We start from the raw sequence: 111,338 nt of genomic DNA, 5'->3' as shown, positions 1-111,338 counted from the left end.
CGGATTGAGTTCGACGAGATCGAGCGACGAGACGAGGCCGCTGTCCGAGAGCATTTCCATCACCAGATGCGCCTCGCGAAAAGTCGCGCCACCCGGGACCGTCGTGCCGACACCGGGAGCGATCTCGGGATCGAGGAAATCGAGGTCGAGGCTGACGTGCAGCAGGCCGTTTGCCCTGGTCACGACATCGAGGATCTCACGCATGATGGCGCCGATGCCCTGCTCGTCGATCGCGCGCATGTCGAAGACATTGACACCGTGTTCGTGGATTTCCTCGCGCTCGCGCGCATCGACCGAACGGATGCCGACCTGGAAGACATTCTTTGGATCGACGAACGGACGTCCCTTCGGCAGGATCTCGGCGAACTCCGCCTCGCCACAGAAGAAGGCGACAGGCATGCCGTGAATATTGCCGGACGGCGACGTGGCCGGAGAATTGAAATCGGCATGGGCATCAAGCCAGAGGACGAAGAGCGGGCGGTCTTTGCTGGCGGCATAGCGGGCCATGCCGGAAACGCTGCCCATGGAAAGGCTGTGGTCGCCGCCGAGAATCAGTGGAAAACGGCCGGAGGCGGCCACGTCGTGGACGCTACTTTCAAGGGCGCGCGTGAAGGCGCCGACGATCCTCAGATTATGGGCCTTCGGGTGGTTCGGCAGATCCATCGCCGGCACGATCCTGAGATCGCCGATATCGGCGACGTCATGGCCAAGCTCGATCAGCGTCTGGTCGACGCCGGCAATGCGCAGGGCCGCTGGGCCCATGGCAGCCCCTCTGCGGCCGGAGCCTTCTTCCAGCGGCGCGCCGATGAGGGTGACAGATCGCGATTGGGTATTCATTTTGGAGGGCTCCGTGTTGAGGCCTGTTTCGGCCGATAGTGGGATAAAGGGCTGGCGGCAAAAAGATGGAAAAGTGTCAGAAATGGACTATGATTGCGCAGATTGATAAACCTATTTTGACAAAGTGATCAGCGTGGATGATCTCGACACTGAACTTCTGAGTGCACTTCGCCATAACGCCCGGATTTCCGTCTCTTCGCTTGCGGCAATGACGGGTGCATCACGGGCAACGGTTGCCGCCCGGATCGACCGGCTGGTCGCCAGCGGCACCATCGTCGGCTTCACCATCCGCACCGGTCATGAGACGCGGTCCGCCGGCGTGCGCGCCATCGTCATGATCGAGGTGCTCGGCAAGCTCGCCGACAGGGTGGCCGATCAGTTGAGGGGCCTACCGCAGGTGCGGGCGCTTCACAGCACCAACGGCAAATGGGATTTCGTCGCCGAACTCGAGGATCGCGACCTTGCTGCCTTCGACGAGACGCTGCACCGGATCCGGCTGATCAATGGCATCAATTCGACCGAGACCAACATCCTTCTCAAGACAAGCAAAACGGGTTTCTAGAGCAATTTCCAGGAAAAGTGCGAAGCGGTTTTCCGTCCGGAATAGCGTAAAAATAATAGGTTAAGCTGGCTCAGTATTCCCGTTCATAGACAATGCCAGCTTCGCCCGCGCCATTACCCCCGGCCGCTCCCCGCAGCTTGACGCCGCGGCCGACATCGAGGTTGATCACCGCCTTGGCGCCGGCCGAACCGCCCTGCTGCAATTCAAAATAGGTGCGATCGTTAAGATAGCGGCCGACGCTGACGCTCGTCTGGCCCTTGGAATCGGTGCTGACGTCGAAATCGTCGACGCCAAGCTGATTGCGCAGGCCTTCGAAAAGCGAGGTCGAGCGGTTGCCGGCCAGCTGACTGACGGCGTCGGCGAGCTGGGCGATCTGCACCGGCGAGAGCTTCGACATCGACTGGCCGAAGATCAGCTGCGCCAGCACCTCGTCCTGCGGCAGCTGGGGCGAGGAGGAAAAGGTAATCGCGGGGTCGGTGGCGAGACCCGCGACGTCGACGGTCAGCGTCGTCGAGCCGGAGGCCGAGGTCGCTTCCATATCGAGCGCCGGCGTCAGGTCGCCGGCAAAGGTGATCCTGCTCTTGTCGGAGAAATCCAGGCGGCGGTTGAGAATGGTCATGCGACCGCGGCGCATGATGAAACCGCCGGTCACGATGGGTGCAGCCGCTGTTCCGCGGATGGTCACCCGGCCGCCAAGCTCGGCATCGATGCCGCGGCCGCGTACGAAGATATGCGAGGGCGCATCGATTTCGAGATCCAGTGTGATCACGGAGGATTTCTCGCCGGGTTTCCGCTCACCGTCATCGCGCAGCTGCGCAAGAACCGCCCGCGGCGCATTCTTATGCCGGATGTCGACTTCTCTCAGCGAGGTCGGCAATTTTTCCGGGACCGTGATCGAGGTTTTGTCCAGCCGAAGCTTGCCGCTCAGCGTCGCATTCATGATCGGCCCGCGCAGGCCGACCGTGCCATTGACGGTCGAGACGACAAGCGTTCCATCGACATAGACCGCCTTGTCGAGCTTGATCGAAATGTCAGCGGGAAAGCCGCCGGCCGGCTGGATGCCGATGGTGCCGCTGGCCGAAATCGTGCCGCCGCCGCCAAGGTTGCCGCTGAGGCGCGATATCACCGCCTGGCTGCCATTGAAGCTCACGGTCGCCGCAAGATTGTTGACGGCAAGATTGCGTCGGACGTCGACGAGCTTCGCGCCTGATGTCGAGACAGTGCCGTTGATAACGGGCGCTGCGGCCGTTCCGCCAATCTGGAGGTTGACGGTGCCGACGCCGTCCGCAACGAGGCCCTGCTGCGCAAGCGGGGCGCCGAGCACGGCGAAGGGAAGATTGCCGTTGAATCGCATGTCGAGGGCGCGATTGCCTGTGATCACGACACTGCCGCCGCCTTTCAGCGACATGCCGGCGTCACCGGCAAGGCTGGTGTCGACCGTCAGCCTGTTTCCGGCCAGTTTGCCTGATGCACCGATGTTGAACGGCGAAAGGCCGGCACCTTTGGTCTGGCTCGTCGCCGCGTTCTTCCAGTCGACCTTGAAGTCGACGGAGGGTGCCGATAGCGCGCCGGTGGCCTTTACGGTTGCCGAGACCGCGCCCTCGGCGGCAAGGCCGGGAACGAAGCCGTTGGCGATGCTGGCCGGAAGATTGGTGGTATTCGCCGTAACGTCGAGAGACTTGATCGACGTGCCTGCGATGGCGAGATTGCCGGCGGCTTTCAGCGCAATGCCGCCGCTGCCGTTGAGCGCGGCATCAAAATCCAGCCTGTCACCGGCGTATTTTCCGGTCGCCGCCAGCGCAAGGCGGGAAAGGCCGGCAGCCTTGATGTGGCTGGTCGCGGCATCCTTCCAGTTGAGCTTGAAATCGACGATCGGATTTGCCGGCGTTCCCGACGTTATGGCGCTTGCCGAAAGCGTGCCCTCGGCACCGAGACCGGGAACGAAGGCATTTGCGATATTTGCCGGCAGCGCCGGGATATCGGCATTGATCGAAAGGTCCCGGATGGCCGTTCCCGCGATCGTGACGCCGCCCGTCGCCTTGGCCAACACGCCGTCCTTGCCGGCGAGATTGGCATCGAAATCGACCCGGTCGTTGACGAACTTGCCGGACGCCGCAGCACTCAGGCCCGAAAGGCCGCTGCTCTTGGTCTGGGCGGTTGCAGCGTTCTTCCAGTCGAGTTTGAAATCGACGGCCGGTTTCGGCAGCGCGCCGGAGGCAGATGCCGTGCCCGAGACGGTGCCCTCTGCGCCAAGACCCGGGACGAAACCGTTGGCGAGGCCTGCCGGCAGGTTGGTGAGATCGGCCTTGACGTCGAGGGTTTTAACCGAGGTGCCTGATATCGCGACGTTGCCGGCAGCCTTCAGCGAGAGGCCGTCCTGGCCGGCGAGATTGGCATTGAAATCGAGCCGGTCGTCGGCGAAGCGTCCGGATGTGGTGAGCGCGAGGCCCGAGAGATGAGCGCTTCTGGTCAGGCTGGTCGCAGCATCCGTCCAGTCGAGCTTGAAGTCGGCTTTCGGTGCGGCGAGTGTCCCTGAGGCGGACGCAGTGCCGGATATCGTGCCGCCTGCCGCCAGATTGGGAACGAAGGCATTTGCGAGACTAGCCGGAAGCTTGGCTATCTCGGCATCGACCTTGATGCTGTCGATCGCCGTGCCGGCGAGTGCGACATTGCCCATGGCCTTAAGTGAGAGGTCTTTATCGCCGCTGACTGCAGCGTTGAAATCAAGCTTGTTCTCAGCAAATTTTCCCGATGCGGTCACGCCGAGCGCAGCAAGGCCGGCACGTTTCGTGTGGCTCGTCGCCGCATCTTTCCAAGTGAGATCGAAATCTGCATTCGGAACCGGGAGGGATCCGGTGGCCGAGATCTTTCCTGAGATCGTACCTTCGGCGGCGAGATCGGCGACGAAGCTGTTTGCGATATTTGCCGGAACATTTGCCAGTGTGGCATCGACCGTGAGGTTGTCGATCGTCGTGCCTCTGATGGCAAGATTGCCGTTTGCCTTTAAGGACAGGCTGTTGGCGCCGCCAACCACCGCGTTGAAATCAAGCTTGTTGTCGGCAAATTTTCCCGATGCGGTCACGCCGAGCGCAGCAAGGCCGGCGCGCTTTGTGTGGCTCGTTGCCGCGTCTTTCCAAGTGAGATCGAAATCGGCACTCGGAGCGGAAAGCGACCCGCTGGCCGAGATCTTTCCTGAGATCGCGCCTTCGGCGGCGAGGTCGGCGGCGAAACTATTTGCGATATTCGCCGGGACATTTGCCAGCGCAGCGTCGACCTTGACGTTGCCGATCGTCGTGCCCGTGATGGCGACATTGCCGGTCGCCTTCACCGAGAGGCTGTTTCCGCCGCCGATCGCCGTATCGAAATCGAGCTTGTTGTCGGCGAATTTTCCGGTTGCCTTCACGCCAAGATTGGCAAGGCCGGCACGCTTCGTCTGGCTCGTCGCCGCGTCTTTCCAATCGAGATCGAAATTGGCGGTCGGCGCAGCGAGGGAGCCGGAGGCCGCCACCTTTCCTGTAATCGTGCCTTCGGCGGCGAGATCGGGAACGAAACCGTTGGCGATGCGGGCAGGCAGGTTGAGGATATCAGCGTTGACATCAAGCACCGGTGCCTTCGGGTCGGCGAGCGCGACATTGCCGGCGGCCTTGAGCGAGAGGCCGTCATTGCTGCCGACCGTGGTGTCGAAATCGAGCTTGTTGTCGGCGAATTTGCCGCCGGCGGTGATGTCGAGCGGCGCCAGGCCGGCGCCCTTGGTCTGGCCCGTCGTCGCATCCTTCCAGTCGAGCTTGAAGTCGGCGACCGGTGCTGCCGGCGTTCCCGTCACGGCAATCGTTCCGGAGATCGTGCCGCCGGCTGAAAGGTTGGGCACGAAACCGTTGGCGAGCGCTGCCGGCAGCTCGCGGATATCTGCATTAAGCTTCAGCGTTTCGCCGGCGGAACCGCTAACGGTTACCGAGCCGGTGCCGGTTTTCAGCATCAGTCCGTTCAGATTGGCGGCGCCGCCGCCGATGGCGACCTGCGTCGGTGCGGCCAGCTCGATCGGGATATTGCGGGGGCTTGCCGAGAAGCGATCAAGGTTAAGGTGGATCGTGCCGTCCTGAGCCTCGATATTGCCCGCGGCCAGCACGGGATTGCCGTCATAGGCAGCATCGAGATCGAAGTCCGTATGGTTCTGCTGCTTGGTAAAACCCAGCGAAAGGCCGGCAAGCTTGTTCGTTCCGGCGCTTACCCCCTCGGCCTTGATAGTGCCGTTTGCGGCAAGGGCATTGAGATCGCTGATCGTGACATCGATATCCGGCTTGACGATCGCAAGCGTATCACGGTGGATCGAGCCGCCCGTTGCAAGCAGCTTGAGCGCAATCTTGCCACTGTCGCTGCTGACGCCGAGCGAACCCTTGAGATCGCCTTCGGCCTTCTGTCCGCCGAGTGCGGCGAGCAGGCCGACATTGGGGAAATCGAAGGTCAGTGCGGCTGTTGGCTCCAGGGTAGGCGAGAATTCCGCATTGCCGGTCAGCCGGTTGCCGCCGATATCGGCGGTCAGCGCCGGAATGCTTATCTTGCCGTCCTGCGAGGTGATGTCGCCGTTGATGCCGATCGGTTGGCCATCGATCGTGCCGGTGGCGGCGATCCTGCCCTGCGGCGCCTTGGGATCGGCGAGACCCGACAGGTCGATATTGAGGTTGCCGAGCACGCGGTCGGCCATTTCAAGGCTGGCGGCCTTGAGATTGGCCGTCACGGAGAGTGCCGGGAGCTCACCTCCCACTCTCAACGCATAGCCCGCCCCACCACTGGCGCCGGGGATGAGCTTGCCGACGTCAGGCAGCCGGCCGGAAAGATCGGCATTCAACATCCCGCCGTCGAGCGCGACGTTGCCGGCGGCTTCGAGCGTGCCGGATTTCAGGACGAGATTGGACAGTGCGAATTTTGACGGGATGGTGCCGACCACCTGGCTTTCGAGCGAGATCGGTCCGTCGAACCTGCTTGTCACCGCAGCCGGCAGAGCTGCCGGGTTGATGGTGAGCTTCAGGTTGCCGGTCAGCGCTTTGTCTGCCAGCCGGTAGGAGCCATTGAGGCCGCCGTTGATATTGGCGCTTTCGACGGTGGTGCCGTTGAAGCCGATGCCGGAGGGCGAGATCTGCAGCGGCGAGGCGATCGTGACCGGGCCTTGGACGGCGCGATTGAGGTTCGGGTCGGTGAAGGTCGTATCGCCGGCGACGAGGCGCAACTGGACGCTGCCGGAACGGGCGGCGAGATTGAAGGCGTCGCTCTTTGCGGTCAGCTTGATGTTGCCGATATTGGCCTGCGGAAGGGTTGCGGTGTCGAGCGAGCCGCTGACGTTCAGTCGGGCGGCCTGGGCATCGCCGGTTAGCGCCAGGTTGAGGCCAGAAATGAGGAAGCGCGCTTCGCCTTCAGCGAGCGGCCAGCGGAAATCGACAGGCCCCGACGTGCCGAGCAGATTGGCGTTCAGGCTGTTGTTGCCGGCTGGATCGAGGGTGCCCGAGGCGGCGATCACGACGCTGCCGGTGGCGATATTGCCGGTCTGGATATCGATCTTGCCGCGGTCGTCGAAGGTGGTGGCAAGATCGATATTGGTCTGGCCGGCAAAAAGCGGCCGGAATGCCGATGGAAGCAGCGAGCTCAAGTCACCGCCGCCCTTGAGGTCGAGGTGGTGCAATCCGTCTGCCGTGATCTGATGCCGGGCTTCGATTGCGGCGCGCTGCTGTCCGTCGAGGGCGGCCTGCACTTTGCCTTTCCAATCGGATATCGGCCCCTGGCCGTCGAGATCGATATTGACGGCCGGGCTATCCGGCAAGCCGAGAAAGCCCGCCAGCAGCCCGCCCTTCGGCTCGGAAAGCTGCGCCTTCAGCCGCAGCCGGTTTTCGGCTGGCGCATAGGCGATGTCGGCGGCAAGCCGCGCATCCGGAACCGCGTGACGGCTGACATTGACGACGGCCTCGCCGCCATCGCCGTTCGCCGAAAGGCTGCCCTCGGCGGCGAGCGCAAAGGCGCGGCCGGCAACGGGTGCGGCAAGTTTGATATCGGGCAGCGCGACGCGGTCTATATCGACCTTGATCGGAAGAGCGAATCCGCCGGAATTTTCAGCTCCGGGCCGCGACGGCAGGGTGCGCACCGGCTTGCGCAGCACGTTGATCGCTTCGATCTCGAAGCGTTTGGCGTGGAAGGTTCCGGTCAGCAGCGCCAGCGGATTCCAGTCGATCGCGATGCCATGAATTTCCGCAAAGACGCCCCTGGTGTCGGAGAAGGAGATCTCGGCGGCGCGAAGCCCGCCGGTCAGAAGACCTTGCGGTTCACGAACCTGGATCGTCATGTCGCGGTTGGAAAGCGTGGAGGCTATCTTTTCGGTGACGATGCGGGCGCCAAAACTGGTGAAGCCGAAGATCGCAAGGGCCGCGACAGCGAGAATCAAAGTGACGCCGACGGCATAGCCGGTCAGCCGTACGATCCAGTTGACGATTTTTGCCAGCATTTGCATCGGCGCGGACACTACCCCGTTTTCATGACGGCTCACAGATCGGAAAACACGGGGGAATCGGCAATTCTAGAAAGATTGGCCGATGCCGGCGTAGATTCCGTAATCTGTGCCATCTTCGTACTTGTTCAGCGGCATGGCAAAATCAAGCCGCAGCGGGCCGAAAGGCGTTGCATATCGTATTCCGGCGCCGGCACCGGCGCGAATATCGGAAAAACCCGGAAAGGTGCTGTCCGATACGGTGCCGACATCGATGAAGGGCACGATGCCGATCGTATCGGTGATCTTGATGCGAGCCTCCAGCGAACCGGTCACATAGGAGCGGCCGCCGGTGGCATCGCCATTGTCGTTATAGGGCGAGATTTCCTGATAGCTGTATCCGCGCACGGAGCCGCCGCCGCCGGCAAAGAAGCGCTGCGTGGCGGGAATATCCCCAATGCTATCGCCGCCGATCAGGACGCCGGCGGCAACCTTGCCGGCAAGCACCACGCCGTCTTCCTGGCCGAACGGCAGATAGCCGGAGATCGAGCCCTCGAATGCCGCATAGGGCGTGGCGTTGAAGATTTCGTAGCCGGGCTTTGCCGAGAATGTCGCGCGATAACCCTCCGTCGGGTTGAACTTGTCGTCGCGTGCGTCGCGATCATATTGGATCGGCAGGGTGAAGGTCAGATAGTCGTTCTCGCCGAAGGCGTCATCGTCGCGCTCCCAGCTGACCTCGCCGCTCGCCGAGACCGTGTCCCGGTCGGTCAGCTCGTAGGAAAGGCCGAGCGAGGCGGTGACGAGCGTCGCGTTATAGGCATCCGGATTTTCGGTCTTGGCGACGATGCCCGCCTTCAGGGTGGCGGCGGGAAAGAAGGCGCCGGGCTTGGTGAAGAGGATGCCGGCGGAATAGTCGAGGCTGCCGACATCCGTCGTTTCGCCAAGCCGCGAGACCGCTCCCTCGATCCTCAGCGTTTCGGCTTCGCCGAATAGGTTGCGGTGGCCCCAATAGCCCTGAATGCCGAAGCCATCGGTGGTGGAATATTGCGCACCGACGCCGAAGTAGCGCCTCTTGCCTTCCGAAACCTCGATCGTCATCGGCAGGGTGCCATCAGGCGCCAGCGCATCCCCTTCGTGAATGGTGACGCTCGAAAAGACGCCGAGGGCGCGAAGCCGCTCGCCGGCTTTCCTCAGCGCTTCCGGGGAGTAGGCTTCGCCCTTGTTCAGCCGGGAATAGCGCTGGATGAAACCTGGCCTGACGGTCTTCTCGCCGGTGACGCCGACATCGCCGATCGGGGCGATGGGACCGCCCTCGGCAGCAAGGACGATATCGACGGTGTCGCTGTTATGATCGGCGACGACCTTGCGTTCGGTCAATTTGGCAAAGGGCCGGCCTTCGCTCTTCAATTGTTCGACGATCTTGTCGCCGGCCTTGATGATCGCCAGCGAGCCGGCTTGCGCGCCCGGGGCGAGGTCGTAATCGGCGGGATTATGGTTTGCGGCATCGCCGCCCAACTGTACCTCCCTGACCTTGAAAACAGGGCCGGGAGCAATGTCGACGGTGACGGGGATCGGCCCTGACCGGTCGAATGTCGGATTGGGCGGCAGGTCGTCGATATTCTTGCCGTCGATGGTGATCGTCACCAGGCCGCCATAACGGGCCTTTTCATACAGGGCGGCGATCAGCCGCTCACGGTCGTCGCGCGCCTTGACGACGATGCCGAGATCGCCGGAAACCGGCTGCTTCTGGTCACTGAGGAGACGAGAACTGTTTTCCAGCGCTTCTTTCAGGTCGGGATCGGCGGTATCGGCCCTGAGGTCGACGTGGTAGCGCACCGGATCGGGCACCTGTTCGCCTTCGTCTTCTTCTTTGCCGAAAATGGTGATGCCGAAAAGCTTGAAGGCATAAGCGTCGCCGATCAGGACCGGTGAGAACGCAGCTGCCGCTGCGACTACCATCATGGTGCCTGTTCGCCGATACGCAGTACCTGTTTTCGGGCCTGTCCCTCTGATCCGCATCCGCCGCTTTTGGTTGTGTCTACATTGAAGCTTCGTTGCCCAGCCATGAACAGCTTAGCGACAAAATCGCGCGGGGTGTACCATTTTAAATTGCCAACGCGCTAATTTAGCACAAAAAATCCCGGACGTGTGTCCGGGATTTCCTGAATTTGCCGATTTCCAAGCGCTCTCAGCGCGGGCAACTATCGATGTAGCGGCGGCCGTAGCGGTCGCGATAGTAGCACTGGCCAGGCTGTTCGGCGACGCTGCCGATGAGGGCGCCGGACACGCCGCCGATAGCGGCGCCGACTGCCGCGCCACGGACGTTGCCGGTGACTGCGCCGCCGATGACGGCACCTGATGCAGCGCCGATGCCGGCGCCTTGCTGCGTCGGCGTGCAGCTTGCGATCGACAGGCCGATCAATGCGAGTATGACAACTTTCTTCATCTTTTTTCTCCGAGGTTGTTGCCCAGCGGGCAAAGGCCGTCCCTTCTTATTTTTTGTCAGGCTAGACCGAAAACTATGTCGGAAGAAAGGGTTGTCCATCCGATGTGCTGATTTTTTTGCGATCAGGCTGGGTCGCCTTTTGCGCGGTCCGCAAACTCGGCTGCCTTCTGCGGCATCAATTTCGTTGATCGCGGCTCGCATATTTTTTATCTGGAATCATTCAAAAATCTGGGCCTTTTGCCGCAGTTGATGTTAAAGCAAAGGGTAAGCATTGACGCGCGGACGTCCAGTCATCAAGAACATCCGCGTGATACTGGAGCATATGATGGATTTCGAAGCGTTTTTCAAAAACGAGCTGGACGGGCTTCGTACCGAGGGCCGTTACCGCGTTTTTGCCGATCTCGAACGTCACCGCGGCAATTTTCCCCGCGCGACGCGTTACACCGTGGATGGCGAGAAGGAAGTCACGGTCTGGTGCTCCAACGACTATCTCGGCATGGGCCAGCATCCGAAGGTGATCGAGGCGATGAAGAACGCCATCGACCACTGTGGCGCGGGTGCGGGAGGCACCCGGAATATTTCTGGCACCAACCACCATCACGTCATGCTCGAGCGTGAGCTTGCCGACCTGCATGGCAAGGAAGCGGCGCTGATTTTTACGTCTGGCTATGTTTCCAACTGGGCAGCCCTCGGCACGCTCGGCGCGAAGATTCCCGGCCTCATCATCTTCTCCGACGCGCTGAACCATGCCTCGATGATCGAGGGCATCCGCTATGCCAAGTGCGACAAGGTGATCTGGAAGCACAATGATGTGGCCGATCTCGAAGCCAAGCTTAAGGCCGCCGATCCGAAGGCGCCGAAGCTGATCGCCTTCGAGAGCGTCTATTCGATGGATGGCGATATCGCCCCGATCAAGGAGATCTGCGATCTCGCCGACAAATATGGGGCGATGACCTATCTCGACGAAGTGCATGGCGTCGGCATGTACGGCCCGCGCGGCGGCGGTATTGCCGAGCGCGAGGGGCTGATGGACCGGCTGACGGTCATCGAGGGTACACTCGGCAAGGCTTTCGGGGTGATGGGCGGCTATATCGCCGCTTCGACGGCGCTTTGCGATTTCATCCGCTCGTTTGCCTCCGGCTTCATCTTCACCACGGCGCTGCCGCCGGCACTTGCCGCCGGCGCCGTCGCCTCGATCCAGCATTTGAAGGTCAGCCAGTTCGAACGCGCCCGCCATCAGGACCGTGTCCGCAAGCTGAGAGCGCTGCTCGACCAGCGCGGCATCCCGCATATGCCCAATCCGAGCCATATCGTGCCGGTGCTGGTCGGCGATGCGGCCAAGTGCAAGTGGATCTCCGACCTGCTGCTCGACAATTGCGGCGTCTACGTCCAGCCGATCAACTATCCCACCGTGCCGAAGAAGACCGAGCGCCTGCGCATCACGCCGACGCCGCTGCATTCCGACGCCGATATCGCCCATCTGGTCGAGGCGCTGCATTCGCTGTGGTCGCGCTGCGCGCTCGCAAGGCACGTCGCCTGATTTTTCGATGATCGCCCGGTTCGAACCGTAATTCAGGGCCTCCACTGGAGGTTCTGACAGCGATCGGTCTTGCTCCTGCAAGACGCTGCGACAAACCTCCCTTGCCCGTTCAAGATCATCCGCTCTGCGCCTGGACTTAACGCCGATGACACATCGCAATCGGCCCGACCGATGCGCATGGATCTTTTCCTGTGCTTGCGTCCTCCCGCAAACTGCGTCGCCTTGAGGTCGCGTGAGAAAACCTTTTCTCACTTGACATAGAGATTGGTAAAAGCTTTTCTCAGATCACTTCAGAAGGAGGACGTTCTGAACATATCGGGAGGAAAAAGAGGCAGGATCACCATCCACGAGGTGGCGGCGGCTGCCGCGGTGAGCATCTCGACGGCGTCGAAAGCTCTCAATGATACCGGTCGGATGGGGTCGGAAACGCGCGAGCGGGTGAAACGGATCGCCGCCGAAATCGGATATCGGCCGAATGCGCTGGCGAGAGGTCTTCTCAGCAAACGCAGTTTCACCATCGGGCTGCTGACAAACGACACCTATGGCCGGTTCACGCTGCCTGTCATGGCGGGTATCTCCGACGCTCTCGTCGATCACGGCGTTTCGGTCTTCCTGTGCGCCATCGAAGACGATCCGGCGCTCGCTCAGATCCATGTCGACGCGATGCTCGACAAACAGGTCGACGGCATCATCGCGACAGGAAAACGTCTGGACAGACGTCTGCCTGTCGATCTGTCGAATTTGCATGTGCCTGTCGTCTACGCATTCACGGAGGGGACGCAGAACAGCGTTACCTTCCGGTCTGACGACGAACAGGGTGCGCGGCTGGCGGTGGAATGGCTCGTGAAGATCGGGCGGCGGCGGATTGCGCACATCACCGGTCCGGAGGACTTCTTCTCGGTGCGGGAGCGTGCCGGCGCCTATCACGAGGTCGCAGGTCACCGCGAGCCGGTGCTCTACGGCGTCTGGTCGGAAAACTGGGGCCATGAGGCGGTCGAACAGCTTTGGAAGAGACCGGGAGAAAAACCGGACGCGCTCTTCTGCGGCAACGATCAGATCGCCCGCGGTGCTGTGGATGCGTTGCGCGAACGCGGCGTCAAGGTGCCGCAGGACGTCTCGGTGATCGGCTTCGACAATTGGGAGATTGTCGCTGCCCAGACGCGGCCGCCGCTGACAACGGTGGACATGGAACTGAAGGAGCTCGGGCGACAAGCCGGATTGACGGTGCTCGCGCTTGCGGAAGGACGGCCTGTCGAGCCGGGAGTGAGGAAATTGCCGTGCCGGCTGATCGTCCGGCAGTCATGCGGGGGGGAAAGCCCCCACGGAATGAGAACACGTGAATGAGCAAAGGCGCGAGGAGATGCGCCATATCGGGAGGAGTGTCATGATCAAGCGTCTATTGGCGGCGACCAGCATCGCTACCCTATGTCTGGTGTCGGCCGCGTCGGCTGCCGAAAATGTCGAAATGTGGGTTCGCTCGGGGATCGGCGATGCCTTCAAGAAGGTTGTCGAAGCCTATAATTCCGGTCACGAGAGCAAGGTCGTGATGACCGAAGTGCCGTTCTCCGAGTTGGTGCAGAAATATGCGACGGCGATCGCCGGCGGACAGGCGCCAGACGCGCTGTCGATGGATCTCATCTATAACCCTGCCTTTGCTGCGGCCGGGCAGCTGGAAGACCTGACGGACTGGGCAAAATCCCTGCCCTATTTCAATTCGCTTTCGCCATCGCATGTTCGCCTCGGCACCTATCAGGACCGGATTTACGGCCTGCCGCTGTCGGTCGAAACCTCCGTTTTTGCCTGGAACAAGGATCTCTACAAGAAGGCCGGCCTCGACCCGGAAAAGGCACCGGCGAATTGGGACGAAATTACCGCCAATGCCGAGAAGATCCGGGCGCTGGGTGACGATACCTACGGCTTCTATTTCTCCGGCGGCGGCTGCGGCGGCTGCATGATCTTCACCTTCACCCCGCTCGTCTGGGGTGCGGGCGCCGATATCCTGTCGGCCGACAGCAAGACGGCGACGCTCGATACGCCGCAGATGCGCAAGGCCGTCGATATTTACCGCAGCATGGTCAAGAAGGACCTCGTGCCGGCGGGAGCCGCCAGCGACAACGGCGCCAACTTCCTGACCTTCACCAACGGCAAGATCGGCCAGCAAAGCCTCGGCGCCTTTGCCATCGGCACGCTGGTGACCGAGCATCCGGATATCAACTTCGGCGTAACCCTCATTCCTGGCGTCGACGGGAAGCCTTCGTCCTTTGCCGGCGGCGACAACTTCGTGATCACCAAGGGCACGAAGAAGATCGACGCGGTGAAGGAGTTCCTCGAATATGTGTATTCAATGGACGGCCAGAAGATCATGGCGAAATATGGCAGCCTGCCGACGCGCGGCGATATCGCCGATAAGGTGTTGGAAGGTCTCGATCCGCGCATGCAGGTCGGCCTGAAGGCGATCGGTGTCGCCAAGACACCCTATACGCTGCAGTTCAACGACTTGATCAACAGCGCCAACGGGCCTTGGGCCAGCTTCACCAACGCCTCGATCTTCGGCGACGATGTCGACGGCGCGTTTTCAAGCGCCCAGTCGGAAATGCAATCGATCATCGATAGCGGCCAATAACTCTCTCCCGGCCGCGGCCGGGGAGCGGTGGCAGCTTCCCGGCCAATTCCACTCGACAGATGCGGAGCGTTTTGATGACCGGTTCCGGTTCAGAGATTCTATTGCCTCGGCGCAGGCGACGGCGCCGATCGAACTGGCGCGGCCTCGTCTACATTGCGCCGGCCATGGCGCTGGTCATCGTCTTCTTCATCATGCCGGTTCTCTTCACCGGATGGATGAGCCTGCATAACTGGCCGCTGATGGGAGCGTCCCGCTGGATCGGCTTCAATAATTATTTCCGCATGGCCAACGACACCCGCTTCATGACGGCGCTGAGTTTCACGGCCTATTACACCGTGATCGTCACCATCGCGATCTTCGCCATCGCCTTTCCGCTGGCAATCTTCGTCGAAAAGGAACGGCAGTTCGTCGGCGCCTACCGCACGATCATCTTCCTGCCCGTCGTGGTCGGTCTTGCCACAGCCTCCCTGCTTTGGGTCTGGCTCGCCAATGTCGATAGCGGCTTCATCGGCCCGGCCTTGAAGGCGCTCGGCCTTGTCGAAAAGAGCCCCAATCTTCTTGCGACCTTCGACACCGCCTTTCTGACGATCGTGGTGATGGTCGTCTGGAAGATCGCAGGCTTCACCATGATCATTCTTTTGACCGGGCTTCAGGCTATTCCGTCCGAGCTGACGGAGGCCGCCCGCATCGACGGCGCCGGCCGCTGGCAGCGGTTCCGGCATCTGACGCTGCCGCTGATGCGCAAGACGATTGCGCTGGCGCTGATCGTCTCCGTCACCGGTTCGATCCTCGCCTTCGACCAGTTCTACATCATGACCGCGGGCGGTCCGCAGAACAAGATGATCTCGGTGGTCTACTATATCTTCAATCAGTCCTTCGTGTCGTTCAATCTCGGCTATGGCGCAGCACTCTCGATCGTGCTTCTCGCCATCCTGGTCGCCATCAGCATCGTGCAGCTCTGGCTGCTTCGCGTCGGGGAGGAGCGTCCATGACCACCTCAAAGGAACGTCGCGCGCGCAAGGCCGTCCGGACGAAGTCAGCCTATCATCTGACCGGCATCGCCATATCGATCTTCTTTCTCGCCCCCTTCGTGATCACGCTGTTGTCGTCCTTCCGGCATGGCACGGAGGCCAGCCTGCCGCCTTTGCCGCCGTGGCCGACCTCAGGCGTCAGCATCGATTCCTACGCGCTGCTCGATACGTTCGGCGCCGGCATCTGGCGGCACATGATCAATTCGCTGTTCGTTTCGGTCGCCACCGTGGTGCTGACCGTCGCCGTCAGCCTGCTCGCCGGTTACGGCTTCTCGCGCTATCGATTCCCGCTGAAGAATGCGCTCTTCGTGCTGATCATCGCGACGCTGATGATCCCGTTTCAGTCGATCCTGACGCCGCTCTTCATCATCCTGGCAAAGCTCGGTCTCAACAATTCGCTGCTTGGGCTGACGCTCGTCTATGTGACGCTGCAGCTGCCCTTCTCGGTCTTCATGATGCGCAACGCCTTCGACGCCGTGCCGAAGGAGATCGAAGAGGCCGCACGCATCGACGGCGCGCGCGACCTCAGACTTCTGGTCCGGGTTCTTCTGCCGCTGGTGCTTCCCGGCGTTGCGACGGTTGCGATCTTTGCCTTCCTCAATGCCTGGAACGAGTTTCTCGCCGCGCTCGTGCTGCTCTCCAGCAATGAGAAATACACTTTGCCAGTGCTGATGACGGCGGTTCGCGCCGGACGGCTCGGCGCCATCAACTGGGGAGCGGTCCAGGCCGGTGTCGTCGTCATGACGATCCCTTGCCTGATCGTCTTCCTGCTCCTGCAACGCTACTACATGCGCGGGCTGATGGCCGGCGCGGTGAAATGATCTTAGAGAAAGTGGAGCCCATGACCAAACCAAGCAACGACCGCCAGTTTCGTCCCGTCGCCGTTCCCGATGTGGAGCTCGGCGGGTTCTGGGGCAAATGGCAGGACGCCGTCTGCAATTCCACCGCCGAGACCCTGCTCGACCGCTGCGTCGAGGCCGGCATGCTCAAGGCGATCGACGTCGGCCAGCCGAGCCCCGGGGTCGTCATTCCCATTCAGCCATGGGGCGGGACGACGCAGATGTTCTGGGATTCCGACCTCGGCAAGTCGATCGAGACCATCGCCTATTCACTCTATCGCCGGCCGAACCCGAAGCTGGAGGCGCGCGCCGACGAGATCATCGACATGTATGAGAAGCTGCAGGACGAGGACGGCTATCTGAACGCCTGGTTCCAGCGTGTGGAACCGAGCCGCCGCTGGACCAACCTGCGCGACCATCACGAACTCTATTGCGCCGGCCACCTGATGGAAGCCGCGGTCGCCTATTATCAGGCGACCGGCAAACGCAAGCTGCTCGACATCATGTGCCTCTATGCCGATTACATGATCAAGATTTTCGGTCACGGCGAAGGCCAGATATCAGGCTATTGCGGCCACGAGGAAGTCGAGCTCGCGCTGGTCAAGCTCGCCCGCGTGACCGGCGAGAAGAAATATCTCGACCTGTCGAAATACTTCATCGACGAACGCGGCACCGAACCGCATTTCTTCACGGCGGAAGCAAGCCGGGACGGCCGCGATGTCTCCCAGTACCACCAGAAGACCTATGAATATGCGCAGGCGCACCAGCCGGTGCGCGCGCAGACAAAGGTCGTCGGCCACGCGGTACGCGCCATGTACCTCTATTCGGGCATGGCCGACATCGCCACCGAATACAAGGACGACAGCCTGACGGCAGCGCTGGAAACGCTCTGGGACGATCTGACGACCAAGCAGATGTACATCACCGGCGGCATCGGGCCGGCGGCCTCCAACGAAGGCTTCACCGATTACTTCGATCTGCCGAACGATACCGCTTATGCGGAGACCTGCGCCTCGGTCGGGCTGGTGTTCTGGGCGAGCCGCATGCTCGGCCGCGGTCCGGATCGGCGCTATGCCGACATCATGGAACAGGCGCTTTACAACGGCGCGCTGCCCGGGCTGTCCACAGACGGCAAGACGTTCTTCTATGACAACCCGCTTGAAAGTGCCGGCAAACATCACCGCTGGAAATGGCACCATTGCCCCTGCTGCCCGCCCAACATCGCCCGACTGGTGACCTCGATCGGCTCCTACATGTACGCCGTTTCGGACAATGAGATCGCCGTGCACCTCTATGGCGAGAGCACCGCGCGACTGAAGCTTGCCAATGGCGCCGAGGTGGTGCTCGAGCAGACCACCAACTACCCGTGGGACGGTGCGATCGCCTTTACCACCAAGCTGGGGAAGCCGGCGCGGTTTGCGCTGTCGCTGCGCATTCCGGACTGGGCCGATGGTGCAACCCTCAGCGTCAACGGAGAGATGCTCGATCTCAACGCCAATCTCCGGGACGGATATGCCTGGATCGATCGCGAGTGGGCCGACGGCGATCGTGTCGCCCTTTACCTGCCGCTGGCGCTTCGCCCGCAATATGCCAACCCGAAGGTGCGCCAGGATGCCGGCCGCGTCGCCTTGATGCGCGGCCCGCTCGTCTATTGCGTCGAAACCACAGACAATGGCGAAGACCTCAACGCCATCGTCCTGCCCCGCGAGCTTCAGGCACCCGAAACCGTCGTGCTGAAGGATCTCAATGATGCCGTCGCCCTCGATCTCAGGGTCGAGCGCGAGGAAACATCGAACTGGGGAACAGCGCTCTACCGCAAGGCGCCGGCCGAAAGGCAGGTCGCCACCGCGCGTTTCGTGCCCTATCATCTCTGGGACAACCGCGCGCCCGGAGAGATGCTCGTCTGGGTCCAGTCGGACAGATAGGTCTTTTTGGGGATGACGAACGGTATGGCTAACAAGAGCGTCGTGCTCCAGGACGTGCGAAAAAGCTATGGCAATCTGCAGGTGGTCCACGGGATCGACCTGACGATCGCGGAGGGCGAATTCGTCGTCTTCGTCGGCCCTTCCGGCTGCGGAAAATCGACGCTTCTTCGCATGATCGCCGGCCTGGAAGACGTGACCGACGGGGAGGTCGAGATCAAGGGGCGTATCGTCACCGATCTCGATCCATCCGAGCGCGGCATCGCCATGGTCTTCCAGTCCTACGCGCTCTATCCGCATATGAGCGTGCGCGACAACCTGGCCTTTGGATTGAAGATGGCGCGCACCAATGCTGCGGAGATAGAGACGCGCGTCAAGGCCGCTTCTGCGATCCTGAAGATCGACCATCTTCTCGACCGGCGGCCGGGACAGCTTTCCGGCGGCCAGCGGCAACGTGTGGCGATCGGCCGGGCGATCGTGCGCAAGCCCGATGTCTTCTTGTTCGACGAACCGCTGTCCAATCTCGATGCCGAACTGCGCGTTTCAATGCGCATCGAGATCGCCCGCCTCCACCGCGAACTCGGCAATACGATGATCTATGTCACGCACGACCAGACCGAGGCGATGACGCTCGCCGACAAGATTGTGGTACTGCGCGACGGCCGCGTCGAACAGGCGGGAACGCCGCGGGAAATCTACGAGAATCCCTCAAATACCTTCGTTGCGGGCTTCATCGGCTCGCCCCGGATGAACCTTTTGAATGCCCGCTGGGGTGAGGGAGGCCAGGTCGAAGTCGCAGGCCGGCAGATCGAAAGCGGTCTGCCGCCCGCAAACCGGCCGGTTGGTGCCGCGGTGACGCTCGGCCTGCGGCCGGAGCATCTGAAGGTGGCATCCAATCTATCGGGCAGCCTGACGGCCAGGGTCGATTTTTCAGAATATCTCGGGGGAACGCAATATCTCTATTGCCAGCTTGCCGATGGCCAGTCGCTGACCGTCGAGCATCGGTCACCGATCAGTATTGCGGCGGGCGAGCAGGTGAACCTGCTGTTTGAACCGTCGGATTGCCGGTTGTTCGACGACGGCGGGAACCGGTTGCGCTAATGGCGGTCGTCGGGATCACAGGCCGGCGACCACTCGGCGATCGGCCCGTCTGAACTTCACTCGGCGATCGCCAGTGTCATGAGCTCCGCCGCCCTTTGCCGGGCCTCCCTGTCGGCGGCGAAGACATCGTCCATGCCGGCAGCCGGCGGCAGGCCGGCCAGATCGTCCATGACCCTCTCGGTGACTTCGGCCATGGCGAGGAAGGACAGCCGCCCTTCGATGAAGGCTTCGAGCGCCACTTCCTTGGCGCCGTTCAGCACCGCGCCCTGAACGCCGCCGCGCATCATCGCCAGGCGTGCGAGCCGAAGCGCCGGAAACCGCACCTCATCCGGCGCCTCGAAATCCAGCCTGGCGAGCTTGGCGAAATCCAGCCGCTCGACCGGCAGGTTCGGCCGGCGCGGAAAGGACAGGGCATAACCGATGGCGGTGCGCATATCGGGCGCGCCGAGCTGCGCCAGCACCGACCCATCAGTATAGCCGACCATGGAATGAATGATCGATTGCGGATGGAAGATGACCTCGATCTGTTCGGGTCTGAGACCGAAAAGGTGCCGGGCTTCGATCATCTCCAGCGCCTTGTTGAACATCGAGGCGCTGTCGATCGAGATCTTCAATCCCATCGACCAGTTCGGATGGGCGCGTGCGGTTTCCACCGTCACATCAGCCATGTCACGCAGCGAGGCGGTGCGGAAGGGACCGCCCGACGCCGTCAGGATGACCCGCTCGATGGCGTGACGCTGGTTCTCTTCCAGCACCTGGAAGATGGCGTTGTGCTCGCTATCGACAGGAAGCAGCCTGCCGCCGCCTTCGCGGATCGCTGCGATGAACAGATCGCCGGCCGATACCAGGCATTCCTTATTGGCAAGAGCGATATCGGCGCCGCGGCGCGCGGCGGCAAGGGTCGGCGCCAGGCCCGCGGTGCCGACGATTGCCGCCATCACCCAGTCGACTTCGCGGTCGGCGGCTTCCATCAGGCCGGATTTTCCCGAGGCGACCTCGATGCCGGTGCCGGAAAGTTCACTCTTCAGTGATTCGTAATGCCGGTCGTTTGCCGTCACCGCCAGCCGCGCACCGGAGGATTTCGCCTGCCGGGCCAGCAATTCGACATTGCCGCTGCCGGTCAGCACGGAGATTTCGAAGTTCTCCCATCCGCCCAGATGATCGACGACATCGAGTGTATTCTGGCCGATCGAACCCGTCGAACCGAAGATGCTGAGGCGCCGCGGCGCGCTTTTGCCGGTCATCATGTGGAATTTCGCGAAAATTTCTCTCGTAGGCTCAGGCTCTACTAGGCTTTGGAGGGGGCGGCAAGTGTGCGGTGCAGCAGATTTCAACCCTTAAGGGGTTTACAGAACGGCGGTTGGATGTGATCCTTATAACATTGCTTGAGGAATCGCGGTTCCGCTGCGGCTGGTTTCGGTCGCATGGGCAATTCGGGGCGCTAAGGCGTCTATTGAAGAACAGGCACTCAGTGCCGCCGGCTTTCCGAGCCAACCATTAAATCAAGGATGAAACCGGGATGAGCGGCTTGGCCGTGATCCCTCATCGCGTTCGCTGCGAGCGCTTCATGTGTGCTGCTGCTCGGTTTCGGAGCCGCGGCCCTGTGTCAGGCAAAATGTTCTTAACCTCATGACGACATCCAAAATAGCATGCATTCTTTTCGCCATCCTGCCCTCGCTCACCACCGCGGCGCGGGCGGACGACCTGCTGATCTGGTCGCCGACCAAGCTTTCGGACCGGTCCTACAAGGCGACGATGGGGTTTCGCCTGCCGGCGGAATGGGAAACGAGCGCTGGCGCCGACATCGCGCTTGCCTCGACCAAGGGCGGGGCGCCACTGCCCGATTCCGAACAGGCAATGCTTTGGGGCAGGATCACCAGAACGAACGTCACCCCGGCAAGCCAGTCACAGCAGGGCGCGAGCGTCAGCGTCGATACGCTGCGCGGCAGCGGCGCGCTGACCCTCAGCCGCTCGCGTAGCTGGATCCTGTCCGATTCGCTCGACATGCAATCGAGCCGGTCCATCAGCGTTCAATTTGACTCGGTCGATGCCCGGCAGGCTTCTGTGACGGCATCCCAAGCGCTGAAACTGATCCATCCCTGGACGGGAACCTCGCTTTCGGCAGGCACAGGCGTCAGTAATGCCACCGGCGACTTCTCGAGTACGGTGGCGGTCAGCCAGGTCATCCTGCCGAACCTCAACCTCGATGCGTCGATGAACAATCCGTTTTCGGGGGATGAGGCCGGCAGCGTCAATCTCCGCTATCGCGTTAACTGGTAGCGGTGCTGAAACCAAACTCTGTCGAAGGGCGTTTCCTCCGCAGGTTTCACGGAGGAATGGATCATGGTTTTCAAGGAGCAGACATTTCACGGGCTCGAACCCGAGATGGAAGCGGAAATCGCCAATCGCGCATCGGTCGAGGCGGCCGTTGCCAATGCGCTGGCGATCGCCGGCGGCATCGATGCGTCTGATGTCGAAGTGACGATGGAGAACGACCAGATCGTGTTGAGCGGCACAGTCGGCACGGTGGGCGAAATCGAACGGGCAACCGCGGTCGCCAAGGCTGTCGAGGGCGTGCATTCGGTGCAGAACCGGATTCTGCTTGGCGGATATTCGCTTGACGGTACGCATTGATCAGACGACGGGCAGCTCCGGAGCCAGACCTGCCGGACGAGGAATATTTCTACGTCTTCGCCTATAAGCCGGCGCTCAGCGGATCAACCGGCGAAGCGTTCGACAAGGAAGGACGAGCCGGCCAGACGATCCGTTTTCTGCATGGCGCCCGAACTCTGCGGCTGGTAGGCGATGGCAAGCAGCACGACGCTGACGGCGACATAAGCGATGGCCAAAAGAATCATCTTGATACGCATGATGAATACTCCCGTTTCACAATAAACGCGGCTGATATTGCGAAGTTCCTCATCGGCGAGATCAGATGAGAAAAGCCCGACTGAAGGATCAGCCGGGCTTTTTCTGCATGGATTTGCCTTATCGGCAGATTCGGGTTTCCTTGACGACCGTATGGCCGTGACGGCGGATTTTTTCCGTCTTGGTGAAGCAGTCCTGGGAGACGTGGCGCGGCCGCATGTGATGGCGATAATAGGGCCGTTCCGCATGACGGTAAGTGGGGCGCGCATCATCCGTGGTGATGGTCACACTTGCCGCCTGGGACGGCATTGCGGAAAAGATGGACGCAGCAGCGAGCGTGCAGGCAAGGATAATCTGTTTCATGACAAGCCTCTCTGAGTTGGTCACGGCATCAACTCGCTGGAAGCGCAGTCGGTTCAATCACATAGAGTTACCGATTGTGACGGAGGCAGAAACCTTTGACGCGCCGGATCGTTAGCGCAGGGGGATAGGCGGAGGCATCATTCATGGGACCGATTGCAAGGATCATCGCCGTCGTCGCCGGGCTTGCCGGCGGCACGGTCTTTTCGCAGGCGCCGGAATTTGCGCAGCAATATCGCCAGCGGATCGGCGGGGCTATCGACGAATTGCGGGTCATCGTCGAGGATTTCAATGCCCAGGCGGCCGAACACCATCTCGATCGCCAGCAGGCGCTGAACGCCTATGCGCAATCATCCGACGATTTCCTGCGCGACCGCGGTGTTTCGATGCAAAGCACGATCTCACGCTACGAAACGCTACTGTCGCAGCAACTCCACCTCGGCACCGCCGCACCCGTCGCCAAACCTTTCGTGCTGCTGCAAGACGCAGATGACGTCGTTTTCGCCAATACCTGGCGCGACTTCGTGCCCGGCGTCCCCGTCAGCTTTGCGGGTCTCGTCTGGGGAGCGATCGGTTTTATCGGTGGCTGGATCGTGGCGGCGCTGCTGGGATTGGGCGCGCGGCGGGCCGTGAGGACGCGACGGGTCCATCTTCAGGTGCGGTAAACCAACGACGGCGAACGCGACCTGATGCACGGAAGATCGAATAGCCTCGAGCTTGTCTCGAGGAGGAATTTAAGAACTTTGCGAGCGGGCTGACCCATCTGAATGGAAACGTGATGGTAAGGCCATCCGGGCTTTGCGCTCGAATTCCCCCGCCAAACTCGGCGGGGGTCGTTGATGTCGATGGAACCGGTTCGTCCGATTGCCTGCTTGATGATCGAGCCAGAGAGCCCTGTTACGCGGAAGCTGCCGCTTCCTTGGCGACGCCGCCTGACAGCAAGCGCCAGATACCGAACGCCACCGCGCCCATCGCCAGGAAGATCAAAAAGATCAGGAAGTTGTAGTAGATCATCGCCGCCAGCGCGACGAGCGCAAGCCCAAGGGCAATGGCCGGGACAACGGGATAGCCCCAAGCCTTGAACGGTCGGGCAAGCTCGGGCTCGGTCCGACGAAGTTTGAACAGCGATGCCATGGAGACGATGTACATGATGATCGCGCCAAACACCGACATGGTGACGATATTGGCAGTCAGCGGCAAGCCGCCGATCTGGATCAGGTTGTCGGAGAAGATCGCGGCAATGCCGACAACGCCGCCCGCGAGGATAGCAAGGTATGGTGTGCGGAATTTCGGATGGATCTTCGCGAGAACTTCCGGCAGGTAGCCTGCGCGGCCCAACGCGAAAATCTGCCTGGAATAGCCCATGATGATGCCATGGAACGATGCGATCAGGCCGAACAGACCGATCCAGACCAGCATATGCAGCCAGCCGGAGGATTCTCCGACGACGGCCTTCATCGCCTGCGGCAACGGATCGTTGATGTTCGACAGCGTGCGCCAGTCACCAACGCCTCCTGCGAAGATCATCGTGCCGAAAGCCAGGAATACGAGAGTGAGAATACCTGCGATATAGGCGATCGGCACGGTACGGGTGGGGTTCTTGGTTTCCTCGGCAGCCATTGCCGCGCCTTCGATCGCCAGGAAGAACCAGATGGCAAATGGAATGGCGGCAAAGATGCCTCCAATGGCGCCGACCGAGAATTCGGGGGCGCCAGCCCAGCCATTGGCCGCGAAGTTGGCGACGGAGAAGCCGGGCAGAACGACACCCATAAAGACCAGGAGTTCAATAATGGCGAGGATGGTAATGAAGAGCTCGAATGTCGCAGCGATGGTGACGCCGACAATATTGAGCGCCATGAAGACGATATAGGCGCCGACCGCCGCCATTTTCGGATCAAGCCCCGGGAACTGCACATTGAGATAGGCGCCGATGGCAAGCGCGATGGCCGGAGGGGCGAAGACGAATTCCACTAGTGTCGCAAAGCCCGCAACGAAGCCGCCGAGCGGGCCGAAGGCCCTGAGCGCGTACGCAAACGGTCCGCCGGCATGGGGAATAGCCGTCGTCAACTCGGTGAAGGAGAAAATGAAGGTGGTATACATGACGGCAATCAGGATCGTGGTGATCAAAAAGCCGAGTGTGCCGGCGGCGGCCCAGCCATAGCTCCAGCCGAAATATTCGCCCGAGATGACGAGGCCGACTGCAAGTCCCCATAAATGCAGCCCGGTCAGGCTCTTGGCGAGCGTCGGTTGAGAATTTGACATGATTGTTCCCCTTTTTTGTAGATTGAACTTTATGTTTCTTGGTGTGGCAGCGCTTCTATGGCGCCTTCGGCATTTTCCTTGAGATCGACACCGGTCAGCTGCAAGCGAAGCGCCTCCCGGACGATCCAAACGATCTTGTCCGCTGCGATCTCGTAGCTGAGCCCGTCGGCATGAATATTTGAAATACAGTTGCGCTCGCTGTCCCGCCGTCCCGATTGCGGTCGGAACGTGATGTAGGCGCCGAGACTGTCAGGCACGCTTAGTCCCGGCCTCTCGCCGATCAGCACGATGGCGACTTCCGCACCAAACGCCGCCGCCGCCTCATCACCAAATGCCACCCGCGCCTGCTCGCCCAATATCACCGGGGCGACGCTGAAGCCTCCGAGACGCTTCATGCAGGCCTTAAACAACGGCACTGCGTGGTGCTCGACCGCCGAGGCCGAAAGCCCGTCTGCAATGATGAAGGCGATATCATAACGATCGCCTGGGTTCGGGAGATCGTCTGCGTTAGTCTGGCGGCCGAGATCCGGGCGCGCCAGATAGATCGTGCGGTCTTTGGCGCGAGACCGAATCCGCACCGTCGGCACGGGCGCAAGCTGTTTGGCAAGGGCGACAAAATCCACGTGCCCATGTACGGCATCCCGCGCCCGGGCATGGGCAAGCTGGAAGTCGAGAATTGCCGATGTCGGCAAGGCGTCGCCGGCTCTTCCAAGCCCAATCCGGGCGCGTGTGGCGTTGCGGAACCGTGCAAACGGATCTCGTTCGAGGGGACTCATGCCGATGCCCTGTAGCTCAAGAGATTGCGGGAAAAGGCGCCCGAGGCGCTGGCCGGCGCAAGACGACCCGTGTGATCAAGCATGCCCATGCGATGAAGCCAGGCTTCGAATTCCGGAGCGGGCGGACGATTGAACTGGTGCCTGAGGCCGACAATATCGTGGTAGGAAAGGCTCTGATAATTGAGCATGACGTCGTCGGCGCCGGGCACTGCGATGAGGAAGCTGACGCCCGCGACAGTCAGCAACACCATCAGATTGTCCATATCGTCCTGGTCGGCTTCCGCATGGTTCGTGTAGCAAACGTCGACCCCCATCGGCACGCCAAGCAGTTTGCCGCAGAAATGATCTTCGAGCCCGGCGCGGATAATTTGCTTGGCGTCGAAAAGATATTCGGGGCCAATGAAGCCAACCACTGTATTGACGAGCAACGGATTGAGTTCACGTGCAACGGCATAGGCCCGCGTCTCGACCGTCTGTTCGTCGACACCATGATGGGCGTCGGCCGAAAGAGCGCTGCCCTGGCCGGTCTCCAGATACATGACATTGTTTCCGACCGTGCCGCGTTTCATGGAAAGTGCTGCCTGCTGGCCTTCCCTGAGGATGGCGAGATCGACGCCGAAACCCTTGTTGGCGGCTTCCGAGCCGGCGATTGACTGGAACACCAGATCGAGCGGCGCTCCAGCCTCGATCGCCTTGATTGACGTGGTGACATGGGTCAACACGCAGGATTGGGTCGGGATATCGAACCGTTCGCGCAGCCGGTCGAAAAGAACCATCAATCTTGTGCAGGCCTCGAGATTGTCGGTCGCCGGGTTGATGCCGATGACCGCATCGCCGATCCCGTAGAGAAGTCCGTCGAGCGTCGAGCCGGCAACGCCTTCAGGATCATCGGTGGGATGATTGGGCTGAAGACGGCTCGATAGTCGGCCGGGCAGACCGATCGTGGAGCGAAAGGCGGTGACCACCTTACATTTGCCGGCGACGGTGATCAGATCATGGTTGCGCATGATCTTGGAGACCGCCGCGACCATTTCGGGGGTGAGGCCTGGTGCAATGGCAAGCAGTTTTTCGGCGGTCGCGTCATAAGAGAGAAGCCAATCGCGAAACTCACCGACCGTCATATGAGATACCGGCGCGAATGCCATCCCATCATGGCGGTCGACGATCAGTCGACTGACCTCGTCGACCTCGTATGGGATGACGAGATCCTCCAGGAAAGTCTTGAGAGGCATATCCGCGAGCAGGTAACGGGCGGCCACGCGCCGCTCATTGCTTGACGCTGCGATCCCGGCCAGCACGTCACCTGATTTCAGCGGCGAAGCGCAAGCCAATACCGATTTCAGATCCTGAAAGACATGGCGTTCGCGTCCTAGAACGATCGAATATGTTGTCATCTGCTCCTGGCCGTCGATCAGCCTATCCTCAATGCCCATCCACCTTTTGTGGGCATTCGCCGGCTTCCGCCGAGCATGTTTTTGCTCGGCCCCATATCCAGCAACGCAAGATGCGTGCCATTTAATGGGCTAACGTACGAAGGCAACCGTTCCAAAGGCTCTGCATGGCGGGCTATGACCGCTTACGCAGCTCGCCTCTCGCAGCGACTGTTTTCAATTTAGGGTGGTTGTATCCACATTACGATAACATGCTCCGATATGCGCACATTTGCGCCCGGCTCAACGCTGATTGCGAAAATATTCGTTGATCGTGCTGATCCGTGGTTCTGGCACGAGGTGCTTGTTCGGTGGGGCAGTCTGTGCTGAGACGCGATCGTCAATTTTGAGCGAACTGACCGTGGATCGACGCCGATGTCGAAAAACTAGCCAGCTGAGCAAATCAATGAACCGGCAATTCTCTTGCCCCCAAGAGTTGAGGTCGTGCGGTTCCCGCACGACAATCGACCTAGTCATTAGCGGACAAAGACTGGTTTCCCACGACATCGAACGTGCGTTCGGTCAAGGGGGATAACCATCTGATTGACTGGTGATCCCGGCGCGATTCGAACGCGCGACCCCCAGATTAGGAATCTGGTGCTCTATCCTGCTGAGCTACGGGACCACTTGAGTGCCATGCATACAAAAGGCTTGGCGGGAAGCCAAGCCTTAATTGTTGCTAGAGGCCGAGGCGCTGTTCGGCGAGGCGGACCCAGTAGGAGATGCCGTGGGCGATGGCTTCGTCGTTGAAGTCGTAGGCCGGGTTGTGGAGGCCGGCGCTGTCGCCGTTGCCGATGAAGATGAAGGCGCCGGGGCGGGCGTTCAGCATGTAGGAGAAATCCTCGCCGCCCATCATCGGATCGATCTCGGCGTTGACGTTCGCCGCGCCGGCGATGGCGCTGGCGGTGGCGACCGCATGCTCGGTCTCATCGGGGTGGTTGACGGTGACGGGATAGTTGCGGTGGAAGCTGATTTCGGCCTCGGCGCCGTGGGCAGCAACCAATCCCTCGACGATCTGCCGGAACCGCGTCTCGGCGAGCGTGCGCACCTCGGGGTCGAGGGTACGGACCGTTCCGGCGAAGGTCGCATCGTTCGGAATGACGTTATGGGCGAAACCGGCATTGAACTTGGTCACCGAGACGACGACCGAGCGCAGCGGATCGGCACTGCGCGAGGCGATCATCTGCAGGTTGGCGACGATCTGGGCGCCGATGGCGATCGGGTCGATCGTCCGGTGCGGCTGGGCGGCGTGGCCGCCGCGGCCCTTGATGGTGACGGTGAATTCGTCGGTCGCCGCCATGATCGCGCCCTTGCGGGTGGCGAACTGGCCGACCGGCAGGCCCGGCAGATTGTGCATGCCGTAGACCTCTTCGATAGCGAAGCGCTCCATCATGCCGTCCTTGACCATCAGATTGCCGCCGCCGCCGCCTTCTTCGGCGGGCTGGAAGATGACGGCGACATTGCCGTTGAAGTTGCGGGTTTCGGCCAGGTATTTCGCGGCGCCGAGCAGCATGGCGGTGTGGCCGTCATGGCCGCAGGCATGCATCTTGCCCGGCGTCTTCGAAGCCCAGGGTTTGCCAGTGATCTCGGTGAGCGGCAGGGCGTCCATGTCGGCGCGCAGGCCGACCGTGCGGGAGCCTTCGCCCTTGCCCTTGATCAGGCCGACGACACCGGTGCGGCCGATGCCGGTGACGATCTCGTCGACGCCGAATTCCTTGAGTTTTTCGGCGACGAAGGCGGCCGTATTTTCCACCGCGAAGAGGAGCTCGGGCCGGGCATGAATATGGCGGCGCCATTCGGCGACCTCGTCCTGCAACTCCGCGGCTCTGTTCAAAATCGGCATATCGGCGTTCCTGTTATGAAATCTCGACAATCTTTCATCGCATCACAAGGGTGTGAGGCTGTGGAAATTACTTAGTCAATGACCTTTGCCATGTCATAGCCATATAGGCTAAATAGGGGAAGATTTCGAGATTTTCCTGATATCTGAAGGACGAACCGTGTCGACGCGCCACTTCCGTTTGTTTGCTGCCTTGCGGCCGCTTTCTTTCGTATCAGCGGCGACTGCCGTTTTTCTGGGCTCCGTTTCGCTTGCCCAGGCCAATCCGCATATTCTCGTCGACGTGCAGACCGGCCGCGTGCTCGAGCATGAAGAAGCCTTCCGCAAATGGTATCCGGCCTCGCTGACCAAGCTGATGACCGTCTATACCGTGTTCGATGCGATCCGCGCCGGGCAGATCAGCCTCGATACGCCCATCGTCATGAGCAAGCGCGCCGCCGCGCAGCCTGCCGCCAAGATGTATTTCAAGCCGGGCCAGAAGCTGACGCTCGACAGCGCGCTGAAGATCCTGATGGTGAAATCGGCTAACGACATCGCGGTCGCGGTCGCCGAAGCCATCGGCGGCACGCAGGAAGGCTTCGTGACGCGGATGAACAGCGAGGCGCTGAAGCTCGGCATGACGGATTCGCATTTCGTCAATCCGAACGGCCTGCCCGGCAAGGGTCAGTATACAACGGCGCGTGACCTTGCGGTGCTGACGGTGGCGCTGCGCCGCGATTTTCCGCAATATGCCGGTTATTTCGCGCTGGAGGGCTTCACCACCGGCCAGCAGAACGTGCCGAGCCTCAACATGCTGATCGGCCGCTTCGCCGGCGCCGATGGCATGAAGACCGGCTTCATCTGCGCCTCGGGCTTCAACCAGATCGGTTCGGCGACGCGCAATGGCCGCACGCTGATCTCGGTCGTGCTTGGCACCGACAGCCTTGCAGCGCGCGCCGATGCGACGGCGAACCTTTTGCAGAAGGGCTTCACCACCCAGCCTGCCAGCAACGACACATTGGGTTCGCTGAGACCCTACGGGTCGGGACAGGACCAGGTGACCGACATCAGCGCCGATATCTGCAGCGCCAAGGGCGCCAAGGTGCGCAGCGAAACGCGCGACGAGGTCGGCCGCATGAGGGTGCAGTCACCCTATATCCAGCCGATGGACCACGATCCGCAATTCGTCTTTGCCGGCCTGATTCCGGGCCAGGATCCGCAGCCGGCTGCGCAGCCGGAAAAAATGGCACGGGGCGATACCGCGGGAACGCTCGCCAACGTGCCGGTGCCGATGCCGCGCCCGACATCCTTTTAAGCTAAGGTAGATGACATGAGCGCGCTCAAAGACAGGATTCCGGTCACCATCCTGACCGGCTTTCTCGGCGCCGGCAAATCGACGCTGCTCAACCGCATCCTCAAAGACACCGTGATGAAGGATGCGGCCGTTATCATCAACGAATTCGGCGATGTCGGCATCGACCACCTCCTGGTCGAAAGTTCCGGCGATTCGATCATCGAGCTGTCCGACGGGTGCCTTTGCTGCACCGTGCGCGGCGAGTTGGTGGATACGCTGGCGAACCTGATGGACGCGGTGCAGACGGGCCGCGTCAAGCCGGTCAAGCGCGTCGTCATCGAGACAACAGGCCTTGCCGATCCTTCGCCGGTCATGCAGGCGATCATGGGCAATGCCGTCATCGCTACGAATTTCGAGCTCGACGGCGTCGTTACCGTCGTGGACGCGGTGAATGGGCTGCAGACGCTCGATAATCACGAGGAAGCGCGCAAGCAGGCGGCGGTCGCCGACCGGCTGATCGTCTCGAAAAAGTCGATGGCCGAGGCGACGGACGGGCTGGAAAAGCGCCTGCGGGCGCTCAATCCGCGTGCGGTGATGATGGATGCCGACAGCACTGATGCGGGCAGTGCCGCAGTACTGGTCAACGGGCTCTACGATCCGGCGACGAAGATTGCCGATGTTGGCCGCTGGCTGCAGGACGAGGATGCACACGAGGCGCATCACAATCACGACCACGGTCGTGATGGACATCACAATCACGATGATAATCGTGATGGCGATCATGGCCATGATCATGCTGGTCACCACCACCATCATCACGCTCATGCGGATCAGGATCCGCATGACGTCAATCGTCACGATGTCTCGATCCGTTCTTTCTCGATCATTGAGGAGAAGCCGATCGATCCGATGGCGCTCGAGATGTTCATCGATCTGCTGCGTTCGGCCCATGGCGAGAAGCTGTTGAGGATGAAGGCGATCGTGTCGGTCTCCGACCGGCCGGATCGGCCGCTCGTGCTCCATGGGGTGCAGAGCATCTTCCATCCGCCAGTGCGGCTTCCCGCCTGGCCGGGGGAAGACCGGCGCACACGCATGGTGCTGATCACCAGGGATCTGCCGGAAGCCTTCGTGAAGGATCTCTTCGACGCCTTCCTCGGCAAGCCGCGCATCGATATGCCGGATCGTGCGGCGCTCTCCGACAATCCGCTCGCCATTCCCGGCCTCAGAATTTAGAGCATGTCGCGCAAAAGTGTGCAGCGGTATTGCGATAACGACATGCGTAAAACAAAGAGCTAAAGCGCGGGAAGCGAATCTGAAAGATCGCGACGCGCTTTAGCGCTTGCGGATCAGGAAGCGATGGCCGCTTTCGGTCTTTTCCGTCTCGACCAGTTCGTGGCCGTCCTCATTGCAGAAATGCGGCATGTCGATCACAGCAAGCGGATCGGTGGTGTCGACGCGAATGAGTGTGCCGCTCGCCATGGCGGCGAGCTTCTTGCGTGTCTTGATCACGGGGAAGGGGCATTTCAGGCCGCGAAGATCGTAGAGAACGGGGGGCAAGCCGTTCAGTTCCGCGCCCAGAATTTCCAGAACGGCTTCTTTGCCGCGGCTTCCGCCGTTTCCTGCGGTTCGGGAGCCGTGTAGGCGAGGGGATTCTGCATCGGGTTCTGCATCGGCACCGGCACGACCGCAGGTGTCGCGGCAGCGACGGCCATTGGCTGCGGCTGGGCAGGTGCTGCAGGCGTGGCGCCAGGCGCGCTTTTGGCGGCGAGGCCCTGCGCGGTGCGCTTGGCCATCAGGTCTTCGAGTTCGGCGACCTTGACCATGCGGCCGGCTTCCAGCGAGGTGCCGGTCGGGGCGTAAGCAAGTTCGCGGCCCTTGCGCGTCTTGGCGACCACGGCCTTGCGCTCGGCTTCGGTGGGATCGTACCAGGCCATGCCGTCAAATTTGCTCATCGCCTTGGCATAATCGGCATCGTAGGTCTTGCCGTAGGAGGCGAGAGCTGCGGTCAGCGCCGGCGGCGTCGACATAGCCGGGCACTTGCCGGCGGCGTTGAAGGCGCCGCCGTCGGTTGCCTGCTGATTGAAGACGTATTTCTTCTCGCAGACGTTCACCTCGGGCGGGCGCTTCGTCACTTCGAAATTGTCGTAGCCGACCTTCAGCATCTTCCAGAAGTCGTAACTGCTGTCGAGGCGATGCTTCACCATGTTTTCCGCCGTCATGCGGAAGGGGAAAGCCTGCAGCTGCACCGTCGCCTGGCCGCCCTTGAAAGCGTCGCGGGCGAAGGCGTAGATCTCCAGCACCTGCTGGTCGGTCATCGAATAGCAGCCGGAGGAGGAGCAGGCGCCATGGATCATCAGATCGGAACCGGTGCGGCCGTTCGCCGCGTCGTAGCGGTTCGGGAAGCCGGTGTTGATCGCCAGATAATATTTGGAATTGGGGTTCAGGTTGGCGCGCGTCAGGTCGTAGAAACCTTCCGGCGCCTGCCGGTCGCCGGTCTTTACCTTCGGGCCGAGACGGCCGGACCAGGCGCAGATCTTGTAATCGGCGATCTTGTCAAAACGGTTGTCGGTCTTCGCCTTCCAGATCTCCATGGCACCTTCCTCCTTGAAGATGCGGATCATGATCGGCGAATTGCGGTCCATGCCCTTGGCGGACATCTGAGCAAGGATGTGGCCGGGAAGCGGTTGCTCGACCTTGTTCTTGACCTTGGAAAGATCGACCTGCGCGGTTTCCAACGCGTCATTGCAGCCGGACAGAGCCAGCGCCATGAGGGAAATATAGGCAAAATGACGTATGCGCATCCAAACTAGCCCATAAAGATAGTGCCACCCGGTCCGCCTATGGAGTCCAGGCATCAGAAGGAATCATAGGCGGCTTATACTTTATAAACCCTTACCAGCCTATGACTTTGCCACGAACGTCCCCGCAAGCGCGAGTGTTACAGATAACATCAATGTGGCCAAGATTTGGCCCCAATCGGCGAAGAGCCGAATGTCTGTTAGAGATTGCGGCCCATTGCGAGGAATTTCTGCCGGCGGTCGTTGCGCAACTGCTCGCCGGAACGGGACGCCATTTCGGCCAGGGCATTGGCGATCATATCGCCGGTCGCGGCAATGACGCTGTCGGGATCGCGATGCGCGCCGCCGAGCGGCTCGGAAATGATGCCGTCGATGATGCCGAGCGATTTCAGGTCTTCAGCGGTGATCTTCATGTTGGTCGCCGCTTCCCGGGCGCGGGTGGAATCGCGCCAAAGGATGGAGGCTGCCCCTTCGGGCGAGATGACGCTGTAGATCGAATGCTCGAGCATGTAGACCCTGTTGCCGGTGGCAATGGCGATGGCGCCGCCCGAGCCGCCTTCGCCGATGACGACGGAGACGAGAGGAACCTTGACGCCGAGACACATTTCCGTCGAGCGGGCAATCGCCTCGGCCTGGCCGCGCTCTTCGGCGCCGACGCCGGGATAGGCGCCTGCCGTATCCACCAGCGAAATCACCGGCAGGCCAAAACGATCGGCCATTTCAAGAATGCGGATCGCCTTTCGGTAGCCTTCCGGACGGGGGCTGCCGAAATTGTGCTTGATGCGGCTCTTGGTGTCGTTGCCCTTTTCCTGGCCAATGACGGCGACCGGCTGGCCGCGAAAGCGGGCAAGGCCTGCCTGGATCGCTGCATCCTCGGAAAACTTGCGGTCGCCGGCGAGCGGCGTGAATTCCTGGAACAGCGTCTTGGCGTAATCGACGAAATGCGGGCGCTGCGGATGGCGGGCGACCTGCGTCTTCTGCCAGGGATTGAGCTTGGAGTAAATTTCGACGATCGCCTCACGGACGCGAACCTCCAGCCGGCCGATCTCATCGGTGGTGTCGATGCTCTCGTCTTCCGTCGCGAGCTTCTTCAGCTCGATAATCTTGCCTTCGAGGTCGGAGATCGGCTTTTCGAAGTCGAGATAATTGTGCATGAGGTGCGTTTCCGTTCCTTGTGCCCGGGGCGTTTTCCTGGCTCCGCCCCATGTCGCCGGTCCTATTCGTGCTTTTTCGCCTGTTTGGCAAGGGGGTGATGCGTCTGGACAAGCTGCTGCAGCCTCTCTTCGAGGACATGTGTGTAGATCTGCGTGGTCGAAATGTCCGAATGGCCGAGGAGTTCCTGTACGACGCGCAGATCGGCGCCGTTGGCCAGCAGGTGGCTGGCAAAGGCGTGGCGCATGACATGCGGCGAGATCAGCGACGGCGTCAGGCCGGCGCGGATCGCCAGGTTCTTGAGGTCGCGGGCAAAAACCTGGCGCGGCAGATATCCCTCCTTCGAGGCGGAGGGAAACAGCCAGGCGCTTTCCGGCGGTTCCTTCGCTGCTGCATTTTCGGTCGCCAGCAGGCGCCCGTAGGATTTCAGGGCTGATATCGCCGATTGCGACAGCGGCACCAGCCGTTCCTTGTTGCCCTTGCCGCGGATCATCAGGAAACGGCCTTCCTGATCGAGCACGCGGGCAGGAAGCGAAACGAGTTCGCTGACACGCATTCCGGTGGCATAGAGCAGCTCCAGCAGTGCCAGCATGCGCAGGCGGTGCAACTGGCCCGGAGCCGCATCCTCCGCCTCGGCCTCGGCCTGCGAAAGTAACCTGCCGACCTCCTCGACACCCATCGTCTTCGGCAGCGGGCGGCCCTTCTTCGGCGCATCGAGAATGCCTGTAGGGTCGTCGGTCCTTAGGCCCTCGGCATAGAGGAACTTGTAGAACTGCCGCATGGCCGCAAGCCGGCGCGCCTGCGAGGAGGGTTTGAAGCCCTTTCCGGCGAGTGAGGAGAGATAGGCGGCAAGATCGGCGGAGGCGGCTTCGGTAAGCCGTATGCTGCGCTCCTTCAGGAAGGATCTGACATCGTCGAGATCGCGTTCATAGGATTGCAGCGTGTTGGCGGCAGCACCCCGCTCGGCGCTCATCATCTCCAGGAAGGATTCCACATGGACGCGACCGAGATCCACCATGCCGGTCACTTCCTGGTCGTGTCGATCGCACCCGTGGCGGGCGGATTGACCCGCTCGGACGGAATGCGGATCGTCACGTCGCGCTGCTGCGGCTCCACGAAGGTCACAAGCGCCAGCATCGCTCCGTAGACCGTCCCGGCGAGGATCGCGCAGACGAACAGGAAACGGAACAGGGTCGGCATTCAGCAACTCCTTCATGCTCTGCTTCTGTTATAAGAAGCCTATCTGCAAGTGCAAGAAGCGGTATTCAAGCCATGATTCCCTTGTCCGCGACTTGACGCTCCACCTGCATTTGTCGATACCGTTTGCAAACAAAGTGTGAATGGACCGATGAGTGAACAACTGCTGACCGTTGCTGACAGCTTGAGAGACAGAGCTCGCGCCGCGCTCGGTTCACGCAATCTGATCCTTGTCGGCCTGATGGGCGCCGGCAAATCCTCCGTCGGCCGCATCGTCGCCAGCCAGCTCGCCATTCCCTTCATCGACAGCGATCTGGAGATCGAGCGGGTGTCGCGCATGACGATCGCCGAGCTTTTCGCCGCCTATGGCGAGCAAGAGTTCCGGGCGTTGGAAGCGCGGGTGGTGAAGCGGCTGCTAAAGAGCGGGCCGCGTGTCGTCTCCACCGGCGGCGGCGCCTTCATCAACGACCGGACGCGCAAGCATATCAAGAAGGGCGGCCTTTCCGTCTGGCTGAAGGCCGATCTCGACGTGTTGTGGGAGCGAGTCAACAAACGCGACACGCGGCCGCTGCTGAAGACCGAAAATCCGAAGCAGACGCTCGAGGGCCTGATGAATGCGCGCTATCCGATCTATGCGCAGGCCGATATCACCGTGCTTTCGCGCGACGTGCGCAAGGAAATCATGGCCGACGAGGTCTTAAAGGCCGTGATCGAAGCTCAGAAGGAAAGTGCAGCGTCATGAATGCGATAACCTCCGCCGCCGCCATCCGAACGGTGCATGTGCCGCTCGGCGAGCGCGCCTACGACATCCTGATCGGGCCGGGGTTGATTGCGCGAGCCGGCGCCGAGATCGCCACCCGGCTCAAGGGCCGCAAGGCGGCTGTTGTCACCGACGAAAATGTCGCGCCGCTCTATCTCAAGGCCCTCGTCGCAAGTCTGGATGAAGCGGGTATCGCCTCGGCTGAGGTCGTCCTGCCGGCCGGCGAGAAGACCAAGAGCTTCGAACATCTGATCACAGCCTGCGACAAGGTGCTCGAAGCCCGCGTCGAGCGTAACGATTACGTCATCGCGCTCGGCGGCGGCGTCATCGGCGATCTTTCGGGATTTGCGGCCGGCATCGTCCGCCGCGGCGTGCGCTTCGTCCAGGTGCCGACTTCGCTGTTGTCGCAGGTCGATTCCTCCGTCGGCGGCAAGACCGGCATCAATTCCCGCCATGGCAAGAATCTGATCGGTGTCTTCCATCAGCCGGACCTGGTTCTGGCCGATACAGATGTGCTGAATTCGCTGAGCGCGCGCGAATTCCGCGCAGGTTACGCCGAGGTCGCGAAATACGGGCTGATCGACAAGCCGGATTTCTTTGCCTGGCTGGAAGCGAACTGGAAGGCGGTTTTTACCGGCGGCTCCGCGCGCATCGAGGCGATTGCCGCGAGCTGCCAGGCGAAGGCCGATGTCGTCGTCGCCGACGAGCGCGAGAACGGTCAGCGGGCGCTGCTCAATCTCGGCCATACCTTCGGTCATGCGCTGGAAGCGGCGACCGCCTATGACAGCTCCCGCCTCGTGCATGGCGAGGGCGTTTCGATCGGCATGGTGCTGGCGCATGAATTCTCCGCACGGATGAACCTTGCAAGCCCCGACGATGCGCGGCGCGTCGAGCGGCATCTGAAGGAGGTCGGCCTGCCGACCCGCATGTCCGATATTCCAGGCGACCTGCCGCCGGCCGAAACGCTGATGGACGCGATCGCCCAGGACAAGAAGGTCAAGAGCGGCAAGCTCACCTTCATCCTGACGCGCGGCGTCGGTCAGTCCTTCGTCGCCGACGATGTTCCGGCGTCCGAAGTGATCAGCTTTCTCCGGGAAAAACACGCCTGATGTCGATCGAAGGCGCTCTGGCATTTCTCGAGACATACTGGCCGGAGATCCTTTCGATCACGGCGCTCGTGCTCATGTCCGCCTTCTTTTCCGGCTCCGAGACCGCGCTGACCGCCGTTTCGCGCAGCCGTATCCATACACTCGAAGTCAACGGCGACGAACGCGCCGGCCTCGTCCGGCAGTTGATCGAGCGGCGCGACCGGCTGATCGGCGCGCTGCTCATCGGCAACAATCTCGCCAACATCCTGTCCTCCTCGATCGCCACCAGCCTCTTTCTCGGGCTGTTCGGCAGTTCCGGCGTGGCGTTGGCGACACTCGCGATGACCGTCATCCTGGTTATCTTCGCGGAAGTGCTGCCGAAGAGCTGGGCGATTTCGGCGCCTGAGCGCTTCGCTCTCGCCATCGCGCTGCCGGCCAAGCTCTTCGTCACCGTCGTCGGCCCGGTTTCCTCCTTCGTCAATGCGATCGTGCGGCAGATTCTTTCGCTGTTCGGCATCAATCTGTCACGAGAGACATCGATGCTGACGGCGCATGAGGAGCTGCGTGGCGCCGTCGACCTGCTGCACCGCGAGGGATCGGTGGTGAAGGCCGACCGCGACCGCCTCGGCGGCGTGCTCGATCTCAGCGAACTCGAACTGTCCGACATCATGGTCCACCGCACCGCCATGCGGGCGATCAACGCCGACGATCCGCCGGAAGCGGTGGTGCGCGTCATCCTCGAAAGTCCCTATACGCGCATGCCGCTGTGGCGCGGCACGATCGACAACATCATCGGTGTCGTCCACGCCAAGGATCTGCTGCGGGCGCTTGCCGAGCCGAACATGGAGCCGCAGAACCTCGATATCGTGAAGATCGCGCAGAAGCCGTGGTTCGTGCCCGACAGCACCAACCTCGAGGATCAGCTCAACGCCTTCCTGCGCCGAAAGCAGCATTTCGCCGTCGTCGTCGATGAATATGGCGAAGTGCAGGGCATCGTCACGCTGGAGGATATTCTCGAGGAAATCGTCGGCGACATTTCCGACGAGCACGATATCGAGATACAGGGCGTGCGTCAGGAGGCCGATGGTTCCGTCGTCGTCGACGGCGGCGTGCCGATCCGCGACCTGAACCGCGCGCTCGACTGGAGCCTGCCCGACGAGGAGGCGACGACGATTGCCGGCCTCGTCATCCATGAATCGATGACCATCCCGGAAGAGCGCCAAGCCTTCACCTTCTACGGCAAGCGTTTTATCGTCATGAAACGGGAGAAGAACCGCATCACCAAGCTGCGCATCCGTCCCGCCGGGGAAGACGGCACAAAGCCCACCTGATCCCAGTCATCAAATTGCTACAGCGTGTAGCGCGTCTGAAAAGGCGCGCGGCACTGTAGGATTGCGGGCCGCCAATGCCCATATAGGCTTTGGCGCCGCTACCAGCGGGTCGGTTCGCCGGGTGCTGCCGGTTCGACGGCCAGCGCATGCAGGCCGGCATCGAGCTCCGGTTTCAACAGGTCGGTGATTGCCCGGTGGCGCGCCAGCCGCGACATGCCGGCGAATTTTCCGGAAACGATCCTCACCCGCATATGGGTTTCGCCGGTGCCGGTGATATCAGGCTGGTGGCCGGCATGCAGATGGCTTTCGTCGATGACGCTTACGCGTTCGGGCGCGAAGGCTTCGACAAGTTTTTCTTCGATGCGGGTTCGCAGGGTCATCATCCGGTCTTGCTGGTTCGCGAAAAGGGTACCTACCAAGCCAGCAACATTCCCGTTTGTCAATTCTTGTTGTCGCTTCGCGACAGCCCCATAATTAGCGCCGTCATGAGACTTGATTCCAAATATTTCGATCGCATCCGAACACGCCGCAAACGCGAGCAGGAGACAGAGCAGGCGCCGCCTACCTGTCAGTGGGACGGCTGCGACAAGAAGGGGGCGCATCGCGCTCCCGTCGGCCGCAATGCCGAAGGCCAGTTCTTTTTGTTCTGCTTCGAGCACGTCAAGGAATACAACAAGGGCTACAATTATTTCTCCGGTCTTTCGGACGGCGAGATCGCGCGTTACCAGAAAGAGGCGATCACCGGCCACCGGCCGACATGGACGGTCGGCGTCAACAAGGCGGCGAAGGACAGTCCGCTGCATTCGGAGGTGCGCTCCGGCGCCTATACGCGTGTTCGCGATCCCTTCGGCTTCGTCAAGGAAGGCGGCAAGGGCAGCGGGCCGCGTTTCCCCCAGGCGCGCAAGCTGAAATCGCTCGAAACCAAGGCCTTCGAAACGATGGGCCTCGACGCCAATGCGACATCGGCGGAGATCAAGAGCCGCTACAAGGAACTGGTGAAGAAACACCATCCGGATGCCAATGGCGGCGACCGCGGCTCGGAGGAGCGTTTCCGCGCCGTCATCCAGGCCTATCAATTGTTGAAGCAGAACGGTTTTTGTTAATTCCCGTCCTTGCTCTTGGGCTTCAATCGGGTATGGTCCAAATCGGCTGAGGCCGCAGGCAAACGCGGCTCATATTTGTGCGTTTTCCCGACATCGCCTCCGCCGACCTTCCGGACGCGGCGTTTCTTGTCCGGGACTCTTTCAAGAATGCTCGCACGCGGTCATTATCCCGCCGAGGTTTCGTTTCAGTCCCGGAGAAGCATCGCCGACGTTCCGACCTGGACGGGCGCGGAATAAAAAACGCGGCGTCACGGTTGCGACATGGCCTGAGATAGTATGGCCGGGTGGCATCACCCGCCTTGGAGACATGATGAGCAAGATCGACCTTGATATATCCGAACTGCCCGATACCACCGTTTCGGTCCGCGAGACCTTCGGCATCGATTCCGATATCCGAGTTCCCGCCTACAGCAAGGGCGACGCCTATGTGCCGGACCTCGATACCGACTACCTGTTCGACCGCGACACGACGCTCGCCATTCTCGCCGGCTTCGCCCATAACCGCCGCGTGATGATCTCCGGCTATCACGGCACGGGCAAGTCCTCGCATATCGAGCAGGTGGCGGCGCGGCTCAACTGGCCTTGCGTGCGCATCAACCTCGACAGCCATGTCAGCCGTATCGATCTCGTCGGCAAGGATGCAATCGTCGTCAAGGACGGGCTGCAGATCACCGAGTTCAAGGATGGCATCCTGCCCTGGGCCTACCAGCACAATGTGGCGCTCGTTTTCGACGAATATGATGCCGGCCGCCCCGATGTGATGTTCGTCATCCAGCGCGTGCTCGAATCCTCCGGCCGCCTGACGCTGCTCGACCAGAGCCGCGTCATTCGGCCGCACCCGGCCTTCCGTCTGTTTGCGACTGCGAACACGATCGGCCTCGGCGACACGACCGGCCTCTATCACGGCACGCAGCAGATCAACCAGGCGCAGATGGACCGCTGGTCGATCGTCACCACGCTGAACTACCTGCCGCATGATCACGAAGTGAATATCGTCGCCGCCAAGGTGAAGAGCTTCGGCAGTGACAAGAACGGCCGCGAGACGGTTTCGAAGATGGTGCGCGTCGCCGACTTGACGCGCGCGGCCTTCATGAACGGTGATCTGTCCACAGTCATGAGCCCGCGCACGGTCATCACCTGGGCCGAAAACGCCGAGATCTTCGGCGATCTCGCCTTCGCCTTCCGCGTCACCTTCCTCAACAAGTGCGACGAGCTGGAACGCCCGTTGGTCGCCGAGCACTATCAGCGCGCCTTCGGCGTCGAGCTGAAGGAAAGTGCCGCCAACATCGTTCTCGGGGCTTGAGACCGACCGATCATGGCAGCTCGCGGTGACAATTCGAAAGCAAAACCCGGCGCCCCTGTCGACGTCGAGCCATTGCGCCGGGCGATAACCGGCTGCGTGCGCTCGATCGCCGGCGACGGCGATGTCGAGGTGACCTTCGCCAATGAACGGCCGGGGATGACCGGCGAGCGCATTCGGCTGCCGGAACTTTCCAAGCGGCCGACGGCGCATGAGCTGGCGGTCACCCGTGGTCTCGGCGATTCGATGGCGCTGCGCCTTGCCTGCCATGACGAGAAGGTGCATGCGACGATGGCGCCGCAGGGCTCGGACGCCCGGGCGATCTTCGATGTGGTCGAGCAGGCGCGCGTCGAATCGATCGGCGCGCTGCGCATGGAGGGCATGGCGTCGAACCTGCGCTCCATGACGGAAGAGAAATACTCCAAGGCGAATTTCACCGGCATCGAGCGCCAGGAAGACGCACCGGTCGGCGAAGCCGTCGCGATGATGGTGCGCGAGAAGCTGACCGGCCAGCGCCCGCCCGGCTCCGCCGGCAAGGTGCTGGACCTCTGGCGTGACTTTATCGAGGACAAGGCAGGGCCTGAACTCGACAACCTGTCCAGCGCGATCAACGACCAGCAAGCCTTTGCCAAGGTCATCCGCAACATGCTGTCGGCCATGGAAATGGCCGAGGAATACGGCGACGACGACAGCGATGCCGACAATGACGATCAGTCGGAGCAGGAAGACCAGTCGAGCGGCGACGAGCAGGACCAGGACGAGGTCGACGAGGATGCCGGCACGGATGCCGCCCCTGTCGAGGACAGCGAGGTCGCCGACGAGCAGATGGAGGACGGCGAGACCGAAGGCGCCGAAATCTCCGATGACGACATGATGGAAGAAGGCGAGGACGATTCGGAAACGCCGGGCGAGACCCGCCGTCCAAACACGCCTTTCGCCGATTTCAACGAAAAGGTCGATTATCACGTCTTTACCGAAGAGTTCGACGAGATCATCACCGCCGAGGAACTCTGCGACGCCGCCGAACTGGAGCGCCTGCGCGCCTTTCTCGACAAGCAGCTGGCGCATCTGCAAGGTGCGGTCGGCCGTCTCGCCAACCGGCTGCAGCGTCGCCTGATGGCGCAGCAGAATCGCTCCTGGGATTTCGACCTGGAAGAGGGTTATCTCGATCCGGCCCGGCTGCAGCGCATCATCATCGACCCGATGCAGGCGCTTTCCTTCAAGATGGAGCGCGACACCCAGTTCCGCGATACCGTCGTCACCCTGCTCATCGACAATTCCGGCTCGATGCGTGGCCGGCCGATCACGGTTGCCGCCACCTGCGCCGACATTCTCGCCCGTACGTTGGAGCGCTGCGGCGTCAAGGTCGAGATCCTGGGCTTTACGACCAAAGCCTGGAAGGGCGGGCAGGCGCGTGAAAACTGGCTTGCCGGCGGCAAGCCGCAGACGCCGGGCCGCCTCAACGACCTGCGCCACATCATCTACAAGTCGGCCGACGCGCCGTGGCGGCGCGCGCGCGCCAATCTCGGGCTGATGATGCGCGAGGGCCTGCTCAAGGAAAATATCGACGGCGAGGCGCTGATCTGGGCGCATAATCGCCTGCTCGCGCGCCGTGAGCAGCGCCGCATCCTGATGATGATCTCGGACGGGGCGCCGGTCGACGATTCGACGCTGTCGGTCAATCCGGGCAATTATCTGGAGCGGCACCTGCGTGCCGTCATCGAACAGATCGAGACGCGCTCGCCTGTCGAGTTGCTGGCGATCGGCATCGGTCACGACGTGACGCGCTATTATCGCCGCGCCGTGACGATCGTCGATGCGGATGAGCTTGCCGGTGCGATGACCGAGCAGCTTGCTTCGCTGTTCGAAGACCAATCCGTCCAGCCGCGCGGCGGCCGGCTACGCCGTGCCGGCTGACGCCGCTCAAAGGAAATGCCTGGCATGACGCTCAAGCGCCTCTGCCATACGGCGTCGATTGTTCTTTGTCTCGCGTCAGGCGCTTTCCCGTCGTGGGCCGGCGACGACGTGCCGGTCATTAGCCGACAAATCTCCGATTTCAGGATCGGCTCTTCGGAGACGAAATTCGGATCGCTGGAATTTGTCGGCGGTCTGGAGATGGTCTCCAGCAGAGCGTTGTTCGGCTCGCTCTCCTCCATCCGTTTCCGGCAGGACCAAAAACATTTCGTCGTCGTGCTCGATACCGGCCAGTGGCTGACCGGCAGCATCGAACGTGACGTCAAGGGCAGGCTTTCCGGTCTTTCGGATGTCGAGATCACGCCGATGAAGAACAGCGCCGGGCGCAGCTTCGAGGGCAAGGGGCATATGGATGCCGAGGGCCTGGCGCTCGACGGCGACCGGATCCTGGTTTCCTTCGAGCAGGATCATCGCGTCGATGTCTATCCCGATCCCGGCTTTGCCGATTCGGGCGCGATCGCCACTTTGCCGATCCTCATCCCGCGGAAGATGCTGAGCGACAATCGCGGCATCGAGACCATCACCGTGGCGCCGGCATCGAGCCCGCTCAAGGGCGGCGTGGTGGTCGTCTCCGAACGTGGTCTCGACAAAGACGGCAACCGGTTGGCGGCCATTCTCAGCGGGCCGCTGAAAGGGCGTTTCGCGGTTAAGCGGGACGGCAGCTTCGACATCACTGACGGCGCCTTCCTGCCGAACGGCGACCTGCTGCTGCTGGAGCGTCGCTTCAACATGGCCGAAGGCATCGGCATGCGTCTTCGGCGCATCCGGGGCGCCGCTATCAGGCCTGGCGCCGTCGTTGAGGGCGAATTGCTGCTGGAAGGCAATTTCAACTCGCAGATCGACAATATGGAAGGGCTCGATGCTTTCCAGGCTGCGGACGGCACGACTCATATCATTCTGGTCTCGGACGACAATCATTCGATCCTGCAGCGCAATCTGATGCTGGAATTCCGGCTTTCGGAAGAGGCCGCGTGGGCAGCGCCGAGTTCCCAGAAGCGGAATTGATCCAAGCCATCGGCCCGAAAATCGGAATCGATTTTCGGAAAGCACGATGCCTAGATTCACGTCAGACCGATGTCCTATGCCTCGGCTATCCCGCCGCAATCGGCCGGCTGCCGTATCGGGAAGCAGTCTTTGGAGGGAGATTCATGGTGCATATCCACGTCCTGGGCGCGTCCGGTTCCGGCACGACATCGCTTGGCCGCGCGCTTGCCGAAAGGCTCGATATCACCCATCTCGACACCGACGATTTCTTCTGGATGCCGACCGATCCGCCGTTCACGACGCCGAGGAATGCCGACGAGCGCATCCGGCTGCTGCTCGAGGAAGCGGCGCGGCACGACGGCTGGGTCCTCTCCGGATCGGCGCTGAAATGGGGAAGGCCGATTGAGCCGCTCTACGATCTGATCGTGTTCCTCAGGATAGACCCCGAGCTTAGAATGGCGCGCATTCTTGCGCGGGAGCTTGCCCGCTACGGCAGCAGAATCGGGCCCGGCGGCGACATGGCCGCAAAAAGCGGGGAATTCCTGGAATGGGCGGCCAGCTATGACACGGCCGGTACCGAGCGCCGCAGCCTTGCGGCACATGAACAATGGCTGGAAACACAGACAGCGCCGGTGCTGCGGCTCGATTCATCGCTTGGTATCGACGATCTGGCGGCGGAGGTGCTGCTGCATCCTGCCATCGCCGCCGGTGCAGTCCGGCGGCGTCCGTAATCTAAATCAGTTGGCGCGAGCGGCCTGCATCGGCCGCAGCACGTTCATCAGCGCACCATAGGGCAGCAGCATGACGAGGCCGACGATCATCTTTACGGCGAAATCGCCGATCGCCCAGGAAATCCAGCGTGGTCCCTCCGTGGCGAAGACGCCGAGGATAGGGGCTGCTTCCAGCGCGAAGGGATCGTTCGGGCCGAGGAGGACGAAAAACGCAGCGAAGGACAACGAGAAGAACATCACCGTATCGAGCGCCGAGCCGATCAGCGAGCCGACCAGCGGGGCGCGCCACCAGGCCTGGCGGCGGAGGCGGTTGAAGACGGCGATATCGAGCAGCTGGCCGGCGAGATAGGCCGAGCCGGAAGCGATGGCGATGCGCGGCACCGAGGTGAAGAAGGAGAGCGTTACGCCGACGACGAAGCCGGCAAACACGACCTTGCGGGCTGCCTGCGGGCCGAACTGGCGGTTGGTCAGATCGGTGATCAGGAAGGCGATCGGATAGGAGAAGGCGCCCCAGGTCAGGATGTCGGCAAGGTTGATGCCGGCGACTTCGGCGTTCAGCGGAAACTGGACGAGGAAGTTGGAGGCGACGACGACGAGCGTCATCAGCGCGACATAGGCGATGGTATAGCGGTTCTTCAGCATTTTTTTATCCTGGGTGATGCCACCAGTTGGAGGAGCAAACCGGCAAAGCAAAAGGCTTGTCCGGTATTATCCGTTCAAGCCTTTTGAAGCCGTATGAAAGAAGGGCAGAAGCTTACGCAGCAGCGGCTTCGGCGGTCTTCTTGGCGATCTGACGGCGCAGCAGGCGCGCGCGCATCGACAATTCGTTCTCGCTGGCCTTCAGCAGGAAGGCATCGAGGCCGCCACGATGCTCGACGGAACGAAGAGCGGCAGCCGAAACGCGAAGACGATAACGCTGGTTGAGAGCGTCGGAAATCAGCGTTACCTGGCACAGGTTCGGCAGGAACCGGCGCTTGGTCTTGTTGTTGGCATGGCTGACATTGTTACCAGTCAGGACGGCCTTGCCGGTCAATTCGCACACGCGGGACATGGAACACCTATTCTTGTTTTTCTCGGGCCATCGAATTGCCATTCCCGGCAAAGCCAGGCGCGCAATCCAACGGGCATGATTGGAAAGTTGCGGTTCTATAGTCAGACAGGCCGCGCGCGTCAAGCCAAACCTTGGCCTTTCCCGCAATTCTGTCAAAAAGCTGCTGTTTTCTTCCCATCACGGCAGGAGTATAGAGCGCTCAGCAAGGGCCTGCCAGCGCGCAGCAAGACAAGGCTTTTTTCCATGGCTCATTCGGGCAGACGGATTTTCATTTCGGCCATCGCCGCACTTCATGCCATACCGGCATCTGCGGCCGAAATCCAGCATCGGACGGAATACCGGGTGGCGCTCGCCGGCCTGCCGATCGCGCGCGCGGCGTTCCTGACGCAGATCGAGGACGATCACAGCTACACGATCGCCGGCGACATCAATTCCTCCGGTCTTGCCGATCTCATCACGACGATTTCGGCGAAGACCAGCGTCACCGGGGTCGTGCGCAATGACAGGCTGCAGGCGCTGAAGTACTCACTCTACTACAAGAGCGGCAAGAGGAAGGCCCGCGTCTACGAGGTCAGTTACCGCAACGGCAACATCATCTCGGCGACGACGACACCGATGCCGAAGCGTCCGAAGAACTGGATCGACGTCACGCCGCGCGACATGCGCTCGGTGCTCGATCCGATCTCCGGCCTGGTCTTCACCGGCGATACCAAGGTCTGCTCGCAGACGCTGCCGATCTTCGACGGCGAGACACGCATGGATCTGGTGCTGTCGCCAAAGGGCGACGAGGATTTTTCCACCAATGGCTTCAAGGGCAAGGCTGTTGTCTGCGGCGTGCGCTTCGTGCCGCGCTCGGGCTACAAGAAGGGCCGCAAGGACATCGACTATCTCAGCAAGAGCGACCGCATGGAAATCTGGTTTGCCAAGTCGGACGCGGCAAATGTATACGCTCCTGTCTATGTGCGCATTCCAACCGAATATGGAATGGTGACGATCACTGCCGTCAAATACGGCAGCAACAGCTGACGGGGCTTCTGTCTCCGTGAAGGGGGACAGGTGAAGCTTCGCGCGACGTTGATCGGTTTTACGGCCATCCTGATGTGGTCGTTCCTGGCGCTGTTGACGGCTGCCTCCGGCAAGATGCCGCCGTTCCAACTTTCAACCATCTGCTTTGCGATCGGCAGCATTCCCGGCCTCGTCGTGCTTATCCTCAACCCCGCGCGGCTGGCGCTGCTGAAGCAGCCGGCAAAGGTCTGGGTGACAGGTATTTCAGGGCTTTTCGGGTATCATTTCCTCTACTTCACTGCGCTCCGGAACGCTCCGGCGGTGGAGGCGGGGCTGGTCGCCTATCTCTGGCCGCTGTTGATCGTCGTCGGTTCGGCGCTGCTGCCGGGCGAACGGCTGCGCTGGTATCACCTGGCGGGTGCGCTTGCCGGGCTTTGCGGCACCTTCCTGATCGTCGGCCGCAACGGCATCGATTTCGACGGCGGCTATGCCGTCGGTTACGGCGCGGCCTTTCTCAGCGCTTTCACGTGGTCCGGCTATTCGCTGCTGACGCGCCGTTTCGACGCCGTCTCCACGGATGTCGTCACCGGCTTCTGCCTTGCGACCTCCATGCTGTCGTTCTTCTGCCATCTCGGCCTGGAGACGACCGTCTGGCCGGCAACGAGTTTCGAATGGGTCGCCGTCATCGGGCTCGGCCTCTTTCCGGTCGGGGCGGCCTTCTATGTCTGGGATTACGGCGTCAAGAACGGCGACATCCAGATCCTCGGCGCGGCAAGTTACGCAGCACCGCTGCTTTCGACGCTTATTCTGGTGCTGTTCGGATTTGCCGAGCCGAGCTGGCGCATTGCCTTGGCTTGCCTGCTGGTGACCGGCGGGGCGGTGCTGGCTGCCCAGGAGATGTTTCGCCGTAAAATTCCGGCGCAGTCCGCGGCCGCGGAATAGGCTTCAGCTGCCGGGCTTCCAATCGGGCGGCGCCATCTCGAAGCTTGAAAATTCGAAGCCGGGCGAGACGGTGCAGCCGACCAGGGTGAAGTCGCCGAGAGTTTCGGCCGATTGCCACCAATTGGCGGGAATGATCGCCTGCGGCCGCTCGCCGGCAGGAAGATTCGTTCCGAGCGTCAGGGTCTCGCTTGCCGTTCCGTCTTCCGAGCGGTGCAGCGAGAGCGGCGCGCCGGCGTAATAATGCCAGACCTCGGCCGCATCGTGGACGCGATGCCAGTGCGAGCGCTGCCCGCTGGTCAGCAGATAATAGATCGCCGTCGAGTGGCCGCGTTCTCCGCCCGCCGGATCGCGGAATGTCTGCACGTACCAGCCACCTTCGGGATGCGGCTGCATGCCAAGTTCGCGGATGATGTCCTCGGGCGACATCAGAAATTGTCCTTGCGCTTGCGGATCTCAGCAAAGACTTCCTCGTTCGTCTTGCCTTCCATCAGCAGATTGCGGCGGATCGCCGGGTCGGCGGCGCGCAAGAACGGGTTGGTTTCCTTTTCCAGCCCCAATGTCGTCGGGATGGTGAATTTGCCGTCGGCGCGCAAGGCTTCGATCTCGGCGGCGCGGCTCTTGAGGCGCTCATTGTCGGGATCGACGGTCAGCGCGAAACGGGCATTGGACAATGTGTATTCATGGCCGAAATAGACGGCGGTCTCATCGGGCAGAACGGCGAGCTTCTGCAGGGAATGCCACATGTCGGCAGCCGGGCGTTCGAACAGCCGGCCGCAGCCCAGCGCAAACAGCGTGTCGGCGGCAAACAGCAGCTTATCGTCGACAAAATGATAGCAGATGTGACCGGCGGTGTGGCCGGGCGTCTCGATGACGTTGACCGTGTGATCGCCGAAATGGAAGCTGTCGCCATCGGCCATCGTCCGATCGAGGCCGGGAATGGCGATGGCCTCGTTGATCGGGCCGATGATCTCGCAGCCGAATTGCTCCTTCAGCGCCAGATTGGCGGTGACATGATCGGTGTGATGATGTGTGGTGAAGATATGGGTGATTTTCCAGCCGCGACGTGTCGCCGCTTCCAGGATCGGCGCCTCCTCCGGCGCATCGATCGCCGCGGTAAAACCTGTCTCCGGATCGTGCACGAGAACGCCGAAATTGTCGGTGCGGCAGAGAAAAACGTCTAATTCCAAAGGTTTCATCGTCCAATAATCCCTTATCCCAGGAGTCTCGCGGAAATGTAGAGGTTCCGGCCTTGAAGTCCAACCGCCCGCTGATAACATTTGTCGCAATGCACGCCGATATCGTCGACCTACGCCAATTCTATCACTCCGAGCTTGGACGTCTTGCCGAGCAGTCGATCGCCATGGCGCTGTCATCGCTCTGGGTGCGGCTGCCGCAGGAGCGCCTGGTGGGACTCGGTTATGCCGTGCCCTTCCTCGACCGTTTCCAGGCCGATACCGAGCGCACCTTCGCTTTCATGCCGGCCGGGCAGGGCGCGGTGAACTGGCCGATGGGCTCGCTCTCGACGACGGCGCTGATTTTCGACGAGGAACTGCCGCTGCCGGATTCCTCGATCGACCGGGTGCTGATGGTGCATTCGCTGGAATTCGCCGAAAGCCCGCGCGAGACGCTGAAGGAGCTCTGGCGGGTGCTGGCGCCGGGCGGACGGCTGGTCATCGTCGTGCCGAACCGGCGCGGCGTCTGGGCGCGCATGGAGCATACGCCCTTCGGTTCGGGCCGGCCCTATTCCCGCGGTCAGTTAACAAATCTGCTGCGCGAGACGAACTTCACCCCGGGCGCAACGGCTGAAGCGCTGTTCTTCCCGCCCTCGAAGCTCAGGACCATCCTGCGGCTTCGCCGCGCCTTCGAGCGGATCGGCCGAACATTGTGGCCGGCCTTCTCGGGCGTCATCATCGTCGAAGCGCAGAAGCGGCTCTATCAGGGGCTGCCGGTGGCGGCGCGGGCCTCCCGTCGCGTCTTCGTGCCGGTTCTCGCACCGCATGGCGTGCCGACCACACGCACTACAGCGCCGCGCGTCTTTTCGAGACGCGCAAAGGACGCTGTAGCACTTTGAATTGCTGCATAATTTTATCCTGAAATCGATTCCGATTTTAAGGAATTATGCAGTAGATGACGTCGCTATCGGCGGTCTCCAACTGCTTGTGTCACGCCCATACCTCTCGACAACAATCGCATTCCGCTTTAATGCCACTTGGTGTTTTTCAGCCCGGATTTCCGGCAATTCCAAGGTCGAACCCATGAGCGTTGAGATGAGCAAGCCCGTTCCGCGTCCCGGTATTCTCGATATCGCAGCCTATGTGCCGGGCAAGGAACATGCGCCGGGTGTTGCCCGCGTCTACAAGCTTTCGTCCAACGAAACGCCGCTCGGCGCCAGCCCCAAGGCAATCGAGGCCTTCAAGACGGTTGCCGACAATCTGGGGCGTTATCCTGACGGGCAGGCGATCGAACTGCGCGAGGCGATCGCCGCCGTGCACGGTCTCAATCCGGCAAACATCCTCTGCGGCAACGGTTCGGACGAGCTGCTCGGCCTGCTCTGCCATGTCTACCTCGGTGCTGGCGACGAGGGCATCATCACCGAGCACGGTTTCCTCGTCTACAAGATCCAGATCCTGGGCGCGGGCGCCACGCCTGTCGTCGTCAAGGAGAAGGACTATACCGTCGATGTCGATGCGATCCTTGCCGCGGTGACGGAGAAGACGAAAATCGTCTTCATCGCCAATCCCGGCAATCCCACGGGCACCTATGTTTCCGTCAGCGAGATCCGCCGCCTGCAGGCCGGACTGCCGAAACATGTCGTCCTCGTGCTCGATGCCGCCTATGCCGAATATGTGCGCCGCAACGATTATGAAGCCGGCATCGAGGTCGTATCCTCCAATGCCAACGTGGTGATGACCCGCACCTTCTCGAAGGCCTATGGTCTTGCGGCGTTGCGCGTCGGCTGGATGTATGCGCCCGCCGAGATCGTCGACGCGCTGAACCGCGTGCGCGCGCCGTTCAACTTGAACGCGCCGGCAATCGCCGCCGCTGCCGCTGCCATCCGCGACCAGGCCTTCATCCAGCAGGCCGTCTCCTTCAACCAGATGTGGGTGGAGACGCTGACCCAGGCGCTCGAAGCGATCGGGCTGAAGGTGACGCCGTCCGTCGCCAATTTCGTCCTCATCCATTTCCCCGAGATCGACGGCAAGCGGGCCGCGGATGCCGACGATTTGCTGACGAGCCGCGGCTACATCCTGCGCGCCGTGCGCGGCTATGGCTTCGCCAATGCGCTGCGCATGAGCATCGGTCCTGAGGAGGCAAATCGCGGCGTGATTGCCGCGCTCACCGAATTCATGGGACATCAGGCATGAGCGTGCAGTTCGATCGGATTGCGCTGATCGGCATCGGCCTGATCGGCTCTTCGCTTGCCTACGACATCAGACGGCTTGGTCTTGCAAGGGAGATCGTTGTCGCCACACGCAGCCCCGATACGCTGAAGCGCGCGGAAGAACTCGGCCTCGGCGACCGCTACACGACGTCTTCGCAGGATGCCGTCAAGGATGCCGATCTGGTGATCGTCTCGGTGCCGGTCGGCGCCTCGGAAAGTGTGGCGAAGGAGATCTCGGGAAGCCTGAAGCCCGGGGCTGTTGTCACCGATGTCGGCTCCACAAAGGCTTCTGTCATTGCGCAGATGCTGCCGCATATGCCTGATAATGTGCATTTCATCCCCGGCCATCCGCTGGCCGGCACCGAAAAATCCGGCCCGGATGCCGGCTTTCCCGGCCTCTTCGAAGGCCGCTGGTGCATCTTCACGCCGGTCGCCGGCACCGACGAGACGGCGCTGAAGCGGTTGCGCAGCTTCTGGGAAGCGCTGGGCTCGAAGGTCGACGAGATGGATGCGGAGCATCACGACAAGGTGCTCGCCATCGTCTCGCACCTGCCGCATATCATCGCCTACAATATCGTCGGCACAGCCGACGATCTGGAGACGGTGACGGAGTCTGAGGTCATCAAATATTCCGCCTCTGGCTTTCGTGACTTCACTCGCCTCGCTGCCTCCGACCCGACCATGTGGCGCGACGTCTGCCTGCACAACCGCGATGCGATCCTCGAAATGCTGGCGCGCTTCTCGGAGGATCTCGCCTATCTGCAGCGCGCCATCCGCTGGGGCGAGGGCGACAAGATCTTCGAACTCTTCACCCGCACGCGCGCCATCCGCCGTTCGATCGTCCAGGCCGGCCAGGATGTCGACGCGCCTGATTTCGGTCGTCATGCGCTGGACAAGAAGTAGCCGCCGCGATGGTGGAGGTGGCACGTGCCGGCCGGGCGGATATTGACTGGCTGGTTCGCGAGGATGCCAGCTCCGGTGAGGCATGGGTATCGCGCTGCGTCGCGCTCGGCGAATATCTCCTTGCCTGGCAGGCCGGCGAAATCGTCGGCTTCCTGCGATTCTCCCGCTTCTGGGGCAGGGTTCCCTATATGGAAATGATCCGCGTCCTGCCCGAGCATCGCCGGTCGGGCGTTGGAACGGCGCTGCTTCTCGCCTGGGAAGAAGCCATGCGCGGCGAAGGCGCCCGCCTGCTGATGACGTCGAGTGAATGCGACGAAAGCCGACCTCAGGACTGGCATCGCCGTAACGGATTTTGCGAAACCGGCGCGATCGAGCTGCCCGGCCTGCAATCGGTGCCGGAAGTCTTCTTCATCAAGCGAATAGCCTGAAGCGCATCGCGTCGAACGGGAATCATGCGACGCGCTTCAGGCTTTTTCCTATTTCCTATGCATCCCGTTAACCGCTGGACACTTTTGGGCGAGATGCTTCAGATCGGCGGAATCCGGCCGAGCGGGATGAAACCACTGACGGTGGCATTGCCACGATCGACGACGAGATCGACAGAGACCTTGTCGCCGCCGCCGGCGAGCGCCTTCAACAGCTTCGTTGCCGTGTTGACGGTCGAGGTGATATCCGGAAAGGCCTGTTTCAGGCTGTCGCCCCAGGGGCCGAGCTGTTCGATCTCCAGCTTGAATTTTCCCGAGAGGAAGCCCTGTTCGTCGAAGGAGAAGGGGCCGGTGAGCGTCATCACCTTGCCATCGCCGATGTCGGCGACGATGCGGCGCAGTTCACCGGTGGTGCCATTGAGGCCGCTTCGGTCGCTGCCGTCGATCAGGCCGGCCTTGCCGGCGACGGTCAGATCGATGCTGGCAGACATTTTCGGAAAGATCTGCGACCAGTCCTTGATCGCCGTGTTGGCATCCTGCACGGAGATCGCGCCATCGAGATCGGCGCCGTTCTGGCGCAGATGGATTTCGGTGCGGGCGGCATCGAAGCTGATGGTCTGGCCGGTGTAGGAGGAGACGGCCATCGCCTTCAGACCCTCGATGACGGTCGAGCTGCGGTCGACGCCCTGCAGCCTGGTTGCAAGACTCGCCTGCAGGTTCGTCCATTGAGCCGAGATCGAAAGGCCGTTGGTGGTGCGGATCTCGGCCGGTGAATCGAGCTCCCAGACGATATTGCCGGGCGCGTAGATCTGTGCTGCCGAGCGCAGCGCGCCGAAGGTGGCGGAGACGCCGTTGACATTGTCGTCGACGTCGATCTTGGAGCAGAACAGGCCGATGCGGAAGGGATAGCCGCGGAATTCGATATCGGAGCATTCGCCGCTGACGCCTGCCTGATCGCGCGGTGCAATCGCTTTCAGCACCGTGGTCTTCAATGCTGACGCCGCATAGAACCAGCCACCGGTGTAAAGTGCGATCACCAGGAGGACGCCTCCACCCAGCAACCAGAATTTCTTACCGCTGCCGGATTGGCTGCTGCCGGATTGGCTTGACGCTGCCATGATGTTCTCCAATGGTGAATCGCAAATGTGATTCCGGTCTGGCGTGCGATATGGACGAATTTTGGGTATTTGGCTACGGTTCGCTGATGTGGAATCCGGGCTTCGAGTTCATGGAGCGGGCAGAGGCCCTGGTCTTCGGCTACAGGCGTTCGCTTTGCGTCCGCTCCTTTGTCCATCGCGGCACCCGCGACAATCCGGGCCTGGTTCTCGGCCTCGACAGGGGGGGCGCCTGCCGCGGCATGGCTTTCCGCATTTCGCCTGAAAAATGGGATGAGGTGATCGATTATCTTCGCGCCCGCGAGCTGGTCACCAATGTCTACCTGGAACGCCGGGTGCGGCTGCAGCTTGCCGGCCGGCGCCGAGTGGAAGCGGTCGCCTACATCATCGATCGTGATCATGAGCAATATGCCGGCGCGCTGGATGCGGTTGCGGCGGCACGGGTGGTGAACGAAGCAGAAGGCCAGTCAGGTCCGAATGATGCCTATGTCTTCAATACGCTGACGCATCTGAAAGAGATGGGCATTCGCGACCATTGGCTGGAGCAGGTCGTCAACGAAGTGGAGCGGCTGCGCGCCGTCTGCATAACTCCTTAAATCGGTATCGATTTAAGGAGTTATGCAGCCATTCAAAGTGCTGCAGGATCCTTTGCGGCTCTCGAAGAGACGCGTGGCGCTGCAATCTCAGGCCGTCGCAGCGTTCAATTTTCGCAGCTCCGCCAGCCTTTCTATCGCCGTCGGCGGGAGCGGCAGATGCGGATTTCGCTCGACGGTTTCGAGCAGAAGCTCGTCGCTTGCCCGCTCCGATACCTCGATCAAATGGGCGAAGAAGGCGTCCGGATCCATTCCCGGCATGATCGGCGGCAGGATTCTCACTTTGAAATGACCGGGATAACGACGAATGCTCCGCCTCGGCCAGAAGAGACCGGGATGCATGGCGACCGGCACGACGGGGAGATTTAGGTCGCGGTACATGCGGGCGATGCCGTATTTATAGACCGGCTCCGCGCCCGGCGCGCGGCGGGTCCCCTCGGGATAGATGATGAGCTGGCGGCCGGTCGAAAGCTCTTCCTTCGTGCGTTTCAGCACTTCCACCATCACCTTGCCGCGAGCGCCGCGATCGACCGGGATCATGCGCTGCTTCTTCGCATACCAGCCGAAGAGGGGAATCCACATCAGTTCGCGCTTCAGGATATAGACCGGATCCTTCAACCAGGGCAGCAGCGCGTAGGTATCCCAGAAAGACTGGTGCTTCGGCGCCAGGATGTAACTGCCATCCGGCAGGTTCTCCAGGCCCTCGATCTCGAAGGTGGTGCCGACGATCACTCGCATCAGCCAGTGGTTGGAGCGCGCCCAGTTCTTCGGGATCGCATAGGCGATCTTGCGCGGCACCACGAAATAGTAGGGTGAGAGCACGATCATCCGGATGATGAGGTTGGCATAGAAGATCGTGTTGAAGAGAACGGAACGCAGGGCGATCATGAAACTTTCCCGAGGCATGCTCACGCGACCGGCCTACACGATATTGGCGGTCATAAAAAGCATTTGATGACGCCCTGATGTAAAAGCCTAGCGCATAATCCCTTCCAAATATCGGAATCGATTTTTGGAAGGGATTATGCGCAACTTTTAAATCGATGGAGCGTCCTATCGGACGCGCGGCTCTATTGCTGACCGGACGCATTTGCCGAGCGCAGCCCGGTGTGACGGCCGAAGCCGGTGATGTTGCGGGCGCCGGCCAGCAGCACTTTCGCATATTCGGCAAGCATGACGCGCATCGCATTCGGGTCGGTGAACCAGTTGCTGCTCTTCAAATCCGAATTGACCACGGGATAAGCGATGAATTCGATGTCGGGATCGACATAGGAGAGTTCGGCGAGGCTTCGCGGCATGTGATAGTTGTTGGTGACGATCAGAACGCTCCGGTACCCCTTGGCGTGGATCCAGTTCGAAGCTTCCTCGGCGTTGCCGATCGTGTCGATCGCATCGTAGCCAATATCGACACAGCAGGAGAAGAGATCGGCTGAACCTTGCGTCATCTTGCGGATCTGTGCCGGCGTCGTCGTCGGGTGGACGCCGGAAATGAGCAAGCGTTTGCCGGCACCCTTCTGCAACAGCTCCACGGCCTGGTCGATGCGCTGGTAGCCACCCGTCAGGACGACGATCGCATCCGCCTTCGGCTCGGCCGGCGGCCTGAGCGTCGTCACCGAATCGGCAAAACGCAGAAAACCGCCGAACACCAGAGCGATTGCCAGCAGGCAGGCAAAGCCGCCCCAGCGCAGCAGGCGGCGGATCGGCCCGCGCCGCGGCGGCAGACCCACCGGGCGATCAAGCTCCGGGCCCTGATGAATCGGGTTGGGTGTCGTATGTCCCATGGTCATGAATCGTGATTATACGCTGATTGCGGCGCAGAACAGACGCTTTCATGGCAAAACGGCCCGGTCACGATCAACTTCCGATGCCGTCGGTGCGTGTCGGGTCCGAGCGCAGTGTATCGATTTCGTAGATCGTCCGCATGACGGTCAGTCGCGCGGTGAAGGTGGTGAGGAGCGCGATGACAATCATCGTTGCGAAGATGCCGGCATAACCGAGCACGCCGACGGAGAAGGTGCCGAAAAGCGCGGTCGCCTGGTCCGTTTCCGGGGTGGCGAGGGTGCGGCTCTGCCAGAAACCGGCGGTGGCGAAGAAGAGAGCGGCAAGCGCGCTGCCGATCGCCGAGCCCTTCAGGCTGATCTTCAGGAAATGCTTCTGGAATTCGGTGGCGACGAAGGAGCTTTCGGCGCCGACGAAATGCAGCACTTCAACGACGTGACGATTGCCCGACAACGCGCCGCGCGTAGCGAAGACGACGGTAAGCACCATCGCCGTGAAAACCAGGAGCAGGATGCCGGTGCCGATCATCACAGTCGTGTGCGCCATGGACACCAGCCGGTCGACCCAGGTGCGGTGATCGTCGAGGCTGGCCTGCGGGATACTGTCCTTGAGCAGCGCTCGCATCGAATCGAAATCCGGCGGATTGCTCTCGTCGATGGTAATGATGACGAGACGGGGAACGGGCAGATCCTTGAGATCGAGACCGGGGCCGAGCCAGGGTTCGAGCAGGCGAGCGGTCGCCGCCTCGTCGACGATCTGGCCGCTCTTGGTGCCGACAAAGGTCAGCGCCAGGTCGCGCGCCTGGGTCAGCGCCTTCTCCATGTCGAGATTGTCGTCCGGCTTGATCTGAATGGTGATCTCGCGGGAGATCTGGCTCTCCCAACTTGCCGCCGTCGAGCGCACCATGCTGACGCCGCCGAGCGTCAGGCAGGCGAGAAAGGCCATGATGGATATCACCACCATCAACGCACTGCCCTGGATGTTGGAAGGCGGCAGGATCGGCGCGGTCGGACGCACGCGCAGTTCCGGCCGCTTCTGCTGGATCTTGGCCGACGCCTTCTCGGGGTTTCTGGACGGGGGCTCAGTCATAGATATCGAGATGCCCCTCTGAGAGGATCATGCGGCGGGCTTCCACCTGTTCCATCAGCGCCAGGTCATGGGTGGCGATCACGACCGCCGTGCCGAGGCGGTTCAGCTCGAGGAAAAGATTGAGCAGGCGCTTGGCCATCGGCGGATCGACATTGCCTGTGGGTTCGTCGGCCAGCAGCACTTCCGGCCGGTCCATCAGCGCCCGGGCGATTGCGGCGCGCTGCTTCTCGCCGCCGGAGAGCACGGGCGGCAACACATTGATGCGTTCGCCAAGGCCGACCCATTTCAACAGTTCCAGGACATCGGTCTTGTAGGAGCTCTCATCCTTGCCACGTACCCGTAAGGGCAAAGCGACATTCTCATAGGTTGTGAGATGGTCGAGGAGGCGGAAATCCTGGAAGACAATGCCGACGCGGCGGCGCAGAAGCGGCAGTTCGGGGCGGGGGATTTCGGAAATATCGCGCCCGAACATGCGGATCAGGCCGCGTGTCGGCTGCAGCGACATGAAAAGCATCCGCAGTAGCGACGTCTTGCCGGCGCCCGATGGGCCGGTCAGGAACTGAAAGGATTTCTTCGGAATGTCGAAGGTCAGGTCCCGGAGGATTTCCGGGCCCATGCCATAACGCAAACCGACATTCTCGAAGTGGATCAACGGGCAGCTCAGTCTGTTGTGGGTTTCACCGCACGACTTGTTAACCAACACCGTTAACAGCCGGTAAATTTTGCTGGAAAGACGCCCGTTTGATGGCGATCTTTGCGAAGCATTAACCATTAAAATTTACGACTGAGCAGGATTCGTTTCAATGCCAGATTTCTCCTGGCAACGAAACCATGTGGACATCTGCGAGGCAGCCACCATGGAAGCATCCTCCTTCAGTCGCCGGACGCCGGGCCAGGCCTATGATTTCCTGCCGCCGGAACCCGCCAACCGCCAGTACCGCTCGGCGCGACCTGCCGATATCTCCGACGCCGAATTCGTTACCCTCGGCAAAGTGCGGCCCAGGGAATTCAATGCAAGGAGTTATAACGACAACCGCAAGCGCATGGCTGCCGCACAGGCCGCACAGCCGGCGCTGATGCCGGCGATGGCTGCTTCCGTTCTGAGGACAGGGGAATCCTGGCTGCAGCGCGCGTCGATGCGGAGCTTCGCAGCGCTGGTGTTGGCGCTCGTCGTGCTCGTCTTCGGGCTTGCAGGTGGTTTTTCCGGCCTTTCCGGCGAGCGAGCCACTTCCGGAGCGCCGCTGCATTTCACCCATGTCACGGTGACGCCGCGTGATGCGAACGGCATGCGCGTTCTTGTCATCAACGGCATCATCGAAAACGAGAGCGGCACGACGCAGACGGTGCATCCGATCCGTGCCGATCTCGTGACCGACGAGCGGCTGACCGCAAGCATCGTCATCAACCCGCCGGCGGATGTGATCTATAGCGGCCAGAGCCGGGGCTTCTCGGCTCGCGTCCAGCATGCCGGCGGAAAAATGCCGGAGGTCCGGCTTTCCTTCCTGCCATAGATGTAACAGGACATGGAATGGCCGACTTTCCCGCCACAGGTCGCGCCAATCGCGTTAATTTCATAGCCGACGAGGCTGTTTCAGGCTCGCATATGTGCTAACGGCTTACCCTTCTTTTCATGGAGCAAGCCCTTATGCCTGTCGTGCGCGGAAAAAACATCGAGCCGCTCTTCACCGCCGAGCAGATCGCCGAGCGCAATCATTCGATGGCGCGGGAGATCGCCAATGGCCCGACCAAGGACCTGCTCGTCATCGCCGTGCTGAAGGGCTCCTTCATCTTCGCCGCCGACCTGATCCGCGCCCTGCATGATAGCGGGCTTGCCCCGGAGGTCGAGTTCATCACCCTGTCGAGTTACGGCATCGGCACGGTTTCGCAGGGCGTGCGCATCGTCAAGGATATCGACAGCGACGTCCATGGCCGCGACGTTCTGCTGATCGACGATATCCTCGAATCCGGCCGAACGCTGCTCTTTGCCAAGGAACTGCTCTTCGAGCGTGGCGCGCGCAACGTCACGATCGCCGTGCTGCTCGACAAGCGCGTCAAGCGCAAGGAAAAGCTGGAGGCTGACTATGTCGGCTTCGAATGCCCCGACTATTTTGTCGTGGGCTACGGCATGGATGTCGCCTATGCCTTTCGCGAACTGCCCTTCGTCGGCGTGGTTACCGGGGACGCCTGAACTGTTGCCTTCAAGACGGGTTGTTAACCATCTCGTCCATCGCTTCGTCATCTTTACCGATCGAAAAGGAAAGTCTGGTGATTTCCGTCGCGGGGCTGATACGGAGCGATGCACATATGGCAAGAATTCTGATTACGGAAGACGAGGACTCCCTGCGGTCCTTCGTAGCCCGGGCCCTTAGGCTTGATGGCCACGAGACCGATGAGGCGGCCGATGGGGCCGAGGGCTTGGAGAAGCTCAAAGACGGGGTCTACGATCTACTGCTTTCAGATATCCGCATGCCCGTGATGGACGGTATTGAACTCGCCCATCAGGCAAAAGACGCTTTTCCTGGCTTGAAAATCCTGCTGATGACCGGCTATGCCGAACAGCGCGAACGGGCCGACGATCTTGCCGAAAAGATCATCGACGTCGTCGCCAAGCCATTCGCGCTTCCCGATATCCGCAAGGCAGTCGCCCGAGCGCTTGTCGCTTAGAGCCAGGATGCTGAAAAGCGTGATTTCGGGCGAAATCATGCTCCATTTCTTTGATTGAGATCACGATTCAGATTCTAAAGCGCGTCGCCATCTTTCAGATTCGCGCCTTGCGCTTTAGGTCTTTGTTTTTACGCAAGTCGTTATCGCAAAACCGCTGCACACTTTTGCGCGACATGCTTTAGGCCGGTTCGGCCTGGAATGATCTTGTTCTAACGCGCCTGCTGTCCATCGCGTTGCGGTGCTACTGGATGTCCAGCAGCCGCTCGAGATAGCGCCGTTCCATTTCCTGCGGCGGATTGTTGCCGAGCTTTTCCCGGATCGCGTCAAGGATTTCTCGCGCCCGCTGAACGTCGATTTCGTCGGGCACCTTCACGCTGTTGTCGCCGAAATCCGGCCCTTGGGTCCGGCGTGGCCGGCCGAGTGGGTCGCGGTCGTTCTGGTCGCCCTGGCCAACCTGGCCGTTCGGACCTTGACCCTGTTGGCCCTGCTGCGCCTGCATCATTTGGTTCATCATGTCGCGGGCGCCCTGGCGAAGCGCTTCCAACGCGCGGCCCTGGCCCTCGACGGCCGGTTGGCCGCGGCCCTGGCCGAGTTCACGGCCGGCGCCCTCCATTTCACGCTGCGCCTGGCCAAAGCCCGGGCCAGGCTTCATGCCCATCTCGCCGAGGCTCTTCTGCAATTCGCCGAGCTGCTTGCCGAGCGCATCCTGCTGGGCGCGCAGCTGTTTTAGCGCCTCACGCAGCTGCTCGGCTGTCATCTGGTCGGAGGGCTGCTGGCCTTCCTTGCCTTGCTGGCCCTGCTGCTGATCCTGAGGCTCGCCGTTCTCTCCGGGGTTCATCTCGTCGAGCAGCGGATCGTTCTCGCCCATATCAGGCTCGCCGCGCTGCATGCGGTCCCTGAGCTGCTGGTCGAGCCGGAAGGTCTGTTCCATCAGCTTCTGTTGGTCGCGCAGGATCTCGCCGAGCTTGTCGATCTGCTTGCGGGCCTCGCTGTTTTCCTGACTCTGCTGGCCGCGCTGTGGACGGCCCGCCTGCAGGTTGTTCATCATCCGCTGCAATTCCGACAGCATCTGCTGGGCGGCGTCACGATTGCCGGAGCGGGCGAGATTCTCGATCTGGTCCATCATCCGTTCCAGATCCTGCTGACGCAGGATATTTTGCGCGTTCTGGTTCGGCTGCATCGGCGCGTTCTGCATGCGTTGGGCAAGCTCGGTCATATAGTCCTGCATCGCCTTGCGAAGCTCGTCCATCAGCTTCTTGATCTCCGCGTCCGGGGCGTTGCGATCCAACGCGTCGGCGAGGTTCTGCTGGGCTTCGCGCAGCTTGCGCTCGGCAAGCGAAAGATCGCCATCTTCCATGCCGAGGGCGATCTCCCACAAATATTGGGCCGTATCCTTCAGCGCATCCTCGCCCCTTGCAAGTTTCATGCGCGTCAAGGCGGATTCCAAGAGCAGATAGTTGGTGAGCTTGGGGATCGTCTCCTCGGGACGAATGGTCAGTGCCTCGTTCAGCGCGATCGCCTGCGGCATCTTGCGCGTATCGAGCGCGAAAACCTGCCGTTCTTCGGCGACAGCCGCGGCAAGCGGCTCGTTGAAGGGCCGCGACGGCAGCGCCATCTCATACGGCGGGCTGCGGCCGGTCTGGCCTGCGGCATCCTTGGCAACGAGCGTGATGCGCACGCGCTTGCCGGCAAGCGGATGTTCGGTCAGGTTCCGGCTGGTCACACCCTTGGCGTCGCGGGCGTTGCGGCGGGGAATATCCAGCCGGTATTCCGGCAGCGGATAGAGCGGCGTTGCCGTCGGATCGGTGTCGACGGGAACGATCTCCGCATGCGCCTCCTGGACCCCGTAATCGTCCTTGACCGTGAAGGCGATTTCAAGCGCGCCGTTGACGCTGCGCTTCGGCAGGCCGTCGAAGGCAATTTCTGGCGCCTTGTCGGGGAGCACCTCGAAGCTCCAGCGCCGGCCGTTGACCTCAAGTGCACCGTTTTCCTGGAGCTTCATCATATGCGTCTGCGCGACGAGAGCCTGGCTGGCAGGTGCCGCCGTCGGCTGCTCGCTTCCGGATGCCGCCGTCTGCTGCGGTTTGGTATCCGCCTGTACTGATATATCCTGCGCCTCGCCGTTGGCCTTGCGGAACACGACTTTTTCGGCCGTCTTTCCGCCGCTGACCCGTACGGTAAGGCCCGAAAACTGCGGAATGCCGATCGGCGCCTGCTCGCTGCCGTCAGCCGTCAGATAGATCGGGGCGCGGCCGGTATAGGAAGGCGGCGTCACCCAGGCGTCGATGCGCACCGCCGGATCGCTGACCACCTGCTCGGGTGCTGCCTGCAACGCGTCGCGGATCGAGCCGCCGTTGATCGACAGCGAATAACCGAAGGCCGTGACGAGCAGCAGCGCCGGGACGGCGCGCAGCGCAAAACGGTCATGCGCGGCGATGTCAGGCCGCGGCAGTCCGGCATCGAGTGCTGCGATCTTTTCGGCCATGCGCGTCTGGTGCTCGCGCCAGAGCGCTCGGCCAAAGGGCGTATCAAAGGCCGGCTCGTCTTCCTGGACGGTGACCGGCTGGTGCGGCAGGCCGTTGCGCTCCTCCAGCATGCGGTCGGCTTCTGCGTTCCTCGGCCAGCGCAGGGTGCGGAAGGGGAGGAGCGAGACGAGAAAAGCGCCAGCAAAGGCGATGAGCAGCAGGATGCGCAGCCAGTCCGGCACGCTGCGGAAGAGACCGAACCAGGAGGCGGAGAGATAAAAGGCGATGACGGATAGTACCGGCATCAGAGGCGGCAGCAGCTGCTCGAAAAAGAGCACGATGCGCGCCAGCACGCGTTTCGTCGTCACCAGCCGGGCAAGCGAGGGCCGGAACGCAAATGCACCTTTCTTCTGCCTCGAGGGGCTTGTCATCGGTCCGGTCTCCGCGATCTGGCGTTCTGGAACAGAGGGCGCTTCCGGCGATTGCAGGGCAATACGCTCATGAACGAAAGGATAACACTCTTTGTGGCGAAGGCGAGGGCGAGCGGCCAGTAATACTGGCTTTTCACGGTTATTCGCCAAAAAGTGATGCGACTTAAAGCGCGTCGCGATCTTTCGGATTGCTTCGCGCGCTTTAGGTCTTTGTTTTACCCATGTCGTTATCGGAAAACCGCCGCGCACTTTTGCGCGACATGCTTAGAGCGCCGTGCGTCCTTTCGGACGCACAAAGGACGCTCTAACTCTTTCAATCCTCGCATCGTGCTTTCCGAAAATCGTCCGATTTTCGGGCCGATGCGCTAGTCGAGCCAGGCCGGAACGGAATCGAGGCTGATCAGTTCGGCATAGGTTCTGCGCGGTCGAATCGTATGGAAATCGCTGCCCCTGACCAGAACTTCGGGCACCAGCAGGCGGCTGTTATATGTGCCGGCCTGGACCGCACCATAGGCGCCGGCAGTGCTGACGGCCATCAGGTCGCCGGGCTTCGGCATCGCCATCTCGCGGTCGAGCGCCAGATAATCGCCGGTCTCGCAAACGGGGCCGACCACGTCGGCGCGGATGCGGGGGGCGTTGGCCGCTGAAATTGTTACCGGCCGGATCTCGTGATAGGCCTCGTAGAGCGTCGGGCGGATGAGGTCGTTCATCGCGCCGTCGACGATGACGAAGGTCTTTTCGCCGCCATCCTTCACATAGAGGACTTCGGTCACGAGGATACCGGCATTGCCAACGATCAGGCGGCCGGGCTCGGTGATGATCTTGCAGTCCAAGCCGCGCAGCTGGTTCTTGACGATTGCCGCATAGGCATCCGGCAGCGGCGGCGGATTGTTGTCGTCCTTGTAGGGGATGCCGAGGCCGCCGCCGATATCGACGTGGTGGATGGTGTGGCCGTCGGCGCGGAGCGTCGCGACAAGGTCGTGCAACAACTTGAAGGCGTCGTCGAAGGGCTGCAGTTCCGTGATCTGACTGCCAATATGCATGTCGATGCCGGTAACCTCGATGCCCGGCAGCTTGGCGGCATGGGCATAGATGGCGCGGGCGCGCTCCCAGGAGATGCCGAACTTGTTTTCCTTCTTGCCGGTCGAGATCTTGGAATGCGTCTTCGCATCCACATCCGGGTTGATGCGGAAGGAGACCGGCGCTTTCTTGCCCGCGCTGACGGCGCGCTGATTGAGGATCTCGAGCTCGGGCTCGGATTCGACGTTGAAGCAGTAGATGCCGGCCTCAAGCGCAAAATCCATCTCGGACGGCGTCTTGCCGACACCTGAGAACATGATGCGGCTCGCCGGAATATCGGCGGCAAGCGCGCGGCGCAGCTCGCCTTCCGAGACGACATCGATGCCGGCGCCGAGGCGGCCCAGCGTCTTCAGCACCGCCTGGTTCGAATTCGCCTTCATCGCATAACAGACCATGGAGTCCATGTCGGCGAAGGCTTCCGAAAAGACGCGGTAGTGGCGTTCCAGCGTCGCGGTGGAATAGACGTAGAAAGGTGTGCCGACCGCCTTGGCGATCTCGGGAACGGGAACGTTCTCGGCATGAAGGACGCCGTCACGGTACTCGAAATGGTTCACGGGCTTATGCCTTAAAGAAGGGGATCGAGAAGGAAGGGCTTGTCGACAGTTCCCGGCTGTTTCGTCGGCTTGGAAACGTCGCCTTCCTTGGTTGCCGCAGCACTCGGCGGATCGAGGTCGCCCTTGCGCCCGCATCCGGCAACGGCAAGGCCGATGACGACGAGAACCGCCGTCAGGCGGATGAGATGCGGCAAGCTCTTCATGGATATCCTCTTCTGCGGCATGTGCTGGCATCATCCATATCGAATGATGGACATCTTCATAGCGAAGTTTATCCGCCTTGTGCACCCTGATTGTTGGACGGTCTTTCCGCCTGCAGGAAGGGTGTGGCGGCTCTTCGCCCGACCGGCTATCTCTTAGTTGCGGGCGCGCCAGAAGGCGATCTGCCTGCGCACTTCGGACGGCGCCGTGCCGCCGAAGCTCTTGCGGCTGGCGACCGAGGCCTCGACGGTCAGCACGTCGTAGACCTTGTCGGTGATGTCGGGGTGGATCGCCTGCAGATCGGAAAGCGGAAGTTCGGCAAGGTCGCAGCCCTTGCTTTCGGCGAGTGCTACGGCGCGGCCGGTCACGTGATGGGCATCGCGGAAGGGGAGGCCGGCTTCGCGCACCAGCCAGTCGGCAAGATCGGTCGCCGTCGAATAGCCGGAGCCGGCCGCCGCCTTCATGCGCGCGGTGTTGATGGTCATGTCGCGCACCATGCCGGTCATGGCAGCGATTGCCAGTTCCAGGCTCTCGGCTGCGTCGAAGACCTGTTCCTTGTCTTCCTGCATGTCCTTGGAATAGGCGAGCGGCAGACCCTTCATGATCGTCAACAGCGCCACCAGCGAGCCGTTGATGCGGCCGGTCTTGGCGCGCACCAGTTCAGCGGCATCCGGATTCTTCTTCTGCGGCATGATCGACGAGCCGGTCGAGAAGGCGTCGGAGAGACGCACGAATCCGAATTGCGGGGTCGACCAAATGACGATCTCTTCTGCCAGACGCGACAGGTGCATGCCCGCAATCGCCGCGATCGACAGGAATTCGATGGCGAAATCGCGGTCGGAGACCGTATCGATGGAGTTGCGGGTCGGCTCGCGGAAACCGAGCGCCTTGGCTGTCATGTGGCGGTCGATCGGATAGCCGGTGCCGGCAAGGGCTGCGGCGCCGATGGGGCTTTCATCCAGATGCTCGATGGCGTGGCGCACGCGCGAGCGATCGCGGCCGAACATTTCGACATAGGCCATGCAGTGATGGCCGAAGGTAACGGGCTGGGCGGTCTGCAGATGGGTGAAGCCCGGCATGACGCTTTCGGCATGTTCTTCGGCGCGGTCGAGGAAGGCCGCGATCAGGCCGGTCAGCATCTGCTCGGTCTTCTGCAGCTCTTCCTTCACCCAGAGGCGGAAGTCGAGCGCCACCTGATCATTGCGCGAGCGGGCGGTGTGCAGGCGGCCGGCGGCCGGTCCGATCAGCGTCGCCAGGCGTGCCTCGACATTCATGTGGATGTCTTCGAGCTGACGCGAGAATTCGAAATTGCCGCTTTCGATTTCTGACAGGATCGTGTTTAGCCCGTGAACGATCTTGTCCTTATCGTCTGATGAAATGATCGCCTGATGGGCAAGCATGGTCGCGTGGGCGATCGAACCGCGGATGTCCTGGGCGAATAGCTTCTTGTCGAAACCGATCGAGGCATTTATCTCCTCCATGATCGCGTCCGGGCCGGAGGCGAAGCGCCCACCCCACATCTGGTTGGAGGATTTGGTGTCCGTGTTGTTCTCGGCCATGGAAGATGCCCGTCCTGGAGAATGAAATGACGACGAAAAAACCCTTCGGCCTGCCGTCCGGAAAATTGATCGCAATCGCCGCCGTCGCAGGTGTCGTTGCAGGTGCGGCAGCGGTATACGTGAAGGAGAAGGGGATTGGCAATGGGATCGGCAGCAGCGCTTCGGCCGAATGCTCGCTGGCGAAGGAGCGTGCTGCCAATCTGGCACCGCTCATGAAGGGGCAGGTGGCCGCCATGGTTGCCGCCACCGAGCCGCGCAAGCTGACGGCGGTTTCCTTCAACGGGCCGGATGGCAAGCCGCTGACGCTCGATCATTTCGCCGGCAAGACCGTGCTTCTCAATCTCTGGGCCACCTGGTGCGTGCCCTGCCGCGAGGAAATGCCGGCGCTGAACGCACTCGAAAAGGAGATGGGTAGCGACAGGTTCCAGGTCGTGCCGGTCAATATCGACACCGGCGACGATGAGAAGCCGAAGACGTTCCTGGCTGAAACCGGCGTCGATGCGCTGCAGCTCTACCGCGACAATACGATCGGCGTGTTCAACAGCCTGAAGAAGGAAGGCCTTGCCTTCGGCCTTCCGGTGACGCTGCTGCTCAACGACAAGGGCTGCCTGATCTCCGCCATGAACGGCCCGGCCGCGTGGGATAGCGAAGACGCGAAGGCGCTAATCAAGGGTGCGATCGGGTCGTAACGACGTTGATCAGGAGTCCCCATCTCCTCTCATGAGAAAGACGCCGGCGATTCCGATAAGGACGCAGCATTGCAGCAGGAACATGGGTGTTTCGGTCGACATGGCGTTTCCTCCCGTTCCCGGCAAGGAAAGCATTTAGCGGGCGCTCGGTCTATTCGCCCTTTCAGGTGATGGCCGCTTACCGCGTCGGGACCGGCACTTCGCCACGATAGTCATAGAAGCCGCGGCCGGACTTGCGTCCGAGCCAGCCGGCTTCGACATATTTTACCAGCAGCGGGCAGGGACGATATTTCGAATCCGCCAGGCCGTCATGCAGCACCTGCATGATCGAGAGGCAGGTGTCGAGGCCGATGAAATCGGCAAGCTGCAGCGGTCCCATCGGGTGGTTGGCGCCGAGCTTCATCGCCGTATCGATGGCGTCGACCGTGCCGACGCCTTCATAGAGCGTGTAGATCGCTTCGTTGATCATCGGCAGCAGGATGCGGTTGACGATGAAGGCAGGGAAATCCTCGGCGACGGTGATGGTCTTTTCCAGAGTTCCGACGAATTCCTTGGCGGCGGAAAAGGTCTTCTCGTCGGTCGCGATGCCGCGCACCAGTTCGACCAGCTTCATCACCGGCACCGGGTTCATGAAATGTATGCCCATGAAGCGCTCGGGGCGGTCGGTGGCGGCAGCAAGCCGGGTGATAGACAGGGAAGAGGTGTTGGTGGCAAGCAGTGCTTCCGGCTTCAGGACCGGACAGACCTGCGTGTAGATCTTGCGCTTGACCGTTTCATCCTCGGTGGCGGCCTCGATGACGAGATCGGAGGGGGCGAGATCATTGACATCGGACGAGCCTGTGATGAGCGACAAGGTCGACTTGCGCTCCTCTTCGGTCATCTTGCCGTTCGTCACCAGGCGCGCCAGGTTGCCGTTGATGGTGGCAAGGCCAGATTCGATGCGGTCCTGCGAGAGATCGTAGATGTGAACCCTGTAACCTGCGGCGGCCGAAACATGCGCGATGCCGCAGCCCATCTGACCGGCACCGATAATACCAATATTCTTCAACACCGCATTCATCTCCAAACCCCCGCACGGCATTCGCCCCCGCGCCGCCGCATTTTTCTAGCAATACTGCCGGACGAAGGATCGCCCGGCAGCAGTAGTAGCCCGATAAAAGATAATTTTCCAGTCATTCGCAAGTGCGAAAGAAAAGCATTTGGCGCGGTCAGAGCGCCTTTTGCAATTCCGGCAGGGCGTCGAAGAGATCGGCGACCAATCCGTAGTCGGCGACCTGGAAGATCGGCGCCTCCTCGTCCTTGTTGATGGCGACGATGACCTTCGAATCCTTCATGCCAGCCAGATGCTGGATGGCGCCTGAAATGCCGCAGGCGATATAGAGCTGCGGCGCCACCACCTTGCCGGTCTGGCCGACCTGCCAGTCGTTGGGCGCATAACCGGCATCAACGGCCGCACGGGATGCACCGACGGCGGCACCGAGCTTGTCGGCGAGCGGCAGGATGACCTCCCTGAACTTCTCGGCAGAGCCGAGTGCCCGGCCGCCGGAGATAATGATCTTGGCAGACGTCAGTTCCGGACGGTCGGAGGCCGACAGCGCGTCCCTGACGAAGGTCGACAGCCCCGGATCGGAAGCCGCCGGGATCGCCTCGACGGTGGCCGAACCACCTTCCGGCGAAGAGGCGAAGGATGCGGTGCGCACGGTGATTACCTTTTTGGCATCGGTCGCCTGCACCGTCTGAATGGCATTGCCGGCATAGATCGGCCGTTTGAAGGTGTCAGCAGAGATCACCTCGATGATCTCGGAGACCTGGGCGACATCGAGCAGGGCTGCCACCCGCGGCAGCACGTTCTTGCCGACCGAGGTGGCGGCCGAGATGATCGTGTCGTAGCTTCCCGCCAGCGAGACGATCAGGTCAGCCAGCGGTTCGGCCAGATTATTGGCGAGTTCGTCGCTTTCGGCGAGCAGCACCTTGGAGACGCCGGCAAGCTTGGCAGCCGCATCGGCAGCGGGTTTGGCAGCCTTGCCGGCAACGAGAATGTGAATATCGCCGCCGATCTTGGTTGCGGCCGTCAGCGTCTTGGCGGTCTGGTCGGACAGGCTTGCATTGTCGTGGTCAGCCAGAAGAAGAATGGTCATGATGATGGTTCCTGTTCCAACCTGATTACAGCACGCCGGCTTCGTTTTTGAGCTTGTCGATGAGTTCGGCGACCGACTTGACCTTGACGCCGGCCTTGCGGCCCGACGGTTCCTCGGTCTTCAAGACCTTGAGGCGCGGCGTGGTCGACACGCCGAAATCTGCCGGGCTCTTCTTGTCGAGCGGCTTCTTCTTCGCCTTCATGATATTCGGCAGCGAGGCATAACGCGGTTCGTTCAAGCGCAGATCCGTGGTGACGACCGCCGGCAGCTTGATCTCGATCGTCTGCAGGCCGCCATCGACTTCGCGGGTCACCTGAGCCTTGCCGTCACCGATCTCGATCTTCGAGGCGAAGGTCGCTTGGGGCATGCCCAGCAGCGCCGCCAGCATCTGGCCGGTCTGGTTGCTGTCGTCATCGATCGCCTGCTTGCCGACGATGATCAGGCCGGGCTGTTCGGCATCGGCCACAGCCTTGAGGATCTTGGCGACAGTGAGCGGCTCGATCTGATCGTCGGTCTCGACCAGGATCGCCCGGTCGGCGCCCATGGCAAGTGCGGTGCGCAGCGTCTCCTCGGCCTTGGCGGGACCGATCGACACCACGACCACTTCCTCGGCCTTGCCGGCTTCCTTCAGCCGCAACGCCTCTTCCACCGAGATCTCGTCGAACGGGTTCATCGACATCTTCACATTGGCAAGCTCGACACCCGTGCCATCCGGCTTCACCCGGATCTTCACGTTGTAGTCGACAACCCGTTTGACTGGGACGAGTATCTTCATGGGGTCCTTCCTTCAGGAGAAACTGGCTTCAGAGGCTTTTTAGAAAATGCGCGCTTGGGCGCCGCTCCGATTGTCGAATGGCGACATGGATACGCGTTTTTCCTCCAAATTCAACGCTTCCATGACGCCGACAGGCAATTTGCCTCGGCAATATATGGACGTTTACGTTCACGTCAATATTGTCGTCAGCGACGGCCCCAGGGAAATCGCTGTGCCGTCCGCCCGTCCGTGCCGGCTGCGATGGCCGGGCCGGCGCCTGTGTCGTTTCTGACGGCGCGGGGCGTGACGATCTGCCGGTCGAAGAGCGGCACACCAGGTCGGCGCAACACCAGGATCAGGAAAGCCCCGGCAAGGATGCCGCCGACATGCGCGCCCCAGGAAACGTCGCCGTCAGGTGCGATCGCCAGCATGAAGAACTGCTGCCCGATCCACAGAAGCAGCGGCACGAAGGCCGGCAGGGGCAACGGCACACGGAAAAACACCAGCACCCAGACCCTGACGCGTGGATGCAGCAAGACATAGGCGGCAACGACGCCGGAGACCGCCCCCGATGCGCCGACCAGCGGCGCTTCCGAGGTCATGGTCAGCAGGCCGTGGCAAAGCGCGCCGGCGGCGGCGCAAACGAGATAGAAAATCAGGAAGCGCAGATGTCCCATCGCATCCTCGACATTGTCGCCGAAGACCCAGAGGAAGATCATGTTGCCGGCCAGATGCCAGAAGCCGGTGTGGACGAAGGCATAGGTGAGGTAGGTCAGCGGTTCCGGCACGATTTCGAGTCCCTGCGCCAGCATCGCATGGCCGAAGGCAATCGCCGGGATGTAGCCGAGCCCGACGGTCGTCGCCTGGGCTGCCTGTTCGCTCTCCAGGCTGGTCAAAAGCCAGACCGCGATATTCAGCGCGATCAGTGTGAGCGTCACCCACTGAACCTTGATATATTTCAGCGTATTGGCATCGTGAAGTGGTATGAACATAAAGGCCCCCCGGCGATCGTGAACGCGGCAAGCCTATCTGTTTTTTCCCGGAACCCAAAGTACATCCGCATGGCCCTGGTCATTTGCATGACGCGCGGCGACGAAGAGGAAATCGGAGAGGCGGTTGACGTATTTCATCGCCGGCTCGCCGACGATTTCGCCGTCGGTGCGGGTAAGCGCGACCATCAAACGCTCGGCGCGCCGCGCAATCGTGCGGGCAAGATGCAGATGGGCGGCAGCCGGGCTGCCGCCTGGCAGGATGAAGGATTTCAGCGGCTCCAGCCCGGCGTTCAGCAGGTCGATATCGTGCTCGACGCGGTCGACCTGCGTCTCGGCGATCCGTAGCGGCTCGTAGGTCGGTGGCTCACCGGTGTCAGGGGTGGCGAGATCGGCGCCGAGATCGAAGAGATCGTTCTGGATCGACATCAGCATGGCGTCGAGTTCGGGCAAGCCGGCCGTGTGCAGCCGCGCCAGGCCGATCGCGGAATTGGCCTCATCGATCGTGCCGTAGGCCTCGACGCGCAGATCGTCTTTTAGCCGGCGCGGGCCGGAAACCAGCCCGGTCGTGCCGTCATCGCCTGTTTTCGTGTAGATCTTGTTGAGCTTGACCATGGTTTCCCCCTTGAAGTCCGGTCAGGTCGGGCGGCCGCCGCCGGTCAGCCAGAGCGTCAGCATGATCAGGACGACGGCGATCGCCTGCAACAGCACACGAAGCTGCATCAGCTTGTTGGAACGGTTGGCATCGCCGCCCTTCATCATGTTGAAGAGACCGCGGATCAGGACGAGGGCGACGACGCCCATGACGATGATTGCGAGGATATAGGTGACCGTGGACATAGCGTTCTGCTTTCTCAGTCAGTCCGTCCAGCGCATCAGGCGGTAGAAGAGGTCTGCCGGAAGCAGCCGCTTCAGGAACATGCCCTGCTTAGCCGGAGTCGTTACAGGATAATGTGGCCTCGGATTTTTCGAGTTCAATGCGTGTTTCAATACGGAATAGACCGCTTCCGGGCCGAGCTTATGGCGGTTGACCGGCCCCGATCCGTCGAGTCTCGCCAGTTGTCTGGTGTAATCGACTGCGTGCGGCGAATTCTCGAGATCGATATGCTCCTTGATCTTGGCGAGCGCATTGGCGGTGAACCGCGTGGCGATCGGTCCCGGCTCGATCAGGCTGACATGGATGCCACTGCCCTGCAGCTCCATGCGCAGGGTGATGCTGATACCTTCCAGCGCGAATTTGGAAGCGGTGTAGGCGCCGCGAAAGCGATAGGGGACAATGCCGAGGATCGACGAACATTGCACGATCCTCCCCTCTCCGCGTTTGCGCATCAGCGGAATGATCTGCCGCGTCAGCTCGTGCCAGCCGAAGAAATTCGCCTCGAACTGCGCGCGCAGCGTTGCCGTCGATAGATCCTCGACGGCGCCCGGCTGGCCGTAGGCGCCGTTATTGAAGAGCGCGTCGATACGACCGCCGCTGCGTTCCAGAACTGCGCCGACCAGGTCGGAAATCGTCTCGGTCCTGGCATAGTCCATCAGGAAGGCTTCGATGCCCTCCGCTTCCAACCCCTTGAGATCGTCCGGCTTGCGCACCGTCGCGAAGACACGCCAACCATCGGCTTTCAGCGCCCGTGCGCAATGAGCGCCGATACCGGACGAACATCCGGTCACGACGATGGTGCGCTGCTCCGCCATGGAATGATTCCTGTACAAAATGGGACTCGTTTCCCATATTCGGCCAGAGGATACAATCTGGAAAGCCGGAGACGGAATGCTGAAGGTGCTGCGCACGATCTACGACGTGATCTATGACGCGATCTGTCACATGGTCGAGGACGACGGCTTCGCCATGGCAAGTCACGTGGCGCTGTCGAGCCTGCTTGCGGTTTTTCCCTTCCTGATCTTCGGCACGGCGCTTGCAAGCTTCCTCGGCGCCGATCAGTTTTCCTCGACCGCCATCCACCTGATCTTCGACACCTGGCCCGAGGCGATCGCCAAGCCGCTTGCCGACCAGGTGCTGCAGGTGCTGACCATTCCGCGCGGCGGGCTGCTGACGATCTCGGTGCTGGCGGCCGCCTATTTCGCCTCGAACGGCGTCGAGGCGCTGCGCATCTCGCTCAATCGCGCCTACCGGGTGCAGGAAACGCGGCCCTGGTATTTCACGCGTCTCGCCAGCCTGGGCTACGTGCTGATCGCAGTTATCATCTTCACGGCGATCAGCATTCTGCTCGTCGCCCTGCCGCTGGCGCTCGATTATTCCAGGAAGTGGTTTCCGCTGTTTGCCGATACGCTCGATATCGTCTTCAGCTGGCGCATCTATGGCACGCTGGTGGTTCTGACGGTCGGACTGCTAGTCATGCATCTCTGGCTGCCGGCCGGCAAGCGACGGGTCTTCGACGTCATTCCCGGCGTCTTGCTGACGCTGCTTCTCTGGCTCGCCGGCGCGCTGATCTTTGCCTATTATCTCGCGACCTTCGCCAACTATACGGCAACCTATGCCGGTCTCGCCTCTGTCATGATCGTGCTGATCTTCCTCTACATGGTCGGCGTCATCTTCATCATCGGCGCGGAGATCAATGCGGCGCTGATCAAGTTCCGCGTCTTCCGGATGTTCTCCCACACGCTTTCGATCGTCGGCAGAGAGCGTGTCGAAAGGCAATCAGAGCCCGACAAGGCGGCGAACATCCGCCCCTGACATGCCCCGGGCACGCAATTCGCCAAGCCCGCTGTCGCCTTGGCTTTTCGAAAGCTTGCGGCCGTCGGCGTCGAGAACGAGACGATGATGGTGATAGACCGGCTGCGGCAGGCCGAGCAGCACCTGCAACAGCCGGTGCACCGATGTCGCGTGGAAGAGGTCGAGCCCACGCACGACGTGGGTGACGCCCTGCAGCCCATCGTCGATGACCACCGACAGATGATAGCTGGATGGCGCATCCGAGCGCGACAGGATGACGTCGCCCCAGACGTCGGGCTCGGCGGCGATCTCACCTGTCCTGCCGTCGCCGGTTTCCGTCCAGAACAGCAGCTCGCCGATCAGGTCGAGCGCTTTGCGCATATCGAGTCGCCAGGCATGTTTCTTCCCCGAGGTCAGCATGTCTCGCCATTCGTCTGCCGGACGCTCGCGATCAATTGCGGGATAATGCGGCGTGCCGTCGGGATCGCGCGGCCAGGGATCACCCGCTGCCTCGTAGGCAACGATGCGCGCCTTCACCTCGCCGCGCGTCAGAAAGGCCGGATAGACCAGCCCGCGCTCGATCAGCGTGTGCAGCGCCGCCTGATATTCGGGGAAATGTTCCGACTGGCGCCGCACCGGGCTCTCCCAACTGATATCAAGCCATTCGAGATCCCTATGGATGCCGGCCTCGAACTCGGGAGTGCAGCGCGTCTGGTCGATATCCTCGATGCGCAGCAGCAGGCGGCCTTGTTCGGCCTCCGCCATGTCGCGGTTCAGCAGGGCCGAGAGGGCATGTCCGAGATGCAGCGGTCCGTTGGGGCTCGGCGCAAAACGAAAGACGGGTTTTTGACGCTCACTCGTGGTCATGCTTTCTTCTGCCATGGATTCGGTTTTTGAACCACTGCGAGGCAAAGTGCAGATCATCCGCAACGAAGACGATGTCAGGCAGGGGCTCGAAGCGTTGCTTCGCCTCGATCCGCGCCTTGCGCCGATCGTCGCGGAGGCCGGGCCTATTCCACTGCGATTGCGCGAGCCCGGCTTTGCCGGCCTTGCCCATATCATCGTCTCGCAGATGGTGTCGCGCGCCAGCGCCGACGCGATCTGGCGGCGCATGCTGCCGGCGGACGGTTCGCTGACGGCCGAAGGTTACGCACTGCTTCACGCCGAGGCATGGCGCGAATTCGGCCTGTCGCGCGCCAAGGCCGAGACGCTGTCACGGATCGCCGAAGCGGTCGCCTCCGGCCGTCTCGATCTCTCCGGGCTCTGCCTGAAACCGCCGGGCGAGGCGCTTGGCGAACTGACGGCGTTGAAGGGCGTCGGACCATGGACGGCAGAGGTCTATCTGATGTTTTGCGGCGGCCATGCCGATGTTTTCCCGGCCGGCGATGTCGCGCTGCAGAATGCCGTCGGGGCGGCATTCGGTCTTGCGGCACGGCCGCAGGCGAAGGCGCTTGCCCAGCTTTCGGAAGTCTGGTCGCCGTGGCGCTCGGTGGCGGCACGGCTTTTCTGGGCCTACTACGCCACGAAGATGCGCCGCGACATGGTGCCGATCGGCTGATCGGCAACACTCTTCAAATTGCCTTTATCCTCTGAATTTATTGGACTTCACAATCCTGTAACAACCGGCCTAATATACAGGTGCAGATGCCGAATCGATCAGGAGAGTCCCTTGACGATTGCAGTCTCCCCACAGGCCCTGCCGGCGCTCGTCCTGAACGCTGACTACCGGCCGCTGAGTTATTACCCCTTGTCGTTGTGGTCCTGGCAGGACGCGATCAAGGCGGTATTTCTCGACCGTGTGAACATCATAGCAGAATATGAACATTCGGTTTCTTCGCCGAGCTTTTCGATGCGTCTTCCGAGTGTCGTGTGCCTGAAGACTTACGTTCAGCCGTCCCGCAATCCCGCTTTCACCCGGTTCAACGTCTTCCTGCGCGACCGGTTCGAGTGCCAGTATTGCGGCGCCCATGACGACCTGACCTTCGACCACGTCACCCCGCGCGCCCATGGCGGCGAGACCACCTGGGAAAATGTCGTGGCAGCCTGCTCGCCCTGCAATCTGCGCAAGGGCAGCAAGCTTCCGAAGCAGGCAGGCATGTTCCCGGCGCAGAAGCCCTATCAGCCGACGGTGCAGGATCTGCACAATAACGGCCGGCTGTTCCCGCCGAACTATCTGCATGAAAGCTGGCTCGACTATCTCTACTGGGATACCGAACTGCAGCCCTGATCGAACGGCCTACGCGTTGCGCGTCCTTTCAGACGCGCAGCGGACGCTGCAGCGCTTTGAATTGCTGGACAATTTTACGAGGCCGCCTTGCGAACGCCGACAAAGGCGAAGGCGGCGAGCAGGATTCCGGCAATCACATTCCAGCCCGCAAAAGACAGGCCGAGCACCCGCAGCGCCGCATCGGTGCAGGACGGGCCCTTGATGGTGTTGAGTTCACCGAGCAGATCGCCAGCATTGGTCGTCATGCTGCTTGCCGTCGTCGAGCAGGTGGCCGGACCCGGCCAGAAGTGCCATTCGACGCCAGCGTGATAAACACCCATGCCTGCCGTCACCAGCATCAGGATGCCGGCCGCGAGAATCAGCGCCCGGGTGATCCAGTTCGGCAGGCCGACGAGCTCGGAGATGGCGGCCAGGATTGCGATCGGGATGGCGTAATAATAGGGCTGGCGCTGCAACAGGCAGAGCGCGCAGGGAATATAGCCGCCGATATACTGGAAGCCGAGCGCGGTGCCGACTGCGGCCGCCATGCCGATGGCCAGCAACATGGAATAGATAAAGCCGGGGCGGGCGAGCGGCGAGGAAGTGGCAGTCATGGCGGAACTCCGCGACGTTGGTAGAGCATGAGATGCGAAATCAGATTTCAGGCCTATTCGGCTAAAAATCATTCTCGCCTAGTGAGCGAGATAGCGGTAGGCGGGATATAACACGATCACGGCGGCGGCACCGATACCGACGATCTGGCCGAGCCGCTTTTCGATGAAATCACGGATCGGCTCGCCGTAGCGGCGCAGCAGCCAGGCGAGGAAGAGGAAACGCGCGCCGCGCGCGACGATCGCCGAGACGATGAAAAGCCCCAGATTGACGTGGATGACGCCGGACAGGATGGTGACGATCTTGATCGGCGGCAGATGCGCAAGACCCGAGGTGACAAGCAGCAGCAGGATCCACTCGTAGGTGACATAGGCCTTCATCTGCTCGAAGGCTTCGAACTTGCCGTAGAATTCCAGGATCGGCCGCGCGACCGTCTCATAGGCGTAATAGCCGAGCGCCCAGCCGGCGATGCCGCCGAGCACGGAGGCGACGGTTGCAATCAACGCATAGCGATAGGACCGTTCCGGCTTGGCAAGCGCCATCGGCAGAAAGAGTACATCGGCGGGGACGAGAAAGACGGAGCTTTCGACGAAGGCGATGACGGCGAGCCAGACTTCGGCCGATTTGCGCGAGGCCAAAGACATGGTCCAGTCGTAAAGTCTGCGGAGCATTCCGTTTCCTTCCTGTTGCAGTGCAAAAGAGCTTTAGGGGCCGTGCGCGGCGCTGTAAATGCTCGCCCGTGTCCTTCCTGCCACCGCCGTCCAAAAATTTTCGTGATGCGGGGAATCGGCGCCTCTCCCAAGATTTCACGGGATTGCGAATCGGCCATTCTGCGGCAAGCTAGTTGGGGTCGACGTGCAGGGTGGCAAGAGAATGTTCAAAGTGATTGAAGGCGGCCGTGGGCAGGCGGCGCAAATGGATGACTGGTCCGAAGAGCGGCGCGGACCAAGCAAAGACGACGTGCGCCGGGAGGCTGCGCGGCGGATCAGCGAGAGCGGTTATCATCTGTCCCGCATCCGGGAATTCGCGACCGGCGTGCCGATGCTGGCATCTCTTAAATACTTGTCGCTGCAGATCGATTTCGCAGCCGAGACATTGTCGCGGCTCGATCCGATCCCGGAGGATTTCCGCTCCGATGGCTATTGGCCGGCGGGCTGAAGCAATCACGGCAGCGTGATTGCCGCTGAAAGGAGTGATGTTTGTGTCAGGACAGGTCCATCGACTTTTCCCATTGCTGACGCAGGACGTTCATTTCCGTTCGCTTCTGGGCCATTTCGCTAACCGCGGCGCGCAGATGTGGATGGTGCGACATGAACATATTGAAGTCGCGCCGTTCGAGCACCTCGAACTGGCAGAAGTCGACGGCGATGACGTCGGCTGTGCGCCGTCCGCCGGTCAGTAGCGCCATTTCCCCGAAAAAGGCGCCTGGCTCCAGGCGGATCGCGCCACTGGCGAGCCGCACTTCCACCGCGCCGGAGGAGATGAAATACATGCTATCGCCCCGGTCGCCGCGGCGGATGACGCGTTCGCCGGGCGGTGCGGATTTCGCCTTGAAGAGCAGCAGCAGCTCCTCCTGTGCGTCCTCGTCGACCTCGGAGAACAGCGGGAACGTCTCGATCAGCTGCTGCATCTTCAGTTGATGCTGGCGCTCGCGCTCTTCGCCGAGCGCCCTGATCTTTTCCAGTTCTTTGCCGAGCGCCTTCTGCCTGCTCCTGCCGTAGCTTTCCCAGAGGGAGGGCCATTTCGAATGGATGTATTTCTTCAGGCCGTCGGTCGCGAAGATCACGATTGGGTTGAGCGTGATCGACAGGATCGCGGCAGCCAGGATCAGATCCTGGCCCTCATGCGGCAGGAGCCCGAGTGAGACGCCGAGACCGGCGAGGATGAAGGAAAACTCGCCGATCTGGGCAAGGCCGCCGGCCAATGTCAGCCCCATGCTGATCGGATATCTGAGCAGGATGACGATGAGGAAGGTGATGATGCCCTTGCCGAGGATCACGAGCGCCAGTGCGCCGATCACGGCCAGAGGCTGGCGCACCAGGATCGAGGGATCGAAAAGCATGCCGACGGAGACGAAGAACAGCACGGAGAAGGCATTCTGCAACGGCAGCGAGTCGGCCGCCGCCCGGTGGCTGAGCTGGGATTCGCTCATGACAACGCCGGCGAAAAATGCGCCGAGCGCAAAGGAGACGCCGAAGATCGCCGCCGAACCGAAGGCGATGCCGAGTGCGATCGCCAGCACCGTCAGCGTAAAGAGTTCGCGCGAGCCGGTGCGGGCGATCATCGTCAGCAGCCAGGGCACGATGCGAGGCCCGAGGAAGATCGCCATGGCGGCGAAGGCCGCCACCTTCAGCAGCGTCAGCCCGATCGTCAGCATCAGTGGCAGGTCGCCGAGGCCGTGATTGGTCGTATCGGCGGCGTTACCACCCAGAAGCTCTGCCAGCGCCGGCAGCAGCACCAGCGCCAGCACCATTACCAGATCCTCGACGATCAGCCAGCCGACGGCGACGCGTCCGCTTGCCGCGTTGACGAGATTGCGCTCCTCCAGCGCCTTCAGAAGCACGACGGTGCTCGCGACCGACAGGCTGAGGCCGAGGACGATGCCGGCGCCGAGGCTCCAGCCCCAGAGTTTGCAAAGGCCGATGCCCAACAGGGTGGCGAGGATAATCCGCCCGATCGCGCCAGGCACGGCGATGCCGCGCACGGCAAGCAGGTCGGAGGCGGAAAAATGCAGGCCGACGCCAAACATCAGAAGAATGACGCCCATCTCGGCGAGCTGGCTGGCAAGGGCGGTATCGGCGACAAAGCCCGGCGTGAACGGCCCCATCAGGATGCCCGCCATCAGGTAACCGACCAGTGGCGGCAGCCGAAGCCGGTCGGCGGCATAGCCCAGGACCGCCGCGAAAACGAAACTGACGGCGACCGTCGCGATAAGTCCTACTTCCTGATGCACGTCCGCCCTCTCTGGTGATAGCGGCGGCCACTTTGGACGAAGCGCAAGCAAAATTAAACAGTTGATTTGGATGACCGGCTACTGTTCGGGGCCCTTCGCTCTCATTTTGGCGGGTAGGATAGAATAATGCTGCAATTCCAAATGTTAAAGCGTCCTTCTCAGGTCTAAAAAGATGCGTTGCGTTGTAGGCGCGGGCCTCTTTCGTAGCCCGGTCGGGCCGTCACGATGTTGGAACCACTTGTGTCTTGCCTCGTTGCCCTTTCATCAAGAAAGGAGAACGACATGCGAAAGATGATCTTGAACTGTACTGTGGCGGCCCTTGCCGCCTTCTCGTTTGCAGCGCCTGTTCTTGCCGACAGCGTCTATGTCAGGGAGCGTTCCTATGACGACGGCTATCGTCACGAGCGGGTACGACCCGGTATCACCATCAGCGAGCGTGGCGTCACTTTCGGTGCCGTGCGCGAACGTGAGCACCGCCGCTATCGCGATAACGGCTGCGAAACCAGGAGCGTCACCCGACAGACCGACGAAGGCGAGGTCACCAAGACGGTCCGGCGCTGCAATTAACGAAAAAATGTGCGATAAGGACGAAGCCTGGTTCCGACGAGCCGGGTTTTCGCCTTTTGTGGCACGAATATTTCAATGCAGTGGTGAAAGTCGTCTGTCGGTGTTATGAGCACGCCTTTGGTAACAGCGCGTTCCCAGCGCAAACACCGCCCGCACAGGATCTTTTAGTATGATTGAGCTTACGCCGTCCCAGATCGCCGCACTTAAACTCGCCAGGGATGGAGACCTTTATCCTCAGCCAGCCAATAAATGGACGCACGAGAACGCGACGGTGACTTACGCAAAAACTGACCGGTGGAAAGAGCGGCCTCAGAAAATAAAATCGGTCACTGCCAAGACGCTGGGCGAGTTGAAGGAGCCGGGTTTTCTGGAGCGGCGGCATCTGGATGACGACGCAACAAAAGACGTCTACGGCATCACGATGGCCGGCAAGATGTGGCTGCTGAAAAACAAGTAAGCTCCGCTTAGGCGCTGAGTATTTTCACAAGCCTCCCAGCCTAACGGGATATGACGGCCTCATATCCGACTTTCGGGAGAGACTTGAGATCGCCGCCAAAGCGACCTTGGCCAATAATTCTATCGGGTACGGGCGGCGGTCGATGCGGTGATGCAGTGTCGTCTTTCGCTAGCGCGCGGCCGCGGCCATCATCTCGCCCAAGCCATCACAGTGTCTTTGGTTCGGAATTATGCGACTTCACGCGCCTGCTCGCAAAGCCATGCGCAGAGCTGCCGCGGCGCCTGGCGCGCGTCATTGGCGCGGATGAGCGCAAAATGCCAGGCTGGCCCGCTCAGCACGTAGGGGAACGGCGCGATCAACCGGCCCTCGGTCAAAAGCGGCCGAAACAGCGACGGCGACAACAGCGCCACACCCACGCCTGCCAGCGCCGCATTGGCATCCAACTCGTGCGTGGGGTAATCGACCGCCAAAAAGCGCAAAGCCTGTGGGGTCGCGCATTGAGCCTCCTTAAACCATTGCTGCCAATCAGGGTGCGGCAGAAGCGCGAAGTCAGCAAGCGCCTGCGGCGCGGCAAGTTTCCGCGTTCCAAGCAGGGAAGGCGACAGCATCGGCGTCACTTCTACGGGAGCGAGCCGATATTCTTCCAGCCCGGCCCATCCGCCGCGACCCGTCCTTATGGCGACGTCGAATGCGCCCGTGTCACGTATTTCCACCGAGACGTCGACCTCGATGACGGAAGCTTCTGGCGCAGGATAGCGCGCCAGACGCGGTGCAAGCCAGCGCGACGCAAAGGTCGGCGGCGCCGTGAGCCTGAGTGGCGGCGTCGCCGCCTGAAATTCTGCGAGCGCCTCACCGATCCTGGTTAATGCCTCCCGGACCCGGTTTGCCAGAACGGAGGCGGCGGCCGTCGGGACCACTCGCCGACCGGCGCGGGTAAAAAGCGGCTGACCGAGCTCAGCCTCCAGAGTGCGAATACGAAGGCTGACCGCCGCTGGTGTCAGAAACAACCGTTCGGCTGCGCGCGCGAAGCTGCCGGCCGAGACACAGGCTTCCAATACGCGCAGAGACTCTAATGACGGTCGCATGATCAGCTTCCCTTCACGATCAATTTATCTTGCGGTGACGACAAGCAAAGCGCGTTTTGAATGCGGAACGCCCTGGTTCAATTTTGGGGGACAGCCAAGAATAGGAGATTTACTGTGTCCCTGCAATCTCAGCACCTGTTTACACTCTTCATCGCGCTTCATCCAACGCTGGAGCTTGGGCAGACGCCAGCCGGCGGCCGGCGCATTTTTCCTGTCTCGGGCGGATATTTCCAAGGGGAGCGCCTGAAAGGAGAAGTATCGCCGCTGATCGGATCGGATCTCCTGCTCGCTCGTACCGACGGCACATTTCAGCAAGATGTCAGGCTTCTCCTCGTCGCCGACGACGGGGGCCTCGTCCTCATGACCTATCGCGGCGTCAGGCGTGCGTCACAGGCCGTCGACGAGCGTTTGGCGCGTGGCGAAACGGTCGACGCTTCGGAATATTATCTGCGCACGACACCGTATTTCGAGACCGCCGCGCCTGCTCACGCTTGGCTTAACAGCATTGTCGCGGTCGCAACGGGCGGCAGGTGTCCAGGCGGTGTCGAATACGAAGTCTTTGAAGTACTGTGATCTCGATATTGTCCTCGCCGCTCTCTCACATTGCAGGCGGGGGTTTCCCAGATCGTCCACGCGAGACGACGCAGTCCGCTTGCGTTGCTTGAACTATCCGACAAAGAGCTTGAAGATTTTGGTGGTGCCCCATGCCGGAGTCGAACCAGCACTTCTTTCGAAACTCGATTTTGAGTCGAGCGCGTCTACCAATTCCGCCAATGGGGCAACGGATACGAACGGGCGGCTGTCTAACATGCGAGCGCCCGGACGCGCAAGACGCGCAAGCGAAGTTATCGGGCTGATCCGGTAGAGAGATCCGGCCTCGCTTCGAGGCCGGATCCTGTCTGATATCAATGGGCGGCGGCCGGTGCCGGGTTGCTCAGGCCGGACTTCTTCAGCGTGATCGCCAGGATCGAGGCCAGCAGGCAGAAGGCGCCGGCGACGAAGAAAGCAGGCAGGTAGCTCGAAAGCTCGGTGCGCGAGAGGCCGGCGCCATAGGCGGCGGTGGCGGCTCCCAGCTGATGTCCGGCAAAGACCCAGCCGAAGACGAGGCCGGTCTTTTCGCGGCCGAAGCGGTCGGCGGCGATCTTGACGGTCGGCGGCACGGTGGCAATCCAGTCGAGGCCGTAGAAAACGGCGAAGATGGAGAGGCCGTAAAAGCTGAAATCGCTGAAGGGCAGGTAGAGCAGCGACAGGCCGCGCAGGCCGTAATACCAGAAGAGCAGCCAACGATTGTCGAAGCGGTCGGACAGCCAGCCGGAACCGATGGTTCCGAAGAAATCGAAGATGCCCATGACGGCCAGCACGCTGGCGGCAGCCACCGGCACGATGCCGAAATCGCCGCAGAGGGTGACAAAATGGGTCTGGATCAGGCCGTTGGTGCTGAGACCGCAGATGAAGAAGGTGGCAAAGAGGATCCAGAAGGTCGAGGTCTTCGAGATTTCCTTGAGGACAGTGATCGGCGTCATCAGCGCGGCGGCGAGGGAAGTGCTTGCCGGTGGCGGCGTCACCTGCGTCTCACCGAAAGAGGGCAGGTTGAGGTCGGCGGGGCGGTCGCGCATGAAGGCAAGCACGGCAAGGGCTGCAACCATGATCATGGCACAGACGAAAAACACCGTCGAGCGCCAGCCATAACGTTCCGTCAGCTCCGCCATCAGCGGCAGAAAGACGAGCTGGCCGGTGGCCGAGCTTGCCGAGAGCATGCCGACGACGAGGCCGCGATGCTTGGTGAACCAGCGGCTGGAGACCGTTGCGGCGAGCACCATAGCCGTCAATCCCGTACCGAAACCGACGACAATGCCCCAGAGCAATAGCAACTGCCACAGCGTCGTCATGAACAGCGAACCGACGAAGCCCGCGCCGATCAGCGCCAGTGCGAAGACAATGACCTTGCGCACGCCGAAATAATTCATGAAGGCGGCGGCGAACGGACCCATGAAACCGAAAAGGATCAGGCGGATCGCAAGGGCCGAGGAAATCTGCGAGGTCTCCCAGCCGAACTCATCCTGCAGCGGCTTGATGAGAACGCCGGGTGCGCCCATGGCGCCGGCGGTGACCAGCATGGTGAGAAAGGTCGCGGCAACGACGACCCAGCCGTAATGGATGTTGCGCCGGGCAAGGGTGGAGGCGAGGGCTGTGGAAACCATGGGCAAGATTCCGTTTGAATTCAGGTTCGAGAAGATACTGGATCGATTTACATGATGGTCATCATATTTCTTGCGTATTGATGATGGACGTCATATATTTTGTCAAGCGACTATTTCTGGAGATGACAATGCGGGTCAGCCGCGAAAAATTTGCCGAAAACCGCGAAAAGATCCTGAGCGTTGCCGGCGTGCTTTTCCGAGAAAACGGTTTCGACGGGGTCGGCGTTGCCGACATCATGAAAGCGGCGGGTCTGACGCATGGCGGCTTCTATGGTCATTTCGATTCAAAGGATGACCTGGCGCTGGAGGTCAGCCGCAAGCTGATCGACAGGGTCGAAACGCGCTGGAAGGAACATATCGCCGAATCGCCCGACCGGCCGCTGGCAGCGCTTCTCGACCATTACATCCACTGGCGTACGGTTGACGATCCGGGCGGCAGCTGCGTCTTCGCAACGCTGATCCAGGAGGTGAGCCGCAGCCGCGGCGCGGTCCGTGAAGTCTTCAGCGATGGCCTGTCCGTGCTGGTCGATACGCTTGCTGATATCGTTCCCGGCGAAACGGAAGAGGAGCGCCGCGCCAATGCCACGACGACGCTCTCATCGATGATGGGTGCTGTCATTCTTGCCCGCGCGGTCGAAGACAGGACGCTTGCCGAGCAGTTTTTGGTGACGATGCGCCGGCAGCTCGATCCCGGCAGTCGGACATAGTCTCAATCGCGGAAAGCCGTGGTTTCGCTCTCCCCCTCCAGGTGGAGAGGGAGAGAATCCGCCTTGCATATGCCTGAGGACCGAGAAGCCAGCGGCTATTTGAAGCCGGCGATGGCGTGCGGGATGTAGGGTGCTTCCAGGGCCGCGATTTCCTCGGCGGTGAGCTTGACCGAGAGTGAGGCGACGGCGTCTCTGAGGTGGTTCGGTTTGGACGCGCCGATGATCGGGGCGGTCACCGCACTTTTCTGCAGGATCCAGGCAGTTGCGACCTGGGCGCGGGAGATGTTGCGGGCCTTGGCGATCTCGGCCACGGCTCCGACGATCTTGCGGTCGGCATCGATGGACTGCGTGTAGAGCGTCTTGCCGAATTCGTCGGTTTCGCTGCGGGCCGTCGTCTCGTCCCAGTCGCGGGTCAGGCGGCCGCGGGCAAGCGGGCTCCAGGGGATGACGGCGATTTTCTGATCCTCGCAAAGCGGCAGCATTTCGCGCTCTTCCTCACGGTAGAGCAGGTTCAGGTGGTCCTGCATGCTGACGAATTCGGTCCAACCGTTCAGCCTGGAGACGTAAAGCGCCTTGGCGAATTGCCAAGCATACATCGAGGAGGCGCCGATATAACGCGCCTTGCCAGATTTGACGACGTCGTGCAGCGCTTCCAGCGTTTCCTCGATCGGCGTCGTATAGTCGAAACGGTGGATCTGGTAGAGATCGACATAGTCGGTGCCGAGACGACGCAGACTATTGTCGATCTCGTCGAAGATCGCCTTGCGCGACAGGCCGGCGCCGTTCGGGCCCGGCCGCATGCGGTTGAACACCTTGGTCGCCAGCACGATGTCCTCGCGCTTGGCGAAGTCTTTGATGGCGCGGCCGACGATCTCCTCCGAAGAACCGTTGGAATAGGTGTTGGCGGTGTCGAGGAAATTGATGCCGAGGTCGATCGCCTGCTTGATCATCGTCCGGCTTTCTTCTTCCCGCAGGCTCCAGGCATGATTGCCGCGGCCGGGATCGCCGAAGGTCATGCAGCCCAAGCAGATTTTCGACACTTCGAGACCGGTCTTTCCAAATTTTGCGTATTCCATGAAACGACTCCGTGATGAATTCGATGACCCCAGGCTGGCTTCCATGATTTAGCGCGAGATGGCTAAAGTCGCAGGGGCGGCAAATGAAGAATTTATGCTGCGTGCGCACAATGATCCGTGATCGGCTTTTGAAGCCGCGCTCGTCACTGCCGCTTCTGGCTTCGGCTTGCACATCCCAGCTACAAGGTGTTAGCTGATGCAGCATTTTACCGGAATCCGACCATGCAACTGCCGTCCCACGATCGCTACGACGATCTTTATCGCGATTTCTCCTGGCGGATTCCGGAGGATTTCAATATCGGCCGCGCCGTCAGCGACGACTGGGCGGCGCGTGCGCCCGAGCGCGTCTGCCTCGAACATTTCAGCCCGGACGGCGATCACCGTGTAATGACCTATCGCGCGCTCGCCGACCGTTCCTCGGCCTTCGCAAATGCGCTCGTTTCGCTTGATATCCAACGCGGCGATCGCGTCGCGCTGCTATTGCCGCAATCCTTCGAAACGGTGATCGCGCATGTGGCGATCTACAAGACAGGCGCGATTGCTCTGCCGCTGGCGCTGCTCTTCGGCGTCGAGGCGCTGGAATACCGGCTGAAGGCGGCAGGTGCTGTGGCCGTCGTCACCAATGGCTTCGGTCTCGAACGCATCCGGCAGATCCGCGGGCGCCTGCCGGCGCTGAAACATGTCGTCAGTATCGACGGGGCGAGTGCCGATGCGGCCGCTTTCGCCGAACTGGTGGATAGCTATCCTCCTGTCTTCGACGTCGCCAAAACCGGTCCGGACGATCCGGCGCTGATGATCTTCACGTCGGGAACGACGGGGCCGCCCAAGGGCGCCTTGCATGGCCACCGTGTCCTGCCCGGCCATATTCCCGGCATGCAGTTTGCCCATGAGGGTTTTCCGCAACCGGGCGACAAGGTCTGGACGCCGTCCGACTGGGCCTGGGCCGGCGGCCTGCTCAATGCGCTGCTGCCGAGCCTTCTGCTCGGCGTTCCCGTCGTCTCGTCGCCAGCGCAGAAATTCGATGCCGACATGGCCTATCGCATCATGGCGGAGATGAAAGTGCGCAATGCCTTCATTCCGCCGACGGCGCTGAGGTTGATGAGATCCGTTTCCGATCCGCGCTCGAAATATGATCTGGTGCTGCGCACCATCGGCTCGGCCGGGGAGGCGCTCGGCCGCGAGACTTATGAGTGGGCGCGGGGTACGCTCGACATCACCGTCAACGAATTCTACGGCCAGACGGAGTGCAATTTCGTGCTCGCGTCGAGCGCTGCCTATGGCGTCACCAAGGCGGGCGCCATCGGACGGGCGGTGCCCGGGCATCGCGTCGCGATCGTCAGCGAGACGGGCGATGAGCTGCCCGTCGGCGAACCGGGCCAGATCGCCATCGCCAGTCCCGATCCTGTCATGTTCCTCGGCTACTGGGACGATGCGGCGGCGACGAAACGAAAATTCGCCAAGGGCTGGCTGCTCACCGGCGATATCGGCCGGCAGGACGCCGAGGGCTATGTTACCTTCGAAGGCCGCGACGACGACGTCATCACCTCATCGGGATATCGCATCGGCCCGGCCGAGATCGAGGACTGTCTGATCGGCCATCCCGCCGTGCAGCTTGCCGCCGCCGTCGGCAAGCCCGATACCGTGCGCACCGAAATCGTCAAGGCCTATATCGTGCTTTCACCAGGCCATCACCCAAGCGAGGCGCTGGCCGCCGACATAAGGGAGTGGGTGAAGACGCGGCTTTCGATGCACGAATATCCCCGCGAGGTGGAATTCATCGATGCCTTGCCGCTGACGACCACCGGCAAGGTGATCCGCCGGCTGCTGCGGGAGAGGGCGGCCAGCGAGCGATAGAGCATTTCCGGACGCAAAACCGCTAAAGCGCGTCGCAATCTTTCAGATTCGCCCCCTCGCGCTTTAGGTCTTTGTTTTTACGCATGTCGTTATCGCAAAACCGCGCACACTTTTGCGCGACATGCTTTAGGCACTTCTGCTGGAATTGATTTAGCCCCGCCCGGCGAGCGACATGATCTTCTCGCGCAGCATCTTCGCCATGTTGCGGGTGCTGCGGTACATGTGGAGCTGGGCTGAGACCTGGCGCATGTCGCGGTCGCTGTTCTGCGTCAGGCCGATCACCAGCGTTCCCATCTCCTCGCGCTCCTGCCAGAAGCGGCTCATGATCGGATGATCCGAGACGGCGCAGGAATCGGAGCGGACGATGTTGGCATCGTCGAGATGCCATTCGGTGAGTTCGTTCATCAGCAGCTTGCCCGGCGAATAGCGGGCATAGTTTTCATCGTAGGCGGTCTTCCAGGTATAGGCCTCGCCGCCCATCATCAGCACGACGATGGCGGCAATCGCCTTGCCGTTGAGATCGATCGTGTGAATACGCACGGCATCGACGGCGGCAAGGTTTGACACCGCCTCACGGGCGAAGGCCGTATGATAACGATCGGTGACGAGAGCGCTTCGCCGCTTGCCCTTCCAGCCGCCGGCTTCCATTGCCAGGAATTCCTCGAAGCGGATATGGATTTCGCGCGGCTGGCGGGCGACGGCATAGACCGCTGTTCCCAACTCCTCCAGCAGGCGCCACTGGCGGCGCATCTCGCGCATGTGCGAGGAGGAGATGGTTTTGCCGAGATAGACGGGCGCCTCATCCTCGCTCTGCAGCATCGGGCGCTCGTAAGGATTGGTGACGGTGACTGGAAGATTGCGGCTGAGCGCCACGGCCTTGACCATGCGCACGAAGATACCGTTCAGCCGCAGATCCGGCAGAACCAATATGCCGGGCAGATTGAGATCGCGAGCGGTCAGCCCCTCGAAAAGATTGTCGAGGGTCTCGGCTGCATCCTCGCCATCGACAAGCGGCGTGCCGAGCGGACCGAAGCTGTTCGACCAGCCGCGGATGATCGACGGGCCGACGGCGAAGCCCGGCTTGTCGACCGAAAACGGCAAGAGGAACCGCATGCGGCTGCGGCCGGCATTGTGATCGCGGATCAGGGCGAAGTTCACCTGCCGATCTTCGAGCCGCGGCATGGCGGGGGCGAGGAAGCGGCCGGAGAAAAAGACGTTCGGTTCCATCGCCCGGTTGGAGAGGAAATCGAGTTCATCCTGGAGCTCATAGCCGAGCTTGCCGGGGTAGAGGCAGAGCTCGCGGCCCGGTCGGCCGATCTCGGCGCGAGCCTCGGCCTGCGGCGCGTCGAAATTCAGCGCGGCGAGATCATGCAACATGCGGTTCGCGGTGCTGTCGGTGCTTTCGGTAACGGGGGGAACACGCACCATCTATCGAACTCTCATTTCTGGCGTTGCGGCGGAGGGGCCGGCGAAAGCGAAAAGGACGATGCCGAGCGTGCGGCGCACGGCGACATGCAGCAGGATCGCCTCGACGGCCATGGCCGAGGCCGTGGCGATCGCCGTGCCCTCGATGCCGTAATGCGGGATCAAAGCAAGGTTGAGGCTGACGTTGGCGGTCAGTGCGCCGGCATAGAGCGCGACGCAGAGGTTCTGCTTGCCTGCCATCATCAGCAGCGTTTCGGCCGGGCCGACCAGCGATTTCGCGAGGATGCCGGCGAGCAGGATCGCCATCACCAGATAACCTGACGTAAAGGCGCCGCCGAAGAGCGACAGCAGCAGATGACCGGCCGCAAGCACGACAAGACCGACCCCGAGCGCCGGCCAGAAGGTCCAGCGGGCGGCGTCGATGGCAGCGGTTGCGAGCTGAGCATGGTCGCCTTCGGCGATGATCGAGGAAAAGCGCGGGCCGGAGGCTGCCTTGACCGAGAAATTGATGAAATGCACCAGCGCCATCGTCTTGGCGGCGGCGAAGTAGATGGCGACGTCGTGCGGCTCGAGGAAGATGCCGACGACGACGACGTCGGAATTGGTCAGCAGGAAGCTCACGCCCTCGATCAGGAAAATCGGAAAGGCGACGCTGAACCAGGCGATGAAATCGACCTTGCGCGGGCCTTCGTCATAATGCCGGCGCAGGCGGTAGAGCGTTGCGGCATACTGGCCGAGGGCGGTGACGAAGGTGGCGACGAGTGCTGCCTGCATCGCGGTGACGGCCGTGTGCTCGGCGCCGATGGCAATCGCGATCAGCATGAAAAGGATGATGAGGATCGGGCGGACGATATAGACCGGGCTCAGCGCCATCACCGGCCAGTGGTTCGCCCGCGACGTGCCTTCCAAAATGTCGCCGAGCGCGATCATCGGCATGGCGAGCAGGCCGATGAAGATCGGGACGAGATAATAGACCTGGATCTTATCGCCGAAGAAATGCAGGCCGAGCATGCCAGCGGCGAGCACCGCCGTGCCGGAAAGCAGCGCAAAGATGCGCGCCGTGCCGGTCAGGCCGCGGATTTCCTCGAAAGCGCCCGCTGCCCTGTATTGCGGCAGGAAGCGGATGATCGCGGTGTGGAAACCGAGGCATGAGAGATCGCCGAAGACGACGACCAGCACCCAGACGAAAACGAAGATGCCATATTCATATTCGCCCATCAGCCGGGCGAGCACGATCTGGGAGACGAAGGCGAGTGCGGCGCTGAGGATACGAATCGAAAAGGCCGTCAGCGCCATGCGCTGAGCGGCCGCCTTTTCACCGCGTTCGGTGAGCACGGCAGCAAGCATGCGCAGCGTGCGGCCGCCGATCGGGCGCAGGCCCGCGGGCAGCATCTTCTCCGCTGTTTCTATGACCGCCATGATGAACACGCAAAACTCTAAAAGGTCAGGCAAATCGTCCCGGAAGTCTTGACAGAACAGGGTTAAGAAACGGTTCTGGTTTGGGGTTGCCGTCGGACGCTGAAATTCCGGTTTTCCGGCGTTGCCGCAGAAAAGAAAATGCCGCCCGGAGGCGGCATTTTCGCGGATCTTTGCGGCTTGCCTCAGACCTGCTCGAAGGCGCCGTGGCAATGCTTGTATTTCTTGCCGGAGCCGCAGGGGCAGGTCTCGTTGCGGCCGATCTTGCCCCAGGTGGATGGATCATCCGGGTTGCGGTTTTCAGGAGAAACGATGACTTCCGATGCCTGGTAGATCGCCGGGGCGAAATCGTCCTCGCCGGTCGTAGGATCCAGGTGATGGGCCTGCATCAGCGGCGGTTCAGGCTCGGCGGGCGCCTGCTGCACCAGTTCGACGCGCATCAGCTGGGCGGTGACGGCTTCGCGCAGATTGTTGAGCAGCGCCGTGAAGAGCTCGAAGGCTTCCGACTTGTATTCCTGCAGAGGATCGCGTTGGGCATAGCCACGGAAGCCGATGACGGAGCGCAGATGGTCGAGGTTGACGATGTGTTCGCGCCAGAGATGATCGAGCGTCTGCATGACGATCGAACGTTCGACATAATGCATGATGTCGTCGCCGAAACGCTCGGCCTTTTCCGTGAAGGCCGCATTGGTGGCTTCCGTCAGGCGCTCACGGATATCGTCCTCGCCGATGCCTTCTTCCTTCACCCAGTCCTCGATCGGCAGGTCGAGGTTGAGGATGTTCAAAGCGCCGGTCTTCAGGCCGGCGGCATCCCATTGTTCGGCATAGGCGCGCTCGGGGATATGCTTTTCGACCATGTCTTCGATCACCTCACGGCGCATGTCGGAAACGGTCTCGGAAATATTGGTCGATTCCATCAGTTCGAGGCGCTGCTCGAAGATCACCTTGCGCTGATCGTTGAGAACGTCGTCATACTTCAAGAGGTTCTTGCGGATGTCGAAGTTACGGGCTTCGACCTTCTTCTGGGCGCGCTCCAGGGCCTTGTTGATCCAGGGATGGACGATCGCCTCGCCCTCCTTGAGGCCGAGCTTGGTCAGCATGCTGTCCATGCGGTCGGAGCCGAAGATGCGCATCAGGTCGTCCTGAAGCGAGAGGTAGAACTTCGAGCGGCCGGGGTCGCCTTGACGGCCGGAGCGGCCGCGCAGCTGGTTGTCGATGCGGCGGCTTTCATGGCGCTCGGTGGCAATGACGTAGAGGCCGCCGGCTTCGAGCGCCTTCTGCTTGAGTGCCTTGATCTCCTCGATGATCGCCTGGATCCGGGCGTCACGCTCCGGACCGGCTTCGACTTCGCCGAGTTCGCGCTCAATGCGCATGTCGAGGTTGCCGCCGAGCTGGATGTCGGTGCCGCGGCCGGCCATGTTGGTGGCGATGGTGATGGCACCCGGCACGCCGGCCTGGGCGACGATGTAGGCTTCCTGCTCGTGGTAGCGGGCGTTCAGGACCTTGAAGTCGTCGAAGCCCTGCTTGCGCAGGCGCTCGGCAAGCAATTCCGATTTCTCGATCGAGGTGGTGCCGACCAGCACCGGCTGGCCGCGCTTGTGGGCGTCGAGGATCTCCTCGATGATCGCCTTGAACTTCTCGTCGAAGGTCCGGTAGACCTCGTCGTCCTCGTCGAGGCGCTTGATCGGCAGGTTGGTCGGGACCTCGATGACATCGAGATTGTAGATGTTGGCGAATTCTTCCGCTTCCGTCTGTGCCGTGCCGGTCATGCCGGCGAGCTTGTCGTACATGCGGAAGTAGTTCTGGAAGGTGATCGAGGCCAGCGTCTGGTTTTCCGGCTGGATCTGCACCTTTTCCTTGGCTTCGAGCGCTTGGTGCTGACCTTCCGAATAGCGGCGGCCCGGCATCATGCGACCGGTGAACTCGTCGATGATGACGACTTCGTCATTGCGGACGATATAGTCCTTGTCGCGCTGGAAGAGCTTGTGGGCCTTCAGCGCATTGTTGACGTGATGAACGATTGCGACGTTCTCAATGTCGTAGAGCGCGTTGCCCTTCAAGAGGCCGGCCTGGCGGAGCAGGTTTTCCAGCTTCTCGGTGCCCTCTTCGGAGAAGTTGGCGGAGCGCTGCTTCTCATCGATCTCGTAATCGCTCGGCGCCAGCAGCGGAATGAAGGCGTCGATCGTATTATAGAGTTCGGAGCGGTCGTCGAGCGGACCTGAGATGATCAGCGGCGTGCGCGCCTCGTCGACGAGGATCGAGTCCACTTCGTCGACGATTGCGAAGTTGTGGCCGCGCTGGACCATCTGGTTCTTCTCGTACTTCATGTTATCGCGCAGATAATCGAAGCCGAGTTCGTTGTTGGTGGCGTAAGTGATGTCGCAGGCATAGGCGGCGTGGCGTTCCTCGTCGGAAAGGCCGTGGACAATGACGCCGGTGGTCATGCCGAGGAAGCCGTAGACGCGGCCCATGGTCGCGGCATCGCGCTGGGCGAGGTAATCGTTGACGGTGACGACGTGTACGCCCTTGCCGGAAAGCGCGTTCAGATAGACCGGCAGGGTGGCGACGAGGGTCTTGCCTTCGCCGGTCTTCATCTCGGCAATCGCATTCGAATGCAGGATCATGCCGCCGACCAGCTGTACGTCAAAAGGTCGCAGGCCGAGAACGCGGCGCGAGGCTTCGCGCACGACTGCAAAGGCCGGGATCAAAATGTCGTCGAGCGTCTTGCCCTCGGCGAGCAGGGCGCGAAACTCCACGGTCTTTGCCGCGAGCTGCTCGTCCGTCAGGGCCTTCGTCTTCTCTTCGATAGAGTTGATGGCAGTGACGTTCGGCTGGTAGGACCGCACGCGGCGGTCGTTGGAAGACCCAAATAACTTGCGGGCTATACCGCCAAAGCTGACCATATGACTGGCCCTTTCTCAATATTCATCCCCGGCGTTTCTTGTCCGCGGCCCAGCCGAAAATCAGGCGCGCGCCTTAAAACGCCCGGAAACTGTTCTGGACGCGAGGTTGCGTGACAGATAAGAGGGGGGTCGAATGATGTCAACGGATTTGGCGGATACAGAAAGGCCACAATCCGGTGTTGATGGCTATTTTGGGCTGGATTCAGGGGATGCTGAAACCGGCAATGTAACTGTGAAGGGTATTTCATGTTGAGCACCAACAAACTTGCCGTTCTGGCGTTTGCAACTTTTGTTGCGCTCCAGGGCCCGGCCCATGCCGATGACGCCGTCATCGCCAAGGTCGGCACTCTGGAGATCCACCAGTCGGAACTCGACCTTGCGGTCGCCAATCTCGACCCGCAGCTGGCGCAGCTTCCAGATGACCAGAAGAAGGTCGCAGCCCTTTCCGCCGCCATCGACGTGAAGCTGCTCGCCGCCGACGCTGCGGCTGAGAAGCTTGATCAAGCCGACGAATTCAAGAAGCGCATGCAGTATCTCACCGACCGCGAGCTGCACAATGCCTATTTCAAGAAGCATGTCGTCGACATCGTGACGCCTGAGGAAGTCAAGGCCCGTTACGACAAGGAAGTCGCTGCCCTGCCGAAGCAGGAGGAAGTCCACGCCCGTCACATCCTCGTCAAGACCGAGGACGAAGCCAAGGACATCATCAAGCAGCTCGATGCCGGCAAGGATTTCGCCGAACTCGCCAAGGAAAAGTCCACCGATCCGAACAAGTCGGAAGGCGGCGACCTCGGCTATTTCACGCGCGGCCGCATGGTCAAGGAATTCGAGGACGCAGCCTTCGCGCTTGAGAAGGGCACCTATTCCAAGACGCCGGTTAAGACCGATTTCGGCTTCCACGTCATCAAGGTCGAGGATAAGCGCGACGCTCCGCCGCCGCCCTTCGAGCAGGTGCAGGATCAGGTTCGTCAGCTCGTCATGCGCGACAAGTATCTTGAGCTTCTGAACAAGGCGAAGGCCTCCGCCAAGATCGAGATCACGGACGAGACGCTGCGCAAGGGTTACGACCAGGCCAACAAGCAGCCGGAGCCGGGCAGTGAGCCCGTCGCGCCGGCGCCGCAGCAGTAATATTCGCATCAGGGCCCGGTTCTTCCGGGCCCTTCATTAGATCCGGATGATTTTGGGCCTGATCGGCCTAAAATCATCCGGATCTAAATCAAAGAAGGTGAGCATGGTGTCGTCCGAAAGCCGCTGACACTTTTCGGCATCATGCTCTGGCATCGTTTGTTGTCGCATTTCCGGACGGCGAACCGGTTTCCATTTCGCCTGGAAGTGCTCATTGGCAGGTCTCATCATGTCCGGTTCCGTCTCTCCGCTCGCCCCGAAATCCTTCGTCTCGATGCCACCGCTGCGCGGCGTGCGGATGGCGACGGCTTCCGCCGGCATCAAGTACAAGAACCGCACAGATGTGCTGATGATGGTCTTTGACAGGCCGGCGACTGTTGCGGGCGTTTTTACCCGCTCGAAGTGCCCGTCGGCGCCGGTGGATTTCTGCCGGGCCAATCTCCCCCATGGCAGCGCCCGCGCCGTCGTCGTCAATTCCGGCAATGCTAATGCTTTCACCGGCCTGAAGGGCCGGCAGGCGACCGCGCTGACGGCGAAGTCGGCTGCCGCTGCCGTCGGCTGCGCCGAAAACGAGGTCTATCTGGCCTCGACCGGCGTCATCGGCGAGCCGCTGGATGCCACCAAATTCTCAGGCGTTCTGGACCGAATGCAGGTCGAAGCGACCGGCGATTTCTGGTTCGAGGCGGCCAAGGCGATCATGACGACCGACACCTATCCGAAGGTTTCGACCCGCAGCGCCGAGATCGGCGGCGTGGCCGTGACGATCAACGGCATCGCCAAGGGCGCCGGCATGATCGCGCCTGATATGGCGACGATGCTCTCCTTCGTCGTCACCGATGCCGACATTGCGCCAGCCGCGCTGCAGGCGCTTCTATCTGACGGCGTTGGCCCGACCTTCAATTCCATGACCGTCGACAGTGACACCTCCACCTCCGATACGTTGATGCTGTTTGCAACGGGAGCCGCGGCCGAGGACGGCCAGGCCCGCATCGAACGTGCCGATGATCCGCGCCTTGCCGCCTTCCGGGCCGCACTCAATGAAGTGCTGAAGGACCTGTCGCTGCAGGTGGTGCGCGACGGAGAGGGTGCCACCAAGATGCTTGAAATCACCGTGACGGGTGCCGAGAGCGATGCCGCCGCCAAGCGTATCGCGCTATCGATCGCCAATTCGCCGCTGGTCAAGACGGCGGCCGCCGGCGAAGACGCCAATTGGGGCCGTATCGTCATGGCCGTCGGCAAGTCCGGCGAGATGGCTGACCGCGACCGGCTCGCCATCTGGTTCGGCGACATCAGGGTCGCCGTCAATGGCGAGCGTGATGCCGATTATTCCGAGGAGGCCGCCTCGAACGTCATGAAGGCGCAGGATATCCCCGTCAAAGTCGATATCGGCCTCGGCGGCGGCACAGCAACCGTCTGGACCTGCGACCTCACCAAGGAATATGTTGCGATCAATGGCGACTATCGGAGCTGATCGTTCATTGGCGCAGGTATCCATTTTCTCACACAATCTGCCGCTGGTGCGCAGGCTGGAGGCCGTCGGCTTTCGCGCCTGGCCGGCGGCATCCGTGCAATATGACGGCAGCTGGCAGGTGCGCCTGACGGCCGGTCACCCGTCCAACCGGCTGAATTCGATCGTGCCGCTCGATCCCTCGGATCATCGCGATGTCGAAATCCGCCTGGAAAAGGCGCGCCGAAAGTTCGAGGCCTATGGCCGCGCCGCTGTGGTCCGCCAGACGCCGCTGGCCTCGCCGGTGCTGATCGAACTTCTGCGCGCGCAGAACTGGACGCGCTTCGACGATACGGTGGTGATGACCTGCGACCTTGCCGAGGCGGAGCTGCCGGATACGCTCGATCACCTGCCGACTCACGATGTCGGCCGTTTCGTCGACGCCAACCTCGCCGTCGACCGGGCGCCACTGAGGCTGAAGCCGGCGCTTGCCGAAATCATTTCAGCGATCAAGCCGCCATCCGGCCTGTTCATGATCGAGAATGCGGCGGACGGCCCGCTTGCGACCGTGCTCTGCGTCCAGGACAATGACCTTGCCGGGATCATGTCGCTTTCGGTCTCCGAGGCGCGGCGGCGCGAGGGGCTCGGCACCGAAATCCTCACCTCGGCGCTGCGCTGGGCGCGCATGCGTAGCGCCCGTTCGGCCTGGCTGCAGGTGAAGCTGTCCAACCGCCCGGCCATCGCACTCTATGAGCGCCTGGGTTTTCGCGACGCCTATCATTATTGCTATTGGCAGCAGGAGCCGCGATGAGCGAGGCAGGCCGGAAGATATTGCTGGTCGCCGCCTGTGCGCTGATCGATGCCGATGGGCGTATCCTGTTGGCACAACGTCCCGAGGGAAAGTCGCTTGCCGGGTTGTGGGAGTTTCCCGGCGGCAAGGTCGAGCCCGGTGAGACGCCGGAGGAAACGCTGGTGCGCGAGCTTGAGGAAGAGCTCGGCATCAACACCAAGATCGCCTGCCTTGCGCCGCTTACCTTTGCCAGCCACTCCTACGAGACCTTCCACCTTTTGATGCCGCTTTATATCTGCCGGCGCTATGAGGGCATTCCCCAGGGCCGGGAGGGGCAGGCGCTAAAATGGGTGCGTCCGCAGGCGCTACGCGACTATCCGATGCCGCCGGCTGACGAGCCGCTCATCCCGATGTTGCAGGATTTACTTTAGCGTTATCTGATTATTATTGTGCCACATCGTTTTCGGCTGTGGATATTAATGGATCGTTTAACACCTTCTGCCAAAGATCGGCCTCAATCAAGCATCTGGCGTGCGTGTATTAAAAGGCTTGACGTCATGGACGATGATTTCTGGAAAGCTGTCCGGGAAAAGGAACGGGCCTCGTCTGCCTCGCGCAGGACGGGTGCGCTGAATATCGCCCTTCTGTTCGGCACGGCAGTGGTCGCGCTGACGCTCATTCTGACGCCAATGCTTGCGGATTCCTCGAAGAAAAGCGTCTTTGCCAGCGCGCCGGCGGATTTTGATACGATCACGACAGGATCGATCCCGAAGAGTGACAGCGGCAAGCGTTATACGATCCGCCGCAGCGTCCTCCAGGATACGCCCGGTTCGGTCTGCGTCGTCCAGGGCTATGGCGTCGGCGCCGGTTGCTGAAAAATGCCGGCCGTCGCCCGATGGTCGTGGAATTGTTCGTTTGCCGTCGGTTTCGCTCAGGGGTCGCGAAATAATGCGTATTTTGAAGGCATTTCTTGCAGATAACAGAGGTGCGACGGCAATTGAGTATGGCCTGATCGCGGCCCTCATTTGTGGCGCTCTCGTCTCTGGTCTCGGGGTCTTCACCGGCGCCCTGCAGGACGTCTTCAACGTGATCAACAACAATATGACGGTGAATTGAAGAAGCGCCGGCCGTTACTGCTTGAGCTTGTGCTCGTCCACCTTCAATGCATCGGCAAGGCGCGCCTTGGCCGAACCCGGCCTGAGCGGCTTTTGCTGGCTCTCATGGGCAGCCCATCCCGAGACATAGATGATCGAGAAGGTGGCGCGGATACGTCCATCGGGATCGGAATAACGTTCGGCGTAGATCTCCGCTGCACGCAGGAAGAAGGCGCGTGTCAGCGGCATCCTGGCGCGGGCTGCAAGCGGATTGCTCATGCCCATCGCTCTTAGATCCCGCATCAGCGGAAAGAGCGAATCATAGCGCACCGTATAATTCTCCGCGTCGATCACCGGCAACGTGAAGCCGGCGCGCTGCATGAGGCTGCCGACATCGCGCACATCGGCGAAGGGGATGACACGCGGGCTTGCGCCACCCGTCATCTCGACCTCGGTGGCCAGCAGCACATCGCGCAGTTCCTGTAGCGTGCCGGCGCCGGGGACCGCCGCCATGAACAGGCCGTCCGGCTTCAGGGCGCGGCGGATCTGGATGAAGACACCTGGCGTATCGTTGGTCAGATGCAGGCTGAGCGGCGCAAGGATAAGATTGGCCGATTGCTGTTCGAGCGGCACGTCCTCGAGCGGCGCCTCGATCAAGGTTTCGCCCGGCCCGGCATAGGCTTTCTGGCTTTCGATGCGGATCATCGTGCCGATTTTGCCCGTCGCCAGCGCGGCACGGGCGGCAGCACCGGTTGCGCCATGCAGTTCGACGGCGGTCTCGAAAGTCCGCTCGACCACAGTAAGCCGCTCGGCCATTTCCTCAGCGGCAATGTCGAGCAGGAAGGCGGCTTTCGGGTCGTTGTTTACAAGCGCGCGATGGCGATGTGCGGCGATCAGGGCTCTGTCGAAGATCGTTTCCATGGCGATGTCCTTAGTCCCGTGTCGCCTGTGCGGCAAGACGATTTTCCTTTCGCGAAGAACAGGCTAGTCTCCGCGGCATGGGACTGATCAACGTTGAAAAACCGTCAGAGTTCTTGCGGGCGCAACTCTTGCGGCCGTTTTCGGCGCTTGCCGATTTCTTCTATCCGCCCGCCTGCTCTGTCTGCGGTATTTCCACAGGCGGCCATCGCGGGCTCTGCGCAAAATGCTGGTCCGGCATCCGCTTCATCGAACGGCCCTATTGCGAGGTGCTTGGCATTCCCTTCTCGCACGATCTCGGCGTCGGCATCCTCAGCGCCGAGGCGATCGCCAACCCGCCGCCCTTCGACCGGCTGCGGTCGGCCGCGACCCATGACCATGCGGTCCGCGATCTCGTTCATGGGCTCAAATATCGCGATCGCACCGATCTGGCACCGATGATGGCTGCCTGGATGCTGCGGGCTTCCGACGGGACGGTCGAGAGCTGCGATGCGCTGATCCCGGTGCCGCTGCACCGCACCCGCATGCTGGCGCGCAAGTTCAACCAGGCAGCCGAGCTTGCCCGCCATATGGCAAGGCTCTCAGGCAAGCCGCTGCTTGCCGCCACGCTTGTTCGCGTCAAGCGCACCAGCCAGCAGGTCGGCCTCGGCGCCAAGGCGCGTGAGGACAATGTCAGGGGTGCTTTCACGATTGCCAAGGGTTGCGAAAACGACATTTTCGGCAAGCGTATCGTCCTCGTCGACGACGTCTATACAACAGGGGCGACGGTCGCTGCGGCAAGCCGGACACTGCGCAAGGCGGGTGCGGCCGACATAACGGTTTTGACCTTTGCAAGGGCTCTCTCCGAGCCTATATGACAGGAATACCCGGCATCAGTCTGGAGAGATTATGGTACCCGTCACCATCTATACACGGCAGTTTTGCGGCTATTGCACCCGCGCCAAGTCCCTTCTCGAAGAAAAGGGCGTCGAATATGTCGAGCACGACGCGACCTTTTCGCCGGATCTTCGCCAGGAGATGATCGGCAAGTCGAACGGACGGACCACTTTTCCGCAGATTTTCATCGGCGCCGATCATGTCGGCGGTTGCGACGATCTCTTTGCGCTCGATCGGGCCGGCAAGCTCGATCCGATGCTGGCGGCTTGAGGAAGAACCGATGAGCTTCAAGGCCGCAGCTGTCCAGATGTGCTCCGGGGTCGATCCGGCGAAGAATGCCGCCGCCATGGCGCGGCTGGTGCGCGAGGCCGTTGCCCAGGGCGCGACCTATGTGCAGACGCCCGAGATGACCGGCATGCTGCAGCGAGACCGTGCGGCGGCACGCGCCGTGCTTGCCGACGAGGCGCATGACATCATCGTCAAGACTGGCTCAGAGCTTGCCGTGGAGCTCGGTATTCACATGCATGTCGGTTCGACTGCGATTGCCCTTGCTGACGGAAAGATCGCCAATCGCGGTTTCCTGTTCGGTCCCGACGGCAGGATTCTCAATCGCTACGACAAGATCCATATGTTCGACGTCGATCTCGACAATGGCGAGAGCTGGCGTGAAAGTGCCGCCTATACAGCCGGCTCGGAGGCCCGCGTCCTGTCGCTGCCCTTTGCCGAAATGGGCTTTGCGATCTGTTACGACGTGCGGTTTCCCGCGCTCTTCCGCGCCCAGGCCATGGCCGGTGCCGAGGTGATGACAGTGCCCGCCGCCTTCACCAAGCAGACCGGCGAGGCGCATTGGGAGATCCTCCTCAGGGCACGGGCAATCGAGAACGGTGTCTTCATCATCGCTGCCGCACAGGCAGGCCGGCACGAGGACGGGCGCGAGACTTTCGGCCATTCGATGATCATCGATCCCTGGGGCACGGTGCTGGCGTCGGCCGGCGCCACCGGTGCGGCGGTTATCGTCGCCGAGATCGATCCCGCCGCGGTCAAGGCCGCGCATGACAAGATCCCGAACCTGAGGAATGGCCGGGAATTCTCGGTCGAGAAGATTGCGGGAGCAGTCGCCGGAGGCGTCGCCGCTTGATCCGCTATTCCCTCACCTGTGACAATGCCCATGAATTCGAAGGCTGGTTTTCGGAAAGCGCCGATTTCGATCGTCAGGTCGAAACCGGTTTTCTGACCTGCCCGGTCTGTCATTCCGCCGCCATTTCCAAGCTGTTGATGGCGCCTTCGGTGTCGACCGCGCGGAAGAAGGACGAGAGGCAGACGCTGGCGATGGATGCCATGCGCCGCGAGGCCCTGCAAAAGCTCAAGGAGGCCGTTGCGGCGGTCAAGGCCAATTCCGAGGACGTCGGCACGCAATTTCCCGAGGAAGCCCGCAAGATCCACTACGGCGAGGCGGATGCCCGCGGCATCATCGGCCAGGCGACGTTCGACGAGGCGCAGGCCCTCCTCGAAGAGGGCATCGAGATCGCAGCCATTCCTGTTTTGCCGGAAGACGTAAACTGACGTGTAGTCCACGCCGCTCGCCTTCTATGATTTCGGCCTGCGTATCGCGCTGAAAGTGTAGCCGGCTTATTGACGGCGGGACTAAAGCGCGTCGCGATCTTTCAGATTCGCTCCTCGCGCTTTAGCCCTTTGTTTTTGCGCATGTCGTTGTCGCAAAACCGCTGCACAGTTTTGCGCGACATGCCCTAAGCCGGCCGCTTCGCCAGCAGCATATAATTCACGTCCATATCCTTGGACAGGTTCCATTGGTTCGACAGTGGATTGAAGAAGACGCCGGTGCGGTCGGTGATCTCGAGGCCGTTTGCGGCCAGCGGCTTTTCCAGCTCTTCCGGGCGTACGAGCTTTTCATACTGATGCGTGCCGCGCGGCAGCCAGCGCAGAATGTTCTCGGCGGCGAAGATGGCAAGCGCTGCCGCCTTCATCGTACGGTTGATGGTGGCAACGAAGATCAGGCCGCCGGGGCGGACCATTTTCGCGCAGGTCGTCATGAAGAATTCGACATCGGCGACGTGTTCCACCACCTCCATGTTCAAGACGATATCGAAGGTCTCGCCAGCCTCGGCGAGCTCCTCGGCGGTGACGGCGCGATAGTCGACCGAAACGCCGGAGGCCTTCGCATGGGTGGAGGCGATGCCAATATTCTTCTCGGACGGATCGGCGCCGACGACGGACGCGCCCATGCGGGCGACAGGTTCGGATAACAGACCGCCGCCGCAGCCGATATCGAGCACGCGCAGGCCCTCGAGCGGGCGCGCGCTTTTCGGATCACGGCCGAAATTCTCGCAGGCTTTGTCTCTTATATAGGCGAGCCGGACGGGATTGAACTTGTGCAGCGGCTTGAATTTGCCGGTCGGGCTCCACCATTCCGCCGCCATCGCCGAGAAGCGGTCCACTTCACCTTGGTCGATCGTGCTTCTGGCGCCTTCCGTCATCGTCCACTCCTTCATTCGTGAGATGTGAAGTCGGACGATCGGGGGCATAAGTCAAGGGTGCAGACCAGAGGACTGACGAGGGCGGAACCGCTCGCCAATAGCTTTTATCGCCCGCGCTTGCCTCCCCCCGCCAAACTCGCTAAGAGACGCCGCAACTTGGGGCCTTTGGGGACCTGGGCTTTAGAGCGGTTCCGGAAGTTGGGAATCCGGCTCTCTGGCCAAGCGGTCTGCCCAGAGCTTTCGTGATGCCGGGTCCGGTTTTCCGCTTTCCCGGCGCCAGTCGTGGTAGAGGCATATGGCACGCATCGTAATGAAATTCGGCGGCACGTCCGTCGCTGACCTGGACCGCATCAAGAATGTTGCCCGCCACGTAAAACGCGAAGTCGATGCCGGGCACGAGGTCGCGGTGGTGGTGTCGGCCATGTCCGGCAAGACCAATGAACTGGTTGGCTGGGTCCAGGGCACGCCGAAGGTGATCGGCGCCAATTCTCCGTTTTACGATGCGCGGGAATATGATGCGGTGGTCGCATCCGGCGAGCAGGTGACATCAGGGCTGCTGGCAATCGCATTGCAGGCGATGGATATCAATGCCCGTTCCTGGCAGGGATGGCAGATCCCGATCCGCACCGACAACGCGCATGGCGCGGCGCGGATCATGGAGATTGACGGCTCTGACATCGTCAAACGCATGGGCGAGGGGCAGGTTGCCGTCATCTCCGGCTTCCAGGGGTTGGGACCCGACAACCGTATCGCGACGCTCGGGCGCGGCGGATCGGACACTTCGGCCGTCGCAATCGCGGCAGCTGTCAAGGCAGACCGCTGTGATATCTATACTGACGTCGACGGCGTCTACACGACCGACCCCCGCATCGTGCCGAAGGCGCGCAGGCTGAAGAAGATCGCCTTCGAGGAAATGCTGGAAATGGCCTCGCTTGGCGCCAAGGTACTGCAGGTGCGCTCGGTCGAGCTTGCCATGGTGCACAAGGTGCGCACCTTCGTGCGCTCATCATTCGAAGACCCCGATGCTCCGGGCATGGGCGATCTGCTGAACCCGCCCGGAACGCTGATTTGTGACGAGGATGAAATCGTGGAACAGGAAGTAGTCACCGGCATCGCCTATGCCAAGGATGAGGCTCAGATCTCGCTTCGCCGTCTTGCCGACCGGCCGGGCGTGTCCGCGGCGATCTTCGGGCCGCTTGCTGAATCCCATATCAATGTCGACATGATCGTCCAGAATATCTCCGAGGATGGGTCGAAGACCGACATGACCTTCACCGTGCCGTCAGGCGACGTCGAGAAGGCGATCAAGGTGCTCGGCGACCATAAGGAGAAGATCGGCTACGATGTCGTGCAGAACGAATCGGGGCTGGTGAAAGTATCGGTCATCGGTATTGGCATGCGCAGCCACGCGGGCGTTGCCGCGACCGCATTTCGTGCACTTGCCGAAAAAGGCATCAACATCAAGGCGATCACGACCTCCGAGATCAAGATTTCCATCCTGATTGACGGTCCCTATGCAGAACTCGCTGTCAGGACTTTGCATTCCTGCTACGGTCTGGATAAGAATTGATTCCCAGTGGGCGGCCTGCCCCTTCAGGTTGAGGAGACGAGGGCCGGCCTGCCGGGACTGAGTGCGTTGTTTCGGGAGCTTGAGACGCCATGAGAGACCTTTCCGGCGGTCCGCGCGTGCTGCTCAGGCGGCTGCGCGAGTTGATGGCGGAGCCGCTGGAGCCGCAGGAGCGTCTTGACCGGATCGTCCGCCAGATTGCCGGCAATATGGTGGCGGAGGTTTGCTCCGTCTATGTGCTGCGCGCCGACGGCGTACTCGAACTCTACGCGACCGAAGGCCTCAACCGCGAGGCCGTGCATCTGGCGCAACTGAAGATGGGGCAGGGCCTGGTCGGCACGATCGCGGCGTCGGCCCAGCCGCTTAACCTTTCCGACGCGCAGTCGCACCCTGCTTTCCGCTACCTGCCGGAAACGGGCGAAGAAATCTACCATTCCTTCCTTGGTGTGCCGATCCTCAGGACCGGGCGCTCACTCGGCGTTCTCGTCGTGCAGAACAAGGCAAGCCGCAACTATCGCGAGGAAGAGCTGGAAGCGCTCGAGACGACCGCGATGGTGCTTGCCGAGATGATCGCCACCGGCGAGCTCAAGAAGATCACCAAGCCGGGCCTCGAACTCGACCTGACGCGTTCGGTTACCGTTGATGGCGACACTTATAATGACGGCATCGGCCTCGGTTACGTCGTGCTGCACGAGCCGCGCATCGTCGTCACCAACCTGCTGAACGAAGATGCCGAGAAGGAAATCCGGCGGCTGGCCGAAGCCATGGGCTCGCTTCGGATTTCAATCGACGACATGCTGTCGCGTCGCGACGTGTCGATGGAGGGCGAACATCGTGAGGTGCTCGAAACCTATCGCATGTTTGCGCATGACCAGGGCTGGGTGCGCAAGCTCGAGGAGGCGATCCGCAACGGCCTGACGGCGGAAGCAGCAGTCGAGAAGGTGCAGAGCGACACCAAGGCGCGGATGATGCGGTTGACCGACCCTTATCTGCGCGAACGCATGCATGATTTCGAGGATCTGGCGAACCGGCTGCTCAGACAGTTGACGGGTTATACCGGCCGGACGACCGCTGAAGGTTTCCCCAGCGACGCAATCATCCTGGCGCGCGCCATGGGGGCAGCCGAGCTGCTCGATTATCCGCGTTCCAATGTGCGTGGGCTGGTGTTGGAAGAAGGGGCGGTGACGAGCCACGTGGTGATCGTCGCACGCGCCATGGGGATTCCGGTCATCGGCCAGGCGGCGGGTGTGGTGGCGCTCGCCGAGAATGGTGATGCCGTGATCATCGACGCCGACGAGGGGCATGTGCATCTGCGGCCGATGGCCGATCACCGGCGTTCCTATGAGGAAAAGGTCCGCTTCCGCGCCAGGCGGCAGGAGCAGTTCCGGGCACTGCGCGCCGTCGAGCCAGTGACCAAGGATGGGCAGCGGATCTCGCTGATGATGAATGCGGGGCTGTTGGTCGACCTGCCGCAGCTTTCGGAATCGGGTGCCGAGGGCATCGGCCTCTTCCGCACCGAACTGCAATTCATGATCGCCTCCACCATGCCGAAGGCGGATGAGCAGGAGCAGTTCTATCGCAATGTGATCAAACAGGCGGCGGGCCGCACCGTCACCTTCCGTACGCTCGATATCGGCGGCGATAAGGTGGTGCCCTATTTCCGCGGCCATGAGGAAGAAAATCCGGCACTCGGCTGGCGCGCCATCCGGCTGTCGCTCGACCGGCCGGGACTGTTGCGCACCCAGTTGCGCGCCCTGCTAAAGGCATCGGCCGACACCGAGCTGAAGCTGATGGTTCCGATGGTGACCGAGGTATCCGAGTTGAAGATGGTGCGCGAGCTTTTGCAGAAGGAAGTGCAGCATCTCTCGCGCTTCGGCCACGGCTTGCCGCGCAAGCTGCAATTCGGGGCGATGCTGGAGGTGCCGGCCCTGCTTTGGCAGCTCGACGAACTGATGGAGGCGGTCGATTTCGTCTCGGTCGGTTCGAACGACCTCTTCCAGTTCTCGATGGCGGTCGATCGCGGCAATGCACGGGTTTCGGACCGCTTCGATCCGCTGGGCAAGCCGTTCTTGCGCATCCTGCGCGATATTGTGCGCGGGGCGGAGCGGAACAAGACGCCGGTGACGCTCTGCGGCGAGCTCGCCAGCAAACCCATCTCGGCGATGGCGCTGCTCGGTATCGGCTTCCGCTCGATCTCGATGTCGCCGGCCTCGATCGGACCGGTGAAGGCGATGCTGCTAGGGCTCGATGTCGGGGCGCTGACGAAGGCGATGGACGAGGTGCTGGACGATCACCATGCCTTGACGCCGATGCGCGAGGTGCTTGCCCGCTTCGCCGAGAGCCACAATATTCCCCTTTAGACTGAGATTAAGAAGAATCGGAGTGAAGGGTGGCGAAGCTTCCCGTTGAAAAGATGCGCGAGCTGGAACGTCGTTTCGGCGAGATCGAGGCGCGCATGTCGGCTGGCCCGGCTGCCGATGTCTATGTGAAGCTCGCATCCGAATATTCCGAGCTGCAGCCTGTCGTGACCAAGATCCGCGTCTATGAGAAAGCGGTCGCCGAGCTTGCCGATCTCGAAACGCTGCTCGAGGACAGGTCGGTCGACCGCGAGATGCGCGACCTCGCCGAGCTGGAGCTGCCCGACGTGAAAGAGCAGATCGAGGTGCTGGAACAGGAGATGCAGATCCTGCTTCTGCCGAAGGACGCAGCGGACGAAAAGAGCGCGATCCTCGAAATCCGCGCCGGCACGGGCGGTTCGGAAGCGGCTCTTTTCGCCGGCGATCTGTTTCGCATGTACGAGCGCTTTGCGGCGGAAAAGGGCTGGAAGGTGGAGGTGCTCTCGGCGAGCGAGGGCGAAGCCGGCGGCTACAAGGAAATCATCGCGACGATTACCGGTAGGGGCGTCTTTGCCAAGCTGAAATTCGAATCCGGCGTGCATCGCGTGCAGCGCGTGCCGGAAACCGAGGCGGGGGGCCGCATCCATACGTCGGCGGCGACGGTGGCGGTGCTGCCCGAGGCCGAGGAGATCGACATCGAGATCCGGGCTGAAGACATCCGCATCGACACGATGCGCTCTTCGGGCGCGGGCGGCCAGCACGTCAATACGACGGACTCGGCGGTGCGTATCACCCACCTGCCGAGCGGCATCGTCGTCACCAGCTCGGAAAAATCGCAACACCAAAATCGCGCCAAGGCGATGCAGGTGCTGCGCTCCAGGCTTTATGACGCGGAGCGGCAGAGGGCCGACAGCGAGCGCTCTGCCGATCGCAAAAGCCAGGTCGGCTCCGGCGACCGCTCGGAACGTATCCGCACCTATAATTTCCCGCAGGGGCGGGTGACGGACCATCGCATCAATCTGACGCTCTATAAGCTTGACCGAATGATGGAAGGCGAGATCGAGGAGGTCGTCGACGCGCTGATGGCCGATTACCAGGCCAGCCAGCTGGCGCAGCTCGGCGAGCAACAATGAGCTCGACGGTCTCCGATATGCTTGCCGAAGCGCGCCGTCGCTTCACGGAAGCCGGTATCGTCGACCCGGCGACCGATGCGCGGCTGCTTGTCGCGGGCCTTCTGAGATTGTCGCCGACCGAGCTGTTGACGCGATCGGCCGAGAGGCTTTCTCCTGAACAGGCCGAAGTGATTTTCAAGGCGCTGGAGCGGCGGCTCGGCCATGAGCCGGTGCATCGCATTCTCGGCGAGCGGGAATTCTATGGCCTGCCGCTGCGGCTCTCGGCGGAAACGCTGGAACCGCGGCCGGATACGGAAATCCTGGTCGATACGGTTCTCGTCTATCTCAAAGACCTTGCAAAGGCGCAAAGCCGTCTCCATATCCTTGACATGGGAACCGGGACCGGGGCGATATGCCTTGCGCTTTTGAGCGAGTGTCCTGATGCGTCAGGTGTCGGCAGCGACATATCGGCGGATGCACTTCTGACGGCAAGATCGAATGCAGAAAGAAACGGGTTGCAGGATCGTTTTCAGGTCGTCCAGTCGAGTTGGTTCGAGAACATCCAGGGATCGTTTCACGCGATTGTCTCAAATCCGCCCTATATTGCTTCCAATGTCATTCACGATCTCGCTCCCGAAGTGACGAAATTTGATCCGGCTGCGGCTCTGGATGGCGGCCCGGATGGGCTTGACGCTTACAAAGCCATAGCCAAGGATGCGGCAAGGTTCATCAAGCCCGATGGGGTCGTCGGACTGGAGATCGGCTACGATCAGCGAAACGACGTGACGGCGATCTTTGAAGCGAAAGGCTTCAGGTGCCTCAAATCCGTGAAAGATTATGGTCAGAACGACAGGGTGCTCGTGTTCGCGCTCACGTGAGAGACGACAATCCGGCATTGAACAGGACATTATTGTTATTGCGAAGAAAAGGCTTGGATTTCCCGGTGAAGCAATATAGGTTGCGGTCACGTGTTGGGCAGATAGGAATGAACGAGATTCGTTCGGTACTTGGTTTGCCTCGGGGGTCCGCTCTTTTAAACGAGAGTTTCAACGGTTGAACACGACCCAATGCGTGAATCAGTCAAACTGACTTGAGAACCAAGCGGCAGGTCGGCGCAAAGGCGCAGTATGCTCGCGGCACAAAGGTCCTGACCCGGTTTCCGGTCATGGCGGTTGGTGCCATGTATCCATCACAAACAGAGAATTCAGGTGAACGATCTATGAGGCCAGGACAGCAGAACAAGCGCGGTCGAGGGCGTGGTAACAATAACAACGGCGGCGGTGGCGGCGGCGGTGGAAATAACAATAACAACAATTTCAACCGCAAGGGCGGCAATCCGCTGACCCGGACCTATGACAGCTCCGGCCCCGATGTGAAGATTCGCGGTACTGCGCAGCATATCGCCGAAAAATACGCGCAGCTCGCCCGCGACGCCCAAAGCTCCGGCGATCGCGTGATTGCCGAGAACTATCTCCAGCACGCCGAACATTACAATCGTATCATCGCCAGCGCCCAGGCGCAGATGCAGGAACGCTTCCAGCGCGACGACCGCGGCGAGTACAATGATCGCGAAGGTGCGGACCGCGACGGCGACGATATGGATAACAATGAGAATGACAATGACAATGACGGCGACGACGTCGTTATCGTCCAGCCGCCGCAGAACAGGCAGCATCAGCCGCAGAGCAGGCAGCACCAGCCGCAGCCGCAGGCACAGCAGCAGCCGAAGCCGGTACCCGCTCAGGCGCCGGCACCGGCACCCCAGTCCGAACTCATCGATGGAACCGGCCCACAGCCGGAGATCGAAGGTATTCCGGCCGAAGTCGCCATGGACGAGGAAGGTGCCGGCGGCCAGCCGCGCGAACGCCAGCCCCGCCGCCGCAGCACCGGCAGCCGTCCCCGTCGCCCGCGTCGCGGTGCTGAGGGTGAAGAAGCCGCCGCTGAAGGCGAGGGCGCCTCTGCCGAGGCGCCAGTGCTGGCTGACGTCGCATCGGAATGAGGATTTCGCGTCCCCTTCAAGGGAGAGCGTGAAGTTCATGCCATCTGCTCGAATTAGTTTGAAAATCCCCGGCCTTGTGCCGGGGATTTTCATTTTACGGGCTCTTTAAACTCGCAGAACAGGCTACCATATTCTCTTCGAACTGCTTCGCCCGAATCCCAGACGGGCAAAGCGTGACCTGCCTTTTCAGGGGGTCGATCTCAATCATCGGTCTGCGCCTCGTCAGGGCAGGGCGATCCATGGAGGTACCATATGAATATCGAGAAATATTCGGAGCGGGTGCGCGGTTTCATCCAGTCCGCCCAGACCTATGCGCTGGCGCAGGGTCACCAGCAATTTACGCCCGAACATGTGCTGAAAGTCCTGCTCGATGACGATCAGGGCATGGCGGCATCGCTAATCGAGCGCGCCGGCGGCGATGCCAAGGCCGCCCGCCTTGCCAATGACGCAGCTCTCGCCAAGTTGCCGAAGATCTCCGGCGGCAACGGCAACATTTATCTGGCGCAGCCTCTCGCCAAGGTCCTTTCGACCGCTGAAGAAGCGGCGAAGAAGGCCGGCGACAGCTTTGTCACGGTCGAGCGCCTGCTGCAGGCGCTGGCGATCGAATCCTCGGCCTCGACCTTTTCGACGCTGAAGAATTCAGGCGTGACGGCCCAGGGCCTCAACCAGGTCATCAATGACATCCGCAAGGGCCGGACGGCGGATTCCTCCAATGCCGAGCAGGGTTTCGATTCGCTGAAGAAGTTTGCACGCGATCTCACTGCCGAAGCCCGCGAGGGCAAGCTCGACCCGGTGATCGGTCGCGACGACGAAATCCGTCGCACCATCCAGGTGCTTTCGCGCCGCACCAAGAACAATCCTGTGCTGATCGGCGAACCCGGGGTCGGCAAGACGGCGATCGTCGAGGGCCTGGCGCTGCGCATCGTCAACGGCGACGTGCCGGAATCGCTCAAGGACAAGAAGCTGATGGCGCTCGACATGGGTGCGCTGATTGCCGGTGCGAAATACCGCGGCGAATTCGAGGAGCGGCTGAAGGCCGTGCTCAATGAAGTCCAGGCTGAGAACGGCGAGATCATCCTGTTCATTGATGAGATGCACACGCTGGTCGGCGCCGGCAAGGCGGATGGGGCGATGGACGCCTCCAACCTCTTGAAGCCCGCCCTTGCCCGCGGTGAGCTGCATTGCGTCGGCGCGACCACGCTTGATGAATATCGCAAACATGTCGAGAAGGATCCGGCCCTTGCCCGCCGCTTCCAGCCCGTCGTCGTCGACGAACCGACGGTCGAAGACACGATCTCGATCTTGCGTGGGCTGAAGGAAAAATACGAGCAGCATCACAAGGTGCGCATCGCCGATGCGGCGCTGGTGGCCGCGGCGACACTTTCCAATCGCTACATCACCGACCGCTTCCTGCCCGACAAGGCGATCGACCTGATGGACGAGGCGGCAGCGCGCCTGCGCATGCAGGTGGATTCCAAGCCGGAAGAGCTCGACGAGCTCGATCGCCGGATCATCCAGCTGAAGATCGAGCGCGAGGCGCTGAAGAAGGAAACCGACATTGCCTCTGCTGACCGGCTGAAGCGGCTGGAGACCGAACTGACCGGCCTCGAAGAGGAAGCCGATGCACTGACGGCTCGCTGGCAGGCGGAAAAGCAGAAGCTCGGCCTTGCCGCCGATCTGAAGAAGCAGCTCGACGATGCCCGCAATGAACTGGCGATCGCCCAGCGCAAAGGCGAATTCCAACGTGCCGGCGAGCTGACCTACGGTGTCATTCCGGATTTGGAAAAGCAGCTCGTCGACGCCGAAAAGCAGGATGGCGAACGCGGCGCGATGGTGCAGGAGGTCGTCATCCCCGACAATATTGCCCATGTCGTTTCCCGCTGGACCGGTATTCCGGTCGACAAGATGCTGGAAGGCGAACGCGACAAGCTGCTTCGGATGGAGGACGAACTGGCGAAATCGGTGATCGGCCAGGGTGATGCGGTTCAGGCCGTGTCGCGCGCCGTCCGCCGCGCGCGGGCCGGCCTGCAGGATCCGAACCGGCCGATCGGCTCGTTCATCTTCCTCGGCCCGACTGGCGTCGGCAAGACGGAGCTCACCAAGGCGCTTGCCCGCTTCCTCTTCGACGACGAAACGGCGATGGTGCGTATGGACATGTCGGAATATATGGAGAAGCACTCCGTTGCCCGGCTGATCGGTGCGCCTCCCGGCTATGTCGGTTATGACGAAGGCGGAGCGCTGACGGAAGCCGTGCGCCGCAGGCCTTATCAGGTCGTGCTGTTCGACGAGATCGAAAAGGCGCATCCCGACGTCTTCAATATATTGCTGCAGGTGCTGGACGACGGACGTCTGACGGACGGCCAGGGCCGGACGGTCGATTTCCGCAACACGATGATCATCATGACCTCGAACCTCGGCGCCGAATATCTGACGCAGCTGAAGGACGGCGACGACAGCGACACGGTTCGCGAGCAGGTGATGGAGGTTGTGCGCGGGCATTTCCGGCCGGAATTCCTGAACCGCATCGACGAGATCATCCTTTTCCATCGCCTGAAGCGCGAGGAGATGGGCGCGATCGTCGATATCCAGCTGAAGCGGCTGGTGGCCCTGCTGTCCGAGCGCAAGATCGTCATCGATCTCGACGAGGAAGCCCGCCACTGGCTGGCGAACAAGGGTTACGACCCGGTCTACGGCGCAAGGCCGCTGAAGCGGGTGATCCAGAAGTTCGTGCAGGATCCGTTGGCCGAGCAGATCCTGTCTGGCCAGGTGCCGGACGGATCGACGGTAAAGGTGACGAGCGGTTCGGACCGGCTGCAGTTCAGGACGATGCAGACGGTGAGCGAAGCGGCGTAAACCGGTTTGCCGGATGAATGGGAAATGGCGGCTTCGGGCCGCCATTTTTCGTTTGGTGGCCGAGGCGTCTCGTGGAGGGGAACCAGCGTAGATGGACGCTACTTGCTCGCCACCTGGTCTGGCGTCTGGTTGTTCAGCAGCGTATCGATGCGCTTGCGCTCGTCCTCGAATTTCGCCAGCGCCTCGCC

General features: G+C 61.5%; 108 protein-coding genes and 2 tRNA genes (2 of these 110 only partly in view). 57 read left to right on the top strand and 53 right to left on the bottom strand.

Features of this window, described 5'->3' with window-relative positions:
- Nucleotides 1–837 carry the 5' portion of an arginase gene (gene rocF / locus ACD590_RS20460; RefSeq protein ID WP_130718093.1) on the bottom strand. Its footprint begins 99 nt before the window's first position, so 837 of the gene's 936 nt are visible here — the first part of the coding sequence; its start codon is at nt 835–837; its stop codon lies beyond the left edge, outside the window.
- A gap of 124 nt (nt 838–961) precedes the next feature.
- Here rocF and ACD590_RS20455 point away from each other — a divergent pair, with 124 nt between their 5' ends.
- Nucleotides 962–1,399, top strand: coding sequence for an Lrp/AsnC family transcriptional regulator (locus ACD590_RS20455; RefSeq protein WP_439003252.1), 438 nt, complete (start codon nt 962–964; stop codon nt 1,397–1,399).
- A 70-nt stretch (nt 1,400–1,469) separates the two neighbouring features.
- Here ACD590_RS20455 and ACD590_RS20450 read toward each other — a convergent pair whose 3' ends face one another.
- From ACD590_RS20450 to ACD590_RS20440, 3 genes are all read right to left on the bottom strand, one after another.
- Nucleotides 1,470–7,892, bottom strand: coding sequence for a translocation/assembly module TamB domain-containing protein (locus tag ACD590_RS20450; RefSeq protein WP_439003563.1), 6,423 nt, complete (start codon nt 7,890–7,892; stop codon nt 1,470–1,472).
- A 66-nt stretch (nt 7,893–7,958) separates the two neighbouring features.
- Nucleotides 7,959–9,887, bottom strand: coding sequence for an autotransporter assembly complex protein TamA (locus tag ACD590_RS20445; protein WP_439003251.1), 1,929 nt, complete (start codon nt 9,885–9,887; stop codon nt 7,959–7,961).
- Nucleotides 9,888–10,056: 169 nt separating this feature from the next.
- A complete protein-coding gene (locus ACD590_RS20440) occupies nt 10,057–10,314 on the bottom strand; it encodes a YMGG-like glycine zipper-containing protein (RefSeq protein WP_018243832.1) in 258 nt (85 codons plus the stop codon).
- A gap of 325 nt (nt 10,315–10,639) precedes the next feature.
- Between ACD590_RS20440 and hemA the strand changes: the two genes are divergently transcribed.
- From hemA to ACD590_RS20405, 7 genes are all read left to right on the top strand, one after another.
- Nucleotides 10,640–11,854, top strand: a complete 1,215-nt coding sequence (gene hemA, locus ACD590_RS20435) for a 5-aminolevulinate synthase (protein ID WP_018517247.1) — start codon at nt 10,640–10,642, stop codon at nt 11,852–11,854.
- Nucleotides 11,855–12,205: 351 nt separating this feature from the next.
- A complete protein-coding gene (locus ACD590_RS20430) occupies nt 12,206–13,198 on the top strand; it encodes a LacI family DNA-binding transcriptional regulator (RefSeq protein ID WP_439003562.1) in 993 nt (330 codons plus the stop codon).
- A gap of 40 nt (nt 13,199–13,238) precedes the next feature.
- Complete coding sequence (locus ACD590_RS20425) at nt 13,239–14,477, top strand: ABC transporter substrate-binding protein (protein ID WP_439003250.1); 1,239 nt, start codon at nt 13,239–13,241, stop codon at nt 14,475–14,477.
- Between the two features lie 74 nt (nt 14,478–14,551).
- The gene (locus tag ACD590_RS20420) at nt 14,552–15,469 is read left to right on the top strand and encodes a carbohydrate ABC transporter permease (RefSeq protein WP_112905415.1); all 918 of its coding nucleotides are present in this window, start codon (nt 14,552–14,554) and stop codon (nt 15,467–15,469) included.
- Nucleotides 15,466–16,329, top strand: coding sequence for a carbohydrate ABC transporter permease (locus tag ACD590_RS20415; RefSeq protein WP_131647578.1), 864 nt, complete (start codon nt 15,466–15,468; stop codon nt 16,327–16,329). Before ACD590_RS20420 ends, ACD590_RS20415 begins: the two co-directional genes overlap by 4 nt.
- A gap of 20 nt (nt 16,330–16,349) precedes the next feature.
- The gene (locus ACD590_RS20410; protein ID WP_439003249.1) at nt 16,350–18,272 is read left to right on the top strand and encodes a glycoside hydrolase family 127 protein; all 1,923 of its coding nucleotides are present in this window, start codon (nt 16,350–16,352) and stop codon (nt 18,270–18,272) included.
- Nucleotides 18,273–18,296: 24 nt separating this feature from the next.
- Complete coding sequence (locus tag ACD590_RS20405; protein WP_439003248.1) at nt 18,297–19,370, top strand: ABC transporter ATP-binding protein; 1,074 nt, start codon at nt 18,297–18,299, stop codon at nt 19,368–19,370.
- Between the two features lie 56 nt (nt 19,371–19,426).
- On the opposite strand, the gene dxr is transcribed toward ACD590_RS20405, so the two are convergent.
- Nucleotides 19,427–20,617 (bottom strand): 1-deoxy-D-xylulose-5-phosphate reductoisomerase, encoded by a 1,191-nt coding sequence (gene dxr / locus ACD590_RS20400; RefSeq protein WP_439003247.1) that lies wholly within the window; start codon nt 20,615–20,617, stop codon nt 19,427–19,429.
- Nucleotides 20,618–20,999: 382 nt separating this feature from the next.
- Here dxr and ACD590_RS20395 point away from each other — a divergent pair, with 382 nt between their 5' ends.
- Together ACD590_RS20395 and ACD590_RS20390 are read left to right on the top strand one after the other, a co-directional pair.
- On the top strand, nt 21,000–21,650 hold the full coding sequence (locus tag ACD590_RS20395) for a hypothetical protein (protein WP_439003246.1): 651 nt from the start codon (nt 21,000–21,002) through the stop codon (nt 21,648–21,650).
- A 63-nt stretch (nt 21,651–21,713) separates the two neighbouring features.
- The gene (locus tag ACD590_RS20390) at nt 21,714–22,004 is read left to right on the top strand and encodes a BON domain-containing protein (protein WP_112905409.1); all 291 of its coding nucleotides are present in this window, start codon (nt 21,714–21,716) and stop codon (nt 22,002–22,004) included.
- 83 nt (nt 22,005–22,087) lie between these two features.
- Here the strand turns inward: ACD590_RS20390 and ACD590_RS20385 are convergent, their stop codons facing one another.
- Together ACD590_RS20385 and ACD590_RS20380 are read right to left on the bottom strand one after the other, a co-directional pair.
- Nucleotides 22,088–22,240: a hypothetical protein gene (locus ACD590_RS20385; protein WP_018243821.1), complete on the bottom strand. Its 153-nt coding sequence runs from the start codon at nt 22,238–22,240 to the stop codon at nt 22,088–22,090.
- Between the two features lie 118 nt (nt 22,241–22,358).
- A complete protein-coding gene (locus tag ACD590_RS20380) occupies nt 22,359–22,601 on the bottom strand; it encodes a hypothetical protein (RefSeq protein ID WP_012759211.1) in 243 nt (80 codons plus the stop codon).
- Between the two features lie 143 nt (nt 22,602–22,744).
- Between ACD590_RS20380 and ACD590_RS20375 the strand changes: the two genes are divergently transcribed.
- Nucleotides 22,745–23,263 carry a DUF2937 family protein gene (locus ACD590_RS20375; RefSeq protein ID WP_439020945.1) on the top strand — a complete coding sequence of 173 codons (519 nt, stop codon included), beginning with the start codon at nt 22,745–22,747 and terminating at the stop codon, nt 23,261–23,263.
- Nucleotides 23,264–23,495: 232 nt separating this feature from the next.
- Here ACD590_RS20375 and eat read toward each other — a convergent pair whose 3' ends face one another.
- From eat to ACD590_RS20350, 5 genes are all read right to left on the bottom strand, one after another.
- Nucleotides 23,496–24,860, bottom strand: a complete 1,365-nt coding sequence (gene eat, locus ACD590_RS20370) for an ethanolamine permease (RefSeq protein WP_018243818.1) — start codon at nt 24,858–24,860, stop codon at nt 23,496–23,498.
- Between the two features lie 29 nt (nt 24,861–24,889).
- Entirely contained in the window at nt 24,890–25,636 is a 747-nt protein-coding gene (gene eutC / locus ACD590_RS20365) for an ethanolamine ammonia-lyase subunit EutC (protein ID WP_439003244.1), read from the bottom strand.
- The gene (locus tag ACD590_RS20360) at nt 25,633–27,069 is read right to left on the bottom strand and encodes an ethanolamine ammonia-lyase subunit EutB (protein WP_439003243.1); all 1,437 of its coding nucleotides are present in this window, start codon (nt 27,067–27,069) and stop codon (nt 25,633–25,635) included. Before ACD590_RS20360 ends, eutC begins: the two co-directional genes overlap by 4 nt.
- A 545-nt stretch (nt 27,070–27,614) precedes the next feature.
- Nucleotides 27,615–27,691: transfer RNA gene (locus ACD590_RS20355), tRNA-Arg, on the bottom strand.
- Nucleotides 27,692–27,745: 54 nt separating this feature from the next.
- On the bottom strand, nt 27,746–28,909 hold the full coding sequence (locus ACD590_RS20350; RefSeq protein WP_018517244.1) for a M20 aminoacylase family protein: 1,164 nt from the start codon (nt 28,907–28,909) through the stop codon (nt 27,746–27,748).
- A 157-nt stretch (nt 28,910–29,066) separates the two neighbouring features.
- Between ACD590_RS20350 and ACD590_RS20345 the strand changes: the two genes are divergently transcribed.
- Nucleotides 29,067–30,200: a D-alanyl-D-alanine carboxypeptidase family protein gene (locus ACD590_RS20345; protein ID WP_439003242.1), complete on the top strand. Its 1,134-nt coding sequence runs from the start codon at nt 29,067–29,069 to the stop codon at nt 30,198–30,200.
- A gap of 15 nt (nt 30,201–30,215) precedes the next feature.
- The gene (locus ACD590_RS20340; protein ID WP_439003241.1) at nt 30,216–31,412 is read left to right on the top strand and encodes a CobW family GTP-binding protein; all 1,197 of its coding nucleotides are present in this window, start codon (nt 30,216–30,218) and stop codon (nt 31,410–31,412) included.
- Nucleotides 31,413–31,511: 99 nt separating this feature from the next.
- On the opposite strand, the gene ACD590_RS20335 is transcribed toward ACD590_RS20340, so the two are convergent.
- The 5 genes from ACD590_RS20335 to ACD590_RS20315 form a co-directional block, all read right to left on the bottom strand.
- A complete protein-coding gene (locus tag ACD590_RS20335) occupies nt 31,512–31,736 on the bottom strand; it encodes a sulfurtransferase TusA family protein (protein WP_028734270.1) in 225 nt (74 codons plus the stop codon).
- A gap of 5 nt (nt 31,737–31,741) precedes the next feature.
- On the bottom strand, nt 31,742–32,980 hold the full coding sequence (locus ACD590_RS20330) for a L,D-transpeptidase family protein (protein ID WP_018448127.1): 1,239 nt from the start codon (nt 32,978–32,980) through the stop codon (nt 31,742–31,744).
- 197 nt (nt 32,981–33,177) lie between these two features.
- A complete protein-coding gene (locus tag ACD590_RS20325) occupies nt 33,178–34,131 on the bottom strand; it encodes an acetyl-CoA carboxylase carboxyltransferase subunit alpha (RefSeq protein ID WP_018448126.1) in 954 nt (317 codons plus the stop codon).
- 62 nt (nt 34,132–34,193) lie between these two features.
- Nucleotides 34,194–35,147, bottom strand: a complete 954-nt coding sequence (gene xerD, locus ACD590_RS20320) for a site-specific tyrosine recombinase XerD (RefSeq protein WP_113543687.1) — start codon at nt 35,145–35,147, stop codon at nt 34,194–34,196.
- Nucleotides 35,148–35,152: 5 nt separating this feature from the next.
- The gene (locus tag ACD590_RS20315; RefSeq protein ID WP_012759201.1) at nt 35,153–35,329 is read right to left on the bottom strand and encodes a hypothetical protein; all 177 of its coding nucleotides are present in this window, start codon (nt 35,327–35,329) and stop codon (nt 35,153–35,155) included.
- Between the two features lie 148 nt (nt 35,330–35,477).
- Here ACD590_RS20315 and ACD590_RS20310 point away from each other — a divergent pair, with 148 nt between their 5' ends.
- From ACD590_RS20310 to ACD590_RS20300, 3 genes are read left to right on the top strand one after another with little or no spacing between them, the layout of a single operon-like run.
- Nucleotides 35,478–36,068 (top strand): shikimate kinase, encoded by a 591-nt coding sequence (locus ACD590_RS20310; RefSeq protein WP_018243808.1) that lies wholly within the window; start codon nt 35,478–35,480, stop codon nt 36,066–36,068.
- Nucleotides 36,065–37,195 (top strand): 3-dehydroquinate synthase, encoded by a 1,131-nt coding sequence (aroB, locus tag ACD590_RS20305; protein WP_439003240.1) that lies wholly within the window; start codon nt 36,065–36,067, stop codon nt 37,193–37,195. Before ACD590_RS20310 ends, aroB begins: the two co-directional genes overlap by 4 nt.
- Nucleotides 37,195–38,505, top strand: a complete 1,311-nt coding sequence (locus ACD590_RS20300; RefSeq protein WP_047620352.1) for an HlyC/CorC family transporter — start codon at nt 37,195–37,197, stop codon at nt 38,503–38,505. The genes aroB and ACD590_RS20300 overlap by 1 nt, the downstream gene beginning before the upstream one ends.
- Before the next feature lie 98 nt (nt 38,506–38,603).
- Here ACD590_RS20300 and ACD590_RS20295 read toward each other — a convergent pair whose 3' ends face one another.
- Nucleotides 38,604–38,888: a BolA family protein gene (locus ACD590_RS20295; RefSeq protein WP_018243805.1), complete on the bottom strand. Its 285-nt coding sequence runs from the start codon at nt 38,886–38,888 to the stop codon at nt 38,604–38,606.
- A gap of 102 nt (nt 38,889–38,990) precedes the next feature.
- Here ACD590_RS20295 and ACD590_RS20290 point away from each other — a divergent pair, with 102 nt between their 5' ends.
- The 5 genes from ACD590_RS20290 (at nt 38,991) to ACD590_RS20270 (ending at nt 44,597) form a co-directional block, all read left to right on the top strand.
- Nucleotides 38,991–39,608, top strand: a complete 618-nt coding sequence (locus ACD590_RS20290; protein ID WP_018243804.1) for a J domain-containing protein — start codon at nt 38,991–38,993, stop codon at nt 39,606–39,608.
- A 310-nt stretch (nt 39,609–39,918) separates the two neighbouring features.
- Complete coding sequence (gene cobS, locus ACD590_RS20285) at nt 39,919–40,911, top strand: cobaltochelatase subunit CobS (protein ID WP_018243803.1); 993 nt, start codon at nt 39,919–39,921, stop codon at nt 40,909–40,911.
- A 12-nt stretch (nt 40,912–40,923) separates the two neighbouring features.
- Nucleotides 40,924–42,825: a cobaltochelatase subunit CobT gene (cobT, locus tag ACD590_RS20280; RefSeq protein WP_018243802.1), complete on the top strand. Its 1,902-nt coding sequence runs from the start codon at nt 40,924–40,926 to the stop codon at nt 42,823–42,825.
- 24 nt (nt 42,826–42,849) lie between these two features.
- Nucleotides 42,850–43,887 (top strand): esterase-like activity of phytase family protein, encoded by a 1,038-nt coding sequence (locus ACD590_RS20275; protein WP_439003239.1) that lies wholly within the window; start codon nt 42,850–42,852, stop codon nt 43,885–43,887.
- 143 nt (nt 43,888–44,030) lie between these two features.
- Entirely contained in the window at nt 44,031–44,597 is a 567-nt protein-coding gene (locus ACD590_RS20270) for an ATP-binding protein (RefSeq protein WP_439003238.1), read from the top strand.
- 6 nt (nt 44,598–44,603) lie between these two features.
- Here ACD590_RS20270 and ACD590_RS20265 read toward each other — a convergent pair whose 3' ends face one another.
- On the bottom strand, nt 44,604–45,239 hold the full coding sequence (locus ACD590_RS20265; protein WP_439003237.1) for a VUT family protein: 636 nt from the start codon (nt 45,237–45,239) through the stop codon (nt 44,604–44,606).
- Between the two features lie 112 nt (nt 45,240–45,351).
- Nucleotides 45,352–45,648: a 50S ribosomal protein L28 gene (rpmB, locus tag ACD590_RS20260; protein WP_018243798.1), complete on the bottom strand. Its 297-nt coding sequence runs from the start codon at nt 45,646–45,648 to the stop codon at nt 45,352–45,354.
- Between the two features lie 243 nt (nt 45,649–45,891).
- Between rpmB and ACD590_RS20255 the strand changes: the two genes are divergently transcribed.
- Together ACD590_RS20255 and yddG are read left to right on the top strand one after the other, a co-directional pair.
- The gene (locus ACD590_RS20255; protein WP_439003236.1) at nt 45,892–46,674 is read left to right on the top strand and encodes a DUF3108 domain-containing protein; all 783 of its coding nucleotides are present in this window, start codon (nt 45,892–45,894) and stop codon (nt 46,672–46,674) included.
- 30 nt (nt 46,675–46,704) lie between these two features.
- Entirely contained in the window at nt 46,705–47,595 is an 891-nt protein-coding gene (yddG, locus tag ACD590_RS20250; RefSeq protein WP_439003235.1) for an aromatic amino acid exporter YddG, read from the top strand.
- Between the two features lie 3 nt (nt 47,596–47,598).
- Here yddG and ACD590_RS20245 read toward each other — a convergent pair whose 3' ends face one another.
- Entirely contained in the window at nt 47,599–48,021 is a 423-nt protein-coding gene (locus ACD590_RS20245; protein ID WP_439003234.1) for a cupin domain-containing protein, read from the bottom strand.
- A complete protein-coding gene (gloB, locus tag ACD590_RS20240; RefSeq protein WP_018243794.1) occupies nt 48,021–48,791 on the bottom strand; it encodes a hydroxyacylglutathione hydrolase in 771 nt (256 codons plus the stop codon). The genes ACD590_RS20245 and gloB overlap by 1 nt, the downstream gene beginning before the upstream one ends.
- Before the next feature lie 53 nt (nt 48,792–48,844).
- Here gloB and ACD590_RS20235 point away from each other — a divergent pair, with 53 nt between their 5' ends.
- The 4 genes from ACD590_RS20235 (at nt 48,845) to ACD590_RS20220 (ending at nt 52,308) form a co-directional block, all read left to right on the top strand.
- The gene (locus ACD590_RS20235; protein WP_439003233.1) at nt 48,845–49,666 is read left to right on the top strand and encodes a class I SAM-dependent methyltransferase; all 822 of its coding nucleotides are present in this window, start codon (nt 48,845–48,847) and stop codon (nt 49,664–49,666) included.
- A 196-nt stretch (nt 49,667–49,862) separates the two neighbouring features.
- Nucleotides 49,863–50,960, top strand: coding sequence for a histidinol-phosphate transaminase (gene hisC, locus ACD590_RS20230; RefSeq protein WP_020487039.1), 1,098 nt, complete (start codon nt 49,863–49,865; stop codon nt 50,958–50,960).
- Nucleotides 50,957–51,880 carry a prephenate/arogenate dehydrogenase family protein gene (locus ACD590_RS20225; RefSeq protein WP_018243792.1) on the top strand — a complete coding sequence of 308 codons (924 nt, stop codon included), beginning with the start codon at nt 50,957–50,959 and terminating at the stop codon, nt 51,878–51,880. Before hisC ends, ACD590_RS20225 begins: the two co-directional genes overlap by 4 nt.
- 8 nt (nt 51,881–51,888) lie before the next feature.
- A complete protein-coding gene (locus tag ACD590_RS20220; RefSeq protein ID WP_018243791.1) occupies nt 51,889–52,308 on the top strand; it encodes a GNAT family N-acetyltransferase in 420 nt (139 codons plus the stop codon).
- A 98-nt stretch (nt 52,309–52,406) separates the two neighbouring features.
- On the opposite strand, the gene ACD590_RS20215 is transcribed toward ACD590_RS20220, so the two are convergent.
- Nucleotides 52,407–53,423: a DUF2125 domain-containing protein gene (locus ACD590_RS20215; protein WP_439003232.1), complete on the bottom strand. Its 1,017-nt coding sequence runs from the start codon at nt 53,421–53,423 to the stop codon at nt 52,407–52,409.
- Between the two features lie 50 nt (nt 53,424–53,473).
- Here ACD590_RS20215 and ACD590_RS20210 point away from each other — a divergent pair, with 50 nt between their 5' ends.
- Nucleotides 53,474–54,016 carry a gamma-glutamylcyclotransferase gene (locus ACD590_RS20210; protein ID WP_439003231.1) on the top strand — a complete coding sequence of 181 codons (543 nt, stop codon included), beginning with the start codon at nt 53,474–53,476 and terminating at the stop codon, nt 54,014–54,016.
- 87 nt (nt 54,017–54,103) lie between these two features.
- Here the strand turns inward: ACD590_RS20210 and ACD590_RS20205 are convergent, their stop codons facing one another.
- The 4 genes from ACD590_RS20205 to ftsE form a co-directional block, all read right to left on the bottom strand.
- Complete coding sequence (locus ACD590_RS20205; RefSeq protein ID WP_018448107.1) at nt 54,104–54,901, bottom strand: lysophospholipid acyltransferase family protein; 798 nt, start codon at nt 54,899–54,901, stop codon at nt 54,104–54,106.
- A gap of 182 nt (nt 54,902–55,083) precedes the next feature.
- Nucleotides 55,084–55,794 (bottom strand): YdcF family protein, encoded by a 711-nt coding sequence (locus ACD590_RS20200; RefSeq protein WP_018243787.1) that lies wholly within the window; start codon nt 55,792–55,794, stop codon nt 55,084–55,086.
- Nucleotides 55,795–55,867: 73 nt separating this feature from the next.
- Nucleotides 55,868–56,881, bottom strand: a complete 1,014-nt coding sequence (locus ACD590_RS20195; protein ID WP_018243786.1) for a cell division protein FtsX — start codon at nt 56,879–56,881, stop codon at nt 55,868–55,870.
- Nucleotides 56,874–57,533 (bottom strand): cell division ATP-binding protein FtsE, encoded by a 660-nt coding sequence (gene ftsE / locus ACD590_RS20190; RefSeq protein WP_003543317.1) that lies wholly within the window; start codon nt 57,531–57,533, stop codon nt 56,874–56,876. The genes ACD590_RS20195 and ftsE overlap by 8 nt, the downstream gene beginning before the upstream one ends.
- Before the next feature lie 205 nt (nt 57,534–57,738).
- On the opposite strand from ftsE, the gene ACD590_RS20185 reads away from it, so the two are divergent.
- The 3 genes from ACD590_RS20185 to ACD590_RS20175 all read left to right on the top strand — a co-directional run bounded on the left by ACD590_RS20185 (nt 57,739) and on the right by ACD590_RS20175 (nt 59,545).
- On the top strand, nt 57,739–58,392 hold the full coding sequence (locus tag ACD590_RS20185) for a hypothetical protein (RefSeq protein ID WP_439003561.1): 654 nt from the start codon (nt 57,739–57,741) through the stop codon (nt 58,390–58,392).
- 134 nt (nt 58,393–58,526) lie between these two features.
- Nucleotides 58,527–59,069, top strand: a complete 543-nt coding sequence (gene hpt, locus ACD590_RS20180) for a hypoxanthine phosphoribosyltransferase (protein WP_003567049.1) — start codon at nt 58,527–58,529, stop codon at nt 59,067–59,069.
- 116 nt (nt 59,070–59,185) lie between these two features.
- Complete coding sequence (locus ACD590_RS20175; RefSeq protein WP_003543311.1) at nt 59,186–59,545, top strand: response regulator; 360 nt, start codon at nt 59,186–59,188, stop codon at nt 59,543–59,545.
- A gap of 241 nt (nt 59,546–59,786) precedes the next feature.
- Here ACD590_RS20175 and ACD590_RS20170 read toward each other — a convergent pair whose 3' ends face one another.
- The 4 genes from ACD590_RS20170 to argH form a co-directional block, all read right to left on the bottom strand.
- Nucleotides 59,787–62,441: a TIGR02302 family protein gene (locus tag ACD590_RS20170; RefSeq protein WP_439003230.1), complete on the bottom strand. Its 2,655-nt coding sequence runs from the start codon at nt 62,439–62,441 to the stop codon at nt 59,787–59,789.
- 365 nt (nt 62,442–62,806) lie between these two features.
- Nucleotides 62,807–64,075, bottom strand: a complete 1,269-nt coding sequence (gene lysA, locus ACD590_RS20165) for a diaminopimelate decarboxylase (RefSeq protein ID WP_018243783.1) — start codon at nt 64,073–64,075, stop codon at nt 62,807–62,809.
- A gap of 11 nt (nt 64,076–64,086) precedes the next feature.
- On the bottom strand, nt 64,087–64,299 hold the full coding sequence (gene lptM / locus ACD590_RS20160) for an LPS translocon maturation chaperone LptM (protein WP_439003229.1): 213 nt from the start codon (nt 64,297–64,299) through the stop codon (nt 64,087–64,089).
- 132 nt (nt 64,300–64,431) lie between these two features.
- Nucleotides 64,432–65,835, bottom strand: coding sequence for an argininosuccinate lyase (argH, locus tag ACD590_RS20155; RefSeq protein WP_018448101.1), 1,404 nt, complete (start codon nt 65,833–65,835; stop codon nt 64,432–64,434).
- Nucleotides 65,836–65,861: 26 nt separating this feature from the next.
- Here argH and tlpA point away from each other — a divergent pair, with 26 nt between their 5' ends.
- The gene (gene tlpA / locus ACD590_RS20150; RefSeq protein WP_439003228.1) at nt 65,862–66,524 is read left to right on the top strand and encodes a thiol:disulfide interchange protein TlpA; all 663 of its coding nucleotides are present in this window, start codon (nt 65,862–65,864) and stop codon (nt 66,522–66,524) included.
- Nucleotides 66,525–66,702: 178 nt separating this feature from the next.
- On the opposite strand, the gene ACD590_RS20145 is transcribed toward tlpA, so the two are convergent.
- The 7 genes from ACD590_RS20145 to ACD590_RS20115 all read right to left on the bottom strand — a co-directional run bounded on the left by ACD590_RS20145 (nt 66,703) and on the right by ACD590_RS20115 (nt 72,097).
- Nucleotides 66,703–67,584 carry a 3-hydroxybutyryl-CoA dehydrogenase gene (locus tag ACD590_RS20145; protein ID WP_003543296.1) on the bottom strand — a complete coding sequence of 294 codons (882 nt, stop codon included), beginning with the start codon at nt 67,582–67,584 and terminating at the stop codon, nt 66,703–66,705.
- Between the two features lie 148 nt (nt 67,585–67,732).
- Nucleotides 67,733–68,662: an electron transfer flavoprotein subunit alpha/FixB family protein gene (locus tag ACD590_RS20140; protein ID WP_439003227.1), complete on the bottom strand. Its 930-nt coding sequence runs from the start codon at nt 68,660–68,662 to the stop codon at nt 67,733–67,735.
- 25 nt (nt 68,663–68,687) lie between these two features.
- A complete protein-coding gene (locus ACD590_RS20135; protein ID WP_027682661.1) occupies nt 68,688–69,437 on the bottom strand; it encodes an electron transfer flavoprotein subunit beta/FixA family protein in 750 nt (249 codons plus the stop codon).
- A gap of 185 nt (nt 69,438–69,622) precedes the next feature.
- Nucleotides 69,623–70,408: a rhomboid family intramembrane serine protease gene (locus ACD590_RS20130; protein WP_113543129.1), complete on the bottom strand. Its 786-nt coding sequence runs from the start codon at nt 70,406–70,408 to the stop codon at nt 69,623–69,625.
- A 33-nt stretch (nt 70,409–70,441) separates the two neighbouring features.
- A complete protein-coding gene (locus tag ACD590_RS20125; protein WP_028734603.1) occupies nt 70,442–71,020 on the bottom strand; it encodes a cob(I)yrinic acid a,c-diamide adenosyltransferase in 579 nt (192 codons plus the stop codon).
- Nucleotides 71,021–71,041: 21 nt separating this feature from the next.
- Nucleotides 71,042–71,245, bottom strand: coding sequence for a twin transmembrane helix small protein (locus ACD590_RS20120; protein ID WP_018243774.1), 204 nt, complete (start codon nt 71,243–71,245; stop codon nt 71,042–71,044).
- A gap of 18 nt (nt 71,246–71,263) precedes the next feature.
- Nucleotides 71,264–72,097: an SDR family oxidoreductase gene (locus tag ACD590_RS20115; protein WP_168299368.1), complete on the bottom strand. Its 834-nt coding sequence runs from the start codon at nt 72,095–72,097 to the stop codon at nt 71,264–71,266.
- A gap of 76 nt (nt 72,098–72,173) precedes the next feature.
- Between ACD590_RS20115 and ACD590_RS20110 the strand changes: the two genes are divergently transcribed.
- A complete protein-coding gene (locus ACD590_RS20110) occupies nt 72,174–73,097 on the top strand; it encodes a YihY/virulence factor BrkB family protein (protein ID WP_018243772.1) in 924 nt (307 codons plus the stop codon).
- Here the strand turns inward: ACD590_RS20110 and gluQRS are convergent.
- Nucleotides 73,062–73,943: a tRNA glutamyl-Q(34) synthetase GluQRS gene (gene gluQRS / locus ACD590_RS20105; protein WP_439003226.1), complete on the bottom strand. Its 882-nt coding sequence runs from the start codon at nt 73,941–73,943 to the stop codon at nt 73,062–73,064. The genes ACD590_RS20110 and gluQRS overlap by 36 nt on opposite strands.
- On the opposite strand from gluQRS, the gene ACD590_RS20100 reads away from it, so the two are divergent.
- Together ACD590_RS20100 and ACD590_RS20095 are read left to right on the top strand one after the other, a co-directional pair.
- Nucleotides 73,942–74,634, top strand: coding sequence for a DNA-3-methyladenine glycosylase family protein (locus ACD590_RS20100; protein WP_028734605.1), 693 nt, complete (start codon nt 73,942–73,944; stop codon nt 74,632–74,634). The genes gluQRS and ACD590_RS20100 overlap by 2 nt on opposite strands.
- A gap of 111 nt (nt 74,635–74,745) precedes the next feature.
- Complete coding sequence (locus ACD590_RS20095; protein ID WP_011653702.1) at nt 74,746–75,303, top strand: HNH endonuclease; 558 nt, start codon at nt 74,746–74,748, stop codon at nt 75,301–75,303.
- A 74-nt stretch (nt 75,304–75,377) separates the two neighbouring features.
- Here ACD590_RS20095 and ACD590_RS20090 read toward each other — a convergent pair whose 3' ends face one another.
- Nucleotides 75,378–75,896 (bottom strand): disulfide bond formation protein B, encoded by a 519-nt coding sequence (locus ACD590_RS20090; protein WP_018243769.1) that lies wholly within the window; start codon nt 75,894–75,896, stop codon nt 75,378–75,380.
- A gap of 78 nt (nt 75,897–75,974) precedes the next feature.
- The gene (locus ACD590_RS20085) at nt 75,975–76,565 is read right to left on the bottom strand and encodes a YqaA family protein (RefSeq protein ID WP_028734606.1); all 591 of its coding nucleotides are present in this window, start codon (nt 76,563–76,565) and stop codon (nt 75,975–75,977) included.
- A 202-nt stretch (nt 76,566–76,767) separates the two neighbouring features.
- On the opposite strand from ACD590_RS20085, the gene ACD590_RS20080 reads away from it, so the two are divergent.
- Nucleotides 76,768–77,052 (top strand): hypothetical protein, encoded by a 285-nt coding sequence (locus tag ACD590_RS20080; RefSeq protein WP_032980558.1) that lies wholly within the window; start codon nt 76,768–76,770, stop codon nt 77,050–77,052.
- A 46-nt stretch (nt 77,053–77,098) separates the two neighbouring features.
- On the opposite strand, the gene ACD590_RS20075 is transcribed toward ACD590_RS20080, so the two are convergent.
- Nucleotides 77,099–78,847, bottom strand: a complete 1,749-nt coding sequence (locus ACD590_RS20075) for a cation:proton antiporter domain-containing protein (protein ID WP_018243766.1) — start codon at nt 78,845–78,847, stop codon at nt 77,099–77,101.
- 282 nt (nt 78,848–79,129) lie between these two features.
- Here ACD590_RS20075 and ACD590_RS20070 point away from each other — a divergent pair, with 282 nt between their 5' ends.
- Both ACD590_RS20070 and ACD590_RS20065 read left to right on the top strand, forming a co-directional pair.
- Complete coding sequence (locus ACD590_RS20070; RefSeq protein ID WP_439003225.1) at nt 79,130–79,414, top strand: hypothetical protein; 285 nt, start codon at nt 79,130–79,132, stop codon at nt 79,412–79,414.
- Between the two features lie 169 nt (nt 79,415–79,583).
- Entirely contained in the window at nt 79,584–79,871 is a 288-nt protein-coding gene (locus ACD590_RS20065) for a hypothetical protein (protein WP_012759154.1), read from the top strand.
- Between the two features lie 227 nt (nt 79,872–80,098).
- Here ACD590_RS20065 and ACD590_RS20060 read toward each other — a convergent pair whose 3' ends face one another.
- Entirely contained in the window at nt 80,099–80,956 is an 858-nt protein-coding gene (locus ACD590_RS20060; protein WP_439003224.1) for a LysR family transcriptional regulator, read from the bottom strand.
- 114 nt (nt 80,957–81,070) lie between these two features.
- Here ACD590_RS20060 and ACD590_RS20055 point away from each other — a divergent pair, with 114 nt between their 5' ends.
- Nucleotides 81,071–81,529 (top strand): DUF3237 domain-containing protein, encoded by a 459-nt coding sequence (locus ACD590_RS20055; RefSeq protein WP_439003223.1) that lies wholly within the window; start codon nt 81,071–81,073, stop codon nt 81,527–81,529.
- 122 nt (nt 81,530–81,651) lie between these two features.
- On the opposite strand, the gene ACD590_RS20050 is transcribed toward ACD590_RS20055, so the two are convergent.
- Together ACD590_RS20050 and ACD590_RS20045 are read right to left on the bottom strand one after the other, a co-directional pair.
- Nucleotides 81,652–81,736 (bottom strand) — tRNA-Leu (locus ACD590_RS20050).
- A gap of 125 nt (nt 81,737–81,861) precedes the next feature.
- Nucleotides 81,862–83,157, bottom strand: coding sequence for an MFS transporter (locus tag ACD590_RS20045; RefSeq protein ID WP_047623048.1), 1,296 nt, complete (start codon nt 83,155–83,157; stop codon nt 81,862–81,864).
- Nucleotides 83,158–83,285: 128 nt separating this feature from the next.
- Between ACD590_RS20045 and ACD590_RS20040 the strand changes: the two genes are divergently transcribed.
- The gene (locus ACD590_RS20040; protein ID WP_334539834.1) at nt 83,286–83,864 is read left to right on the top strand and encodes a TetR/AcrR family transcriptional regulator; all 579 of its coding nucleotides are present in this window, start codon (nt 83,286–83,288) and stop codon (nt 83,862–83,864) included.
- 95 nt (nt 83,865–83,959) lie between these two features.
- On the opposite strand, the gene ACD590_RS20035 is transcribed toward ACD590_RS20040, so the two are convergent.
- The gene (locus ACD590_RS20035; RefSeq protein ID WP_018448089.1) at nt 83,960–84,940 is read right to left on the bottom strand and encodes an aldo/keto reductase; all 981 of its coding nucleotides are present in this window, start codon (nt 84,938–84,940) and stop codon (nt 83,960–83,962) included.
- 222 nt (nt 84,941–85,162) lie between these two features.
- On the opposite strand from ACD590_RS20035, the gene ACD590_RS20030 reads away from it, so the two are divergent.
- Nucleotides 85,163–86,794 (top strand): AMP-binding protein, encoded by a 1,632-nt coding sequence (locus ACD590_RS20030; RefSeq protein ID WP_439003222.1) that lies wholly within the window; start codon nt 85,163–85,165, stop codon nt 86,792–86,794.
- Between the two features lie 150 nt (nt 86,795–86,944).
- Here ACD590_RS20030 and ACD590_RS20025 read toward each other — a convergent pair whose 3' ends face one another.
- From ACD590_RS20025 to secA, 3 genes are all read right to left on the bottom strand, one after another.
- Nucleotides 86,945–88,222 (bottom strand): GNAT family N-acetyltransferase, encoded by a 1,278-nt coding sequence (locus ACD590_RS20025; protein WP_247265137.1) that lies wholly within the window; start codon nt 88,220–88,222, stop codon nt 86,945–86,947.
- Nucleotides 88,223–89,638, bottom strand: coding sequence for a lipopolysaccharide biosynthesis protein (locus ACD590_RS20020; protein WP_247265136.1), 1,416 nt, complete (start codon nt 89,636–89,638; stop codon nt 88,223–88,225).
- A gap of 182 nt (nt 89,639–89,820) precedes the next feature.
- Complete coding sequence (gene secA, locus ACD590_RS20015; RefSeq protein ID WP_018243756.1) at nt 89,821–92,538, bottom strand: preprotein translocase subunit SecA; 2,718 nt, start codon at nt 92,536–92,538, stop codon at nt 89,821–89,823.
- Nucleotides 92,539–92,784: 246 nt separating this feature from the next.
- Here secA and ACD590_RS20010 point away from each other — a divergent pair, with 246 nt between their 5' ends.
- A complete protein-coding gene (locus ACD590_RS20010; RefSeq protein ID WP_439003221.1) occupies nt 92,785–93,666 on the top strand; it encodes a peptidylprolyl isomerase in 882 nt (293 codons plus the stop codon).
- Between the two features lie 36 nt (nt 93,667–93,702).
- Here the strand turns inward: ACD590_RS20010 and ACD590_RS20005 are convergent, their stop codons facing one another.
- On the bottom strand, nt 93,703–93,894 hold the full coding sequence (locus ACD590_RS20005; RefSeq protein WP_113543115.1) for a hypothetical protein: 192 nt from the start codon (nt 93,892–93,894) through the stop codon (nt 93,703–93,705).
- Between ACD590_RS20005 and argJ the strand changes: the two genes are divergently transcribed.
- The 5 genes from argJ (at nt 93,893) to ACD590_RS19980 (ending at nt 97,016) form a co-directional block, all read left to right on the top strand.
- A complete protein-coding gene (gene argJ / locus ACD590_RS20000; RefSeq protein WP_018243753.1) occupies nt 93,893–95,134 on the top strand; it encodes a bifunctional glutamate N-acetyltransferase/amino-acid acetyltransferase ArgJ in 1,242 nt (413 codons plus the stop codon). The two genes, ACD590_RS20005 and argJ, sit on opposite strands and share 2 nt — an antisense overlap.
- Nucleotides 95,115–95,921 carry a GNAT family N-acetyltransferase gene (locus ACD590_RS19995; RefSeq protein ID WP_018448081.1) on the top strand — a complete coding sequence of 269 codons (807 nt, stop codon included), beginning with the start codon at nt 95,115–95,117 and terminating at the stop codon, nt 95,919–95,921. The genes argJ and ACD590_RS19995 overlap by 20 nt, the downstream gene beginning before the upstream one ends.
- Nucleotides 95,918–96,331, top strand: a complete 414-nt coding sequence (gene mutT / locus ACD590_RS19990; RefSeq protein WP_012759141.1) for an 8-oxo-dGTP diphosphatase MutT — start codon at nt 95,918–95,920, stop codon at nt 96,329–96,331. Before ACD590_RS19995 ends, mutT begins: the two co-directional genes overlap by 4 nt.
- A 126-nt stretch (nt 96,332–96,457) precedes the next feature.
- Nucleotides 96,458–96,775 (top strand): hypothetical protein, encoded by a 318-nt coding sequence (locus ACD590_RS19985; protein WP_018243751.1) that lies wholly within the window; start codon nt 96,458–96,460, stop codon nt 96,773–96,775.
- Between the two features lie 73 nt (nt 96,776–96,848).
- A complete protein-coding gene (locus ACD590_RS19980; RefSeq protein WP_024323594.1) occupies nt 96,849–97,016 on the top strand; it encodes a Flp family type IVb pilin in 168 nt (55 codons plus the stop codon).
- Between the two features lie 14 nt (nt 97,017–97,030).
- Here ACD590_RS19980 and ACD590_RS19975 read toward each other — a convergent pair whose 3' ends face one another.
- Nucleotides 97,031–97,915 (bottom strand): methyltransferase domain-containing protein, encoded by an 885-nt coding sequence (locus ACD590_RS19975; RefSeq protein WP_439003220.1) that lies wholly within the window; start codon nt 97,913–97,915, stop codon nt 97,031–97,033.
- 77 nt (nt 97,916–97,992) lie between these two features.
- Here ACD590_RS19975 and ACD590_RS19970 point away from each other — a divergent pair, with 77 nt between their 5' ends.
- From ACD590_RS19970 to ACD590_RS19955, 4 genes are read left to right on the top strand one after another with little or no spacing between them, the layout of a single operon-like run.
- Nucleotides 97,993–98,769 (top strand): ComF family protein, encoded by a 777-nt coding sequence (locus ACD590_RS19970; RefSeq protein WP_131647658.1) that lies wholly within the window; start codon nt 97,993–97,995, stop codon nt 98,767–98,769.
- 31 nt (nt 98,770–98,800) lie between these two features.
- Complete coding sequence (gene grxC, locus ACD590_RS19965) at nt 98,801–99,058, top strand: glutaredoxin 3 (protein ID WP_011653683.1); 258 nt, start codon at nt 98,801–98,803, stop codon at nt 99,056–99,058.
- A gap of 10 nt (nt 99,059–99,068) precedes the next feature.
- Nucleotides 99,069–99,926, top strand: a complete 858-nt coding sequence (locus tag ACD590_RS19960; protein WP_018243747.1) for a carbon-nitrogen hydrolase family protein — start codon at nt 99,069–99,071, stop codon at nt 99,924–99,926.
- Entirely contained in the window at nt 99,923–100,351 is a 429-nt protein-coding gene (locus ACD590_RS19955) for a DUF1178 family protein (protein ID WP_018243746.1), read from the top strand. The genes ACD590_RS19960 and ACD590_RS19955 overlap by 4 nt, the downstream gene beginning before the upstream one ends.
- 185 nt (nt 100,352–100,536) lie before the next feature.
- Here the strand turns inward: ACD590_RS19955 and ubiG are convergent, their stop codons facing one another.
- Nucleotides 100,537–101,283 (bottom strand): bifunctional 2-polyprenyl-6-hydroxyphenol methylase/3-demethylubiquinol 3-O-methyltransferase UbiG, encoded by a 747-nt coding sequence (gene ubiG / locus ACD590_RS19950; protein ID WP_018448076.1) that lies wholly within the window; start codon nt 101,281–101,283, stop codon nt 100,537–100,539.
- A 295-nt stretch (nt 101,284–101,578) separates the two neighbouring features.
- Here ubiG and ACD590_RS19945 point away from each other — a divergent pair, with 295 nt between their 5' ends.
- The 6 genes from ACD590_RS19945 to clpB all read left to right on the top strand — a co-directional run bounded on the left by ACD590_RS19945 (nt 101,579) and on the right by clpB (nt 111,150).
- On the top strand, nt 101,579–102,853 hold the full coding sequence (locus ACD590_RS19945) for an aspartate kinase (RefSeq protein ID WP_011653679.1): 1,275 nt from the start codon (nt 101,579–101,581) through the stop codon (nt 102,851–102,853).
- 89 nt (nt 102,854–102,942) lie between these two features.
- Nucleotides 102,943–105,210, top strand: coding sequence for a phosphoenolpyruvate--protein phosphotransferase (ptsP, locus tag ACD590_RS19940; RefSeq protein ID WP_018243744.1), 2,268 nt, complete (start codon nt 102,943–102,945; stop codon nt 105,208–105,210).
- A 29-nt stretch (nt 105,211–105,239) separates the two neighbouring features.
- Nucleotides 105,240–106,319, top strand: coding sequence for a peptide chain release factor 1 (prfA, locus tag ACD590_RS19935; protein ID WP_439003219.1), 1,080 nt, complete (start codon nt 105,240–105,242; stop codon nt 106,317–106,319).
- Nucleotides 106,316–107,176, top strand: coding sequence for a peptide chain release factor N(5)-glutamine methyltransferase (gene prmC, locus ACD590_RS19930; RefSeq protein WP_439003218.1), 861 nt, complete (start codon nt 106,316–106,318; stop codon nt 107,174–107,176). Before prfA ends, prmC begins: the two co-directional genes overlap by 4 nt.
- A 341-nt stretch (nt 107,177–107,517) precedes the next feature.
- Nucleotides 107,518–108,297: a DUF4167 domain-containing protein gene (locus ACD590_RS19925; protein ID WP_028734615.1), complete on the top strand. Its 780-nt coding sequence runs from the start codon at nt 107,518–107,520 to the stop codon at nt 108,295–108,297.
- Between the two features lie 252 nt (nt 108,298–108,549).
- Nucleotides 108,550–111,150: an ATP-dependent chaperone ClpB gene (gene clpB / locus ACD590_RS19920; protein WP_028734616.1), complete on the top strand. Its 2,601-nt coding sequence runs from the start codon at nt 108,550–108,552 to the stop codon at nt 111,148–111,150.
- Nucleotides 111,151–111,248: 98 nt separating this feature from the next.
- Here clpB and ACD590_RS19915 read toward each other — a convergent pair whose 3' ends face one another.
- Nucleotides 111,249–111,338, bottom strand: the 3' end of a protein-coding gene (locus ACD590_RS19915) for a M23 family metallopeptidase (protein WP_131701971.1). 1,851 nt of this gene lie beyond the right edge of the window; 90 of the gene's 1,941 nt are visible here — the last part of the coding sequence; its start codon lies beyond the right edge, outside the window; its stop codon occupies nt 111,249–111,251.

This window comes from Rhizobium sp. 862_C5_N1_2 (assembly GCF_051811205.1).
Lineage (GTDB): Bacteria > Pseudomonadota > Alphaproteobacteria > Rhizobiales > Rhizobiaceae > Rhizobium > Rhizobium leguminosarum.
The sequence above is the reverse complement of the archived record's forward strand: the minus strand, read 5'-3'. Positions and strand labels throughout refer to the sequence as shown.

What these genes read in the sequence shown, in the direction of transcription:
- ACD590_RS20295 (WP_018243805.1), bottom strand. Translation starts at nt 38,888, where the DNA reads ATGATGACCCTGCGAACCCGCATCGAAGAAAAACTTGTCGAAGCCTTC.
- gloB (WP_018243794.1), bottom strand. Translation starts at nt 48,791, where the DNA reads ATGAAACCTTTGGAATTAGACGTTTTTCTCTGCCGCACCGACAATTTC.
- hpt (WP_003567049.1), top strand. Translation starts at nt 58,527, where the DNA reads ATGCCTGTCGTGCGCGGAAAAAACATCGAGCCGCTCTTCACCGCCGAG.
- ACD590_RS20080 (WP_032980558.1), top strand. Translation starts at nt 76,768, where the DNA reads ATGTTCAAAGTGATTGAAGGCGGCCGTGGGCAGGCGGCGCAAATGGAT.
- ACD590_RS20380 (WP_012759211.1), bottom strand. Translation starts at nt 22,601, where the DNA reads ATGAAACAGATTATCCTTGCCTGCACGCTCGCTGCTGCGTCCATCTTT.
- ACD590_RS20360 (WP_439003243.1), bottom strand. Translation starts at nt 27,069, where the DNA reads ATGGGCATTGAGGATAGGCTGATCGACGGCCAGGAGCAGATGACAACA.
- ACD590_RS20340 (WP_439003241.1), top strand. Translation starts at nt 30,216, where the DNA reads ATGAGCGCGCTCAAAGACAGGATTCCGGTCACCATCCTGACCGGCTTT.
- cobT (WP_018243802.1), top strand. Translation starts at nt 40,924, where the DNA reads ATGGCAGCTCGCGGTGACAATTCGAAAGCAAAACCCGGCGCCCCTGTC.
- prmC (WP_439003218.1), top strand. Translation starts at nt 106,316, where the DNA reads ATGAGCTCGACGGTCTCCGATATGCTTGCCGAAGCGCGCCGTCGCTTC.
- ACD590_RS20220 (WP_018243791.1), top strand. Translation starts at nt 51,889, where the DNA reads ATGGTGGAGGTGGCACGTGCCGGCCGGGCGGATATTGACTGGCTGGTT.
- ACD590_RS20035 (WP_018448089.1), bottom strand. Translation starts at nt 84,940, where the DNA reads ATGGAATACGCAAAATTTGGAAAGACCGGTCTCGAAGTGTCGAAAATC.
- ACD590_RS20245 (WP_439003234.1), bottom strand. Translation starts at nt 48,021, where the DNA reads ATGTCGCCCGAGGACATCATCCGCGAACTTGGCATGCAGCCGCATCCC.
- xerD (WP_113543687.1), bottom strand. Translation starts at nt 35,147, where the DNA reads ATGGTGGATCTCGGTCGCGTCCATGTGGAATCCTTCCTGGAGATGATG.
- ACD590_RS20225 (WP_018243792.1), top strand. Translation starts at nt 50,957, where the DNA reads ATGAGCGTGCAGTTCGATCGGATTGCGCTGATCGGCATCGGCCTGATC.
- ACD590_RS20405 (WP_439003248.1), top strand. Translation starts at nt 18,297, where the DNA reads ATGGCTAACAAGAGCGTCGTGCTCCAGGACGTGCGAAAAAGCTATGGC.
- ACD590_RS20010 (WP_439003221.1), top strand. Translation starts at nt 92,785, where the DNA reads ATGTTGAGCACCAACAAACTTGCCGTTCTGGCGTTTGCAACTTTTGTT.
- ACD590_RS20145 (WP_003543296.1), bottom strand. Translation starts at nt 67,584, where the DNA reads ATGAATGCGGTGTTGAAGAATATTGGTATTATCGGTGCCGGTCAGATG.
- ACD590_RS20020 (WP_247265136.1), bottom strand. Translation starts at nt 89,638, where the DNA reads ATGGCGGTCATAGAAACAGCGGAGAAGATGCTGCCCGCGGGCCTGCGC.
- ACD590_RS19995 (WP_018448081.1), top strand. Translation starts at nt 95,115, where the DNA reads ATGGCGACTATCGGAGCTGATCGTTCATTGGCGCAGGTATCCATTTTC.
- ACD590_RS20215 (WP_439003232.1), bottom strand. Translation starts at nt 53,423, where the DNA reads ATGGCAGCGTCAAGCCAATCCGGCAGCAGCCAATCCGGCAGCGGTAAG.
- ACD590_RS20205 (WP_018448107.1), bottom strand. Translation starts at nt 54,901, where the DNA reads ATGATCGCCCTGCGTTCCGTTCTCTTCAACACGATCTTCTATGCCAAC.
- ACD590_RS20265 (WP_439003237.1), bottom strand. Translation starts at nt 45,239, where the DNA reads ATGCTGAAGAACCGCTATACCATCGCCTATGTCGCGCTGATGACGCTC.
- ACD590_RS20170 (WP_439003230.1), bottom strand. Translation starts at nt 62,441, where the DNA reads ATGACAAGCCCCTCGAGGCAGAAGAAAGGTGCATTTGCGTTCCGGCCC.
- clpB (WP_028734616.1), top strand. Translation starts at nt 108,550, where the DNA reads ATGAATATCGAGAAATATTCGGAGCGGGTGCGCGGTTTCATCCAGTCC.
- ACD590_RS20040 (WP_334539834.1), top strand. Translation starts at nt 83,286, where the DNA reads ATGCGGGTCAGCCGCGAAAAATTTGCCGAAAACCGCGAAAAGATCCTG.
- ACD590_RS20115 (WP_168299368.1), bottom strand. Translation starts at nt 72,097, where the DNA reads ATGGCGGAGCAGCGCACCATCGTCGTGACCGGATGTTCGTCCGGTATC.
- ACD590_RS20065 (WP_012759154.1), top strand. Translation starts at nt 79,584, where the DNA reads ATGATTGAGCTTACGCCGTCCCAGATCGCCGCACTTAAACTCGCCAGG.
- dxr (WP_439003247.1), bottom strand. Translation starts at nt 20,617, where the DNA reads ATGATGACCGGCAAAAGCGCGCCGCGGCGCCTCAGCATCTTCGGTTCG.
- ACD590_RS20330 (WP_018448127.1), bottom strand. Translation starts at nt 32,980, where the DNA reads ATGCGCATACGTCATTTTGCCTATATTTCCCTCATGGCGCTGGCTCTG.
- ACD590_RS19925 (WP_028734615.1), top strand. Translation starts at nt 107,518, where the DNA reads ATGAGGCCAGGACAGCAGAACAAGCGCGGTCGAGGGCGTGGTAACAAT.
- ACD590_RS20255 (WP_439003236.1), top strand. Translation starts at nt 45,892, where the DNA reads ATGGCTCATTCGGGCAGACGGATTTTCATTTCGGCCATCGCCGCACTT.
- ACD590_RS20100 (WP_028734605.1), top strand. Translation starts at nt 73,942, where the DNA reads ATGCTTTCTTCTGCCATGGATTCGGTTTTTGAACCACTGCGAGGCAAA.
- ACD590_RS20045 (WP_047623048.1), bottom strand. Translation starts at nt 83,157, where the DNA reads ATGGTTTCCACAGCCCTCGCCTCCACCCTTGCCCGGCGCAACATCCAT.
- argJ (WP_018243753.1), top strand. Translation starts at nt 93,893, where the DNA reads ATGTCCGGTTCCGTCTCTCCGCTCGCCCCGAAATCCTTCGTCTCGATG.
- ACD590_RS19970 (WP_131647658.1), top strand. Translation starts at nt 97,993, where the DNA reads ATGGGACTGATCAACGTTGAAAAACCGTCAGAGTTCTTGCGGGCGCAA.
- hisC (WP_020487039.1), top strand. Translation starts at nt 49,863, where the DNA reads ATGAGCAAGCCCGTTCCGCGTCCCGGTATTCTCGATATCGCAGCCTAT.
- ubiG (WP_018448076.1), bottom strand. Translation starts at nt 101,283, where the DNA reads ATGACGGAAGGCGCCAGAAGCACGATCGACCAAGGTGAAGTGGACCGC.
- ACD590_RS20175 (WP_003543311.1), top strand. Translation starts at nt 59,186, where the DNA reads ATGGCAAGAATTCTGATTACGGAAGACGAGGACTCCCTGCGGTCCTTC.
- ptsP (WP_018243744.1), top strand. Translation starts at nt 102,943, where the DNA reads ATGAGAGACCTTTCCGGCGGTCCGCGCGTGCTGCTCAGGCGGCTGCGC.
- secA (WP_018243756.1), bottom strand. Translation starts at nt 92,538, where the DNA reads ATGGTCAGCTTTGGCGGTATAGCCCGCAAGTTATTTGGGTCTTCCAAC.
- ACD590_RS20120 (WP_018243774.1), bottom strand. Translation starts at nt 71,245, where the DNA reads ATGTCCACGGTCACCTATATCCTCGCAATCATCGTCATGGGCGTCGTC.
- tlpA (WP_439003228.1), top strand. Translation starts at nt 65,862, where the DNA reads ATGACGACGAAAAAACCCTTCGGCCTGCCGTCCGGAAAATTGATCGCA.
- ACD590_RS20270 (WP_439003238.1), top strand. Translation starts at nt 44,031, where the DNA reads ATGGTGCATATCCACGTCCTGGGCGCGTCCGGTTCCGGCACGACATCG.
- ACD590_RS20125 (WP_028734603.1), bottom strand. Translation starts at nt 71,020, where the DNA reads ATGGTCAAGCTCAACAAGATCTACACGAAAACAGGCGATGACGGCACG.
- ACD590_RS20275 (WP_439003239.1), top strand. Translation starts at nt 42,850, where the DNA reads ATGACGCTCAAGCGCCTCTGCCATACGGCGTCGATTGTTCTTTGTCTC.
- ACD590_RS20070 (WP_439003225.1), top strand. Translation starts at nt 79,130, where the DNA reads ATGCGAAAGATGATCTTGAACTGTACTGTGGCGGCCCTTGCCGCCTTC.
- hemA (WP_018517247.1), top strand. Translation starts at nt 10,640, where the DNA reads ATGGATTTCGAAGCGTTTTTCAAAAACGAGCTGGACGGGCTTCGTACC.
- gluQRS (WP_439003226.1), bottom strand. Translation starts at nt 73,943, where the DNA reads ATGACCACGAGTGAGCGTCAAAAACCCGTCTTTCGTTTTGCGCCGAGC.
- ACD590_RS20060 (WP_439003224.1), bottom strand. Translation starts at nt 80,956, where the DNA reads ATGCGACCGTCATTAGAGTCTCTGCGCGTATTGGAAGCCTGTGTCTCG.
- ACD590_RS20440 (WP_018243832.1), bottom strand. Translation starts at nt 10,314, where the DNA reads ATGAAGAAAGTTGTCATACTCGCATTGATCGGCCTGTCGATCGCAAGC.
- mutT (WP_012759141.1), top strand. Translation starts at nt 95,918, where the DNA reads ATGAGCGAGGCAGGCCGGAAGATATTGCTGGTCGCCGCCTGTGCGCTG.
- ACD590_RS20315 (WP_012759201.1), bottom strand. Translation starts at nt 35,329, where the DNA reads ATGCCGACCCTGTTCCGTTTCCTGTTCGTCTGCGCGATCCTCGCCGGG.
- ACD590_RS20135 (WP_027682661.1), bottom strand. Translation starts at nt 69,437, where the DNA reads ATGAAGATACTCGTCCCAGTCAAACGGGTTGTCGACTACAACGTGAAG.
- ACD590_RS20445 (WP_439003251.1), bottom strand. Translation starts at nt 9,887, where the DNA reads ATGCGGATCAGAGGGACAGGCCCGAAAACAGGTACTGCGTATCGGCGA.
- ACD590_RS19985 (WP_018243751.1), top strand. Translation starts at nt 96,458, where the DNA reads ATGGACGATGATTTCTGGAAAGCTGTCCGGGAAAAGGAACGGGCCTCG.
- ACD590_RS20410 (WP_439003249.1), top strand. Translation starts at nt 16,350, where the DNA reads ATGACCAAACCAAGCAACGACCGCCAGTTTCGTCCCGTCGCCGTTCCC.
- ACD590_RS20420 (WP_112905415.1), top strand. Translation starts at nt 14,552, where the DNA reads ATGACCGGTTCCGGTTCAGAGATTCTATTGCCTCGGCGCAGGCGACGG.
- ACD590_RS20090 (WP_018243769.1), bottom strand. Translation starts at nt 75,896, where the DNA reads ATGACTGCCACTTCCTCGCCGCTCGCCCGCCCCGGCTTTATCTATTCC.
- aroB (WP_439003240.1), top strand. Translation starts at nt 36,065, where the DNA reads ATGAATGCGATAACCTCCGCCGCCGCCATCCGAACGGTGCATGTGCCG.
- argH (WP_018448101.1), bottom strand. Translation starts at nt 65,835, where the DNA reads ATGGCCGAGAACAACACGGACACCAAATCCTCCAACCAGATGTGGGGT.
- lptM (WP_439003229.1), bottom strand. Translation starts at nt 64,299, where the DNA reads ATGCCGCAGAAGAGGATATCCATGAAGAGCTTGCCGCATCTCATCCGC.
- eat (WP_018243818.1), bottom strand. Translation starts at nt 24,860, where the DNA reads ATGTCAAATTCTCAACCGACGCTCGCCAAGAGCCTGACCGGGCTGCAT.
- ACD590_RS20375 (WP_439020945.1), top strand. Translation starts at nt 22,745, where the DNA reads ATGGGACCGATTGCAAGGATCATCGCCGTCGTCGCCGGGCTTGCCGGC.
- ACD590_RS20140 (WP_439003227.1), bottom strand. Translation starts at nt 68,662, where the DNA reads ATGACCATTCTTCTTCTGGCTGACCACGACAATGCAAGCCTGTCCGAC.
- grxC (WP_011653683.1), top strand. Translation starts at nt 98,801, where the DNA reads ATGGTACCCGTCACCATCTATACACGGCAGTTTTGCGGCTATTGCACC.
- ACD590_RS20310 (WP_018243808.1), top strand. Translation starts at nt 35,478, where the DNA reads ATGAGTGAACAACTGCTGACCGTTGCTGACAGCTTGAGAGACAGAGCT.
- ACD590_RS20130 (WP_113543129.1), bottom strand. Translation starts at nt 70,408, where the DNA reads ATGTTCATACCACTTCACGATGCCAATACGCTGAAATATATCAAGGTT.
- ACD590_RS20290 (WP_018243804.1), top strand. Translation starts at nt 38,991, where the DNA reads ATGAGACTTGATTCCAAATATTTCGATCGCATCCGAACACGCCGCAAA.
- ACD590_RS19960 (WP_018243747.1), top strand. Translation starts at nt 99,069, where the DNA reads ATGAGCTTCAAGGCCGCAGCTGTCCAGATGTGCTCCGGGGTCGATCCG.
- ACD590_RS20085 (WP_028734606.1), bottom strand. Translation starts at nt 76,565, where the DNA reads ATGCTCCGCAGACTTTACGACTGGACCATGTCTTTGGCCTCGCGCAAA.
- ACD590_RS20325 (WP_018448126.1), bottom strand. Translation starts at nt 34,131, where the DNA reads ATGCACAATTATCTCGACTTCGAAAAGCCGATCTCCGACCTCGAAGGC.
- ACD590_RS20025 (WP_247265137.1), bottom strand. Translation starts at nt 88,222, where the DNA reads ATGGTGCGTGTTCCCCCCGTTACCGAAAGCACCGACAGCACCGCGAAC.
- cobS (WP_018243803.1), top strand. Translation starts at nt 39,919, where the DNA reads ATGAGCAAGATCGACCTTGATATATCCGAACTGCCCGATACCACCGTT.
- ACD590_RS20210 (WP_439003231.1), top strand. Translation starts at nt 53,474, where the DNA reads ATGGACGAATTTTGGGTATTTGGCTACGGTTCGCTGATGTGGAATCCG.
- ACD590_RS19980 (WP_024323594.1), top strand. Translation starts at nt 96,849, where the DNA reads ATGCGTATTTTGAAGGCATTTCTTGCAGATAACAGAGGTGCGACGGCA.
- ACD590_RS19945 (WP_011653679.1), top strand. Translation starts at nt 101,579, where the DNA reads ATGGCACGCATCGTAATGAAATTCGGCGGCACGTCCGTCGCTGACCTG.
- eutC (WP_439003244.1), bottom strand. Translation starts at nt 25,636, where the DNA reads ATGAGTCCCCTCGAACGAGATCCGTTTGCACGGTTCCGCAACGCCACA.
- ACD590_RS20110 (WP_018243772.1), top strand. Translation starts at nt 72,174, where the DNA reads ATGCTGAAGGTGCTGCGCACGATCTACGACGTGATCTATGACGCGATC.
- ACD590_RS20385 (WP_018243821.1), bottom strand. Translation starts at nt 22,240, where the DNA reads ATGCGTATCAAGATGATTCTTTTGGCCATCGCTTATGTCGCCGTCAGC.
- ACD590_RS19975 (WP_439003220.1), bottom strand. Translation starts at nt 97,915, where the DNA reads ATGGAAACGATCTTCGACAGAGCCCTGATCGCCGCACATCGCCATCGC.
- ACD590_RS20425 (WP_439003250.1), top strand. Translation starts at nt 13,239, where the DNA reads ATGATCAAGCGTCTATTGGCGGCGACCAGCATCGCTACCCTATGTCTG.
- rpmB (WP_018243798.1), bottom strand. Translation starts at nt 45,648, where the DNA reads ATGTCCCGCGTGTGCGAATTGACCGGCAAGGCCGTCCTGACTGGTAAC.
- ACD590_RS20005 (WP_113543115.1), bottom strand. Translation starts at nt 93,894, where the DNA reads ATGATGAGACCTGCCAATGAGCACTTCCAGGCGAAATGGAAACCGGTT.
- ACD590_RS20350 (WP_018517244.1), bottom strand. Translation starts at nt 28,909, where the DNA reads ATGCCGATTTTGAACAGAGCCGCGGAGTTGCAGGACGAGGTCGCCGAA.
- ACD590_RS20395 (WP_439003246.1), top strand. Translation starts at nt 21,000, where the DNA reads ATGACGACATCCAAAATAGCATGCATTCTTTTCGCCATCCTGCCCTCG.
- ACD590_RS20300 (WP_047620352.1), top strand. Translation starts at nt 37,195, where the DNA reads ATGTCGATCGAAGGCGCTCTGGCATTTCTCGAGACATACTGGCCGGAG.
- ACD590_RS20030 (WP_439003222.1), top strand. Translation starts at nt 85,163, where the DNA reads ATGCAACTGCCGTCCCACGATCGCTACGACGATCTTTATCGCGATTTC.
- ACD590_RS20415 (WP_131647578.1), top strand. Translation starts at nt 15,466, where the DNA reads ATGACCACCTCAAAGGAACGTCGCGCGCGCAAGGCCGTCCGGACGAAG.
- ACD590_RS20195 (WP_018243786.1), bottom strand. Translation starts at nt 56,881, where the DNA reads ATGACTGAGCCCCCGTCCAGAAACCCCGAGAAGGCGTCGGCCAAGATC.
- ACD590_RS20185 (WP_439003561.1), top strand. Translation starts at nt 57,739, where the DNA reads ATGGAAGCATCCTCCTTCAGTCGCCGGACGCCGGGCCAGGCCTATGAT.
- ACD590_RS20450 (WP_439003563.1), bottom strand. Translation starts at nt 7,892, where the DNA reads ATGCAAATGCTGGCAAAAATCGTCAACTGGATCGTACGGCTGACCGGC.
- ACD590_RS20200 (WP_018243787.1), bottom strand. Translation starts at nt 55,794, where the DNA reads ATGGGACATACGACACCCAACCCGATTCATCAGGGCCCGGAGCTTGAT.
- ACD590_RS20390 (WP_112905409.1), top strand. Translation starts at nt 21,714, where the DNA reads ATGGTTTTCAAGGAGCAGACATTTCACGGGCTCGAACCCGAGATGGAA.